The organism is Pantoea sp. BJ2 (assembly GCF_040255075.1).
GTDB classification, from domain to species: domain Bacteria; phylum Pseudomonadota; class Gammaproteobacteria; order Enterobacterales; family Enterobacteriaceae; genus Pantoea; species Pantoea leporis.
Map to the genome: position 1 here is coordinate 288358 of NZ_CP158293.1, position 115343 is coordinate 403700.

The 115343-nt window shown below is 55.8% G+C and carries 108 protein-coding genes (2 of these 108 only partly in view); 57 read left to right on the top strand and 51 right to left on the bottom strand.

The features are described from left to right. The 13 genes in view from AAF463_RS20810 to AAF463_RS20870 are tightly spaced (at most 54 nt apart) and all read left to right on the top strand, a layout consistent with a single transcriptional unit that may run on beyond the window. On the top strand, positions 1–952 hold the 3' portion of the coding sequence (locus AAF463_RS20810; protein ID WP_061720063.1) for an arylsulfatase. Its footprint begins 632 nt before the window's first position; only the last 952 of its 1584 coding nucleotides appear in the window; its start codon lies off the left edge, out of view; its stop codon occupies positions 950–952. A 54-nt stretch (positions 953–1006) separates the two neighbouring features. Then, complete coding sequence (locus AAF463_RS20815; RefSeq protein WP_350262377.1) at positions 1007–2299, top strand: anaerobic sulfatase maturase; 1293 nt, start codon at positions 1007–1009, stop codon at positions 2297–2299. Further along, entirely contained in the window at positions 2299–3294 is a 996-nt protein-coding gene (locus tag AAF463_RS20820; protein WP_350262378.1) for a MoxR family ATPase, read from the top strand. The genes AAF463_RS20815 and AAF463_RS20820 overlap by 1 nt, the downstream gene beginning before the upstream one ends. Then, positions 3294–4220: a DUF58 domain-containing protein gene (locus AAF463_RS20825; RefSeq protein WP_350262446.1), complete on the top strand. Its 927-nt coding sequence runs from the start codon at positions 3294–3296 to the stop codon at positions 4218–4220. The genes AAF463_RS20820 and AAF463_RS20825 overlap by 1 nt, the downstream gene beginning before the upstream one ends. Then, a complete protein-coding gene (locus AAF463_RS20830) occupies positions 4201–4638 on the top strand; it encodes a DUF4381 family protein (protein ID WP_350262379.1) in 438 nt (145 codons plus the stop codon). The genes AAF463_RS20825 and AAF463_RS20830 overlap by 20 nt, the downstream gene beginning before the upstream one ends. After that, positions 4631–5608 (top strand): VWA domain-containing protein, encoded by a 978-nt coding sequence (locus AAF463_RS20835; protein ID WP_350262380.1) that lies wholly within the window; start codon positions 4631–4633, stop codon positions 5606–5608. Before AAF463_RS20830 ends, AAF463_RS20835 begins: the two co-directional genes overlap by 8 nt. Next, the gene (locus tag AAF463_RS20840; protein WP_350262381.1) at positions 5605–7131 is read left to right on the top strand and encodes a VWA domain-containing protein; all 1527 of its coding nucleotides are present in this window, start codon (positions 5605–5607) and stop codon (positions 7129–7131) included. The genes AAF463_RS20835 and AAF463_RS20840 overlap by 4 nt, the downstream gene beginning before the upstream one ends. After that, complete coding sequence (locus tag AAF463_RS20845) at positions 7128–8144, top strand: oxygen tolerance domain protein (RefSeq protein WP_350262382.1); 1017 nt, start codon at positions 7128–7130, stop codon at positions 8142–8144. The genes AAF463_RS20840 and AAF463_RS20845 overlap by 4 nt, the downstream gene beginning before the upstream one ends. Beyond that, a complete protein-coding gene (locus AAF463_RS20850; RefSeq protein ID WP_350262383.1) occupies positions 8144–9157 on the top strand; it encodes an HAD family hydrolase in 1014 nt (337 codons plus the stop codon). Before AAF463_RS20845 ends, AAF463_RS20850 begins: the two co-directional genes overlap by 1 nt. A 49-nt stretch (positions 9158–9206) precedes the next feature. After that, complete coding sequence (locus tag AAF463_RS20855; RefSeq protein ID WP_350262384.1) at positions 9207–9491, top strand: YicS family protein; 285 nt, start codon at positions 9207–9209, stop codon at positions 9489–9491. A 28-nt stretch (positions 9492–9519) separates the two neighbouring features. Next, a complete protein-coding gene (locus AAF463_RS20860; RefSeq protein ID WP_350262385.1) occupies positions 9520–9708 on the top strand; it encodes a hypothetical protein in 189 nt (62 codons plus the stop codon). A 14-nt stretch (positions 9709–9722) separates the two neighbouring features. Beyond that, positions 9723–9995, top strand: a complete 273-nt coding sequence (locus AAF463_RS20865; protein WP_350262386.1) for a hypothetical protein — start codon at positions 9723–9725, stop codon at positions 9993–9995. Continuing rightward, complete coding sequence (locus AAF463_RS20870) at positions 9992–11608, top strand: mechanosensitive ion channel domain-containing protein (RefSeq protein ID WP_350262387.1); 1617 nt, start codon at positions 9992–9994, stop codon at positions 11606–11608. The genes AAF463_RS20865 and AAF463_RS20870 overlap by 4 nt, the downstream gene beginning before the upstream one ends. On the opposite strand, the gene AAF463_RS20875 is transcribed toward AAF463_RS20870, so the two are convergent. The 14 genes from AAF463_RS20875 to AAF463_RS20940 form a co-directional block, all read right to left on the bottom strand. Next, positions 11605–12678 (bottom strand): membrane-associated sensor domain-containing protein, encoded by a 1074-nt coding sequence (locus AAF463_RS20875; RefSeq protein ID WP_350262447.1) that lies wholly within the window; start codon positions 12676–12678, stop codon positions 11605–11607. The genes AAF463_RS20870 and AAF463_RS20875 overlap by 4 nt on opposite strands. A gap of 270 nt (positions 12679–12948) precedes the next feature. Then, a complete protein-coding gene (locus AAF463_RS20880; protein ID WP_350262388.1) occupies positions 12949–13488 on the bottom strand; it encodes a GNAT family protein in 540 nt (179 codons plus the stop codon). An 83-nt stretch (positions 13489–13571) separates the two neighbouring features. Continuing rightward, positions 13572–14420, bottom strand: coding sequence for a VOC family protein (locus tag AAF463_RS20885; protein WP_350262389.1), 849 nt, complete (start codon positions 14418–14420; stop codon positions 13572–13574). 23 nt (positions 14421–14443) lie between these two features. After that, positions 14444–15595 carry an amidohydrolase gene (locus AAF463_RS20890; RefSeq protein WP_350262390.1) on the bottom strand — a complete coding sequence of 384 codons (1152 nt, stop codon included), beginning with the start codon at positions 15593–15595 and terminating at the stop codon, positions 14444–14446. A gap of 2 nt (positions 15596–15597) precedes the next feature. Continuing rightward, positions 15598–16695 (bottom strand): alkylhydroperoxidase domain protein, encoded by a 1098-nt coding sequence (locus AAF463_RS20895; RefSeq protein ID WP_350262391.1) that lies wholly within the window; start codon positions 16693–16695, stop codon positions 15598–15600. Positions 16696–16707: 12 nt separating this feature from the next. Next, positions 16708–17709: a putative FMN-dependent luciferase-like monooxygenase gene (locus AAF463_RS20900; protein WP_350262392.1), complete on the bottom strand. Its 1002-nt coding sequence runs from the start codon at positions 17707–17709 to the stop codon at positions 16708–16710. Next, complete coding sequence (locus AAF463_RS20905) at positions 17706–19316, bottom strand: ABC transporter ATP-binding protein (RefSeq protein WP_350262393.1); 1611 nt, start codon at positions 19314–19316, stop codon at positions 17706–17708. The genes AAF463_RS20900 and AAF463_RS20905 overlap by 4 nt, the downstream gene beginning before the upstream one ends. Continuing rightward, complete coding sequence (locus AAF463_RS20910; protein ID WP_101761392.1) at positions 19313–20170, bottom strand: ABC transporter permease; 858 nt, start codon at positions 20168–20170, stop codon at positions 19313–19315. The genes AAF463_RS20905 and AAF463_RS20910 overlap by 4 nt, the downstream gene beginning before the upstream one ends. Further along, positions 20167–21111: an ABC transporter permease gene (locus tag AAF463_RS20915; RefSeq protein WP_206098201.1), complete on the bottom strand. Its 945-nt coding sequence runs from the start codon at positions 21109–21111 to the stop codon at positions 20167–20169. Before AAF463_RS20915 ends, AAF463_RS20910 begins: the two co-directional genes overlap by 4 nt. Before the next feature lie 12 nt (positions 21112–21123). After that, a complete protein-coding gene (locus tag AAF463_RS20920) occupies positions 21124–22746 on the bottom strand; it encodes a TIGR04028 family ABC transporter substrate-binding protein (protein ID WP_271460342.1) in 1623 nt (540 codons plus the stop codon). A 13-nt stretch (positions 22747–22759) separates the two neighbouring features. Then, positions 22760–22939 (bottom strand): hypothetical protein, encoded by a 180-nt coding sequence (locus tag AAF463_RS20925; protein ID WP_210080278.1) that lies wholly within the window; start codon positions 22937–22939, stop codon positions 22760–22762. A gap of 474 nt (positions 22940–23413) precedes the next feature. After that, positions 23414–24700 (bottom strand): TRAP transporter large permease, encoded by a 1287-nt coding sequence (locus AAF463_RS20930; protein ID WP_101761395.1) that lies wholly within the window; start codon positions 24698–24700, stop codon positions 23414–23416. Positions 24701–24712: 12 nt separating this feature from the next. Then, positions 24713–25219 carry a TRAP transporter small permease gene (locus AAF463_RS20935; protein WP_110868462.1) on the bottom strand — a complete coding sequence of 169 codons (507 nt, stop codon included), beginning with the start codon at positions 25217–25219 and terminating at the stop codon, positions 24713–24715. A 48-nt stretch (positions 25220–25267) separates the two neighbouring features. Beyond that, the gene (locus tag AAF463_RS20940; protein ID WP_101761397.1) at positions 25268–26245 is read right to left on the bottom strand and encodes a TRAP transporter substrate-binding protein; all 978 of its coding nucleotides are present in this window, start codon (positions 26243–26245) and stop codon (positions 25268–25270) included. Between the two features lie 368 nt (positions 26246–26613). Here AAF463_RS20940 and AAF463_RS20945 point away from each other — a divergent pair, with 368 nt between their 5' ends. The 9 genes from AAF463_RS20945 (at position 26614) to AAF463_RS20985 (ending at position 35033) form a co-directional block, all read left to right on the top strand. Next, positions 26614–27609 carry an MsnO8 family LLM class oxidoreductase gene (locus tag AAF463_RS20945; RefSeq protein WP_350262394.1) on the top strand — a complete coding sequence of 332 codons (996 nt, stop codon included), beginning with the start codon at positions 26614–26616 and terminating at the stop codon, positions 27607–27609. A gap of 22 nt (positions 27610–27631) precedes the next feature. After that, complete coding sequence (locus AAF463_RS20950; RefSeq protein ID WP_350262395.1) at positions 27632–28789, top strand: amidohydrolase; 1158 nt, start codon at positions 27632–27634, stop codon at positions 28787–28789. Between the two features lie 82 nt (positions 28790–28871). Beyond that, on the top strand, positions 28872–30185 hold the full coding sequence (locus AAF463_RS20955) for an LLM class flavin-dependent oxidoreductase (protein ID WP_350262396.1): 1314 nt from the start codon (positions 28872–28874) through the stop codon (positions 30183–30185). Positions 30186–30203: 18 nt separating this feature from the next. Next, positions 30204–31136, top strand: a complete 933-nt coding sequence (locus tag AAF463_RS20960) for an ABC transporter substrate-binding protein (RefSeq protein ID WP_101761401.1) — start codon at positions 30204–30206, stop codon at positions 31134–31136. Positions 31137–31145: 9 nt separating this feature from the next. Continuing rightward, positions 31146–31658, top strand: a complete 513-nt coding sequence (locus AAF463_RS20965) for a GNAT family N-acetyltransferase (protein WP_350262397.1) — start codon at positions 31146–31148, stop codon at positions 31656–31658. Between the two features lie 9 nt (positions 31659–31667). Further along, positions 31668–32594 (top strand): amino acid ABC transporter permease, encoded by a 927-nt coding sequence (locus tag AAF463_RS20970; protein WP_110868467.1) that lies wholly within the window; start codon positions 31668–31670, stop codon positions 32592–32594. Further along, a complete protein-coding gene (locus AAF463_RS20975; protein ID WP_110868468.1) occupies positions 32578–33372 on the top strand; it encodes an amino acid ABC transporter ATP-binding protein in 795 nt (264 codons plus the stop codon). The genes AAF463_RS20970 and AAF463_RS20975 overlap by 17 nt, the downstream gene beginning before the upstream one ends. Beyond that, positions 33372–34277: an ABC transporter substrate-binding protein gene (locus AAF463_RS20980; RefSeq protein ID WP_350262398.1), complete on the top strand. Its 906-nt coding sequence runs from the start codon at positions 33372–33374 to the stop codon at positions 34275–34277. Before AAF463_RS20975 ends, AAF463_RS20980 begins: the two co-directional genes overlap by 1 nt. 330 nt (positions 34278–34607) lie before the next feature. Beyond that, positions 34608–35033 carry a hypothetical protein gene (locus AAF463_RS20985; RefSeq protein WP_225608255.1) on the top strand — a complete coding sequence of 142 codons (426 nt, stop codon included), beginning with the start codon at positions 34608–34610 and terminating at the stop codon, positions 35031–35033. Positions 35034–35085: 52 nt separating this feature from the next. On the opposite strand, the gene AAF463_RS20990 is transcribed toward AAF463_RS20985, so the two are convergent. Then, the gene (locus tag AAF463_RS20990; protein ID WP_225614485.1) at positions 35086–36246 is read right to left on the bottom strand and encodes an EAL domain-containing protein; all 1161 of its coding nucleotides are present in this window, start codon (positions 36244–36246) and stop codon (positions 35086–35088) included. Between the two features lie 399 nt (positions 36247–36645). Between AAF463_RS20990 and AAF463_RS20995 the strand changes: the two genes are divergently transcribed. The 3 genes from AAF463_RS20995 to AAF463_RS21005 all read left to right on the top strand — a co-directional run bounded on the left by AAF463_RS20995 (position 36646) and on the right by AAF463_RS21005 (position 38418). Next, positions 36646–37206, top strand: a complete 561-nt coding sequence (locus AAF463_RS20995) for a non-canonical purine NTP pyrophosphatase (RefSeq protein ID WP_101761408.1) — start codon at positions 36646–36648, stop codon at positions 37204–37206. Next, positions 37203–37997 (top strand): SIR2 family protein, encoded by a 795-nt coding sequence (locus AAF463_RS21000; RefSeq protein WP_110866976.1) that lies wholly within the window; start codon positions 37203–37205, stop codon positions 37995–37997. Before AAF463_RS20995 ends, AAF463_RS21000 begins: the two co-directional genes overlap by 4 nt. Before the next feature lie 73 nt (positions 37998–38070). Next, complete coding sequence (locus tag AAF463_RS21005; RefSeq protein ID WP_192235001.1) at positions 38071–38418, top strand: YebG family protein; 348 nt, start codon at positions 38071–38073, stop codon at positions 38416–38418. Positions 38419–38460: 42 nt separating this feature from the next. Here the strand turns inward: AAF463_RS21005 and AAF463_RS21010 are convergent, their stop codons facing one another. Beyond that, positions 38461–39570, bottom strand: coding sequence for a Fic family protein (locus tag AAF463_RS21010; RefSeq protein WP_350262399.1), 1110 nt, complete (start codon positions 39568–39570; stop codon positions 38461–38463). 270 nt (positions 39571–39840) lie between these two features. Between AAF463_RS21010 and AAF463_RS21015 the strand changes: the two genes are divergently transcribed. After that, positions 39841–41781, top strand: coding sequence for a methyl-accepting chemotaxis protein (locus AAF463_RS21015; protein WP_217548093.1), 1941 nt, complete (start codon positions 39841–39843; stop codon positions 41779–41781). An 11-nt stretch (positions 41782–41792) separates the two neighbouring features. On the opposite strand, the gene AAF463_RS21020 is transcribed toward AAF463_RS21015, so the two are convergent. Together AAF463_RS21020 and AAF463_RS21025 are read right to left on the bottom strand one after the other, a co-directional pair. Beyond that, positions 41793–43010, bottom strand: coding sequence for an MFS transporter (locus tag AAF463_RS21020; protein WP_101761412.1), 1218 nt, complete (start codon positions 43008–43010; stop codon positions 41793–41795). A gap of 79 nt (positions 43011–43089) precedes the next feature. Further along, positions 43090–44088, bottom strand: a complete 999-nt coding sequence (locus AAF463_RS21025) for a GlxA family transcriptional regulator (protein WP_233501722.1) — start codon at positions 44086–44088, stop codon at positions 43090–43092. A 108-nt stretch (positions 44089–44196) separates the two neighbouring features. Here AAF463_RS21025 and AAF463_RS21030 point away from each other — a divergent pair, with 108 nt between their 5' ends. Continuing rightward, on the top strand, positions 44197–45033 hold the full coding sequence (locus tag AAF463_RS21030; RefSeq protein WP_137386960.1) for an alpha/beta hydrolase: 837 nt from the start codon (positions 44197–44199) through the stop codon (positions 45031–45033). Positions 45034–45115: 82 nt separating this feature from the next. Here the strand turns inward: AAF463_RS21030 and AAF463_RS21035 are convergent, their stop codons facing one another. Next, positions 45116–46324, bottom strand: coding sequence for an MFS transporter (locus tag AAF463_RS21035; RefSeq protein WP_350262400.1), 1209 nt, complete (start codon positions 46322–46324; stop codon positions 45116–45118). Between the two features lie 137 nt (positions 46325–46461). Between AAF463_RS21035 and AAF463_RS21040 the strand changes: the two genes are divergently transcribed. Further along, complete coding sequence (locus AAF463_RS21040) at positions 46462–47085, top strand: TetR/AcrR family transcriptional regulator (RefSeq protein ID WP_350262448.1); 624 nt, start codon at positions 46462–46464, stop codon at positions 47083–47085. Between the two features lie 5 nt (positions 47086–47090). Here the strand turns inward: AAF463_RS21040 and AAF463_RS21045 are convergent, their stop codons facing one another. Both AAF463_RS21045 and AAF463_RS21050 read right to left on the bottom strand, forming a co-directional pair. Continuing rightward, positions 47091–48206: a metallophosphoesterase gene (locus tag AAF463_RS21045; protein ID WP_350262401.1), complete on the bottom strand. Its 1116-nt coding sequence runs from the start codon at positions 48204–48206 to the stop codon at positions 47091–47093. 88 nt (positions 48207–48294) lie between these two features. Then, on the bottom strand, positions 48295–48651 hold the full coding sequence (locus AAF463_RS21050) for a MerR family transcriptional regulator (protein WP_110866970.1): 357 nt from the start codon (positions 48649–48651) through the stop codon (positions 48295–48297). A 127-nt stretch (positions 48652–48778) separates the two neighbouring features. Between AAF463_RS21050 and AAF463_RS21055 the strand changes: the two genes are divergently transcribed. Further along, entirely contained in the window at positions 48779–49621 is an 843-nt protein-coding gene (locus tag AAF463_RS21055) for an alpha/beta hydrolase (RefSeq protein ID WP_350262449.1), read from the top strand. A gap of 55 nt (positions 49622–49676) precedes the next feature. After that, positions 49677–50030 (top strand): MmcQ/YjbR family DNA-binding protein, encoded by a 354-nt coding sequence (locus AAF463_RS21060; protein ID WP_350262402.1) that lies wholly within the window; start codon positions 49677–49679, stop codon positions 50028–50030. Here AAF463_RS21060 and cybB read toward each other — a convergent pair. Both cybB and AAF463_RS21070 read right to left on the bottom strand, forming a co-directional pair. After that, a complete protein-coding gene (cybB, locus tag AAF463_RS21065; RefSeq protein ID WP_110866967.1) occupies positions 50014–50568 on the bottom strand; it encodes a cytochrome b561 in 555 nt (184 codons plus the stop codon). The two genes, AAF463_RS21060 and cybB, sit on opposite strands and share 17 nt — an antisense overlap. A 91-nt stretch (positions 50569–50659) precedes the next feature. Continuing rightward, positions 50660–51154, bottom strand: a complete 495-nt coding sequence (locus tag AAF463_RS21070) for a MarR family transcriptional regulator (RefSeq protein WP_217548100.1) — start codon at positions 51152–51154, stop codon at positions 50660–50662. 204 nt (positions 51155–51358) lie between these two features. Here AAF463_RS21070 and AAF463_RS21075 point away from each other — a divergent pair, with 204 nt between their 5' ends. Together AAF463_RS21075 and AAF463_RS21080 are read left to right on the top strand one after the other, a co-directional pair. Next, complete coding sequence (locus tag AAF463_RS21075; protein ID WP_350262404.1) at positions 51359–52507, top strand: MFS transporter; 1149 nt, start codon at positions 51359–51361, stop codon at positions 52505–52507. Between the two features lie 87 nt (positions 52508–52594). Continuing rightward, positions 52595–53017: an NUDIX hydrolase gene (locus tag AAF463_RS21080; protein ID WP_350262405.1), complete on the top strand. Its 423-nt coding sequence runs from the start codon at positions 52595–52597 to the stop codon at positions 53015–53017. Here the strand turns inward: AAF463_RS21080 and AAF463_RS21085 are convergent. The 3 genes from AAF463_RS21085 to AAF463_RS21095 form a co-directional block, all read right to left on the bottom strand. Then, positions 53004–53375, bottom strand: a complete 372-nt coding sequence (locus AAF463_RS21085) for a RidA family protein (protein WP_336768158.1) — start codon at positions 53373–53375, stop codon at positions 53004–53006. The genes AAF463_RS21080 and AAF463_RS21085 overlap by 14 nt on opposite strands. 10 nt (positions 53376–53385) lie before the next feature. Beyond that, complete coding sequence (locus tag AAF463_RS21090) at positions 53386–53850, bottom strand: GNAT family N-acetyltransferase (protein WP_350262406.1); 465 nt, start codon at positions 53848–53850, stop codon at positions 53386–53388. A gap of 85 nt (positions 53851–53935) precedes the next feature. Next, positions 53936–54682 carry an SDR family oxidoreductase gene (locus AAF463_RS21095; protein WP_222233992.1) on the bottom strand — a complete coding sequence of 249 codons (747 nt, stop codon included), beginning with the start codon at positions 54680–54682 and terminating at the stop codon, positions 53936–53938. 99 nt (positions 54683–54781) lie between these two features. On the opposite strand from AAF463_RS21095, the gene AAF463_RS21100 reads away from it, so the two are divergent. Beyond that, positions 54782–55684, top strand: a complete 903-nt coding sequence (locus tag AAF463_RS21100; RefSeq protein ID WP_350262407.1) for an AraC family transcriptional regulator — start codon at positions 54782–54784, stop codon at positions 55682–55684. On the opposite strand, the gene AAF463_RS21105 is transcribed toward AAF463_RS21100, so the two are convergent. Beyond that, the gene (locus tag AAF463_RS21105) at positions 55681–56010 is read right to left on the bottom strand and encodes a DUF2000 domain-containing protein (protein WP_110866960.1); all 330 of its coding nucleotides are present in this window, start codon (positions 56008–56010) and stop codon (positions 55681–55683) included. The genes AAF463_RS21100 and AAF463_RS21105 overlap by 4 nt on opposite strands. A 484-nt stretch (positions 56011–56494) precedes the next feature. Here AAF463_RS21105 and AAF463_RS21110 point away from each other — a divergent pair, with 484 nt between their 5' ends. Then, complete coding sequence (locus AAF463_RS21110) at positions 56495–62470, top strand: autotransporter outer membrane beta-barrel domain-containing protein (protein WP_350262408.1); 5976 nt, start codon at positions 56495–56497, stop codon at positions 62468–62470. Positions 62471–62577: 107 nt separating this feature from the next. On the opposite strand, the gene AAF463_RS21115 is transcribed toward AAF463_RS21110, so the two are convergent. The 4 genes from AAF463_RS21115 to AAF463_RS21130 are packed head-to-tail and all read right to left on the bottom strand — an operon-like array spanning position 62578 to position 65959. Beyond that, a complete protein-coding gene (locus AAF463_RS21115) occupies positions 62578–63414 on the bottom strand; it encodes a metal ABC transporter permease (RefSeq protein WP_101761430.1) in 837 nt (278 codons plus the stop codon). Beyond that, positions 63407–64270 carry an iron/manganese ABC transporter permease subunit SitC gene (gene sitC, locus AAF463_RS21120; protein ID WP_101761431.1) on the bottom strand — a complete coding sequence of 288 codons (864 nt, stop codon included), beginning with the start codon at positions 64268–64270 and terminating at the stop codon, positions 63407–63409. Before sitC ends, AAF463_RS21115 begins: the two co-directional genes overlap by 8 nt. Next, complete coding sequence (locus AAF463_RS21125; RefSeq protein WP_350262409.1) at positions 64254–65060, bottom strand: manganese/iron ABC transporter ATP-binding protein; 807 nt, start codon at positions 65058–65060, stop codon at positions 64254–64256. The genes sitC and AAF463_RS21125 overlap by 17 nt, the downstream gene beginning before the upstream one ends. Continuing rightward, complete coding sequence (locus tag AAF463_RS21130) at positions 65057–65959, bottom strand: metal ABC transporter substrate-binding protein (protein WP_350262410.1); 903 nt, start codon at positions 65957–65959, stop codon at positions 65057–65059. Before AAF463_RS21130 ends, AAF463_RS21125 begins: the two co-directional genes overlap by 4 nt. Positions 65960–66156: 197 nt before the next feature. Between AAF463_RS21130 and AAF463_RS21135 the strand changes: the two genes are divergently transcribed. Then, entirely contained in the window at positions 66157–67485 is a 1329-nt protein-coding gene (locus AAF463_RS21135; protein WP_110866955.1) for an FAD-binding oxidoreductase, read from the top strand. 38 nt (positions 67486–67523) lie between these two features. Here the strand turns inward: AAF463_RS21135 and AAF463_RS21140 are convergent, their stop codons facing one another. Continuing rightward, complete coding sequence (locus AAF463_RS21140; protein ID WP_350262411.1) at positions 67524–68810, bottom strand: PAS domain-containing methyl-accepting chemotaxis protein; 1287 nt, start codon at positions 68808–68810, stop codon at positions 67524–67526. Positions 68811–69258: 448 nt separating this feature from the next. Between AAF463_RS21140 and AAF463_RS21145 the strand changes: the two genes are divergently transcribed. Together AAF463_RS21145 and AAF463_RS21150 are read left to right on the top strand one after the other, a co-directional pair. After that, the gene (locus AAF463_RS21145) at positions 69259–71238 is read left to right on the top strand and encodes an autotransporter domain-containing protein (RefSeq protein ID WP_350262450.1); all 1980 of its coding nucleotides are present in this window, start codon (positions 69259–69261) and stop codon (positions 71236–71238) included. A gap of 320 nt (positions 71239–71558) precedes the next feature. Then, the gene (locus AAF463_RS21150) at positions 71559–73415 is read left to right on the top strand and encodes a hypothetical protein (RefSeq protein WP_350262412.1); all 1857 of its coding nucleotides are present in this window, start codon (positions 71559–71561) and stop codon (positions 73413–73415) included. Positions 73416–73470: 55 nt separating this feature from the next. Here the strand turns inward: AAF463_RS21150 and AAF463_RS21155 are convergent, their stop codons facing one another. From AAF463_RS21155 to AAF463_RS21190, 8 genes are read right to left on the bottom strand one after another with little or no spacing between them, the layout of a single operon-like run. Continuing rightward, positions 73471–74859: an FAD-binding oxidoreductase gene (locus AAF463_RS21155; protein ID WP_350262413.1), complete on the bottom strand. Its 1389-nt coding sequence runs from the start codon at positions 74857–74859 to the stop codon at positions 73471–73473. A 54-nt stretch (positions 74860–74913) separates the two neighbouring features. Then, complete coding sequence (locus tag AAF463_RS21160) at positions 74914–75714, bottom strand: ABC transporter permease (RefSeq protein ID WP_350262414.1); 801 nt, start codon at positions 75712–75714, stop codon at positions 74914–74916. Then, entirely contained in the window at positions 75711–76544 is an 834-nt protein-coding gene (locus AAF463_RS21165) for an ABC transporter ATP-binding protein (protein ID WP_192412919.1), read from the bottom strand. The genes AAF463_RS21160 and AAF463_RS21165 overlap by 4 nt, the downstream gene beginning before the upstream one ends. Continuing rightward, positions 76541–77512, bottom strand: a complete 972-nt coding sequence (locus tag AAF463_RS21170) for an ABC transporter substrate-binding protein (protein WP_137386931.1) — start codon at positions 77510–77512, stop codon at positions 76541–76543. The genes AAF463_RS21165 and AAF463_RS21170 overlap by 4 nt, the downstream gene beginning before the upstream one ends. A gap of 9 nt (positions 77513–77521) precedes the next feature. Next, on the bottom strand, positions 77522–78400 hold the full coding sequence (locus AAF463_RS21175) for a creatininase family protein (RefSeq protein WP_350262415.1): 879 nt from the start codon (positions 78398–78400) through the stop codon (positions 77522–77524). A 14-nt stretch (positions 78401–78414) separates the two neighbouring features. Further along, positions 78415–78870: a RidA family protein gene (locus AAF463_RS21180; RefSeq protein ID WP_101761775.1), complete on the bottom strand. Its 456-nt coding sequence runs from the start codon at positions 78868–78870 to the stop codon at positions 78415–78417. A 7-nt stretch (positions 78871–78877) separates the two neighbouring features. Continuing rightward, entirely contained in the window at positions 78878–80059 is a 1182-nt protein-coding gene (locus tag AAF463_RS21185; protein ID WP_350262416.1) for an amidohydrolase family protein, read from the bottom strand. Beyond that, complete coding sequence (locus AAF463_RS21190) at positions 80056–81003, bottom strand: PDR/VanB family oxidoreductase (protein WP_350262417.1); 948 nt, start codon at positions 81001–81003, stop codon at positions 80056–80058. The genes AAF463_RS21185 and AAF463_RS21190 overlap by 4 nt, the downstream gene beginning before the upstream one ends. A gap of 143 nt (positions 81004–81146) precedes the next feature. Here AAF463_RS21190 and AAF463_RS21195 point away from each other — a divergent pair, with 143 nt between their 5' ends. After that, positions 81147–82067, top strand: a complete 921-nt coding sequence (locus AAF463_RS21195; RefSeq protein WP_101761445.1) for a LysR substrate-binding domain-containing protein — start codon at positions 81147–81149, stop codon at positions 82065–82067. A 33-nt stretch (positions 82068–82100) separates the two neighbouring features. On the opposite strand, the gene AAF463_RS21200 is transcribed toward AAF463_RS21195, so the two are convergent. Next, entirely contained in the window at positions 82101–83381 is a 1281-nt protein-coding gene (locus AAF463_RS21200) for a glycoside hydrolase family 10 protein (RefSeq protein ID WP_101761776.1), read from the bottom strand. A gap of 233 nt (positions 83382–83614) precedes the next feature. Between AAF463_RS21200 and AAF463_RS21205 the strand changes: the two genes are divergently transcribed. Further along, positions 83615–83941, top strand: a complete 327-nt coding sequence (locus tag AAF463_RS21205; protein WP_101761446.1) for a hypothetical protein — start codon at positions 83615–83617, stop codon at positions 83939–83941. A gap of 32 nt (positions 83942–83973) precedes the next feature. On the opposite strand, the gene gabP is transcribed toward AAF463_RS21205, so the two are convergent. Together gabP and gabT are read right to left on the bottom strand one after the other, a co-directional pair. Beyond that, the gene (gene gabP / locus AAF463_RS21210; RefSeq protein WP_192234944.1) at positions 83974–85371 is read right to left on the bottom strand and encodes a GABA permease; all 1398 of its coding nucleotides are present in this window, start codon (positions 85369–85371) and stop codon (positions 83974–83976) included. A 91-nt stretch (positions 85372–85462) separates the two neighbouring features. Next, on the bottom strand, positions 85463–86725 hold the full coding sequence (gabT, locus tag AAF463_RS21215) for a 4-aminobutyrate--2-oxoglutarate transaminase (RefSeq protein ID WP_350262418.1): 1263 nt from the start codon (positions 86723–86725) through the stop codon (positions 85463–85465). Between the two features lie 109 nt (positions 86726–86834). On the opposite strand from gabT, the gene AAF463_RS21220 reads away from it, so the two are divergent. Next, positions 86835–88319: a PLP-dependent aminotransferase family protein gene (locus AAF463_RS21220; protein ID WP_350262420.1), complete on the top strand. Its 1485-nt coding sequence runs from the start codon at positions 86835–86837 to the stop codon at positions 88317–88319. Positions 88320–88406: 87 nt separating this feature from the next. Here AAF463_RS21220 and AAF463_RS21225 read toward each other — a convergent pair whose 3' ends face one another. Continuing rightward, positions 88407–89270, bottom strand: coding sequence for an aldo/keto reductase family oxidoreductase (locus AAF463_RS21225; RefSeq protein ID WP_137386925.1), 864 nt, complete (start codon positions 89268–89270; stop codon positions 88407–88409). A 97-nt stretch (positions 89271–89367) separates the two neighbouring features. Between AAF463_RS21225 and AAF463_RS21230 the strand changes: the two genes are divergently transcribed. Then, entirely contained in the window at positions 89368–90294 is a 927-nt protein-coding gene (locus AAF463_RS21230) for a LysR family transcriptional regulator (RefSeq protein ID WP_350262421.1), read from the top strand. A 37-nt stretch (positions 90295–90331) separates the two neighbouring features. On the opposite strand, the gene AAF463_RS21235 is transcribed toward AAF463_RS21230, so the two are convergent. The 4 genes from AAF463_RS21235 to AAF463_RS21250 form a co-directional block, all read right to left on the bottom strand. Then, complete coding sequence (locus tag AAF463_RS21235; RefSeq protein WP_336768179.1) at positions 90332–91798, bottom strand: aspartate aminotransferase family protein; 1467 nt, start codon at positions 91796–91798, stop codon at positions 90332–90334. 12 nt (positions 91799–91810) lie between these two features. Continuing rightward, complete coding sequence (locus AAF463_RS21240; RefSeq protein ID WP_110866938.1) at positions 91811–93196, bottom strand: diaminobutyrate--2-oxoglutarate transaminase; 1386 nt, start codon at positions 93194–93196, stop codon at positions 91811–91813. A 206-nt stretch (positions 93197–93402) separates the two neighbouring features. After that, positions 93403–94170, bottom strand: coding sequence for an A24 family peptidase (locus tag AAF463_RS21245; protein ID WP_350262422.1), 768 nt, complete (start codon positions 94168–94170; stop codon positions 93403–93405). 138 nt (positions 94171–94308) lie between these two features. Then, complete coding sequence (locus tag AAF463_RS21250; protein WP_101761453.1) at positions 94309–94518, bottom strand: hypothetical protein; 210 nt, start codon at positions 94516–94518, stop codon at positions 94309–94311. Positions 94519–94761: 243 nt separating this feature from the next. Here AAF463_RS21250 and arnB point away from each other — a divergent pair, with 243 nt between their 5' ends. The 11 genes from arnB to AAF463_RS21305 all read left to right on the top strand — a co-directional run bounded on the left by arnB (position 94762) and on the right by AAF463_RS21305 (position 107190). After that, a complete protein-coding gene (gene arnB, locus AAF463_RS21255; RefSeq protein WP_271460397.1) occupies positions 94762–95898 on the top strand; it encodes a UDP-4-amino-4-deoxy-L-arabinose aminotransferase in 1137 nt (378 codons plus the stop codon). 1 nt (position 95899) lies between these two features. Further along, positions 95900–96886 (top strand): undecaprenyl-phosphate 4-deoxy-4-formamido-L-arabinose transferase, encoded by a 987-nt coding sequence (gene arnC / locus AAF463_RS21260; RefSeq protein WP_217548156.1) that lies wholly within the window; start codon positions 95900–95902, stop codon positions 96884–96886. After that, a complete protein-coding gene (gene arnA, locus AAF463_RS21265; RefSeq protein ID WP_350262423.1) occupies positions 96883–98862 on the top strand; it encodes a bifunctional UDP-4-amino-4-deoxy-L-arabinose formyltransferase/UDP-glucuronic acid oxidase ArnA in 1980 nt (659 codons plus the stop codon). Before arnC ends, arnA begins: the two co-directional genes overlap by 4 nt. Beyond that, positions 98859–99743: a 4-deoxy-4-formamido-L-arabinose-phosphoundecaprenol deformylase gene (arnD, locus tag AAF463_RS21270; protein WP_350262424.1), complete on the top strand. Its 885-nt coding sequence runs from the start codon at positions 98859–98861 to the stop codon at positions 99741–99743. The genes arnA and arnD overlap by 4 nt, the downstream gene beginning before the upstream one ends. A gap of 17 nt (positions 99744–99760) precedes the next feature. Further along, a complete protein-coding gene (arnT, locus tag AAF463_RS21275) occupies positions 99761–101422 on the top strand; it encodes a lipid IV(A) 4-amino-4-deoxy-L-arabinosyltransferase (protein WP_350262425.1) in 1662 nt (553 codons plus the stop codon). Beyond that, positions 101419–101739: a 4-amino-4-deoxy-L-arabinose-phosphoundecaprenol flippase subunit ArnE gene (gene arnE / locus AAF463_RS21280; protein ID WP_101761459.1), complete on the top strand. Its 321-nt coding sequence runs from the start codon at positions 101419–101421 to the stop codon at positions 101737–101739. The genes arnT and arnE overlap by 4 nt, the downstream gene beginning before the upstream one ends. Then, on the top strand, positions 101736–102101 hold the full coding sequence (gene arnF / locus AAF463_RS21285; protein WP_350262426.1) for a 4-amino-4-deoxy-L-arabinose-phosphoundecaprenol flippase subunit ArnF: 366 nt from the start codon (positions 101736–101738) through the stop codon (positions 102099–102101). Before arnE ends, arnF begins: the two co-directional genes overlap by 4 nt. Before the next feature lie 329 nt (positions 102102–102430). Then, positions 102431–103867 carry a sugar porter family MFS transporter gene (locus AAF463_RS21290; protein WP_222233968.1) on the top strand — a complete coding sequence of 479 codons (1437 nt, stop codon included), beginning with the start codon at positions 102431–102433 and terminating at the stop codon, positions 103865–103867. Between the two features lie 131 nt (positions 103868–103998). Next, positions 103999–104820, top strand: a complete 822-nt coding sequence (locus AAF463_RS21295; protein ID WP_336768190.1) for a TIM barrel protein — start codon at positions 103999–104001, stop codon at positions 104818–104820. Positions 104821–104831: 11 nt separating this feature from the next. Continuing rightward, positions 104832–105842: a Gfo/Idh/MocA family oxidoreductase gene (locus AAF463_RS21300; RefSeq protein ID WP_192234907.1), complete on the top strand. Its 1011-nt coding sequence runs from the start codon at positions 104832–104834 to the stop codon at positions 105840–105842. Positions 105843–105969: 127 nt separating this feature from the next. Next, entirely contained in the window at positions 105970–107190 is a 1221-nt protein-coding gene (locus AAF463_RS21305; RefSeq protein ID WP_350262427.1) for an aromatic amino acid transporter, read from the top strand. Between the two features lie 40 nt (positions 107191–107230). Here AAF463_RS21305 and otnK read toward each other — a convergent pair whose 3' ends face one another. Both otnK and AAF463_RS21315 read right to left on the bottom strand, forming a co-directional pair. Continuing rightward, positions 107231–108511 carry a 3-oxo-tetronate kinase gene (gene otnK / locus AAF463_RS21310; RefSeq protein ID WP_350262428.1) on the bottom strand — a complete coding sequence of 427 codons (1281 nt, stop codon included), beginning with the start codon at positions 108509–108511 and terminating at the stop codon, positions 107231–107233. Continuing rightward, positions 108505–109170 (bottom strand): aspartate/glutamate racemase family protein, encoded by a 666-nt coding sequence (locus AAF463_RS21315; RefSeq protein WP_110866925.1) that lies wholly within the window; start codon positions 109168–109170, stop codon positions 108505–108507. Before AAF463_RS21315 ends, otnK begins: the two co-directional genes overlap by 7 nt. Before the next feature lie 205 nt (positions 109171–109375). Between AAF463_RS21315 and AAF463_RS21320 the strand changes: the two genes are divergently transcribed. Continuing rightward, positions 109376–110623: an alpha-hydroxy acid oxidase gene (locus AAF463_RS21320; RefSeq protein ID WP_350262429.1), complete on the top strand. Its 1248-nt coding sequence runs from the start codon at positions 109376–109378 to the stop codon at positions 110621–110623. Between the two features lie 2 nt (positions 110624–110625). Beyond that, a complete protein-coding gene (locus AAF463_RS21325) occupies positions 110626–111315 on the top strand; it encodes a substrate-binding domain-containing protein (RefSeq protein ID WP_101761467.1) in 690 nt (229 codons plus the stop codon). Here the strand turns inward: AAF463_RS21325 and AAF463_RS21330 are convergent. Then, on the bottom strand, positions 111312–112346 hold the full coding sequence (locus tag AAF463_RS21330; protein ID WP_176971973.1) for a LacI family DNA-binding transcriptional regulator: 1035 nt from the start codon (positions 112344–112346) through the stop codon (positions 111312–111314). The genes AAF463_RS21325 and AAF463_RS21330 overlap by 4 nt on opposite strands. 263 nt (positions 112347–112609) lie before the next feature. On the opposite strand from AAF463_RS21330, the gene AAF463_RS21335 reads away from it, so the two are divergent. The 3 genes in view from AAF463_RS21335 to AAF463_RS21345 are tightly spaced (at most 35 nt apart) and all read left to right on the top strand, a layout consistent with a single transcriptional unit that may run on beyond the window. Further along, complete coding sequence (locus tag AAF463_RS21335) at positions 112610–113917, top strand: MFS transporter (RefSeq protein ID WP_350262430.1); 1308 nt, start codon at positions 112610–112612, stop codon at positions 113915–113917. A gap of 13 nt (positions 113918–113930) precedes the next feature. Next, entirely contained in the window at positions 113931–114569 is a 639-nt protein-coding gene (locus tag AAF463_RS21340; protein WP_101761469.1) for an aldolase, read from the top strand. 35 nt (positions 114570–114604) lie between these two features. Further along, positions 114605–115343: the 5' portion of a beta-propeller fold lactonase family protein gene (locus AAF463_RS21345; RefSeq protein ID WP_350262431.1), read on the top strand. It continues 410 nt past the right edge of the window; 739 of the gene's 1149 nt are visible here — the first part of the coding sequence; its start codon is at positions 114605–114607; the stop codon falls past the right edge of the window.

Here is a 115343-nt window from a genome sequence, read left to right on the forward strand (position 1 = left end):
ACTCAACGTCAAACGTATGGAAACCGTGGATGAAGAGACGCTGGCGGCAAATAACGACTTTATGGAGCGGCAGGTCAAAGCCAACAAGCCGTTCTTCACCTGGTACAACACCACGCGTATGCATAACAAAACCCATATAAAACCGGCCGATAAAGGCGTGACCGGCTTGGGTGACTACGCTGATGGCATGGTAGAGCACGACAAAATCGTCGGTGAAGTACTGAAGAAAATCAAAGACCTCGGCATTGAAGATAACACCATTGTTGTTTACACCACCGATAACGGCCCGATGACGGCCACCTGGCCTGATGCCGGTATCACACCGTTCCGTGGTGAGAAAAACACCGGCTGGGAAGGCGGGTTCCGCGTACCGGCGATGGTCAAATGGCCGGGACATATCAAGCCGGGCACGCTGATCAATGACATCTTCGGCAGTAATGACTGGTTCCCGACGCTGGTTGCTGCAGCGGGCGTGCCGGACATTAAACAGCAGTTACTCAAGGGTTATAAAACCAGTGCCATGACCTACAAAGTGCATCTGGATGGTTATAACCAGCTTGATTTCATCACCGGTAAAACTCAGGAGGATCCGCGCAAAGAATTCTTCTACTGGAGTGATGACGGTGATCTGCTGGCGATGCGCTACGGTCGCTGGAAAGCACACTTCATGATTCAGGAACGTTCAGGCATGGATGTGTGGAAATACCCGTTCGTTAAACTGCGTGTGCCACTGATTTTCGATTTGAAAATCGATCCGCTGGAAAAAGGCACCGATGGCATGGACTACAACCACTGGTTCTATGATCGCCTGTTCCTGCTGGGCGGTGCGCAGAAATATGCCACTGAAATGCTGCAAAGCTTCAAAGAGTTCCCGCCGCGTCAGAAACCGGGGTCATTTACCGTCTCTGATGTGTCGAAACTTATTGAGGAAGGCAGTCCGGCCACGAACTGATGCTCTGACCACAACACCGGGTGAAATACTTCACCCGGTATTCAGGAGGCGTTCATGAAATACAGCACAACGTTGCCGGTTAAACCGCTGCCTACGGCGGAAAAGTTCAGCGGTAAGGGACCGGCTTACACCCGACGCTTTCACGTGATGGCAAAACCCACTGGGTCACGCTGCAATATCGACTGCAACTACTGCTTTTACCTGCACAAAGAACAGCTGCTGGAGCAGGATCGCCACAGCGGCATGAGCGATGAGGTGCTGGAAACCTTTATCCGCCAATACATCGACAGCCAGGATGGCGAGCAGGTGGTTTTCTCCTGGCAAGGCGGCGAACCGACGCTGATGGGGCTGGAATACTTCGAAAAAATCGTGGTTCTGCAAAAGAAATATCAGAAACCGGGTCAGCGCATTGAAAACGATCTGCAGACCAACGGTATTCTGATTAATGACCACTGGGCGCGCTTTCTGCGTCAGCACAATTTTCTGGTCGGCATTTCGATTGATGGCCCGGCTGAACTGCACGATCGCTACCGCGTGACGCGCAGCGGTAAACCCACGTTTGAAAAAGTGATGGCGGGCGTTGCTGCGTTGAAGCGCCATCATGTTCCCTTTAACGCTCTGGTTACCGTCAACCGCACCAACGCGCGCTTCCCGCTTGAGGTTTATCGTTTTCTGACGCGCGAACTGGGTGTCACCTATATCCAGTTCAATCCCTGCGTTGAGCCGGTTGATTTCAAGCAAACGGCACCGCAGTTCTGGCACGACGACACCATTCCGGTTACCGGTTCACGCCGCGCGCGCCCTGGCGACCTCGACTCCATCGTCACCGACTGGTCTGTCGATCCGGATGACTGGGGACGCTTCCTTATTGCGGTGTTTGAAGAGTGGGTGAACAACGATTTAGGCCGCGTGCAGGTCAACCTGTTTGAAACGGCGGTGGCGCAGACCATGGGGATGCCGGCGCAGATATGCATCACCTCAGAGTTCTGCGGCAAAGGCCTGGCAATTGAGAAAAACGGTGACATCTTCTCCTGCGATCACTACGTCTATCCCGAATATAAGTTAGGCAATGTGCAGAGCACCAAACTGGCGCACATGGCCTTTTCCGAGCGGCAAAAAGCCTTTGGTTTAGGTAAGCGCGATACGCTGCCCGCTGCCTGCAAACGCTGTCCTTACCTGAAACTCTGTTATGGCGAATGCCCGAAAAACCGCATCGTCAGGAGTGAAGAAGGCGAGCTGGGCATGAATTATCTCTGCCCCGGCATTAAAGCGTTCTTTAATTATGCGCAACCGATGCTGGTTGGCATCGCTACGCTGCTGGAACGTCAGACGGTGGAACCTGCCTAATGAATAATCGTGAAAAGCTGCTGGCGCTGGAAGCCAGTATGAATCAGCAGGTGATTGGACAGCAGGAGCTGGTGCGGATGCTGATCGTCGCCTTGTTGTGTGACGGACATGTGCTGCTGGAAGGCTTACCGGGTCTGGCGAAAACCCGTGCGGTGCGGGAACTGGCGCGTCACATCGAAGGCGAATTCCGTCGCATTCAGTTCACACCCGACCTGCTGCCTTCCGACATCACCGGCAGCGAAATTTATCAGCAAAATGCCACGCGTGAAGAGGATCAGTTTCGTTTTCGTCCCGGCCCGGTATTCGGCAACATTATCCTCGCCGATGAAATCAACCGCGCCTCAGCGCGCGTGCAGTCGGCGCTGCTGGAGGCGATGGAAGAGCGTCATGTGACCGTTGCGGGTAAAACCTGGCCGCTGCCGGGGATATTCATGGTGCTGGCGACACAAAACCCGGTCGATCAGGAAGGCACCTGGCCGTTACCCGAAGCCCAGCTCGACCGTTTTCTGATGAAGGTGATTGTTGATTACCCATCGAAAGAGAATGAGCAGCTGGTGATGCAGCTGGTGCGCGCTGAGCAGCAGGCAAAATATCAGGCAGCGCAGCATCAAACGCCGCCACCAGAAACTGACTTGCTGATCAGCCAACAGAACATCGCCGATTGCTGGCGTGAAATTGCCACGGTATATGTGGCGCCAACGGTAGAACAGTACATCGTTAATCTGGTGGAGATGACGCGTCATCCCGATCAGGTCAGCGACGCCTTTGCGAGTTATATCAGCCTGGGCATCAGCCCGCGCGGCACGCTGGCCCTTGATCGCTGTGGTCGCGCCTGCGCGTGGCTGGATGGTCGTGATGCGTTATTGCCGGAGGATATTCAACGCATCGCACCGGCCGTGCTGCGCCATCGCCTGCTGCTGAGCTATCAGGCCAACGCCGACAACTGCACCGCCGATCAGGCAATCGCCATGCTTCTTAATGCAGTGGTGGCATGATGCCGCAGCCGCTGACTCTGGAAATGGCCGATTTGATGGCGCTGGCAAGTGACGCTCAGCGACTCGATAATCCGCCGGGCCAAATCCCACCCGGCGCGTTAACCGGTGAACGCGTATCCCGCCAGCAGGGACGTGGGCTGAATTTTGATAGCTTACGCCGCTATCAGCCGGGCGATGACGTCAGGCTGATTGACTGGAAAGCCACCGCCCGCCTGCGTACACCGTGGATCCGTCTCTACAATGAGGAGCGCGAACGCCCGGTATTCCTTCTTGTGGATCAGCGTCTGGAGATGTACTTCGGTACCCGGCTGCAGATGAAATCAGTGGCCGCCGGAAATATTGTCGGATTGCTGGCATGGCGAAGCTGGCATGATGGTGATCGATTAGGCTGCGCGATATTGGGCGATGATGAACTGGCCCTGCATCCCTGTCGCGCGCCGAAACGCAACCTGATGCCGATTCTCACTGACGTTCAGCGCATCAATGCTCAGCTTCCGGCGCATTATGCGCAACATCCTCGCCAAACCGTCTCACTGTCAGATGCGCTGCAACGTATCGTCCGCCTGCTGCCTTCCGGCAGCTGGTTGGGGATTATCAGTGATTTTCACGACCTTAATGCGCGCTGTGATACGGTGCTGGCTCACCTGCGCCGCCGTTGCGAAATTACCGCCTACGTCACGCTTGATGATCTACATCGCCGCCTGCCGCCGCGCGGCCAACTGTCGGCTTATTACCAGGACGTCAGCACCACACTCAATCTCACCTCAACGCTCAGCGATCGGGTTCAGCAAAGCGTCACCGAGCGTCTGTCGCAGCAGCAGCGCCGGTTACAGCGCCTGGGCATTACGGTAAAAACCGTGGTTACCGGTGAGGCGGTTCTACCGCAGCTACAACAGGAGGACGTGCATGCTGGCAAAAGGATTTAGCACGCCGGAACTGGCTCATCCCGCTTTGCCTGGCGCCGCCTCATGGTTTCCGTTACCGGCAGGCTGGATGGTGCTCGGCGTGATGCTGTTGCTGGCGATGTTGATTGCCCTTCTGATAGGGCTCGCTCGTTTTCGTCGCAATCACTGGCGCCGCGAAGCGAGAAAACAGCTTGAGCAACAGCAGGTAGACGGCTGGATTGCACTGATTAAGCGGGTGCTGCTGGTGCAACACCCGCGCGCCCAGGTCAGCCAGTGGCAAACTCCAGAACAGCTTCTGGCGCAAACACCGCTGGATGAAGAATTGCGCACGCTGATGTGTCGTCGCTATTGTCAGCCGGACAATCAGCTGGAAAGCAGTATCAATCAGCGTATTGCCCTGCAGTTACGCCAGTGGCTGGAGACGCTGCCTCATGTCTGAGTTTATTTCGCGCATTGATTTTGCCTGGCCGTGGGCGGGCGTGCTGCTGTTTTTACCGTTGCTGACTCACTATCTGTTTCCTGCAAAGCAGCCGGTGAGTGAACAGGTTCGGGTCCCTTTTTTACCTGAACTGGCTGAAGCCCTGCAACTCTCAGCGCCCGCACCGCAAGCCAGCTGGCATCATCGGCTGCTGTTCTGGGCGGTATGGATATTAATGATTACTGCACTTGCCCGGCCGGAATATCTGATGCCGCCAAAAACGCTGATAAAACCGATGCGCAATATTGTGCTGATTCTCGATGTTTCCGGCTCAATGGAAAAAAACGACGGTGAGAACGGTCAGACGCGTTTGCAAGCGGTTCAGCAAACGGTGCGCACTTTTATCAGCCAGCGCAAAAATGATCGTATTGGTCTGGTTATTTTTGCCAGTCAGGCGTGGCCTTTCGCGCCGATCAGCGAAGATAAGCAGGCGCTGCAGTCGCGCATCAGCCAGCTTGCACCGGGCATGATTGGTCAGCAAACGGCAATAGGCGATGCGCTGGGTGTAGCGGTGAAACTGCTGGATCACAGTCTCGAAGCCGACGCGTCTAAAATGGCGATTCTGCTGACAGATGGCAACGACACCGCCTCTCAACTGCAACCCACGCTCGCCGCACAGCTCGCCGCCGCGCATCACGTTATGGTGCACACCATCGCCTTTGGCGATGTTAACAGCAGCGGTGAGGATAAAGTCGATACGGCGCTGCTGGAAAACATTGCTCATATCACCGGCGGTAACGCGTGGCGCGCCGCCACCAACCGCGATGCGCTGGCGCAGGTCTGGCAGCAAATTGATGCGCAGACGCCGGAACAGGTGAAAACGCTGGGTTTATCCTGGCATCGCCCGCTGTTTATCTGGCCGTTAGCCCTCGCGCTACTTGTGCTACTGCTGTTTGCCATCAGCAGCACCATGATGAGGCGAAGCGCATGAGCGATTTCCACTTCATTTATCCCTGGCGATTACTGGGTTTGCTGCTTTGTCCGCTGCTCTATCTTTTGGCCCAGCGCTCAGGAAGTGCCTGGCATCGTGTGATGGACAAGCCGTTTGCGGATGCGTTGATCAAAGGCCAGCGTGTGCGGGCGCGACAGGTGCTGCCGTGGCTGTTTGCCTTGGGGGTTTTGGCGTTAGCCGGTCCGAGCTGGCAACGCGACTTGCCTGCCGCCTTCACGCCAGAAAACAATGTGATGGTGATCATGCAGCAGGATCTCAGCATGCTGGCGCAGGATGTGCCGCCTGACCGTCATCAGCGTATGCAGCAGAAAATTGCCGCGCTGATGGCGCAGCTGCCCGGCAGCCACTTTGGTTTAGTGGTTTACAGCGCAAACGCCTGGCTCACCACACCACTGACCAATGATGCGGATTTTTATAACCTCTTCCTGACGGCACAGCAGCCCACGCTGGTACCGCAGGGCGAGGGGTCAGGACTGCGGCAGGCGGTCGCCCTTGCGCTTAAAAATCTGCCTTCAACGCCTGACGCTCCACGTGCGCTGATACTGGTTGCTGATAGTGTCGCACAACAGGACGCAGATTGGCTGCGGCAGCAAAATCTGCCGCTGCAGATCTGGGTGGCGGGCACGGCCAACGGCGGCAGATTGCCGGAAGCGCAGGCATCGCAGGGCATTGATACGCGACTTAACGTCGCGCGCTTCGAGCAAATTCGCGATGGCGGCATTCCAGTGACGCTGGTCTCTGCCGAAGATGATGATCTGCGCGCGGTCAACGGTAACATTCAGCAGAGCGTGACGGCGCAGCAGAACAGCAGACAGGATCTGCAGTGGAAGAATAGCGGCTATCTGCTGATCATTCCTATGCTGCTTCTGTTACTGCTGTGGCGGCAACAGCTGCTCTGTCTGGCTGTTGTGATGCTGCCGTTATTTATCTGGTCTCCCGGCAGTTCAGCAGCACTGCTGGACGCCTGGGTCCGCCCCGATGTGCAGGGACAATTCGCCTTCAATCACGGTAACTATGATGCCGCCGCCCAGCGTTTTCAGGATCCGTTGCGACGCGGCATCGCCTTCTATTACGCGCAGGATTACGTCCAGGCGCTGGGGGCTTTTCGTCAGGTTCCCGCCACGGCTGAAAGTTTGTTGTGGATTGGCAACTGTTACGCTCAGCAAAAATCCTGGCAGCAGGCGCTGAACAGCTACGACCAGGCACTGAGTTTGCGGCCTGAATGGGCAATGGCTCAGGAGAACCGGGCGAAGATTGCCCATATCATCATGCAGTTGCGGCAGAAAGAACGCGACCGGCAGGCCGATCAGCATGAACAAAAAGATGAAGACCCTGACGCCATCAAGCACGATCTCAAACCCGATCAGGGCGTGAACCAGCTGGATATGAAGCCCATCGCCGCCGCCGCGCCTTCGGCTGAACAGTGGTACAGCAATCTGACCCTTTCGCCCGGCGGTTTACTGGAAGTTCTCTACCGCTCAGCGCCGGCGGAGGAACCATGAAGCGATTTCTGCTTTGCCTGCTGTTGCTGCTTAGCCTGCCGGTGCGCGCCGAAATGACCATGACGCGTGAGTTGATTGCCCCGGAACAACTGGTGCCGGGACAGCCGATCACGATTGCTGTGACCTTCTGGACGGACAGCTGGTTTAATCCGCCGCCGCAATGGCCGGAAATGGTGATTGAAAACGGTAACCTGCTTAACACGCCGCTGCCCAACCAACTGGTTACGCGCAATAGCGACGGTATCAGCTGGAGCGGCATCCGCATGGAGCGTCAGGTGATGGCGTGGGACCAGGGCACGCTTCGCTTTCCTGCCGCAGATGTGGTGATGCGTTCGGCGAATCGGCCGCCAAAAACGGTGTCGCTGCCGACCCTGCAAAAATCGGTCAACTGGCCTGCCGATGTGCGCCAGCCGGACCGTTTTTTACCCGCCAGCACCCTTGAACTCTCACAGCAATGGCAACTTTACCGCGCAACTGAAGATAAGCAGTTACATGTTGGTGACGTGATTGAGCGTGTGGTGACATTGCGCGCCACCGATGTGATAGCGGTGCAAATCCCGCAGCTGCTGTATGCCATTCCCGGTTCCGGTGCGCAACGTTTGCCGCCGGTCAATAGCAACCTGACACAAGGGCGGGATGAGATTGTCGGCGCTCAGCGTGAAGAACGGCTGCGTTATCTGCCTTCTCAGTCTGGCGAACTGGTGATCCCGCCTTTGCTTTTACGTTGGTGGGATACGCGCCAGCATCAGTGGCAACTGGCCGAATTACCCGGTGCGCATTACACCATTGCGGCAGCGCGTACAGCTGGCAGTGAACAGACGCTGAAAGCTCGCGCCCCGACGCACTGGAAGCCGTTGTTGGCGGGAGCGGCGATGGTGCTGACGCTGCTTTTTCTGGGCTTCTTTTTCCGACGCACCCTTAGCCATAGCCTGCAACGGCTGGTCCGTCGCACGCGCGAATACTGGCGGATCGTCCCGCTGCCTGACCTCATTCCGACCAAAAGGAAAAGATGATGAAATTAAAACCCCTGCTGGCATTGCTGATTACTGCTCATCTTGGTTCGGCTTTTGCGGCAGACGATCCGCTCAGTAGCTGGAATGAGGGGCACGCCAAACAGGCGATTGAGACGTGGGTGCAAGAAACCACCACATCGAACAGCAAAGACTTCATTCCTGTCAGCCAGCGTTATGTGGTGTTTGATAATGACGGCACATTGTGGCCGGAAGCGCCGCTGACGTTTCAGCTGCAATTCGTTATTGATGAAATTAAACGCCTCGCCCCACAGCATCCGGAATGGAAAAGCGATGCATTGGTGCAGGCAGTGATTAACGACGATATGAAAACTGTGGTGCAGGCTGGCAAAAAGGGGCTGATGCAGTTGATGGCTCTGACGCACAGCGGCATGACGACGGAGGAATTTAGCCAGCGCGTCAGTAACTGGGTCGATAGCCACCGGCATACACGTTTCGGCTGTCGCTATGATCAGCTGGGCTATCAGCCGATGCGCCAGCTGCTCGATTATCTGCGCGCTAACGGCTTCAAAACCTGGATTGTGTCCGGCGGCGGCATCGATTTTATGCGCGTACTGGCCGAAAAAATGTACGGCATCCCGCCCGAACAGGTGGTCGGCTCCTTTTCGCTGAGTGAGTTCTCTCTGACTGACAACGGTACGCAATTGCGTAAAACCATGAACGGCGCGTTTTACGATGACGAAGCGATGAAACCGGTCGCCATCCATCTGTTCATGGGGCGGCGTCCGGTCGGTGCCTTCGGTAACAGCGACGGCGATGTGCCGATGCTGCAATACACCTCCGCTAATCCGACGTACAAATCCTTTGGTTTACTGGTTCATCACACCGATGCTGCGCGTGAATATGCCTACGACGCGCATCCGCCCGCCAGTGGCAAACTTATTCGCGGGCTCAAACTGGCATCGCAAAAGGGTTGGGTCATCGTCGATATGAAGAAAGAGTGGAAAACGGTGTTTGATCCTGCGCAGTGCACCAGTGTTCAAAGCCGCCAATGACGGGCTTAACCGGGTTTCTAAATAGGGCCAAACGGGCCGGGAGTGAAGTATGAAATACCTGATAGCGATCGTAATGATGTTGTTGTTACAAACGCCTGCGCTGGCGAATTCCGCTTATGAAAATCTGGCCTTTGCACTAAGGCAGCAGAAAATTACCGATGACCTACGTCACAAGTGTCAGATACCGACGACGGTATCCGATGAACAATTACGCACTCACTTTCTGGATAGCACTCATGATAACTCTGCCGTGCTGTCAGCCGTAAAAGCGCTGACCGAAAACAACCAACAGCGGTATCAGACCTTCCTGAGCCAGGTCAAATGCCCGGGCTGACTATTTACTGGCTGGCCGGAGAGTAGCAATGACACGAAATAATGGGATTGTATGGAGCGGGTCTCTCTGGCTGCTGATTTTAAGTCAGTCGGCTTTTAGTGCTGGAGTTAATGATAATCGCGACAAACTTGATGATGATCCTCCGAATATGGGTTCAGCATCATTACTACTTCCGGCTGCAGCGGTTATCTGGGCGCCTTTACCCTCCGCCCGTTGAGCCCTGAACTTACGATGATCGGCTTTGCGGCAGGCTCTTATGGGTCAAAAAATGAGGAGGATGAACATTATCGGGGCTATTTTGGCGGGATCGGAGCAGGTTACAAATTTGATAAACACAGTTCAGTAAACCTTCTGATCTTCATTATGGACAACAACACCTATCTGGACGATCCCGACAAACGCTTTCTGATTTCGTATACCTGGCAATTTCAACAATACGCATTGATGGCTGCCTTACGGATGGATTTACCGTCAGACAATGTACGGCTTTGGAGGCAAAAATGATTAAAGCGGTGATGTGTCTGTGCGGTTTCCTGCTGCTCTTCACTTTCCAAAACGCACTGGGCGCGGAGCCGCGTCAGGCACCTTCGGCACAGGAAAAAGCGCGTACGTTGTATCTGCTTAATCAGCCCGTGGTGATGCTGCAGGCAAAGTTTGGCCTGACCACGCCAGAGGAGCGCGTCCAGCGTATTGTGACGATATTGCGTACGTTTGATGAACATGACCTTGCTCAACCGGTAGCGATGCACACATTAACGCGCTACCAACAGTCAGCCGTGCTTTTCTCTATTAACGGCAAACCCTTTATGTTATTGGCGCAGGGCGATCTGGATGAAGGGGATGATCTGACGCTGTCGCAGGCCGCAGAGCTCGTCAGGCTCCGTCTGGACACGCTGAGGCAATCATTATCTGAACAGTACTCATCGCAATATCTCCTGCTCTCGGCAGGTAAAAGCCTTGTGGGTGCGCTGTTGCTGATCGCGTTTATCCTGTTTGCCCTGCGCTCTTATGCCTGGCTGAAACGGATATATGCCACAAGGCGCGCTCAGCGGAAAAGCCTCATTCCGGGCGCACTGCGCGCCTTTCTCGGTCCCATTGAGGTACGGCTGTATGCCATTATGCTTACCGTGGCCTTCCTCGTGGCACTTTACATCTGGGTCAGCTGGGTGTTGAGGCTCTTTCCCTGGACGCGGATTTGGGGCATGGAGCTGGGAGGTTATGCGGTAGGGTTGCTGCAACGTCTCGGGCTGGCAATCCTTTCCGCGCTGCCGGGTATGCTGATTGTTGTCGTCATCTTCCTGATCACGGCGCTGGTGACGCGCTTGCTCCGGCTGGTGCTAAGACGCGTTGAGACCAAGCAGTTACAACTGCCGGGCCTGCATCCGGATACCGTTGGCGTCACCCGGAAACTCATCAGCGTTGTCATCTGGTTATTCGCTTTATCGGCGGCGTATCCGTTTTTACCCGGCGCTAATTCGCTCGCCTTCAAAGGAATTAGCGTTTTCTTCGGACTGATGCTGACGCTGGGCTCGGCAGGCGTGATGAACCATGCCATGAGCGGCCTGGTGCTGACCTACTCCCGCGCGCTGCGAAAAGGCGAAGTGATCAGGATTGCCGAGCATGAAGGCGTCGTCAGCGAGGTGGGCATGCTGGCAACGAAAATTGTGACCCGCGAAAATTACGAGGTGACGGTTCCCAACGCGGTGGTCGTCAGCGGCAGAATAGTAAACCTGAGCGCCACGTTGAAAGGCCACGGCGTCAACATGACGACCAGCGTCACCATTGGTTATGACACGCCCTGGCGTCAGGTCGAAGCGATGCTGGAACTTGCCGCCAGTCGCACACAAGGAGTTAACCGCAGCATTCCCCCACTGGTCCGCCAGCTGGCGCTGCAGGACTGGTATGTGGCGTATGAACTCCAGGTCCGGCTTCAGGCGGGAGAATCACTGGCCGGGGTAAGAAGTATTCTTCACGGTCATATACAGGATGTGTTCAATGAATTCGGCGTGCAGATCATGTCGCCAAACTTCATCAGTCAGCCGGATCAGCCAGTGATTGTGACAAAGTCAAACTGGTTTACGCCTCCTGCGAACCAGGATGCCAGCGATAAAGGTTAAGCCGGGTTTTGCTTTACCCACCGATTTCGTCCCTGCTGTTTTGCCCGGTAGAGTGCTTCATCAGCGCGGGCAATAATGCTGGCGGCGCTATCACTGCTGCCGGAAACCGCGATGCCCATGCTCACGGTTACCGTTTTGCTGACCTCGGATGCGAGATGCGCCAGCGCTGTTTCATGCAGGCTTGCCTGGATACGTTCTGCAACCAAGGCGGCTTCGTCGAGTGAGGCCGCTGGCAGCACCACCACAAACTCCTCCCCTCCGTAGCGTGCTACCAGATCGGCGGGCGTGCGAACCGACAATTTCAAAACCTCGGCGACTTTTGCCAGACAATCATCCCCGGCCTGATGGCCGTAATTGTCGTTGTAGCGTTTGAAATAGTCCACATCGAGCATGATCAGTGCAAACGGCAAAGTCTGGTGGATAGCGTCCTTCAGATAGTTTTCCAAAGACCGCCGGTTTGCTGTTCCGGTGAGTGCATCCTGATGCGCCATGACATCAAGTCGCGCGATGAGCATCCTGTTCTCCTGATAACGCCGCCAGGCTTCATCAAACCAGCGCTGCAGGATATAGCGGCCATATATGAGAATGGTGGTGAGGATGAGCCAGACCAGCAAGAATCGCACGCTAATGCCCTGATTAAGTTGCATGCTTGCCAGCAGAGCGGTTAACCATAACGGTGTGAGGAATAGCAAAAGAGCCGTTGGGTGATAATAGAGCGCGGCCAGGGCGGTGAGCATAAGAATTACACTGAGAGGCCAGGCAAACGGCAGGTGCCACAAGACAATAAAATGATAACTACTGTAGCTCCACATCAAACTAAGAATCAGGAGCAAACCCAGGCTGACGGATGTAAATCTGGCTGGAAGACGGTAGATCAACAAGGCCAGTAAGCAAGATAAAGCAATGATGCCGACCGCAATGCCATTAATGAGATGAAGTATTTCTGACTGATTGCTGATTGAACGGTCAAAACCGCTAATGAGAACATTGCGAAAAAAAATTATCAAAGCAAAGCTGACGTTCACAAACGTGAACCAGGGAATACTGACGTGTAATGCTTGTCTGACCATATCATTACGGTCCTGCCATTCTATCGCCGTATCAAAAGCGCGTCGTTGACCGCCAGAACGCTTATCCATCCCCGATGACCTCATCGATGAGTAACTACTCTTCAGTGTCTATTAAATTGAACGAACTAAACCAGCCAATGATCCCGGAAATATACCAGCTTCAATAATAGCCGCTTCCGGCATAGAGCTGCCTTACTTATGCTTATCCCGTTTGTATATGACTAAGTCGCAAACCAAACCCAATTTCGAACTACGTAAATAACAGCGGTCTTACAACCCATATTCCCCGCGCAGCAACCCAAACAGCCAATCGTTATGCCACGCATTTCTCAGCCAGTAACTTTCCCGCAGTTCACCCTCTAATACAAAACCGACTTTTTCCAGCAGTCGCCGTGAGGGCGTATTGCCTGCGGTGACGGTGGCGCTCAGGCGTCGGATGCCGCCGTCGCTGAACGCATAGTCACAAATCGCCCGGAGCGACTCGTGCGCATAGCCTTTGCCTTGCGCTTCTGGCGCGAACAGAAAGCCGACTTCTGCGCAGTCATTTTCGCGATGAATATAACCGCTGACGCCGATGCGATTACCTGATTGTTTTTCCCGCACCACCAGACACAGCCAATGCGCGCTGCGTGGCGACCAGAGCGGCAATCTTGCTGTGAAATCGGCGAGAATTTTTTCTTCAGATTTTGCATCGGCGACGTGATACATGACGTGAGGCGAGAGTTGGAGCTGACGGAAGAAGTCCCAGTCGTCTTCCGCGATCTGCGAGCAGGTAAGTCTGGCGGTTTCGAGATGCAGTTTAGCAATCACATTTCACCTTCGTTTATGGATGAAAGTGGATCACGTTAAACCAGGTCGCCATAAATGGCGACCCTACAAATGCGCGCGGGAAATCACAACTGGAACCGCAACGCCACACCAAACGCCTGCTCGGCACCAACAATAATCGCCGACTCTTCTTCGCGGAACGGCACATCACCGAGCAGCAGGCTGGCTTTCACTTTGCGCAGATCCGAGGTGCGCAAACTCAATCCGGCCATGCGCGCGCTGCCGTCGTAATCAATCGGCAATCCGGCGAAGCGCTGCGTAACGTATTCCGCGGCGGCAAAGCGTACCGTTGCCACGCCCGCTTTGAGCACAAACGCGCCTTCCTGACAGGCGGTGAGTTTATCGGCACCGAATAAACGGCTGTAGGGCTGCGCAGCGGCGGCGGGATCCTGCGCCACCACCACGAACTCGACGATATCGTTCACGCCATTCGGGTGGACGCGCCACGCGTCCTGCCACACCGAATCCGGTGTGTCGTGCTGGCAAAAGAAGCTGCGGCCATTTGAAACCAGCGAAGGGCGTAACCGCACGGTGCGGAAGCGTGCTTCCTGCTCGGTGCCGTCCGGCAAAGTAACGGGACGGAAAAAGCTCGCCGGCAGATCGCCGTCGATGTCCTGACTCTCCAGATAACGCCACACCGCGTCGGCATCCTCGGTTTTCCACACTAAACCGCTGAGGCCAATTGGCGACTGCCACAAATCCTGGCGCAGATTGCCGCGCCCAGGCTCAAACCCCAACAGCTCCAGATAGTTATCACCAAAAATCGCCAGATGATTACTGGAGCCGAGCGAATGATGGCCGCGCTCGGTCAGCTGAAATCCCAGGCGACGAAACAGCGCGCTGGCGTCATCCAACTGGCTGGCAACGTTGATCACCACATGGTCGAGACGTGGAACAGGTACAGAAATCGCCATCGCTTTTCTCCTTGCTCTCATGGTCACGATGCCAGCGCCTGTTGTTGGCGCAGCGTCAGCAGCGCGCGCTGGGCCAGCTCGGTGAAGTAATGCACCGCAGGTTCCAGCATCGCTTCATCCGGATCGAATCCGGCGTGATGCAAGCCAAATTCACTGGCGCTGCCGATGCTGACGAACGCGCCCGGCAGCTGCTGCAGGTAGAAGGCAAAGTCTTCGCCACCCATCTGCGGCGTGCCGACCTGTGTTTGATAGCCTTGCTCTGCGGCCAGATCCAGCGCGAAATCTGCCCATTGTGGGGTGTTAACCAGCGAAGGCGGACCTTCCTGCCACACCATCTCCGCCTGTGCGCCAAATCCGGCGGCGATCCCGTTTATCAGCGCTCTCATTTTCTGCGGGATCTGCGCGCGAATCGCCGCATTGTGAGTTCGCACCGTGCCTTCCAGTTCCACCGTTTGTGGCAGCACGTTCCAGCTGTTGCCTGCGGTAAAGCGCGTCACGCTGACCACCACCGACTCCAGCGAACTGAACACGCGGCTCGGCAGCGTTTGCAGCGCGGTGACGATGTGGCTGCCAATCACGATGCTATCAATGCCTTCATGCGGACGCGCGGCGTGCGCACCTTTGCCGTTGATAGTGATCTGGAAACGATCAACGTTGGCATAATAGGCACCGCCGCGCGTCCGCAGCGTGCCGGTTGGCAGATCCGGCGCGTTATGCAGGCCGAAAATCGCCTGAACCTCTTTCAGCGCGCCCGCCGCCAGCAGCTGTTTCGCGCCGGTAAAAATCTCTTCGGCAGGCTGGAACAGAATGCGCACGCGGCCAGGCAGCTGGGATTCGATGCGTTGCAACTGCTGTGCGACGCCCAGCATCACGCTACTATGCAGATCGTGGCCGCAGGCGTGCATCACGCCCGGCTGCTGGGAGCGCCATGCTTGATCGGTTTGCTCGTCGATGGGCAGGGCGTCGATGTCGGCACGCAGCGCAATCAGCGGTTCACCGTGACCGATTTCTGCCACGACACCGGTTTTCAAATCCAGCGGCAGCAGCTTGACGTTGAGTTCCTGCAACCAGCGGGTAAGGCGCTCGGTGGTGGCAAATTCCTGATCCGACAGTTCGGGATGCTGATGCAGCTCGCGTCGCCAGCGCACCAGCTGTTGATGGGAAAGATCCGTCATGGTCATCCTTGTGTGTGTTCAGGTAAGAAAGGTTCGCCGAGCGTCAGCATCAGGCGATTCGCCCAGGCAAAGAAGGCGGCGGATTGAATCAGGTCCAGCAGCTCCAGCGTGCTGAATCCCTGAGCGCGCAGCGCCTGCAGCTGTTTCAGGCTGGTGGCGGCAGGCGTAATCGATAAGGTAGCAACCAAATCGATCTGCGCCGCCCAGCGCGCCGATTGTCCGTGCGACAGCTCAGCGCCCGGCGCGACATTCAGCAGCTTCTGCACCGCCGGTTCATCTTTCGACAGCTGGCTGGCTTTGCGCGCATGCACCGAGGCGCAGTAGATGCAGCCGTTGACCTTGCTCACCACCGTGGCGGCGAGTTCACGCTCGGCGCGTGAAAGTCCGCCTGCGGTGTAGAAGATGCCTTTATCGGTTAGCGTGCGCTGCTCGAGCAACGGCTGATTGCGGCCCAGCAGGCGGAAGTAATCAGAGTCGCTGTGGCCGAATTTCGCCAGCGTTGCCTGCTCTTCAGCGCTAAATTCATGCAGCGGTTTTGCTGCCAGCCACGGTTCCCAGCCGAGTTCCTGCTGGGTAAATGCGGTGAGGGCGGTTTTCCCGCTCACGGTGAGCGGCGCATCGTGCCATTTACCGGCCACCGCATGCGGCTGCGACGCCGTCTCTTCACCGTTGAGCAAACGCAAACCCGCAAGCAAGCGGCTCTGGAAGCTGACAAAGGCAATCAGCTGCGCCAGCGTGACGATGCCGCGTGGCGACCATCCGGCAGTTTGCAGCGTCTCGATGTGCTGCGGCGCAGCATCGACCGGATGCAAGCTCAGCAGTTCCGCAAACGCCAGACCCGCAGCGAAGCGTGCGTTGTTGGGCTGATCCGGCTGGCGGTAATGCGCTTCGAGACTCGACGCGCCATGCCAGGCCGCGACCTGCGCGGCGAGGGCGAAACGTTCTGCTAACAGCAAATCCTCATCATCCTGTGAAAACAGCACGTCATAGCTGCCTTGCGTGTGCTGGGTGGCGGCGTGACGCTCGGCGCGGGCTTGCGCCAGTTCAGACGCGGGATCGATATCCGCCAGCGCGGCCAGTAAATCAAACGGTTGAGACATGAAATTCTCCTGTTAAGCGTGGCTCAGCGCACGCAGCGCGGGCGCAATATGCTCGGCAATCAATTCGATAGAACGCAGAATGTCGGCGTGTGGCGGATCGATGGAGTGCACCTGGAAGCTGATATCGGTGACGCGTTGCAGCGACGTATCGGCCAGCAGCGATTGCCGCACCGTGTCGGCATCGCCGAAGTGCGCATCCAGCTGACGCGCCTGTTCGTCCAGCGTGTTGCCAATCACGTGTCCCGATTCACGGAAATGCTGCGCCTGGCGCTGCAAGCCCGGCTCGGCGAGACGGCGCGCGTAGTCGTTGGAATCGGCCACAAAAGCAGTGCGCGATGCCAGAATACGCGGCGCAATCCCTGCTGGTAAAGCCGCCAGATAGGCATCAATCATCGGGTTTTGTATCTGGTGGAGCGGCAAATCAGGCTGGCCCGCCGGACGCGGCTGAGTGCGCGACAGCATCAAACCGTGTCCGGCAAGGCCTGCGCGCGCCGCACCTTCCACCGAGAAGGTGGCGATCCACACGCGCTGCGCCAGCGTCGGCGCTGCGGGATAAAGATGATTCTCCGGATGGCCCAACGTATCGCCGCGCCAGGCGCTCAGCAGTTGATGCAGATGATCGGCAAACACGCTGGCGCGCTGGTCGATGGTGATGCCGAACGGCAGAAACGAGGTCGCGGTGCCACCCGATCCTAAACCGACTTCGAGGCGACCGTTGCTCAGCAAATCCAGCACCGCGGCATCTTCGGCGACGCGCAGCGCGTTCTCCATCGCCAGCGTGATGATGCCGGTGCCAAGCCGAATAGTGCGGGTGTGCGCCGCAACGTGGGCCAGAAACACAAGCGGTGACGGCAAGCCGCCTTCTTTCTCGTGAAAGTGGTGCTGAGCAATCCACGCGCTGTCAAAACCGGTGCGCTCGGCGTGCTGAATCTGTTCAGTTGCCAGGCGATAGCGCTGCTGTGCGGAAGTGTCATCCAGCAGGCGAGTGAAAAAACCAATGCGTTTGCGCGTCATGCAGACTCCTTAATCAGCGGACGGAAAGCGGGTATCGCGTCAATCAGCGATCGGGTATACGGATGCTGCGGCGCGCTAAATAGCGTGACAGTGTCACCTTGCTCCACCACTTCACCGGCGCGCAGCACGGTGACGCTGTGCGCAATGCGGCGCACGGTGGCGAGGTCGTGGGTAATAAACAGATAAGTAAGGCCGAGCTCGCGTTGCAGCTGTTGCAGCAGTTGCAGAATCTGCGCCTGCACCGTGACATCCAGCGCTGAGGTCGCTTCATCCAGCACCAGAATCGCCGGTTGCAGAATCAGGGCGCGGGCGATGGCTACGCGCTGACGCTGGCCGCCAGACAACTCGCGCGGTTTACGCGTCAGCAGCTCCAGCGGTAACGCCACGCGCTGCGCCACGGCTGCGACGCGTTCACGGCGCTCGTCGCTGCTGAGTTTCTCAAAGTTACGCAGTGGCTCTTCAATGATGGCGAACAGCGTCTGGCGCGGATCAAGCGAGGCAAACGGGTTTTGATACACAAACTGAATCTTGCGGCGCAGCTGACGTTGCGCTTCGCCGCGCAGCGCGGTGGCATCGATGCCATCGATCACCACGCGGCCGCTATCGGCCTGCTCAAAGCCTAAAAGAATGCGCGCCAGCGTGGTTTTCCCCGAGCCGGATTCGCCGACCAGCGCGTGCGTGGTGCCGCGCGCCACCGTGACGCACACCTCTTTCGCCACCTGCAGCTGCTGCTGGCGACCGAGGGAAAACTGTTTATTGATGCCGGAGAGCTGAATCGCTGGCGACGAGAAGTTGGCATGTGTCGGCACGGACAGCGCGCTGTCGCCCGGATCGGCGTCCTGCAACAGCTGCCGCGTGTAAGCATGCTTAGGCGCGTTGATCACCTGCGCCGCCGGGCCTTGTTCCTGAACTTCGCCATGACGAAATACCAGCAGGCGATCGGCGCGTTCTGCCGCCAGCGCCAAATCGTGCGTGACAAACAGCACCGCCGTACCGGATTCGCGGCGCAGCACATCCAGCAGATCGAGAATGCGTTTTTGCACCGTGACATCCAGCGCGCTGGTGGGTTCATCGGCAATGATAACCTGCGGACGCAGGGCGAGGGCGATAGCAATCAGCACGCGCTGTTTCATGCCGCCGGAAAGCTGATGCGGATACTGCGTCAGACGCTGTTCCGGATGGCTCAGCCCCACTTTTTGCAGCAGCTCCAGTACGCGCTGCTGACGTTCGGTTTTGCTGATTTTCAGGTGCAGCTGCAACATTTCACCGACCTGATCGCCAATGGTTTTCACCGGATTGAGCGAGTTGCCCGGATCCTGCGGCACTAAGCTGATGCTGACGCCGCGCAGGCTATCAAGACGTTTAGAAGACCAACCGGCGATATCGGTGCCGTTCAGCACAATTTTGCCGCTGTCCCGGCGGCCGTTTTCTGCCATCAAACCAATAATGGCCTGCGCGGTGGTGGTTTTGCCGGATCCGGATTCACCGACCAGCGCCACCATTTCACCCGGCTGCAACTCAAAGCTGACGTTGTGAACCACCGCGCGCCACTCGCCGCGCTGGCGATAGCTGAGGGTTAAATTTTCAATGGCTAATAACGCGCTCATGCGTCACCTCCGGCCAGTTGACGACTGATGCGGTTGGCGGCCAGCACCACGGCGACCACCACAATGCCGGGGAAGGTGGTGAGCCACCACGCAGTCGCCAGATAGTTACGTCCTTCGGCGATCAATAATCCCCATTCGGGCGTCGGCGGCGGCGTGCCGTAGCCGAGGAAGCTGAGCGTGGATAACGCCAGAATCGCCTGGCCAAACTGCAAGGCGGCGAAGGCGATCACCGCCGTCAGCGAGTTGGGTAAAATATGACGCCACAACACACGCCAGAAACTGCCGCCGCTGCCGTAAGCCGCTTCGACGAACTCGCTGCGGCGTACGCGGACCACTTCGCCACGCGCCAGGCGGGCAAAGCTGGCAATCGAGGCGATGCCCACCGCCAGCGCGGCGTGCACGGTGCCAAAACCCAGCAGAATCAGAATGCTGAGCGACAGCAGCAGCGAAGGAATCGACAGCAGCACATCCACTAAGCGCATCAGCCAGTTCTCAGTGCGACCGCCCATCGCGCCCGCCAGCACGCCGAGCGTGGTGCCGCCAATCAGCCCCATCGCCACCGCTGCGACCGCCGCCGACAGCGACTGTGACGCACCATAAATAATGCGCGCGTAGAGATCGCGGCCCAGCTGATCGGTGCCGAGCCAGTAAGCGGCCTGCGGCGGCAGACGTTGTGCGCCAGGCACGCCTTCCGTTGGGCTGAAATGGGTAAACAGACCAGGCGCAAATGCCGCCAGCAGCGCCAACAGCATCACGCCCCACGCCAGCCACAAACCTGGCTGGATGTTGAGCACGCGGGACGCACGTGCGTTGCCGTTGCTTTGACGCGCAGTTGAGTAATCGACCAGACTCATCGGTTGCCTCCGGCAATGGATTGCAGACGCGGATCGAACAGCGGCATCAGCGCATCGACCAGCAGGTTAATCAGCACAAACGCCAGCGCCGAGATCATCACCACCGCCTGTAACACCGCGACGTCCTGATTATTCACCGCCTGCTGCGTCAGTTGACCGACGCCGCTCAGGCCAAACACGGTTTCGGTAATCAGCGCACCGGCGATCAGTTCCCCGAGCAGCAAACCGGCAACGTTCAGCACCGGCAGCAGCGCATTGCGCATCACGTGATGCCACAGCACATGGCTTTCGCTGGCGCCTTTAGCGCGCGCGACCGCCACGAACGGCTGGGTAGAAACCTGATCGATGCTGCGTAATAGAATCTGCGCCAGCGGCGCGGAGATCGGGATCGCCACGGTAATCACCGGCAGAATCAAACCCTGTAGCGCCGACGGATTGATCACCGGGATCCAGCGCAGCTGGAAGGAGAACAGCTGAATCAGCGCGATGCCGAGCCAGAAGGTTGGCAGCGAGATAAACAGCGCCGGAATTGATTGCAGCACCGAACGCAGGAAGCGCAGCGCCGGCAAGCGCGATAACGCCGCCAGCGCGAACGCAATAAGGGTTGCCAGCGCAAAACCGAGCAGCGCCAGTTGCAGCGTGGCGGGCAGGTTGCTGATCAGCTGTTCGCTGACCGGCACGCCCGCCTGCACCGAGTAACCAAAATCGCCGCGCACCATCGCCAGCAGCGTGTGCACGTACTGCTGCCAGAGCGGATTATCCGCGCCGTAAGCCAGTCGCATTTCGGCGATTTGATCCGGGCTAAGGCCCAGATCCGGGTTCTGAAACTTGATCAGCACCGCATCGCCGGGCAGCACCTGCAGCAGAAAGAACGACAGGGTAAACGCGGCCCACAGCACCAAAACGCTTTGACCCACTCTTCGCAGCAGTGAACGTTGCATCATTAACCTGCCTTAGTGTTTTTCCAGCCACGCGCCGTAGAACGACGGACGACCGACGGCTTCAAAATTCACGCCTTTCAGCCACGGCGCACCGGCAAACACCTGCGGTTCTTCAAAAATCGGAATCACATAGGCCTGATCGAGCAGATAGCGCTGCGCCTCGCCGGTCACCGCCAGGCGTTTTGCCGGATCGACTTCCGAGGAGATCCCCAGCAACAGCGTGTTCAGTTTGTCGTCGCGGAAGTTCTGCACCTTGTCGCTGGAGCCGCCTTTTTGCAGCAGCGCATCACGGTTAGTCGGATAGAACTGGCTCTTCACCACGTCAGGATCGGCGCGGCCCACTTCGGACACCACCAGCGGGGTTTTCAGCGGATCGAGGTTATCCAGCACGCGGCTGCCGGCATCACCGGCTTTCACCGCCAGCGCGACGCCAACCTGACGCCACTGCTGTGCCACCAGTTGTAGCACCTCTTTGTTCTGCGGCTGCGGCAGCGATTCATAAATGGTCAGCGCCAGTTTCTTGCCATCCTTTTCGCGGATGCCGTCGCTGCCCGGTTTCCAGCCCGCTTCATCCAGCAGCTTTTTCGATAACGCCGGATCGAATTTCAGCTTGTCGGCCAGATTGACGTAACCGGCCGCCGAGGTGGCGATCACCGAGGTGGCCTGCGGATAGTTCGGTGAGAACAGGGTTTGCACCACTTGCTGCGCGTTGGTGGCGTGCAGCAGCGCCTGACGCACTTTCACATCGCTGACCAGCGGGTTATCCGGGCGGAAGCTGATGCTGTCGTTAACGCCACGCGTGGGTGCAGCGTAAATCGGGAAGTTTTGCTGCTGCGCCTGCTTCTCGTCGTAGGCTTGCACCTGACGAATAAAGTCGGCCTGGCCGGCCAGCAGCGCGCCAATACGCACGCTGTCTTCCGGCGTGACGATGAATTTAATGCCGTCGAGATTGGCGGGACCTTGCTGGGCGAGGTTTTTCGGGCCCCATTGATAATCTTTGCGCGCGGTTAAATCGACCTCGCGGCCGAGTTTCTCATCGCTGACCACAAATGGACCGGAACCAATAATATGACGCGCATCGCCGAGTTGGTCGAAGCTACGCTGCAGCGTACTGAGGGAAACCAGGCCTGAACCGATGGTAGCGGTGCCCTGTAAAAAACCGGGAGATGGCTTTTTGAAATAGAATTTCACCGTCTGAGGATCAATAACTTCACTGCGGTCGTAATTATTGATCACTTCGGAAACCGGCAGGCGCTGGGCTTTATTTCCCAGACCGTAAGTATCAAAGTTTTTGGCTACCGCATTGGCATCTAAGGGCGTGCCATCAGAGAAGGTGACGCCGGGACGAATTTTAAAGGTATATTCGGTTTTATCGGCGTTACTGCTCCAGCTTTCGGCAATCCACGGTTCCACTTTTAAGGTTTCAGGATTCTGCCACGTCAGCTTATCGGTAATTTGATTCAGAATACCGCCATTGGGATAAAAGCCACCGGCAGGTGGATAAAGGTTGGTATGTGCCTGTTGTTCGAGGTAAACCAGCGTGCCGCCTTTAACGGGCGTGTCTGCCGCGTGGGCGCTAAAAATCCCTGATAGCAGGGCCAAACTCAACGCCTGCAAGTGAAAATGCTTAGTCATGGTGTTTCCCTTTTTAATCAATAGCCCGACGGGCGGTTTTCATCATTGAATGCCGCACACGGGAGTTGAACCAAGGAATTGCACTAAGCTTTGCTAAAAAAAATAAATAGGCGTTCTGTTCATACGATGGGGCGCCATAAATGGCGTAATGCTTATTAGCTAAGCCATTGGCGATGGCGCTGACCGGTGCCACTTTTGGTCCGGCGGTCCTCGCGCCGCTTACGCGGTACCTTCACTTCGCTCGTCTGCCTGACGGACCGGCGGAGACGGGACGTCCTGTCCCGGCTCCGCCTTTCGCCCGCGTCCTGCGGGCTCTCCTGGCTTCCTCGCTTCGTTCAGCGCTGCGGATTGCCGGCCCAAAAGCGGCCCCGGCCTGCTCCAAACCTTCAGTGCGTGTTGTTGAAAAGGGCACATTTGCCAGAGGCGCTGACGCGTCTGCTGCGGCAAAAGGGCTATCCGCAGCGCTGAGGCTTTTACGTTGGGCCAGGAGCCTCACGCAGGGATGCGTGAGGCAGTTCGGGGCCGGCCAGGACGGCCGATCCCCGAATGATCCGTCGGCACGACGTGAAAGCCGAAGGTACCGCGCTAGCGGTGCGAGGACGGCCCGTGACGCAGTAGATGTGTCAGAGCCCGCAGCAGATTTAAAGCACAATGATTTGACCGGTTGTTACATCACGCCCATTAAACGCGGTAGCCATAGCGATAACGCCGGAATATAGGTAATCAACATCAGCACAATAAACAACACGCCATAGAAAGGCAGCATGGCGGTGACCACTTGCTCAATCTTTTGCTTACTCACTGCGCTGGCGACAAATAATACCGTGCCGACCGGTGGCGTAATTAATCCGATGCCTAAGTTGGTTAGCATTATCATGCCGAAATGCACCGGATCGACGCCGAGTGCGGTGGCTACCGGTAATAGTACCGGCGTCAGAATCAGGATCAGCGGTGCCATATCCATTAGCGTCCCCACCACCAGTAGCAGCAGATTAATGCACATCAAAATCACATACTTGTTACTGGAAAATTGGGTAAAGGCTTCGGTAATAATGGTGGGTAATTGCATAAAGGTCATTACCGCACCAAAACCGGCGGCGAAGGCGATCAACACCATCACAATGGTTACCGTTTTGATGGTACGAAACACCAGAATATGCAATTGCGTCCATTTGAAATCACGATAAATAAACATGGTGACAAAGAACGCCCAGATGCAGGCAATGGCTGCCGATTCCGAGGCGGTGAAAACGCCGGACAGAATTCCGCCGAGAATGATGAAAATGGTGAACAATCCCCAAAACGCATCGAAGAAGATTTTCAACGCCTGCTTGTAAGGGATGCGCTCGCCTTTGGGATAGCCGCGTTTACGCGCAAATCCCAGGCACATCACCATTAAGCAAAAACCCAGTAACAGGCCAGGAATGATGCCGGCGACAAACAGCGATGAGATGGTGACAACACCGCCGGTGGCGAGCGAATAAATCACCGAGTTGTGGCTGGGCGGGGTTAACACCGCTTGTACCGAGCCGCTGGCCGTTACCGCCGCAGCGAAGTCACGCGGATAGCCTTTCTCCTCCATCTGCGGAATCATCACGGAACCTATCGAGGCGGTATCCGCCACCGAAGAACCCGAAATCGCGCCAAAGAAGGTTGAGGCGACAATATTCACCAGCGACAAACCGCCGCGAATAAAACCAACGAAAATATAGGCAAAGTTGACCAGCCGTCGGGCAATGCCGCCTTCCGCCATAATCGCACCAGCCAAAATGAAGAACGGAATGGTTAACAGTGAAAACTTATTAATGCCGTTGGTAATCTGAATCACCACCGCTTCCAGTGGTAAATCGATCCACCATGCCCCGATAAACGCGCTCAATCCAACGGCAAATGCCACCGGGAAACCCACCAGCAGTAATACCACCAAACTGCCTATCAAAATCAGTGCGTCCATTTTCTTCTCCGCTTAGTGGGTGCCGCCAAGAGTCACGATGGCGCGTTGGCTTTGATCGCCATTAACCAATCTTTCAATGACAAACAGCAGGGTGAAAATCGCGCCGATTGGGATCGGCAGATACATTTCGCCATAGGTCACCACCGGTAATGAGGCCAGCGTTTGCACCCACATCGCTTCACACAGGTTGTAACTGGCGCGGAAAATCACCAGACAGGTGATGATCATCAGCGCGTCAGACAACTTGAGCAGCCAGCGCTGATTCACCGGCGAGAGCCGGTCGGTCATCATCGAGACGCAAATATGCGTACCGGCGCGGAACCCGACTGGCGCACCAATAAAGGTAAAGATGATCATGCAAATGATGGCGACCGGTTCTGGCCAGGATAACGCGTCGTTCAGCACATAGCGGGTGAAAATCCCGATGGGAATCACCGTCACCATAATCAACAAGGCAACGGCGGCGATCGCCATGCACAGCAAATAAAGCCCATCCATCAGACGAGAGTATGCAGTCATAATGTTTACCTGATTAAAACGCCACGTAGGCACGTGGCGTGGGGAGGATTACTTCACATCAGCAATTTGTTTCATCAAATCCTGATATTTCCCGCCAAATTGATCGCGCACTGGCTGGGTGGCTTTCATGAAGGTTTCACGATCGGTTTCCTGAAAGGTCACGCCACCAGCTTTCATCTTCTCAATGGATTGTTGAGTGTAAGTTGCCCAGAGCTGACGCTCTTCCTCCTGTGCCTCTTTGCCTAATTTCTTCAGCAACGCCTGGTCGTCAGCCGAGAGGCGATTCCACAACGGTTTAGAGTAGAGAATCATTTCAGGCTGAATGAAGTGACCGGTGAGGGTGTAGTACTTAGCGACGGGCATATAGTTGTGGGCAACAAAGGTTGGCGGGTTGTTTTCAGTGCCATCCACCACGCCGGTTTGCATGGCGCTAAACACTTCGCTCACGCCCATTGCCACCGGGTTTGCGCCCATGGCTTTTAAGGTCGCCAACGAAATCGCACTGTTTTGCACGCGGATTTTCATACCTTTAAGATCGTCGGGTTTGGCGATTGGCTTTTTAGTGATCATGTTGCGCACACCGGCGTCGGTCCAGCCGAGGAATATCATGCGGGCGTTAGGATCGTTATCGAATTTCTCGACGATATTTTTCCCGATATCACCATCAAGCACCTTGTGCATATGATCCTCATCGCGAAAAACATACGGCAAGGTTAATACGCTGGTTTCTGGCGCGATGGTGGTGACCGGTGCCAGCGAAACACGGATCATGTCAATGGCGCCCAGTTGCACCTGCTGCAGCGTCTGGTCTTCATCGCCGAGTACGCCACCGGCGTAAACCTTCATTTCTAATCGGCCATCAGTGGCTTTTTTTAGCTTCTCGCCCATGTGTTCAAGCGCCACCACGGTGGGATAACCCGCCGGTTGAACTTCGGCCACTTTAATGACCTTGGCAGAAGACACTGCCGGGCAAAACGCTGCCGCAGAGGATAACGAAACGACCAGAAGTAATTTTTTAAACGTCATGCTTTTTCTCCAGCTAAGGGGAGGCAGGAAGGTGCGGCGCATTAATTTGTCGAAGGATGCCGCGTGGTGTCAGCATAGAGAAAATAGTGGCTGGAAAAATAAGGGAATGGCGATTGGATGAATTACGTCACATTTTGAAACGATGTTTTAATAATTTTATATTGAGTGTCACATTTTCAAAACATCACCACAACAATCCGTATCCTGTGGGGATAATTATGTGTTTTCAAAGGAGTTTAAACCACTTGGTCCAATCTATCTCCCTGATATGCATAAAGTAAATATAGATACGACAATATCATGTTTTACGAATCCGCCTTCTCCACCACAAACTACTCGCCATATTCATGACGAAAAGGATAAGGCGCATGTCATACCGACTGAGTTTGCTGGATAAATCGCCGATTGCCGACGGAGAGACAGCCAGCCACGCGCTACACCGCACGTTACAGCTGGCGCAGCAGGCGGAAGTCTGGGGCTATCACCGTTTCTGGTTAGCGGAACACCACAATACCGATCGTCTGGCGAGTCCGTCGCCGGAACTGCTGATCGCCTGGATCATCGGCCAGACGCAACATATTCGCGTCGGCTCCGGCGGTGTAATGCTGCAACACTACAGCCCGTACAAAGTGGCGGAAAACTTCAACCTGCTGGCGTCATTAGCGCCGGGCCGTATCGATGTCGGTGTCGGCAAAGCGCCGGGCGGCTTGCCGCTCTCGACGCGTGCGCTGCAGTTCGGTGTGCATCTGCAGGAGAAAGGCAGCTTCGCCGAGCAATTGATGCTGCTGGATAGCTGGCTGCAAGTGCCGCCGGTGGGCGATGAAGAGATTCTGCGCGCTACGCCGCAGCCGCCGCGTCCGGCCAATCGCTTCCTGCTGGGTGCCAGCGAAGAGAGCGCCAAACTGGCGGCGGAACTCGGCTGGCAGCTGGTGTTTGCCGCGCACCACAACGGCGATCCGCAACTGATGGAGAAAGTCCTTAACAGCTATCGCCAGCACAGCAACGGCCAGCGCGCGCTGGTGGCGGTGCAAGTGGTGGTGGCGGATTCTCCGGCGGAAGCCGATCTGCTGGTGGATAACTTACGTGTTTATCACGTCAGCGTGAAAGATGGCCCCAGCGTTAACGTCGGCAGCGTCGAGCAGGCCGAGCGCTACGTGCGTCAGGGCGGTTATACCGATTACGTGATTGAACCGCGCACGCCATCGCTGCTGAAAGGCACCGCCGCGCAGGTGCATGCCAAGCTGGATGCGCTGCATCAGAATTTCGGCATTGAAGAGTTCGTGATTGATACGCCGGTGGCTGAAGAGCAGGCGCGCGTGAAATCACTCGAACTGTTGGCCACTCACCGTTTAGTCACCGCATGATTCGCTGCTTCCGGAGGCAGGTATGACGCAATTTAGCGAACATCAGCTGATTGACTGGCGACGTGAGCTGCACAGCTGGCCGGAGTTATCCGGCCGCGAAGTCGAAACCACTGCGCGCCTGCGCCGCTGGTTACAGGACGCCGGTTTGCGTCTGCTGGATTATCCGCTGGAAACCGGCGTAATCGTGGAAGTGGGGCACGGCGACACGTTGATTGCGCTGCGCGCCGATATCGATGCGCTACCGATTCACGAAGCCACCGGACTCACTTACCGCTCGCGCAACAGCGGCGTAATGCACGCCTGCGGCCACGATGTTCACAGCGCGGTGATGCTGGGCGCGGCCTTGCAGCTGAAAGCCGTTGAAGATCACTTGCCGGGCCGCATCCGTATTCTGTTCCAACCGGCGGAAGAGAACGCCACCGGCGCACGCCAGTTGATCAATGCGGGCGTGCTGGACGGTGTGCAGGCGATTTTCGGCATGCACAATGAACCCGGTTTGCCGACCGGTACCTTCGCCACCCGTGGCGGCGCGTTTTACGCCAATGCGGATAAATTTATCGTGCGCGTTTCCGGCAAAGGCGCGCATGCCGCGCATCCGGAAGAGGGCGTGGACAGCATTGTGGTCGCCAGCCAGATTATTCAGGCGCTGCAATCGCTCACCAGCCGCAGTTTCAATACGCTGGACAGCTTAGTGCTCAGCGTGACGCGTATCGACGCCGGCAAAACCTGGAACGTACTGCCCGGCGAGGCCGAATTTGGCGGCACGGTGCGCACCCATGACAAACAGGTGCGCGCGGAGCTGGAGCAGCGCGCCCGTACGCTGGTGGAGAATATCGGCGCCGCCAACGGTGCCAGCGCCACCTTTAGCTGGCATCCGGGTCCGCCGGTGCTGGAGAACGATGCGCGCTGGGCGCAGTTTGCCAGCAACGTGGCGCAGCAGGCGGGCTACCGCGTGCAGACCGCTGAGTTACATCTCGGCGGCGAAGATTTTGCCTACTACTTACAGCAGATCCCCGGCGCGTTTGTCAGCATTGGCAGCGCGAGCGAATTTGGTCTGCATCATGGCGGCTTCAATCCTGATGAAGCGCTGATTGCCCCCGCTGCACACTACTTTACGCAACTGGCTCAGCAAGCGTTGCAGCACCTCAACGCGCGATGTCGTGACGCCATTCTGAACTAACGCGATTCACCCTTTAATTCCGGTTCTGTACGGCGACAGGCATGTCGCCGTCAGGCTGCGCCTTGGCAAAAGAGAGAACATTATGACTGCAAGACAACTGCGATTGGGCACCATTCTGCATGGCGCGTCCGGCAATATGTCCGCGTGGCGTCATCCGGCGGCGCTGGCCGATGCCAGCATCAATTTTGATTACGCCAAACATATTGCGCGCAAGGCGGAAGCGGGCAAGCTGGATTTCCTGTTTGTTGCCGATGGCCTGTTTATTAATGAAAAATCGATTCCCCACTTCCTCAATCGCTTCGAGCCGCTGACCTTGCTGTCGGCGCTGGCGGGCGTTACCGAGCATCTTGGTTTGGTCGGCACGGTTTCCACCTCATACAGCGAGCCGTTCACCGTGGCGCGGCAGTTTTCCAGCCTCGATCATCTGAGCGGCGGTCGTGCGGGCTGGAACGTGGTGACCTCGCCGCTGGAAGGTTCGGCGAAGAACTTCTCGCGCCAGCAGCATCCGGAACACGCGCTGCGCTACCGCATCGCTGATGAGTATCTGCAAGTCGTGAAAGGGCTGTGGGATTCGTGGGAAGGCGACGCTTTCGTGCGTAATAAAGAGAGCGGCCAGTTCTTTGATCCTGAGAAGCTGCACACGCTGAATCACCACGGCGATTTCTTCCAGGTGCAAGGGCCGCTGAATATCGAACGCACGCCGCAAGGACGTCCGGTGGTGTTTCAGGCGGGCGCATCGGAAGATGGCCGCAAGCTGGCCGCTAAACACGCCGACGCCATCTTTACCCATCAGCCGACGCGCGAAGAGGCGCAGGCGTTCTACCGCGATGTGAAAAAACAGCTGGTTGCGAATGGCCGCGAACCGGGCGATCTGCACATTTTCCAGGGCGTCGGTGTGATTGTTGGCGACAGTGCGGAAGATGTGGAGCAGCAGTATCAAACCACCGCCGCGCTGGTTTCCATCAAAGATGCGCTCAACTATCTCGGTCGCTTCTTCGATCATCACGACTTCTCACAATATCCGCTGGATGAGCCGTTCCCGGAACTCGGCGATATCGGGCAAAACAGCTTCCGCAGCACCACCGACGAAATCAAACGTAAGGCGCGCGAGCATGGCCACACGCTGCGCCAGGCGGCGCTGGAAGCCGCGACGCCGCGTCCGCTGTTCCACGGCACGCCAGAGCAGGTGGCCGACGGTTTGCAGCTGTGGTTTGAGAGCGAAGCGACCGATGGCTTCATCATTCAGGGCGGCACGCCAGATACCTTCGAACGCTTTGTCGATCGCGTGGTACCGGTTCTGCAAGCGCGCGGTTTAACCCGCAGCGAATACCCCGGAACCACGCTGCGCGCCAGCTTTGGTCTGAAAGATCCGGTTAACCAATACACACAAAAATAAAACTCGAGAATAAACGCTATGCAGAAAAAATCTCTTATTGCGCTGTTGTTGCTGGGCATGAGCAGCGCCGTATTCGCCGAAGATGTGGCGGTTAACGGTCAGAACATCAGTGTTGAAGCCAACAAAACGCCGATCAATACCGCGAAAAATGACGCCGCAGTGGCGCAGATCCCGGCTGGACATCGCTTTGCCGTGCCGGGGTCGTTCACCGTAGCGGTCGCCGCGCTGAATTCGCCGCCATTAACTGTATTCAGTGATGACAACAAAACCCTGCTCGGCAGCGAAGTGGATATCGCCCGCTTAGTCGCCGACAGCCTGGGTCTGAAACTCAACGTGGTGCCAACGTCATGGGAAGACTGGCCGCTGGGCGTGGCATCGGGCAAATACGATGCGGCGATCAGTAACGTGACCGTCACTAAAGAGCGCAAAGAACGCTTCGATTTCGCCACCTATCGCAAAGATTCACTCGGTTTTTACGTCAAATCCAGCAGTCCAATTAAGTCGCTGACCAAAGCCGAAGATATTGCCGGACTGCGTATTATCGTCGGCTCTGGCACCAATCAGGAATCGATCCTGCTGGCCTGGGATAAAGAGAATCAGGCCAAAGGGTTGAAGCCGTTTACGCCGGTGTATACCAAAGACGATGCGGCCCAAACGCTGGCGCTGCAGTCAGGTCGCGCCGATGCCTACTTTGGTCCGAACGTGATTGGCGCCTGGAAAGCGGCGCTGACTAAGCAGACGCGTTTGGTTGGCAGCGTCGATGGCGGCTGGCCGAAAGCGGCGCACATCGCGGTGACGGTGAAGAAAGATGGCGGTTTAGTGCAGCCGATCAACACCGCGCTGAATGGCGTGATCAAGAACGGTGATTACGACAAGGTGCTGAAGCGCTGGGGTGAGGGCGTTGAGCGTATCGACAGTTCAGAGATCAATCCGGCCGGATTGGGCGATTAAGGAGGCCGCATGAGCGAGCAACTGTTCCGCGAAGTATCACCGGAAGCGCCTGAGCTGCAACCGATTTTGACCGGACTGTTTGGTGAATATACCGCGCGCTACGGCGCGTTCTTCACCAGCCAAAAAGAAGTGGAGCTGACCGAATGGTATTTGCCGCCGCGCGGGCTGTTTATCGTGCTGGAGCGTGACGGCGAGATCATCGCGATGGGCGCGTATAAACCCTACGACGAGGTGACCGCTGAGTTTAAACGCATCTGGACGCGCAGCGATCTGCGTCGTCAGGGCTTGGCGCTGCTGATCCTGCAGGAACTGGAGCGCCGTGCGCTGCGTGCGGGCTATCAGCGCGTGTTTCTCACCACCGGTTTCCGCCAGCCAGAAGCGGTGAAGTTGTATATCGGCCACGGTTATCAGCCGCAGTTTGCGCTGGTGGAGGATATGGAAGTCTACAGCCAGCCGCCACACGATGGACGCTTGCGGTTCCTGAAAGTGATTGATGTACATAGCGTGGCGCAGGCCAGCTAAGGAGTTGTAATGCGTAATGAACCACAACGTTTAACCGTGGTGCCGGCGCGATATCCGGCACGTACCGTCGGCGCGATTGTCGCGTTGTTTATTCTGGCCAGCGTGATTGATTCGGTTGCGTTCAATCCGCGCTGGGAATGGGGCGTGTTCGCCAAATGGTTTTTTGATCCGGTTATCCTCAGCGGTTTGGGGCAAACGCTGCTGCTGACGCTGTTTGGCACCATACTCAGCCTGATTTTTGGCGGTTTGCTGGCGCTGGCGCGTCTCTCGTCATCCTGGCTGCTGAGTACGCTGGCGTTTGGCTATATCTGGCTGTTCCGCTCGCTGCCGCTGATCGTGGTGCTGATCATCCTCTACAACTTCTCCTATCTGTACGACACGTTGTCGCTCGGCATTCCGTTTACCGCGCTGTCGTGGGGCCATTTCCAGACCATCAACGTGCTCGGCCAGTTCCCGGCGGCGGTGATTGGTTTGACGCTGGTGCAGAGCGCTTATAGTGCTGAGATCATTCGCGGCGGCTTTTTGGGTGTCGATCACGGCCAGTTTGAAGCGGCTTCGGCGCTGGGATTATCCTCCACGCGCCGTACCTTCCGCATCATTCTGCCCCAGGCGCTGCGCGCGATTATTCCTACCACTTTTAATGAAATCATTAGCCTCGCCAAAGGCACCTCGATGGTTTACGTGCTGGCGATGCCGGAACTGTTTTACACCATTCAGATGATCTACAACCGCACGCAGCAGGTGATTCCGCTGCTGATGGTCGGCGCGGCCTGGTATCTGATTATCACCACCGTTTTGTCACTGCTGCAGCACAGCGTTGAGCGCTGGCTGGCGCGCAGTGTCACCCGTGAACCGCAGCCGTCGCGCTGGCGTCAATGGCGTAACCGCAGCGCCAAACCTGCAACCGAGGAGCTTTCCCATGTCCGAAGCCATTGATTACCGCAATCTGCATACCGCTGGCGCCATTAGCATTACCGGCGTGAGCAAGTCGTTCGGCAAACTGAAAGCGCTGGATGATGTGTCACTGGAGCTGGAACCGGGATCGGTGACGGTGATTCTCGGGCCGTCTGGCTCGGGCAAATCGACGCTGCTGCGCACCATTAACCATCTGGAGCGCGTTGATGAAGGCTATATCCAGATCGATGGTGATTACATCGGTTATCAGCGTCGCGGCGACAAGCTGTATGAGCTGAAAGAGCAGGCAATTCTGCGTCAGCGCATCAACGTTGGCTACGTGTTCCAGAACTTCAATCTGTTCCCGCATCTGACAGTGCTGGAGAATCTAATTGAAGCGCCGATTGCGCATCGTCAACTGTCACGCCGTGAAGCGATTGATCGTGCGGGTGAATTGCTGGATGTGGTTGGCCTGCGTCACAAAGCCGATGCCTGGCCGCGCCATTTGTCGGGCGGCCAGCAGCAGCGTATCGCGATTGCGCGTGCCTTGATGCTCAATCCGCGCGTGATGCTGTTTGATGAACCGACGTCAGCGCTCGATCCCGAGTTGGTGGGTGAAGTGCTGGATGTGATCAAAAAGCTGGCGCGTTCCGGCACCACGCTGGTGATTGTCACGCACGAAGTCGGTTTTGCGCGTGAAGTGGCGGACAACGTGGTGTTTATGGTCGATGGACGCATTGTTGAGCAGGGCAGCAGTAATCAGGTACTGAATCAGCCGCGCCACGAGCGCACCAAACGTTTTCTGGCGCGGGTACTTTAATGGAAAGAGTGATTATTGCGGCGTTGTTGACAGTGATGTCAGGCGCGCCAGCCATCGCAGCAGAAACGCTGGATGCCAAAAACAACGAAACGCCGATCAATATAGCCGCGAATCCCCAGGCTATCGCGAAGATTCCGGCGGGTTTTCACTTTGTGAATCCGGGTTATTTGACCGTCGCCACCACGGCGATGAACTCGCCGCCGATCGGTTTATGGGCGTCGGATAATAAAACGCTAATCGGCAGCGATCCGGATATTGCGCGTCTGCTGGCGGACAGTTTGGGTTTAAAGCTGAAGCTGGTGCCAGCCGCCTGGGAAGATTGGCCGCTGGGTATTACCGCTGGACGGTATGACGTGGCGATGTTCAATATTGCCGTCACCGAAGAGCGCAAAAAGAAGTTCGATTTCGCCACTTATCGCGCGGATAATCACGCCTTTGCGGTGAAAACCAACAGCGCGATAACCGCGATTAAGGGCCGCGAAGATGTGGCGGGTAAGCGCATCATTGTGGGTTCGGGCACCAATCAGGAGCGGATTTTACTCAGCTGGGATGAGAAGAACCGCGCGCAGGGCTTAGCGCCGGTGCAGCCGATCTATCTCAACGATGATGCGGCGGCCACGCTGGCGCTGCTTTCGGGACGTGCGGATGCAACGTTTGGCCCTCAATCATTGGCAGCATGGAAAGTCGCTTCGCGCGGGCAGACCAAAATCGTCGGTCACGGCCCGTTCCGCGCTTGGGTAGCGGTGACCACTAAAAAAGGTAATGGATTGGATGTGGCACTGCAGCAGGCGATCAATGGCGCAATTGCCAGCGGCAAGTACAAACAAGTATTGGCACGCTGGGGCGAACAGGAAGAGGCGGTGGAAACCTCGCAGGTAAATCCGCCGGGGATTGTTTACCAGTAATTTTCTGTTCTGCTTAATTTTGCGAGAAAGCTCACGATGTGAAAGTTGTGAGCTTTTTTTTATTTCATTGGGTTTTAGGTCGGCTCACATTAAATTGTCGGTAGATTGTTACTTGCTCAGTTGATTGATTATCTTCTTTGTTTTTTTGACAGTTATTTTTATTTTCTTATTCAAACCACTAATGTTTGTGAAAAAAACCGGTGTTAAGATGTTCAGGGTTTTGGGCGAGTGCGGTGCTTAACGTTTACCCTTGCAAAAGGGAGTTTGATTATATGGCCTACCGTCAACCTGCATTACCCAATCAAAAATGGAAACGATTGGGGTGAAATAATGTTAGCTGAACCGTTAAATAAAAGTGTTATCAATTATGCGTGCCGTCAACGTAAATGCAAACAAGGCGGACAACCACCGAGCGGAGGTAAAGGAATGCAAGAGCGTGTTAAAAGTCTGGAAGACAATGTTACCGTATTGGTTTCTGACGTAGCGGTGATTAAGTCAAACTATGCCACGAAACAGGATGTCGAAGCGGTCAAAGCGGATGTGGCGGTAATCAAGTCAAATTATGCGACTAAAGAGGATGTGGCTGCCGTGAAAGCGGATGTAGCGGTGATCAAGTCTAATTACGCTACCAGGGAGGATGTTGCGGCGATAAAGGTCGATTTATATAAAGCAATGATTACACAAACCAAATGGATGGTGACTACCCAATTTGTAACCTTAGGAGCGGGTCTTTCACTTGCGAAACTGCTGTTTTAGTTAAGATGCCGTGTGCCGGTCGCCATAAATGGCGACCCGGCAAAACAGCAGATTATATTTTGGCTTTTTTGATCCATACCTGCGCATCTGCGGGCGGCAGCGGGCGGGCGAAATGGTAGCCCTGAAACAGATGACAGCCTTTATCGCGCAGGTAGGTGAAATACTCCTCACTCTCGATGCCTTCAGCCAGCACATTCAGACCCATTTCACGCGATAACTCGATGGTTTTCTGCACCACAATCGCCGATGACTCATTTTTAAAAATCTGCATGATTAATGATTTATCAATCTTAATATCATCAATGGCAAAATCACTGATCGATTTAAGCGATGAATAGCCGACGCCAAAGTCATCAATCGCCCATTTAACACCTAATTGGCTAAAATGGCTGATTACGTCGCCAATACGCTTCTGGTCGTAGACAAAGGTGGTTTCAGTAATTTCAAACTTGAGGCGTTCGGGGCGGATTTTATAATGTGACAGCGATAACAAGGTATCCTGGGTGAAATCGCGGTGTATTAACTGCAGCGGACTGATGTTAACAGAAAACACCAAATCACTAAGGTGCTGACCGCGATCCCATTCGGCGATTTGCTGTAAGGTGTGTTCCATCACCCACTTGCCAATGTCGATAATCAAGCCACTTTTTTCGGCCACTGGAATAAACACTTCGGGTGAGATAAAGCCTTTAACAGGATGCTTCCAGCGCAGCAGGGCTTCAAATCCAATCAGCTTTTTATTGCTGTCGACTTGTGGCTGGTAATAGAGCTCCAGCTGATTCTTTTCGATGGCTTGTGAAAGTTCGCGTTTGATCAAATCGGTTTCGGAGTAGTTGCCGCGCAGCGTGAATGCCGTCAACAACAGCGCGATCATTGGCACTGCACAATTGACGATATAAAAGCCGGATTCATGCGGAATATTGAGCTGAAACGCGCTATGTTGCCAGGTTAATCCGGTCGAGATAAAAAACAGATAAACCACCAGGCAGATTAACGGGAATATTTTACTTAAGTAAGGTGTTTGCTGGCGTAATACCAATGCTGAGCCGACGGTTAACGCCACCAGATAATTGTACTCTGAGTGTTTTTCTACTCTGTGGTCATTATCCAGCAGAAACAACAGCATTATGATCAGTAACAAAGCATGCACGATGATGTAGAGATGTTTGTTCAGCTTGTCACGGAATGCCGCAATGACAATATAAAATCCCATCGCGGTGCTCAGGCAATATAAGGCGGAAACACCATTTTCTCCCTTAATGAAATTCGTCGCTACCATATAAAAACCCGCCAGGATGCTGGAAAATCCAGCAATGAGCAGAGTTAAGCGCAATTTTTTTTCTGGGTTATCACCCTGCAAAATGAAGGGTAAATCTTTTAGCATGGAATATCTGGAGCTAAAATAAGAAATCATCTGAGGTTCTCATTTTTACTGTCATATTTATTAAATTGAATCGCATAATTATTCTAGATTCTTGCATCGATAAAGTCATAATTTTGTTTTCTCCTATCAGAGATTGTTCCTACCCAGTGCCCGGTAGGCGCGCTAGAATCAACGACCAACGGAAAGGCTTTTACAGAGCTTAAACTCACCTTCAACATACTGATTGCAATGAAAATACGATTCCTGTCTGCCAATGAACTAAAGCTGGCCGAGGTGCGTACCATCCTTGAGCCGGTCGGTGTCGAAGTGCTGCCCATCGCACGCCGTATTGAAGAGATTCAGACTGAAAATGAGGTTGAACTGGTGCGCGACAAGCTCACCAAAGCGTTCTCTATTATTGGTCGTCCACTGTTTGTCGAACACACCGGGCTCTATCTGGATGGCCTGAACGGCTTACCGGCCGGATTGACGCGCATCTTCTGGAGCCGCCTGAATGCCGAGCGCTTCACCAAACTGGTGAACGGTTTAGATAGCGCCTGCGTCACGGCAAAAACCGTGCTTGGCTATTGCGATGGGCAAAAAATGTATCAGTTCGAAGGCGAACTGCGCGGCACCATCGCCACCGAGCCTGCTGGTCCACGCGAATTTCAATGGGACTGCGTGTTTATCCCGGAAGGGCACACGCAAACTTTCGCCGAAATGGGCGAGCTGAAAAATGAGATTTCGATGCGTCGCCTGGCGCTGGATCGCTTCGCAACCTTTTTGAAAACATCGCGGGGATTGGCATGAAACCCGAGCTAAAACGCGCCTATGACACCGGTAAACTGATCCTGTTCGCCGGTGCAGGCATTTCACGCAATCTTGGCCTGCCGGAATGGCATGAGCTGATTGCGCACCTGGCTAAAGAGCTGGGCTACGACCCAAAAATCTTCAATACCTACGGCACGCATCTGTCGCTGGCGGAGTATTACAAGCAGCGTAAAGGCTCCCTGGGACCGCTGCGCAGCTGGATGGATCGCGAATGGCATCGCCCGGATATTGACGTGCGCAGTTCTGAAATCCATACCATGATCACCCAAGGCAATTTCTCACGCATCTACACCACCAATTACGATCGCTGGCTTGAAATGGCGCATGAGGCGCACAACGTGCCTTACAGTAAAGTAGCGAACGCGGCAGATTTGGTGTCGTTGACTGAAGATAAGCGCCACATCATCAAACTGCATGGTGATTTCGACGACGATACGTCAATTGTGCTGGATGAAAGCAGCTACTTTGAACGCCTCTATTTTGATTCGCCGCTGGATATCAAACTCACGCACGACGTCATGGGCAACTCGGTATTGTTTGTGGGCTACAGCATCAGCGATTTCAATATTCGTCTGTTATTCTACCGCCTGACAAAAATGTGGGGCCGAACCGGCTTGGCCACCGCGCGTCCTAAATCGTACCTGTTCACCAACCGCAATAACCCGGTGGCAAAAGAGGTATTAGGGCAGTGGGGCATTGAGATGATCGTCTCGGAAGAGGACGATCCGCGCAAAGCGTTGGCGCTATTCCTGGAAGAATTACTGGCTTAACAGCAGAAAGTCATTGCCTGGAAAAGTTTGATCAGAATATACTGTATATAAATACAGTTAATCGAGGTGCATCATGGCAGTCGAAACCAAATATGTTGTAGTCAGAAAGGGTGAAGAAAAGATGACGTTTGCCAATAAAAAAGACGCGGATGCCTGGGACAAAATGCTCGATATGGCAGACGCCTTTACCGATTGGCTACAGCAACATCAGCCAGATTTGGGTGAAGCGCAGGCCGAAGCATTGGGTCTGCTGTTGGCTGAACAGAAAGACGCGGTGCAGCATATCCTGCGCACCAGCAAGCTGCCGGATATTGTAAAGGCAGAAGAGGTTGCGCAAGCGCCTGAAGCCGCTGCGGAAACCGAGAGCGAAGCGGGAGCGGTAGCGCCGGAAAAGAAAGTCCGCGCGGTTAAAGCGGCGTAAGCCGTTTTGTCAGGTGCGCATTGATGCGCACCTGGTTACCCATCAACGCTTAATCTGGTAGCGCGTGCTGCGCCCGCCGCCGGGTAATTTCTCCAGACAACCTTTCGCCAGCAGTTCTGTCAGATGTCGCGTCGCCGTGGCTTTACTCACTTTCGCCACCTTCTGATACTGGCCGGCGCTTATGCCTGCGTTAAATCCCTGTTCACCGCCATCCAGTAAGCGATTCAGCACGCGGGTTTGCTCCGCACTTAGCTCAGCAGCATTGTGCATTAACCAGAAGCGCGCTTTGTTTTGCGTGCGCGTAACGGTTTCCAGCGCGCGCTCAAGGCTGTCATTCAGCACATCACAAAACCACAGCAGCCAATCTGTGACGTCCAGCGCACCGCGCTGCGTCTGCTGCAGGATGCGGTAATAATCGGCACGTTGCGCCAGAATCGATGCGGACATGGCATACAAACGAATGCTTTGGCTATCCGCCTGCGCCAGCGCCAAATCGGTCAGGGCGCGGGTGATGCGTCCATTACCGTCATCAAACGGGTGCAGCGTAACGAACCACAGATGGCACAGCGCGGCGCGCAACAGCGGGTCGAGCAGCGGATCCGCGCGGCTGTGATTAAACCACGCGATAAATTCTTCAAGCTGTACCTCCAGCCCGGCGCGCGGCGGCGCTTCGAAATGTACCGTTGGCCGATCGATACGCCCCGAAACGACCTGCATCGGTTCATCGCCGCGCAACGTGCCAACATTTAGTCGCTTAATGGTCCATTCGCTTGCGGGGAATAACCAGCGATGCCACTGACATAAACGCGCCAACGTGAGTTCCTGATCGCGTTGCGTGATGGCATCCATCATCATGGTTGCCAAACCTTCGGAACGTTCGGAAACCGGGTAAGGCTGATCGAGCGAAACGCCTAAACGGCGGGCAAGGGACGATCGTACCGACTGCGCGTTGACGCGCTCATCTTCAATCGCTGAGGAAGAGAGGATATTGCTGAGCAACGTATCCAGCGTTTGTTGATCGCTGTTATCTTGCACGCTGGCGCGGCCCAGCAAGACGCCGCGCTGCTGCTGCAGCTGGCGCAGGCGCGGCAGTAATTTCTCTTCCTGCCAGCGAAACTGCGGCCAATCGGGCTGCTGCCAAATCCACATCATAAAGTCACTCCTGAATCGCATGAGCTGAATAGAACGGCTATTCGGCTCACATGGTGAGCTGAATAATAGTCTGTAATCGGCTCATTGACCAGCTGAGCTTGCAGGCATCTGGCGCTGAGCTAATGTCGGTGACCATCAATGGCAATCCACCGGAGTTTGGTACCTTGCCATCAAGTTCTACCGCCGCGCGCCGATAGAGTGTTCAAAGGGATGTACGCGCACAGGGAGTGGTTCTGAATACCGAAAAGTGTCAACTCCAGGAGCGCCATAATGGCCAAACACGCATCACCTAAGAAAACAATGAGCACCCGCACGCAGATGCTGCTGACGGGCGCCTTAACCATCACACTCGGCTTTGCTGTAACCATCGGCGTGCTGAGCTGGCAATCCAGTAACGAACAAAAGTCGCTGGCCGAAAGCTATCTACAGCAGATTGCACAAAGCCAGGCGCTGCAAATTCAGCATGAACTTAGCTACGCGCGCGATGTGGCGCATAACCTCGGCCACAGCTTGATCGCATTGCCAGCGGCGGGCATTCAGGACCGTAAAGTTGCTGATAAGCTGATGGAATCGGCGCTGCGCGATAATCCCGATTACCTGTCGATCTCAGTGATCTTCGAAGAGAATGCCTTCGACGGACGTGACGCGGAGTTCGCCACCCAAGCCAATGCGGCACCGAAAGGTCGCTACGCCTTCTTCGTCGATCGCGATCAAACCGGCAATTTTAACCTGCATCCGCTGACCTCGATCTTCACGCCAGGTCAGGGCGATTACTATCTGCTGCCGCAAAAAAGTCAGAAAGATATGCTGATTGAACCTTACAGCTACGCCTACAACGGCGTGCCGACGCTGCTGACTTCGGTAGCGGCGCCGATTGTGAGTCAGGGCAAACTGTGGGGCGTGGTGACGTCCGATATTTCGCTGGCGTCGCTGCAGGAAAAGGTCAACAAAATCAAACCGTGGGAAGGCAGCGGCTATGCGATGTTGCTCTCCAGCGCGGGTAATGTGGTTTCCTATCCGGATAAAAGCCAGACCAGCAAGCCGTGGAAAGGTGATACCCATAACTTCAGCAGCAGCGTGATGGAACATCATGATGCGTTGCTGGGTGAAGATGCGCTGGTAACCTGGCAGCCGGTGGTGATTGGTAACAGCGATCAGAAATGGTATCTCGGCGTGGTTGCGCCGGTCAGCCAGGTGATGGCGGCGGCGCATCGTCAACTGATTAACGCAGTGATCCTGATGATCATCAGCATTCTGGTGGTGTGTACGCTGCTTGGCATGCTGTTCAGCCGCAAAGTGCTGAAGCCGATTGGTGGCGAACCGCTGGAAGCCGCGACCATCGCGCTGGCCGTCGCCGATGGCAAACTCGATAACGTCATCACGTTGAAAGGGCGCGATAACAGCAGCTTGTTCTATGCGCTGCATACCATGCAAAACCAGCTGCGCGATATCGTGGGACAGATTCAGGATGCCAGTTCGTCGGTGCGTCAGGGCGCGGGTGAAATCGCCAGCGGCAACCTTAATCTCGCCTCGCGTACCGAGCAGCAAGCTGCCGCCCTAGAGCAAACCGCCGCCAGCATGGAGCAGATCACTGCCACGGTGAAACACAACGCTACCAACGCGCATCAGGCGACAACGCTCACTGACAACGCCACGCACATTGCCAGCCGTGGTGAAACGCTGGTGGGCGAAGTGGTGCAAACCATGGCGCAAATTGACGACAGCGCGAAGAAAATTGGTGACATCACCGCCATCATCAATAGCATCGCCTTCCAGACCAATATTCTGGCGCTGAACGCCGCAGTAGAAGCGGCGCGTGCCGGAGAACAAGGACGCGGCTTTGCCGTGGTGGCGTCGGAAGTCCGTAATCTGGCCCAACGCAGCGCCAATGCGGTGAAAGATATCGGCGCGCTAATTGAAGAATCCACGCAGCGCGTCGGCAGCGGCGTGCAGCTGGTGCAGGATGCGGGCAAGACCATGCAGGAGATGACGCAGGCGGTGAATTCGGTGCGCACCATTATCGGTGAAATTGTGATCGCTTCCGATGAGCAGGCGCGCGGCATCAGTCAGGTGACCATCGCGGTGAACGAGATGGACAGCACCACGCAGCAGAACGCCGCGCTGGTGCAGGAGATGTCTGCCGCCGCCAGTTCGCTGGAAGATCAGGCCTCGCAGCTGGCGAACACCGTTGGGCGTTTCCAGCTGAGTTAATTGAGCCTTAGCTAAGAACGCGCTGAGCGTGGCACGCCGTTTTTCTCTGAATAACGGCTGCCTATCCACCAGGTGATCAGCGCCGCCAGGGCGATTGCGCCCAGCACGGCAAACGCACTGCGATAGGAATAGGCTGCGGCAATGTTTCCCGCCAGCGCGGGACTCATTGCCGCGCCGACGCCCTGCATGAGCATGATAAAACCCTGACCCGCATTGGTATGTCCGCTGCCCTCAAGCACCTTCACGATATAACCCGGCACCGCCACGCCCAGCAGACCCGCCGCTACGCCATCCAGAATCTGTACCGGAATCATGAAATAAGCGCCGTCAAAAGCGGAGGCAATCAACGCACGTAACGGCAGCACCAGCAGCGCCGCCGTGATCAGCACGGGATAGCCAAAACGCGGTGCGTGACGTGCAGCATACAGCGCCATGGGAATCATCACACATTGTGAAATAACCACCGTGGCGGCAGCATAAAGTCCGGGGCTGATGGCTGCATTGTGCGCTGCCGCCACCCGCAGGCTCAGCATAGGTAATAGCGCGGCATTGCCAAGATGAAAGAGTAACAGCGTAACTCCTGTGATAATGACGGCAGGATTACGGGCAATCTGATAAAGACGCGGGACGTTGCTGGCCGATTCGCTGCCAGAAAGCCCGCGCGCGGCAAGGTTATCGATGTCGTTATGGCGAATAGCCAGCACGGCTGCACCTGCGCACAGCGCCATCGTCGTCATGAGTACAAACACCGCACCCGTGCCCCACAACCACACTGAAGCACCCGCAATAATGGCGGCTGTCATATTTCCGCCGTGGTTGAAGGCTTCATTTCTCCCCATTTGATGGCTGAATCCTTGCGGACCGGCCAGGCCAAGGGTAATACCCGTCAACATCGGCGCGATGAGCGCGGCGGAAAGGCCAGTCACAATCTGCGATAAAACCACGATCCATCCCTGATGGAAATACCACAGCAGCAAGGTGGATAGGGTGATCAGGAGTGAACCGATGAGCAGCAACGATCGTTTATGGCGAGTAGCGTCTGTGGCTAAACCCGCCGGCAGGGTGGCAACCAGACCTGCAAGGCCACCGGCGGTCATCACCCAGCCAATATCTCCTGCATTCCAGTGGCGTTCTGTCAGAAATATGCCGAGAAAAGGCCCAAGACCATCTCGTACGTCAGCCATAAAAAAGTTAACCAGACACAGAGCCTGAAGCGAACGCAGTGGCATAGGAATCCTTAGCAAGTAATCGGAACGGGACGAACGTAATCATGGCAGGAAAACGGCAATTTTCCTGCTGTGATGGGCGTTAATTATGTTGCCGGGTACCAAACCGCTGCCGATACTGGCCGGGCGTGACGCCGGTGAGTTTGCGGAAAATTTTGCGGAAAGCGGAAGGGTCGCTGTAGCCGATCTCCCAGGCGATCTGATCGACCGAACGATTACTCAGCTCCAGCGCGTCGCGCGCTTTCATAATGCGTACCTGCTGCAAATAATCCGTTGGCCGCAGGCCGGTCGCTTTCTGGAAATGGCGCAGAAAAGTACGTGGCGTCATGCTTGCCAGCGCCGACATGCTCTCAATGCTGTGCTGCTCGGCAACATGGGCATGAAGATGATGCTGCGCGCGCAGAATCTGGCTATCACCGTGATCGAAATTGGGGATAAATGCCGAATAGGTGCTTTGCTCGCGTCGCGGCGGGTCGATCAATAAAAAGCGTGAGGTCGCCAGCATGGTGCCGGTGCCGAGCACTTTTTCGATCAGCGTTAAACCCAAATCCGTCCACGCCAAAATCCCACCGGCGGTAATAATGTCACCATCGTCAATCACCATATTTTCCACCGCGACGTCTACCGCAGGAAAACGCTCCGACAGCGTCTGCGCAAAGGCCCAGTGCGTGGTGGCGCGACGGTGATCGATCAGTCCGGTTTCGGCCAGCACAAAGGCACCGGCGCACACCGAACATAGCGTTACGCCTGCGTCATAAAGCTCACTCATCCAGTCGGCGGGCACCTTCATTGGCACCATTTTCGCTGGCACCACCAGACTTGGCGGCGCAATCACGTGGCTCAGGCGATGTGCTGTATCGGGATGGCTATCCCAGACGCAAACCATGTGATCGCTGTGCGCATCAATCTGCCAATGTGAGACACGAATCGTCCGCTTGCGCTCTTCACCCGATATATTCTCGGCCCATTCCGCAGCAATCCTGAACATATCGGTTAAGCCATATATCGCCGCGAGTTGGCAATCGGGATAGATCACCAAGCCAATCTCCGCGACAACGCTGCTTTCGTCAGTTTTAATCATTTGTCAGTTACGGCCCTTAATGTGTCATATTTGACAATATTAGCCGCTGCCGCTTTCCATAACAATAAGCCCATCGAACGCAGACAATCACATACAGAGGACTTACTCATGAGCAACGGCATCATCACCACCCAAGACGGCACCAAAATCTTTTACAAAGACTGGGGCCCAAAAAACGCCCAACCGGTAGTGTTTCACCACGGCTGGCCGTTAAGCGCCGATGACTGGGATAACCAAATGTTGTTCTTCCTGGCACAAGGTTATCGCGTTATCGCCCACGACCGTCGCGGCCACGGACGTTCCGACCAAACCGCTAGCGGCAACGATATGACCACTTACGCCGCTGACGTGGCAGAACTGGCCAAAGCGCTTGACCTGCGCAACGCCATCCATATCGGTCACTCTACCGGTGGCGGCGAAGTGGCGCGTTATGTGGCGCATGCCGAAAAAGGTCGCGTGGCGAAAGCAGTGTTGATGGGCGCCGTGCCACCAATCATGTTGCAAACCGCCGCCAATCCTGAAGGTTTGCCAAAAGAGGTGTTTGACGGTTTCCGCTCGGCGCTAGCCGCTAACCGCGCGCAGTTCTTTATCGATGTGCCAGCGGGGCCGTTCTACGGCTTTAACCGTCCGGGTGCGAAAGTGAGCCAGGGTTTGATCGATAACTGGTGGCGTCAGGGCATGGCGGGCGGCGCTAAGGCGCAGTACGACTGTATCGCTGCGTTCTCGGAAACCGATTTTACCGAAGATTTAAAAGCGATCACGGTGCCGGTATTGGTGCTGCACGGGGAAGACGATCAGGTGGTGCCGATTAATGATTCGGCGCATAAGGCGATTAAGCTGCTGAAACAGGGCACGCTGAAAACCTACCCAGGCTTGTCGCACGGTATGTTCGCGACGCATCCTGAGCAGATTAATCCTGATTTGTTGGCGTTTGCGAAAGCGTAAATTACCGAGTTCACGAATCGTAGCGGCGCAATTATTTGCGCGATAAATCGCGCCGCTACAGCATGTGCAATGTATGTTTACGCTAAGCCACCGGTGTAATGCCGGTTTCCCGGCTGTTCTCAGCCGGGAAACCCTGCTTAGCACGCAGCGCAATTCCCAACGCGACCAACAGCAATAGCAGAATCGCCCACGGAAAAGATTGGGAGCCGACATGTTCCAGCAACATTCCGCCGGTCAAACCGCCGAGGGCGATAGCGCTGTTCCAGGTGACGACATTCATGGAGAGCGCGACATCGGCATATTCACCGGCGGCATCTGCCAGAGCCGTTTGCAGCAGCGTCGCGGCACCGCCGAAGGTGAGTCCCCAAACGGCTATGCCCGCATAGATCACGGCGGGTGTTGGCGTACTCAGACCAAAAATCACCGACACCGCAGCAAAGATGGAGAGTGACAGCAGCACCGCTTTGCGCAGATGCGTATCAATGATCTTGCCGGTAATGAATATTCCCCCCAATGCCGCCATACCAAAGATCAGCAGCACCACATCCACGCGATGCGCCAGACCGGCTGAAGCAAGGAACGGTGCAATGTAGGTATAGAGAATGTTATGCGCCAGCATCCAGGTCAGCACCACACCCAGCACGGCACCTACGCCGGGGAGGCGTAACACTGCGCCGAGCGGCATTTTTTGCGTAGCAGATTGGCCGGGATAGTTCGGCACGGCCAGCAAAATCCAGCCGATAAGAATGAGAGAGAGACCCGACATGGCGGCAAAAGTCAGACGCCATCCCAGCAACGAACCCATCCATGTGCCTGCCGGAACACCGAGTGAAAGAGCGATGGGCGTGCCCACCATGGCGAGCGCCAATGCGCGTCCCTGCAGCGATGGAACCACCATTCTTCGCGCATAGCCCGCAATCAGACTCCACGCCAAACCGGCTGACGCACCAGCAAAAAATCGCGCTATTAAGATGATGACAACGTCAGAAGAGACGGCGGTAAGAGTGTTAAATAGCAGAAATCCACACACGGTGCTCAGCAGCACAACCCGGCGCGACCAGCTTCGGGTCAGCAATGTGAGCGGAATCGCGGCCAGTAGCGAACCGGCTGCATAGGCGGTAACCCATTGACCGGCCAGCGAGGGGGAAATATTAAGCCCCTGACTGATTTGTGGCAGCAATCCGGCGGGTATGGTTTCAGTCAGGATGCAGATAAAACCTGCCATTGCGAGCGCCAAAAGCGCCAGGATTGGCAGCCGTTGGGCTTCTTCGTGCTTAAACGTTGAATTCATTATTTAGCCTGCTCTTGATTTGCAACAGCGCCGCGAAGCGCCATGGATATATGTATCGATCGGTATTTATATTGCGGAGGCGAGCTGTGCGTTGTCAATGAATTCTGTATCGATTAGTATAAATGGCGGAGGATGTGATGATGAGAACAGGCAGACCAAGACAATTTGACCGGGATGAAGCGGTGATCAAAGCGATGCACCTTTTTTGGGAAAACGGCTATGAATCAACCTCGCTGGCGCAGCTCAAAGCCTCGATAGGCAAAGGCATCACCGCGCCAAGCTTCTACGCCGCGTTTGGATCGAAAGAGGCACTCTTTGCTGAAGCCGTGAACTGTTATTTGCAAACCCATGCTCAGGTCACGGAAGCTTTGTGGGATACCCGCGTGCCCGCTCGCCAGGCGCTGGAAACCTCGCTGCTCAACTCCGCCAGAATGCAGTACGATCCTGCGCATCCGCGTGGATGCATGGTTGCGCTAAGCGTGATGTCTTCCTGTTCTGAGGAAAATCGCCACGTGCTTAAACCGCTTGAAGCATCGCGCATCCGCACCCGTGAAGGGATAAAGCATTGCGTTGAAAGAGGGATCGGCAGCGGTGAGTTGCGGGATGAGGAGGAGACGCTTTCGCTGGCGGTCAGCTTCAACAGTTTTATGCTGGGGATCTCAACGCTAGCGCGCGATGAAGTTCCTCTCCACGAAGTTGAGCGCGGAATCGCACAGATGATGAGATTGTGGGATGCCTCGCGGGCAATCCCACAATCTTAAGTGCGTTACGGTTTGCGCTGCAGCGTAATGCGGGTCAACTCTGAGGGGCGGCCCAAACGCACCGCCATGCCAGGCCACAGCGCGGTGCCGTTGTTGACGTAGAGTTGCATGCCGTCGACCTGATACAAACCCGACACGAAACCCGCGTTGGGTTTGGCAAATAGGCGATCAAAGCCAACAATCAGGCCGCCGTGCGTGTGGCCAGACAGCTGTAGATCAATGTTTTTCAGTGCGTTTTGCCGGGCGTTGCGCGGCTGGTGGTCGAGCAAGATCACCGGAGCGTCTTCCGGCGCACCGGCCAGCGCCAGTTCCAAATCGGGGCCAACTGCGCCACGTCGTGCTGCTGACGTATCCGGCATGCCGGCGATCACCAGCTCGGCGTTATCGCGTTTAATCACCGTATGGCGATTGAGTAACGGCTCCAGACCTAGCGACGCCAGATGTGCGGTCCAGCGCTCCTGCTCAAAGAAATATTCGTGATTGCCGGTGATGGCGAAAACGCCATCGCGGGCGTGTAATCCGCGCAGCGGTTCGACGTCCGCACGACGGTTCTGCAGCGTGCCGTCAATCACATCGCCGGTAACCAGAATCAAGTCAACGTCCAGCGTCATGGCTTTTTGCACCAGGGCGCGCGTCCATTTCTCATTAAAAAGTTTGGTGATGTGCATGTCCGTTAACTGCAACAGTTGATAGCCTTCGAATTCACGCGGAAGGTTGTCGATCTCGATGGTCACATCTTTGATGGGCGGAACGCGGATGGCCTGATAAACGCCAACCGTGGCAAGAATCAAGGTAAACGCCGCCGCCACATAACGCACCGCGGGCACGATTTCGAACGGATGGCGGAACAACAGTGAAACCAGCGCCACTCCATCAATCACAAACTGCGTCAGCGCGAGGAATAAAACGGCGCTGAAACCCCAGTTGAACAGGATGACGATGGCGCGCGGCATTTCCGGCGAGAACATGCTGCCAGAGGTAAAACGGCTCACCAGCAGATATTGCGAAGCCAGCAACACCAGCAGAGAAAGGATGATTTTTAACAGCAAGGGCATGGCTAACGGGAACAAAAATCGGGCGATCACATACCAGCTCGGTATGCTGAAAATCAGATGGAACATCACTCACTTCCCTGGTTTAAGGGCGCTGATTTAGCGCAAAAATTTATCCGCAAAGAACATTACTGACCGCACTGTTGATAAAACCGCATCATCGGGTGATGCCTTCAGCCAGCGTGGCCATCAGCAATGCCCGACGAGATTCGAGTTCACTAATTTGGCGTTCAATATCCGCCAGTCGCTTATATTGCACAGCCTGAGTTTCCGGGCAGAATGCTGCCCCTTCGATCATGCGCATACAATCCGGAAAAGAGCAGATTTCGGCAATGCTGAAACCGGTATTGATGAGCCGTTGAATCTGGCGCACCTGGGTTATCGCCTGTGGCGGGAAAAAACGGTATCCATTGCAGGCACGTGTTGAAGTTAGCAGATGATGGCGATCGTAATGACGAATGGCGCGCACGCTCACGCCTGTCTCTCTTGCCAGCTCTCCAATTGATAACTGCATAAGTGACTCCCCATAAAGCAGCTTGACTCTGACATCAGTGTCAGGGTTCAGGATAGCCGGGAATCATTCATTTAAGGAGATTTTTATGCTGTTACTGTTTAAACGCACACTGTTTAGCGGCGTTCTCATGCTCTTTTCTGCCACGCTGTTCGCCGCTGAGAAGCAGTACACCATTACCGCGCCAGATGGCGTGAAGCTGGCAGTGCAGGAATCAGGTAATCCTGATGGTTTACCTATTGTGTTTATTCATGGTTTGCTTGGCAGCCACTTAAACTGGGAAAAACAGATCAGTGATGCGCAGTTACAGCAACGCTATCGGCTGATTACATTCGATATGCGTGGTCACGGTTTATCCGACAAGCCTGAACAAGAATCAGCTTACCGCGATGGGAAACGCTGGGCCGACGATCTCCGCGCAGTAATTAATCAAAGCCATGCAAATAAGCCGTTATTAGTCGGATGGTCATTGGGCGGGGCGGTGATCACCAACTATCTGGCGGCCTATGGTGACGGTAATATCAGTGGCGCTATCTACGTCGACGGCGTGGTAGAGCTCAATCCCACGTTGATTCCGGCGCATGACGTATATGGCGCAATGACGGCAAGTGATTTGAAAACACATCTGGATGGCGAGCGGGCTTTTCTGCAGCTGTGTTTTTACCAGCAACCTGACCGCACCACCTTTGAACGCCTGCTGGCCAACGCCGCGCTGGCTGCGTGGCCCATGCAACGAGCGGTGCCCACCATGACCATTGCATTAGAAAAAGGAGTAAAAAATGTGCGTGTGCCGCTGCTGTTCATCTACGGTGAGCATGATGCATTGGTGAATCCTGCTGCATCTCTCGCCAGAGTAAAGCGTATCAATTCGCGCATTCAGACACAGATGTTTGCCGATTCTGGCCATGCGCCATTTATCGAAGAACCTGCGCGTTTTAATCGAACACTGGCAACGTTTGCTTCAGCTTTATAAAGTCTCAGGGCCGCCATCTTCGGCGGCCCTTATCCCGCGTCACTACGGAGGATGCATGCAACGCCAGCAGCTGTTCGACTACATCAATCAGCACTATCAGGTAGAACCCGATTATCCGTGGAAAAAGCACAGTGAGTATGCAGTGCTGCGTCATCCGCGGCACCGCAAATGGTTTGCGCTGGTGTTCCCGCTGGAGAGTCACAAACTCGGTTTACCGGATGGGCCGGTAATTGACGTGATGAACATCAAAGTGCGACCTGAACTGACTGGGTCGCTGCGCCAGTTGCCCGGCGTTTATCCGGCTTACCACATGAACAAAGAGCATTGGCTGAGCATCACGCTGGAAAACGGCTTGCCGGATAGCGAGATTCTGGCGTTGCTGGATGACAGCTTCAGTCTGACGTTTTAGCGCGCGAGCGGCGCGCAGGCATCATGCGCATTAACGTATTGTCTTTGAACAGATAATGGTGCGCCAGCGCGGCCACGGCATGAATGCCGATCAGCCAGTATCCGTAAGGCGCGAGGGTTTCATGCCAGTCCGCAATCATGTCGGCGAAATCCGGATCCGGATCGCCACTCACCGGCATCGGAATGCCAAAAATCCACCAGGTGCGGCCCATATAGAAGCGCGACAAAATGCCCAGCGTGGGCAAGACAATGAAAAACACGTAGATCGCCAGATGCATCAGATGCGCCAGACCGGTTTGCCAGTGCGGCGGCTTGGGCAAAATCGCCGGGCTGCGATGGCGGAAACGCAGCAGGATGCGTGACAGCATAATCACCAGCACACAACTTCCTGCGCTGAAGTGACCAATAATCATGGCAAAGCCTTGCCACGAACCGCGCGTCGCCAGTCCACGAAATTCCATGGTGCAATACGCAGTGACGACCAACAGGAAGGTCAACCAGTGAAGAAAAATCTGCGATGGGGCGTATTTATTGCTCATTTTTAATCCGTAAAAAGGCCTGGCGGGACGGTTACTTTAATGGAAAATGCGCTGAATGAATTCATTATTTGACACATCAGCAACAGCGTTTTTACCTTTCCGCTTCTGTTGCCACCAACAATTGACTCAGCAAGGTTTTCAGCTGCGCTTGCTGCGCTGCATCCAGCGTTTCCAGCAGGCTATTTTGCGTTTGCGTGTGTACCAGCAGGGCTTGCTCGATCTTCGCTAATCCTTCTTCAGTCAGCGCCACCAGCATGCTGCGCTTATCGTCGGGATCGGCAACGCGCACAATCGACCCCACGTCTTCCAGCCGATTGAGGCGATTGGTCATCGCGCCCGATGTCACCAGCAATGATTTATACAGCTGGGTCGGCGATAAGCGATAGGGCGCACCCGCGCGCCGCAGCGTCGCCAGCACATCAAATTCGCCATCGCGAAATCCAAACGGTGCCAGCGCTTCAGCGCGCGTTTTCGCCAGATGTTTCATGATACGCAGCATGCGACCAAATACCGCCATCGACGATGCATCCAGCTCCGGCATCGCGCTGGCCCACTGTTCAACTACAAAATCGACGTGATCGGTCAAATTGATTTCTCCAGATGCTGTTGTTGCCTGTTTGCACAATCCGTAGCGGCGCGATTCATCGCGCAATAAATTGCGCCGCTACGGATTGTGCGGTGATTAATATTCGCCATCTCATCCCCATTTGTTGCTTTGTGCGCATGGGCTGTTGCTGCTGCGAAAAGTATCTTAACGTTAAGATACTTTTAATGAGCATGGAGATGCAAAGTGAATCGTACTTTACCTGCGGTTGGGATGTTTGCCTTACTGGTTTTTGTTATCGCGCTGAATTTGCGGCCGATGATGGCGGCGATGGGGCCGCTGTTTCCGCTGCTGCAGCGCGACGCGCAGCTCAGCGCCACGCAGCTTAGCCTGCTGACCACGTTGCCGGTCATCATGATGGGATTGGCGGCGCTGGCCGGGCCGCTGCTGTTGCGCCGGCTCGGCGAAGTACGCGGTATCGCTGCCGGATTGCTGTTGCTGGCGCTGGCGAGCGTCGCGCGTGGGTTCGAGCAATCTGCCACAGCGTTGATTACCAGCGCGCTGGTGGCGGGTTGCGGTATCGGATTGATTCAGGCCTTAATGCCAGCGCAGATCAAACGTCACTTTGGTGCGAAAGCAGGCACGCTGATGGCGCTGTTCACCACCGGGATTATGGCGGGCGCAGCGATTGCTGCCGCCAGCGCCGCACCATTGGCGAAATCGCAAGGTTTAGCGTTAACGCTGGCAATTCCTGTTGTCCCCGCAGTCATCGCGCTGTTGCTGTGGTTGACGTTTTCACGCGGCGTAACGCCAATGCAAAGCAGCCAGGCTCCACGCACTGCTCGCTCACCGCGTGCCTGGCTGTTGATGATCTTCTTTGGCATTGGCACCGGCGCGTACACCTTGGTGCTGGCGTGGCTGCCGCCATTTTACATGCAGCACGGCTGGCAACCTGAACAAAGTGGCTATGTGCTGGGCGCGCTCACGCTGACGGAAGTTGCCGCGGGTTTTGTGCTGTCGGCGTTGATTCATCGCTTCCGCGATCGTCGCCGTCCGTTGCTGGTGGTGTTAACTTTGATTCTGCTGGGCTTGATCAGTCTGCTGTGGCTTGGCGGGGCGCAGGCGTGGTTGCCTACATTGCTGCTCGGATTAGGCATTGGCGCGCTGTTCCCGCTCTCGTTGATCGTCACGCTCGATCACGCGCACACGCCGGAAGAAGCGGGCGCATTGCTATCCTTCGTGCAGGGCGGCGGTTATTTGCTGGCGGCGTTGATGCCGCTGGTCGCTGGCATCGTGCGTGACCGCGCCGCCTCGCTCGATAGTGCGTGGATAATCATGAGCGTAGGCATTATGTTGCTAATGGTGATGGCGCTGCGGTTTAAAACGCAGCGATAAACGCACGGCACAGAATGTGATAAAACGTGGGGCAATTTTTAACGCAGGGTCGTTATTTATGACGGCCTGGCAAACCAAGGAGCAACGATGTCGCCACAAGTGGGAATCGGCGTTTTAGTTTTCCGCGATGGAAAACTGTTATTAGGGCAACGCAAAGGCAGCCACGGCGCGGGCGACTGGTCTGCGCCGGGCGGGCATCTGGAGTTTGGCGAATCGCCGGAAGCCTGCGCGCGTCGTGAAGTGCTGGAAGAAACTGGCTTACAGCTTGGTGAACTGCAAAACGGCGCATTCGTTAGCGATGTGTTTCCCGAGGTCAACAAGCACTACATTACGCTACTGATGGTGGCGCAGGACGCAATCGGTGAACCACAACTGATGGAGCCTGAAAAGTGCCACGGCTGGCAATGGTTCGCACCAGACAATCTGCCGCAACCGCTGTTTGCGCCGCTGCGCACATGGATGGCACGCGACGGATTGGCGGCGCTGCAGGCGTTGGCTACAGGGCGATAATCGCCTCGATCTCAATCTTTAAATCCGGCGAGAAAAGTTGACTAATTTGTACCAGCGAACTCGCCGGCAGATGTTCGCCATAATGTTTAAACAGCACGCCGCGTAAGACGTTGATCTCATCAAATGAGGTGATAAAAATCGTCACCTTGATTAGCTTTTCCAGCGAACTCTTTTCTTCAGCCGCGATGGTATGCAACTGCTGGAATATAGTTTCTGCTTGTGTAGCGATATCAGCCTGCTGCGCTGGCGTACCGAAAGCGGTCAAGCCAGAGACATATAAAGTTTCATTGTGCTTTACCGCGTGCACATAAGGCGCTTTGACTTCACCCAATTGCGGATAGTTTTTACGCATCAGCATCTGCTTCTCCTTAAATAATGTTTAGAACCATCACCGTAACATCTTCATCAGCAATCTCGCGCTGCTCCACATCCTGCCAGCCGAAGCGGCGATAAAGCGCTTGTTGATCCGGTGTATACAGCCACAACGCGGTGATCCCACGCTGACGCGCTTCGGTAATTAAGCGCGTCACCAGGCCACTCGCCAACCCTTTTCCACGATGTGCTGCGGCAGTAATGACTTCGCCGAGCCAAAACTCGCGCTCGGCGATATCGTGCAGTTCGTAATGGATAATGCTGGCGGTCGCCATCAATTCGCCATCGCTTGTGGTGGCCACCAGCGTCAGCGTTTTGGCCTCGGCGGCATTGCGCGCCTGTAAACGCTGCTCAATAACTGCCGCATCGCGCCAGTTGGGGAAATCCGACCATTCGCGATGCAGCATTTGCGTCACCGCATCCAAAAACTGTGGCTGTTGTGCCAGCAGGCTGATGTGCATTCCGATTCCTCAAAGGTGGCAGGCGAGAGTGACAACATAGCGATGTTGGCGTTGTCAGGCAAACTACGCTGCCCGGCAAGGTGTATCAGCCCACTTCGTTCGCCAGCGCCACCGCATCTTCACCAGCTGGAATGCGCATCGGAGCATGCGGATCGGTCGCCGCACGCCACACCGCTTCGGCCACATCCAGCGCTTTGGTGGTCGGTTGCGGCTGCTGCATCGCGCTGAACACGCCATCTAACAGCGGCTGATACGGCTCAAGTTGCGTGTTCTCCATGCGCGGCGTGGCATTTTTGCCGAAATCGGTGGTGGGCGCCAAACCCGGCAACACCAGCCGCACGTTGATGTTGAACGGCTGCAACTCCAAAGCCAGCGATTCGGTAAAGGCGTTCACCGCCGCTTTACTTGCGGTGTAAACCGCCAGCAGCGGCAGAGATTTCAGCGTCACCGTCGAGGTCACGTTGATCACCGTTCCGCCTTGTTTCGCGCGGAACTGCGGCAGCACAGCCTGCGTCAGTGCGATGGTGCCGAGCGTGTTAGTCTCAAACACGTCGCGCACCGTCGATATTGGCGTGCCTTCCAGTGATGCCAGCACGCCAATCCCGGCGTTATTCACCAGCACATCGATGTCGCCCGCTGCGGCGATGGCATTTTTGATGCTGGCTGCATCGCTGACGTCCAATGGCAGCAGACGCAGATTATCCGAGGCCGGGAACAGATCGGCGCGCGGAGTGCGCATGGTGGCGATCACTTTCCAGCCACGTTCCAGAAAATAGAGCGCGGTGGCGTGACCAAAGCCGGAAGAACAGCCGGTGATTAAAATCGTTTTCATCTTTCACTCCTGCATTGCATTGGGGTAGACGATCACTATAGAGTCAACCAACTGGACTCACTACAACGCAACGTCCAGCTTTCATTCGCAGGAGTCCAAATGATCGATCCTTTAGCGGAGATGGTGTCGCTGCTGCAGCCGCAAGCGGCGTTTTCTAAACGCGCGCGTGCTAATGGCCGCTGGCGTGTGCATCGCAGTGAAACCGGTCAGCCGTTTTATTGTCTGGTGCTGGAAGGTCGCAGCCAGCTGAAGATGAAAGGGCATCCGCCCATCACGCTGGAGCAGGGCGATTTTGTGTTGATCCCGGCGGCGTGCGAATTTTGCATGACCAGCGCCGAACCGCCCGCCGACGATGCGCCCGAAACCGCGCCACAGATGCTCGCGCCCGGCGAATACTGGATTGGCGACCAACAGCAGCCCGCCGATGTGCAAACTCTGATTGGCTATTGCCAGTTCGGCGCGCCCGATGCCGGATTGATTGTCTCGCTGCTGCCGCAGTTTATTCAGGTGCGCGGCGAATCGCGCCTGACCACGCTGGTGGAATTGGTGATGGATGAATGCCGCGCGCAGCGACCGGCGCGTCAGGTGGTGCTGGAACGCTTGCTGGAGCTGCTGTTAATTGAGGCGCTGCGATCGATGCCAATCTGCAATGCGTGTCCTGGGGTGATGAGCGGCTTAGCCGACGAACGGCTGGCGGCGGCAATCCGCGCCATCCATGCCAACCCTGCGCACAGCTGGACGGTGGCCGAACTGGCGAAAGCCGCCGCGCTGTCACGTTCCTCTTTCTTTGTGCGTTTCCGCGAAGCGGTTGGCGTGGCGCCGATGGTCTACTTGCTGACGTGGCGCATGGCGCTGGCGAAAAATCTGCTGCGCGGTAAAAGCATGGCGGTGGCCGAAGTGGCAGAGCGCGTCGGCTATCGCTCCGCCAGCGCCTTCAGCGTGGCGTTCAGTCGCTACGTCGGGCAGCCGCCGGCGTGGTTCGCCGCCGAAGAGGATGTTTAGCGATACAGCTTCAAATTGCCGGTTAAACGGGTAATTTTTTTCTTTGGACCGATCAAACCGATCGCCACCAACTCAATCTGATCGCTGTGCGCGTCAGCAATACGTTCGCCATACTCTTCGTACGTTTTGCAGGATTGCGCCAGCGGCGCGTAGATGACGCCGGGATAATCAACGCCATCCTGGCTTTGCTGATTCGGCCCCACCAAATTTCCTGGTAATTTGCCAAAACTAATGCCGATAATGCTGGCAGCGTTCATTGCCAATCCGGCGGGCAGTTGCTGATCAATCAAGATGGTGCAGCGATGGGTGTTTGCGTCGAAATCCATGTTGAGTATTTCACCTTGAGTGGGAATGCAAAAGTAAGCGATCGCTGGAGTATAAATTCCGCACATTTTGTAGCGGCGCTATTTATCGCGCAGTTGGAGATGCAGAGTATGTTTGTACTGCAGGAATTAAAGGGATTAGCGGCCTGGCCTTTGGCTGAATAAAAGATTCGAATAAATCACAATGAATTCATGAGAGTTTTATTAAATCCCATATAGTTTACTTGATGTTTCAATATCATCATCTTTACGACTATTAGATCCGGGTAATTATAAAATCACCCTGGCTTAATTCCTAAATCCTTTCTCCCACCTCACAAATCCTTAACTCAAACTGGACGCTTGCCAGCTAAAGCGTAGATACTCATTTCAACCGATTTCAAACATTAAAAAGCTGAAACAAAATAATTCGATTACTTAAACAAACCTAAAGCGCAACGGTAATAATCCGTGCGCGTATTGTCTTTTCTCTGTTGAGGAAAACATTGTGTTTAAATTAAATCCGGTGTTACTAAGCCTTGTGGCTGCGCAAGGCGTGATGTTCCCTGTGTTGCCGACAACGGCGGCGATATTAAAGCCTTATACGCCTGAAATTAATGACAATAAGGTTGGTGCTTACTGTTTATGTAATGGCAGCACGCAAACGCTGAGCGGATTGCCGCAGTTCGCGCCGGGTGAAAACGGTACGGGCAGCGTAACGATTGGTGAGTTGCGCAATATTGGGCGAATTATCAATGACAACGTGATTGGCGCGGCGCGGCTGCAAATCGGTGCGCAGAATTACGCTATTGGCATCCCCAATTACGAAGAAAATACCTACACCACCTATCAGGTATTTAATACTGCAGAACTGGTCGATTTACCTGCAGTAGGTCTGGATACCGTGGTGCCAGATTATTTTGATGTAAACGACAAACAATATATCAACGCGCGTGTCGCTTCCGTTAGTAATGGCACGCTGAATATCGATATTGGCAAGCATAACGCGGCGACGACTTCCTCCAGTAATAGCTGGTCGATGGCGGCGAAGCAAAGCCAGTTATTTACCGCCAGCAAAAAAGGCAATTTGAACTGGAATTCCAATAACCGTATCGCCTTCACCGCCGGCACCACGCCGTACGGTGGCGATCGCCTGGCTTACGATGTCGGCAACGTGGTGGAATACGCGGGTGTATTCACCGTCAATACACTGGATGGCGGCACTAACACGTTCAACGTCACTAATCTCAATGAACTGCGCAATTACAACGACTGGCTGATCGATCAGCTCTCCAACGCCAACCTCAGCACCGAAAGTTACAACACAGAATTCAATAAGGCCTACGCGCTGCGCGAAGGGCGCGTGGTGTATCGCATGAGCACCAACAACTTCGATGATGAAGTGGCGCTACCGATATTCGATCAGGTGGTGCTTAGCGCCGATGGTCCGAAGGCAACAGTGAAAATCAATCGCGGCAAAACGCTGGAAGTGGTGAACAGCAACAGCGCGGTGATGCGTGCCAGCAACGGGGCGAAGGCGATAGTCGATGGCAAACTTGCCAGCACCGGTTCTGGCCTCGAGTTGCTCAGCGGCGCGCGCGGCTTTAATAACGGCGTCATCAACGCCGGTTTTCTTAATAACGCCAATGGTAAAGGCGTCGATATCAGCACGGTTGGCGCGGGCGGCAGCGCGGTCGACGTCAGTTATGAAAGTCGGTTTAACAATCGTGGCGTGATCAACCTGCAACCCGGCGCGGGCTTCAGTACCGGCATCAATGCCTACAACAGCAAAGTGGTTAACCACGGCAACATCAACGTTGGCGTCAGCGATGTCAGCAGCGGCGGCACGGCAGCGGGCGTATTGCTGAGCAGCGACGGCAAAGGCGGTTTCGTTAACGCCAAAGACGGCCTCATCTACATCGGGCGCACGCCGCAAAATCGCAAAAATGATCCCACCGAAGATGTCGCCGTCAATCTAAGTGGCGGCGCCAGCGGCATCTATCAATTCCTTGATTCAAAAGCCGTGAATAATGGCCACATCGTGATTGGATCCAAAGTGCAAAACGCGGCAGGGATGAAGGTGGAACTCGCGCCTCACGCGGTTACGCTGAACAATGGCATCATCGACGTTAACGGCAAGGCGCAAGTTCAACCCGCCGAGAACGTTGGCATGTTGGTGCTGGATTCCGGCAGCCTTGGCAAGGTTGGCAATATCGGCACCATCAATGTCAACGGCTACAACAGCACTGGCCTAAAAGTCATCGCGCGCGATGGCAATGACTCCGTGGCATTTTCCAGCGGCGCGATCAACGTGCCTGGCGATGGCGATCGGTTTGTTAATTCCTTTAACACGGCGGTATGGGTGAAGGGCGATCCGGGCGGCACGGCTTACGCGAAACTGACCGGGCCGATCAGACTCGGCGGAAACTCGAATATTGGTATTCGTGCCGAAGGGCTTGCGGTGGTTGATGTCAGCGCTAATGCGGTGCCGCTATCCGTGCCTGATCCCAACGTGTATACCGCACGGCATATCAGTTTTTACACCCTTGGCCCCAACGCCAGAATCAACTTGCCCGCCAACGGCAGCTACAGCGCAACCGTGCCGTACGGCAACATTTTCCGCGTTGTAGATGGGGCAGATTTTGACGGCACCGGCCGCACGCTTTCCATGACCAACTCGTTCGCCACGGGCGTTTACGGCAGCGGTGAGTTCACCGACGTCAACACCAATGGCGCGACTTTCAACGTTGCAGGCAACTACGCGCGTGCCGTTGAGATCAGTGACGGCGCGCACGCCACCATTGATGCGGCGACCCGCATCAGGCTGCTCAGCAATGGCGCGACCGGCGCGGTGGCGGATGGCAATAAATTCACCCTGACAGGCGACCCGATCAATCCGCAAACCCAGTTCAATCCGGACACGCTGCTGGTCAACCATGCGGCGCTCAGCGGCGTTGCTGATAATCAACAGGCGCTGGTTGTCAGCAATCACGCCCAGTTGATCAATACCGGCGACATTACCTTAGGCGGTCAGAGCACCAACGGTATTTATGCGCAGAATGGTGCCTTTGCCTTCAACCGTGGCGATGTCACCGTGACGCGCAGCAGCACCGGTCTGTATGCGTACGGCAATCCCGAGTACACCGATGGCGTAACGCCGACTGAAGTTATCAATATCGGCTTGCTCAATGTGTATAACGTGGATGCCGAGAGTTTCTCACCCAGCAGAGGATTGATCTCCTATCATGAGCTGGCGCGCTTCTATCAAAACGGCACCATCAATTTGTTTGGCTCAAACGCGCTGGCGGGCGCGGTGTTTGCCGGTGGACTACTTGATTTAGGTGATGGCAATCGCGTGGTGTTCCACGACAGGAACCAATACGGTTTTCGCGCCGCGGATCCCGGCACGCGTTTGATCAGCCACGGCGGCAGCGTTGATGTCAGCACTGAAAACTCAAGGCTATACGAGATTGTCAACGGCGCGTGGCTGTATGCCGAAACGCCAGGCAATGTAACGCTCAGCGGGGAAAACAGCACTGGCATGGAGGTGAGCGGATACGACGCGATGGTTTCCCGCACCGACAATTACACCGTGACCGGCAAAAATGCCACCGTGATGCGCGTCAGCGGCAGCGCCGAGGGCGTGATCACCAGCGGCATTGCCCTGAATGGCGAAAACGGCACCGCGGCGGTGGTCGGCGGCGATGAGTCGGAAATCTACGCCGCCTCGCGAATCACCGGTAACGGCAGCAACAGCACCGCTTTTGATGTGAGCGGTGGCGCACGGTTGTTTAATCAGTATCAAGGCGTCGTCGATCTCACCGGACCAAACAGCACCGGCGCGCGCGTACATGACGGCGGTAACTTCATTAACCGTGGCAGCATGCGTATTGCGTCGGGCATCGGCGTCGACGTCAGCAGCGGCTACGGCCAATACGTTCCGATGGAGAGTTCCCTGCGCGTTGATGACGGTACCGCAGCGTTACGCGTTGGCAACGGCGGCTGGCTGAAAATCTACGGCGACGGGCAGGGCGCGAGCAATATTTATGCGATGGGCAAAGCCGATGGCTTGTTGCTGGATAATGGCGCGCAGGGCTTTGAAGCCAACGACATCATCCTCGGCGCTTATGGCAGCGGCAGCGTAATCAACAACCGCGCGGAAACCAGCAATATCTCGCTGGATAACGTGATGCTTGATGTGAGCGGCGGCAACGGCGTGCGTTCGGCGACCTCATTTGATCCCAATGGTCGCGCGTTGATCAACGTCAGCGGTGGTGCTACCGGTTATCGCTTCGAAAATGCCGATGGCTCAACCACCAGCAACGATCTGGTGATCGGCAAGGATTACGCCATTCTGGTTTCCGGCCAGGGTACCGGCGTTCGCGCTAACACCAGCGGCAAGGTGATTTCGCAGGGCTCGATTGGCATTCGCGATTTCAACGGCGGTTCGGCGATTGTCACCAGCACCGCCAGCCAGGTGATCAATCAGGGTTCGATTGCCTCACTCAGCCGCGTCTCTCCGCTGATCGATTTGCGCGGTGGCGACACGGTATTTATCAACCAGGGCACCATCTCCGCGCCGTTCCCGGATCAGGTCGTCGTAGCCGGAGGCGCAGGCAATGATGTGATCGCGCTGCTCGATGGCGCGGTGATCGGCGATGTGAATACCGGCAGCGGCAGCGATGAACTGGTGGTGACCGGCGGCACGCTGAACGGCAGCCTGACGATGGGCAATGGTGCGGCGAATCAGGCAACGGTGCAGAGAGTCAGCCTGGCCGATACCCGTCACATCACCACCGAAAACGGCGCTGGCAGCACGCTCAATCTCAGCGAACTGACGGCGCGCGGCGGCTCGTTTACCCGCGATGATGTCAGCAAAGGCACCAACCTCGGCGCGGGCTGGAGCACGCTCAACTTCTTCGCCACCCAATGGACGCTAACCGACAACATCAAGCTGGCGCACAGCACCATCAATATCGACGCCGGCAGTACGCTGTTTGCCGGTGATAACGTCAATCCGCTGCTGCAAGGCGCGACCGATGATTCGCTGGTGGTAAATAACGCCGGTACGCTGGATCTCACTAACGGCGGCAACGCGGCGGCGAATGTTTTAACCATTGATGGCCAACTGGCATCGGCGGGCGGCAGCCTAAAACTCAACTCTACCGCCACGCAGAGCGACAACCTGCGCGTAAACGGCAATGTGTCGGGCACTACCTTGATCGACGATACGCTGATCGGCGGCCCGCAGCTGGATAGCAATCGCGATGGCGTGATTGCCGCCAGCGAAGGTGTGTCGCTGGCGCAGGTAACCGGCAGCGCCAGCGCAACCAGTTTTGCGCTCAAGAGCGGCTATGTGGCGTCCGGGCCGTGGCAATATGGTTTAGCCAGCTTCGCGCCGGGCAGTTCAACATCCGGTGCGTGGGATTATCGACTCGCTAACACCTTTGTCTGTAAAGACGGTTCGCTGTGCCAGCCACAAGCGGGCAGCAATCAGCGTGCCGCGCGGCTGGCCGTGACGCCGCAGGTGCCGTCCTACATCTCCGCGCCGGTGGGTTTGGCGTATTACTCGCTGGCGGTGACCGACGATCTGCATAAACGTCTCGGCGAACTGCGTCAGCAGCAAACCGCGTCCGATGCCGTAGGCGGCGAGATGTTTATCCGCTATCTCGGCTCCAACCTGAAATATCAAAGCAATCGCGGTTTGGCCGATTATGGCTACGATTTCGATCTGGATTACAGTGCGGTGCAGCTGGGCGGCAACGTGCTGCGCGCCGACGGCCCACAAGACAGCTTGCGCGGCGGCGTGGCCTACACGCGTGGCAACACGCGCATTCGTCCTCATGCAGCCGACGGTTACAGCTCCACCAGTTTCGACAGCGACAGCATTTCGCTGTACGGCACCTGGCTGCGCGACAGCGGATTCTACCTCGATGGCTCGCTGAGTTGGGGTTGGTATCGCGGTGAAACCGACATCGCCCGGCAGAAAGAGGTGGCAACACCGAAAGGCAAAGGCTGGACGGCGTCGGTGGAATCGGGCTATCCGTTCACCTTCGCCAACGGCGTGCGCCTTGAACCGCAGGCGCAAATCACCTGGCTGCAGATGAAGATGGACAGCTTCACCGATCAGGATCGCACGCGCGTGTCGTACAACGATTACGATCAAACCATCGGCCGACTCGGCGCACGCCTCGATCGCACCTGGCTGGATACCAGCCAGAACGCCTACACGCCGTACGTTCGCGCCAATTACTACAAAGGCTGGGGCGGCACCGCGAAAACCAAAATCGGTGCGGCGGATACTGAAGGCAGTCAAATCTTCGAAAGTGGCAAGTTTGGTCAGATGTGGGACGTTGGTTTAGGCGTCAGCGCCACGCTGAATAACGACGTTGCGCTGTATGCCGAAGCCGATTACCGCAAAGAGATCGACGGCAACGGCGCCAAAGGCTGGCGCTATAACGCGGGCGTGAGGTGGTCGTTTTAAAATTCAGCCTGTCCATCGCGCATGCTGGAGTGCGTCAATATAAGTGGTTTTCAACCCCTCAAAGATGAGGGGTTAGAGGTGATTTAATTTCCTGGCGACCAAAATCATTAGCCAGGCACTTGCTGCGTGCGCCGATCCTTCACCGTGACATACAAAAACGCCAGCACGAACAGCGCCGCGTAGATCACCACAATGGTTGGGCCCGGCGCGCTATCGAGGAAGAACGAGGCGTACACACCGCTGAAACCTGTCACCACCGCAATGCCAATCGCTAGCAACATTACCTGCACGAAACGACGCGCCAGCAGTAAAGCGATAGCGCCAGGCGCGATCAGCATGGAAATTGACAAAATCACGCCCACCGATTTCAGCGCAGCGACGATGGTTAACGAGATTAAACACAGCAAGCCGTAATGCATCAGTTTGCCGTTGATGCCGCAGGCGCGCGCCTGATTGGGATCGAACGCGTGCAGCAGTAAATCTCGCCATTTGATGCCAATCAACAGGCTAACAATCAGCGCGATAGCCGATGTCTGGATAATATCCGCCAGGCTGATGCCCAACATATCGCCGAACAAGATGTGGTCGAGATGCACTTCGGGCTGCAATTTCAGATACAGCACCAAACCGGCGCCAAACATGCCGGAGAAGACAATGCCCATTACCGTATCGGGTTTGATGCGGCTGTTCTCACTGATGTAACCGGTAGCGACGGCGCACACCATGCCAGCGACAAACGCGCCGATGGCGTACGGCAGGCCAATTAGCCAGGCGATCACCACGCCAGGAAATACCGCGTGGCTCATCGCATCACCGAGCAACGACCAACCTTTCAGCACCAGAAACGCCGACAGCATCGCGCACGGCAGCGACAGCACCAAGGTGGTGATCAGCGCCATGTTCATAAATTCGAACTGGAACGGACTCAACAATAACTCAGCCATTTACGCCGTCCTCCATGGTCTGACGCGCACGGCGGCGCGAAGCCAGTACGCCATGTTTTGGCGCGAAAACAAAGGCTACTAAAAATACCAGCGTTTGCGCGACCACAATTACGCCGCCGGTCGCGCCATCGAGGAAGTAGCTGCTCCATGCGCCGAGGAAACTGGTGACGCTGCCGATGGTCACGGCGATCAGCAACAGGCGTGGAAAACGATCGGTCAACAGATAGGCGGTGGCGCCGGGCGTCACCACCAGACAAATCACCATAAACGCGCCGACGGTTTGCAGCGCAGCGACGGTGGACGCCGAGAGCAGGGCAAAGAACAGGATCTTCAGCCGCAGCGTATTCAAACCGAGCGAGCGCGCGTGGCTCTCGTCGAAGAAGGTCACCATCAGGTCTTTCCACTTCAGCAGCAGAATGGTCAGGGTGATAAAGCCAATCGCGCCGAGCTGCCAGATATCGGCGGGCGCGACCGACAAAATATTGCCCAGCACGATGGTTTGAATATTCACCGACGTGGGATTGAGTGAAACCAGAAACAGGCCGATGCCGAAAAACGACGAGAAGATCAGGCCGATAATGGCATCTTCTTTTAAGCGTGTGCGCTGATTGAGAAACAGCATGCTGCCCGCCGCCAGCCCGCCGGAGAGAAACGCGCCGAGGGAAAAGGGCAGTCCGAGCATGTACGCGCCCGCCACGCCGGGCACAATTGAGTGCGACAGCGCATCACCGATCAGTGACCAGCCTTTCAGCATCAGGAAGCAGGAGAGAAAGGCGCAAATCGCGCCGACCAGCGCTGCGATCCACATCGCATTCAGCATGTATTGATAGCCAAACGGTTCAATAATCCACGACATGGTTCGCTCCCCGGTCAGGATTTTTGTCTTTCATCAGCTGCATTAACACCGCGTTACGCTCATGCAGCGCGCCATCAAAAGTCTGCGCCAGATTATCGGCGGTGAAGGTGTCATGCAGCAGGCCGCTCGCCAGCACGGTATTTTTTACCAGCACGCAGCGATCGCAGAAATCGGGGATGGCGTTGAGATCGTGAGTGGAAACCAGCATGGTGCGGCCTTCGTCGCGCAGCTCTTTTAGCAGGGCAATAATCGCGGCCTCGGTTTTAACGTCCACGCCGGTAAACGGCTCATCCAGCAGGATAATCTGACCACTTTGTGCCAGCGCGCGTGCCAAAAAAACGCGTTTTTTCTGCCCCCCCGACAGCTCGCCAATCTGCCGGTGGCGATAAGCGCTCATGCCCACGCGCTCCAGCGCTTGATCAAGGCTAAGTTTATCGGCGGCACGCGGAATACGCAGCATGCCCATATAGCCGTAACGGCCCATCATCACCACATCTTCCACCAGCACCGGGAAGCTCCAGTCCACTTCCTCGGACTGCGGGACATAGGAAACGATGTTGTGTTTGAGGGCCTTATTGGCCGGTAAACCCGCTAGCGTTACCGCGCCCGAGGAGAGCGGCACAAATCCCATGATCGCTTTGAACAGTGTGGATTTGCCGGAGCCGTTAACGCCAATCAACGCGGTAATGCTGCCTGCGGGCACGCTGAAAGAGGCTTTACGCAGCGCCGTGTGGCCGTTGCGGTAGGTAACACCCACATTCTCGACGATTAATCCTGCGGCTGGGTTCATTTCTGACTTCCTTCTGTGATGCCTTTCACCACGGTTTCGGTGGTGACGCGCAGCAGATCCAGATAGGTCGGCACCGGGCCATCGCTGTTGCTCAGCGAATCGACGTACAACACGCCACCGTAATGAATGCCGGCTTCACGCGCCACTTGCTGAGCGGGTTTGGCAGAGATGGTGCTTTCACTAAAGATGGCAGGAATTTGATGATCGCGCACCGCATCGATCACCTTACGCACCTGCTGCGGGGTGCCTTGCTGATCGGCGTTAATCGGCCATAAATAGAGCTCTTTCAGACCGAAATCGCGCGCCAGATAAGAGAAGGCACCTTCACTGGTCACCAGCCAGCGTTTATCGGCGGGAAGCTTGTCGACAGCGGCACGCATCGGCGCGATGGTTTGCTGAATCTGCGCTTTGTAACGCTCAGCGTTGGCCTGATAAATTGCGGCATTGGCGGGATCGTATTTCTGCAGCGCGTTGCGGATGTTATCGACGTAGATCAGCGCGTTATCCGGCGACATCCATGCATGCGGATTGGGTTTACCGTTGTACGGACCTTCAGTAATGCCCATCGGCTCAATGCCTTCCGTTACGGTGACCTGCGGTACATCGTTAAGACGCTGGTAAAACCGGCTGAACCACAGTTCCAGATTAAAGCCGTTTACCAAAATCAGATTGGCACCCTGCGCGCGACGAATATCGCCTGGCGTGGGTTGGTATTCGTGGATTTCTGCGCCGGTTTTGGTAATCGACGTCACATCCGCCGCATCGCCCGCGACGTTTTTCGCCATATCGGCGATCACCGTAAAGGTGGTGACCACTTTGAGTTTTTCAGCCGCTGACGCGGTAAATGCGCTGAGTGACAACAGAACGGCAATCGCAGGCAAAAGGCGTTGAGTGAACATGATCATCTCCAGAGTAATATAGCAAATGCTATAATATATAGCTGATGCTATCTATATGAGTCATTTTTGTTCACAACGCCAGTGTAAAGACAAAAATTTACGAAAGGGGCAAGTGTCATAAAGACGGAATTAAACGGCATTTCCCCTAAAACATTAAATATGGTTACATCAATAAAAAGCGGACAGGATTTAAGACGATGCGTATCAAAATCAATGCAGTAGCAGACAGTGAACGCTTTCCCGAATCCGTTGATGTGATTGTGATTGGCGGCGGCATCATTGGCACGTCAGTGAGTTACGAACTGGCAAAGCAGGGCGTTTCCGTGGCGCTGTTTGAGAAGGGCGTGATCGGCGGCGAGCAATCCGGCCGCAACTGGGGCTGGGTTCGCCAGCAAAACCGCGACCTGTACGAACTGCCGATGGCGATGCGCAGTTTGCAGCGCTGGGACGAGTTGAGCAGTGAAATTGGCCTCGATCTCGGCTTCTCGCGGCAGGGCATTACTTACGGCACGCAGAGTGAAAGCGATCTGGCGCGCTGGGAAGCGTGGGGCAAGCAGGCGCAGCAACTGGGTTTCGTCAGCCATTTGATGACCGCACAAGAGACGCGCGAGCGCATCGGCAATAATGCGCCGTGGATTGGCGGCGTGTGGTCGCCCAGCGATGGTCGCGCAGAGCCGTCGCTGGCAGCACCGGCGATGGCGACTGGCGCGAAAAATCTCGGCGCATCAATCCAGCAAAACTGCGCGGTGCGCGGCCTCGATGTATCTGGCGGACGCGTCACCGGCGTCTGGACCGAGCGTGGCCTGGTGAAAGCTAACCGTGTAATCTGCTGCGGCGGCGCGTGGAGTTCGCGCTTCTGCAAGCAATATGGCATTGAACTGCCGAGCGCCAATATCCTGGGCACCGCGTTCAAAACCACGGCGGCGCCTGAAGTGATCAAAGGCTGTCTCAGCACCGGCGGGTTGTGTATTCGCCGTCGTCAGGATGGCAGCTACACCGTGGCGCTCGCCGGACGCGGGCAGATTGATCTCGCGCCGCAAAATATCCGTTACGCCACCAGGTTCTATGCGATGTATCGCAGCAAGATCGCTAAGAAGCTCAAGGTGCGCATCAACGGCTCGTTCTTCAACGGCCCGGAAGCCGCCGGTTCGTGGTCCAATCAAAGCGAGTCGCCGTTCGAGAAGATCCGCACCCTCGATCCGGCAGCGGATAACGGCATTGTGCAGGAAGCGATGCAGGCGCTGGTGCAGCTCTATCCGGAGTTGAACGGCATTAAGGTGGATTACGCGTGGGGCGGGTGGATTGATACCACGCCGGATTTAGTGCCGGTGATTGATGAGATGACGAGCATACCGGGCTTGTTTATCGCCTCCGGCTTCAGCGGCCACGGTTTTGGTATTGGGCCAGGCGCAGGCTTGCTGTGCGCGCAGATGGTCAATAACAAACCGCTGTTCACTGATGTGAAGCCGTACAGCCTGGCGCGGTTCGCCAAAGGTCAGGCGATCCGTGAACCGCAGATGATGTGAGGGTTGGCCGGTGCGCGTTGTTGCACACCGGCCGAACATTACACATCCAACCGATGAATCACGTTCACAAACTCATGTACGCCGCTGTTAATTTCTCGCAGGCTGCGTGACAACACGCTGATTTTATCCTGCTCGGTCACCACAAACTGCTTGACCTCATTAAGCTGCTGCTCCATCTGCGCAATCAGGCTGGCGTTGTGTTCCACCACTTGCGTGATCTGCTTCGTCGCGCTGGAGGTGGACGCCGCCAAACGTCGCACTTCGCCCGCCACCACGCTGAATCCGCGTCCTGCTTCACCGGCGCGCGCAGACTCAATTGCCGCATTCAGCGCCAGAATATTGGTTTGCGAGGCAATCAGGTTGATGGTCTCGACCACTTCGCTAATGCTTTTCGCCGAGGCGTTGAGCTCGCCCCCGATCGCCGTTGCTGCATTAACCTGCAGCGCCACCAACCCTGAATTGCGGATGGTTTCGTCCAGCACCTCGTTGGCGTTGTCGGTAATTTGTGACGTTTCTTCTGAGGTCGTCAGCGCGATGTCGGCCACGCGCTTGGCGGCTTCCACGCGCGCGGTGATATCTGAGGCGATTTTGATCACCTTGTACACCTTGCCATCGGCGTCATAAACCGGGTTGTAGCTGGCCTCAAGCCAGATGCGTTCGCCGCCGGCGGTTTTGCGTTCGAAGCGGCCGACAAAGTGCTGGCCTTTGGCCATTTTGCGCCAGAAGTCGGGATTTTCACTATAGAAATTATCGAAGCAGAACATGCGATGATGCTGCCCTACAACCGCAGCCAGCTCATATCCCATGTGCTTAAGGAAGTTATTGTTGGCCGTGAGGATTTGTCCGTCCGGCGTGAACTCAATCACCGCCATGGAGAGATCCAGCGCGGTGATCACCGCTTCTTTATCCTCCAGCTCCTGATGACGTTCTGTGATATCCGATGCCACCTTGATCACTTTGTAAACCTGGCCTTTGTCATCGCTCACCGGGAAGTAGGTGGCGCTGAGATAGAAACGCTGACCTAGCTTATTGAAGCGCTCAAAAATGCCGGTCACCGATTCGCCAGACGCCAGCGTTTGCCAGAAGGCGAGATAGCGCGAGGATTGGCTGTGTTGCGGGCTGCAGAAGAGGCGGTGATGCTTCCCCTGAATCTCATTTAACTGGTAGCCGGTGGTGGCAAGGAAGAGGTGATTGGCGGTGAGAATCTCGCCGTTAGGCGTAAATTCAATCCATGCCACATGCTGTTTGATCGCATTGATATCTTTAGCCACATCGCCACTTTTATAAAACGGCAAAGAAAGACTCGACTTTTTCACACCAAACATGGGAAGCCTCAGGTGATTATTGTGCTGTTGAACGTAATGCGTGCAGTGCAAAATTGGTCACGCTCAACATGCGTCACCTATGCTGCCCGCAGATTCCCCTTCGCCGTACACTTAAGTGTCTCTGTGCGCCGCAGCGCCGCACGGGGTATGTAATTAACCTACCTGATGTTTTCAAATGTAGCGCTCAGAGCGTACTCGCACTCCGCAACACTAGTTATCGGCGGCCTTATTTAAAGGTTTAATTTAAATGCATGTAAAAGGGCTGTTAATAAACTTGAGTTTATTTGCCGCTGCAAACTGGCATAACGCCCCCTTCCTGACTAAATAGTTAAACGTCCTTGATATTTTCTTAACGCATTCCTGATGCGATGTTGCGGGTTCGCTTGATGCGCGGACCTTACCTTTTGCCGGTCAGACGCTGCATCTCTGGCCCATCACGGAGTTGATGATGAACAACCACAAATCTGCGCTTTCTGCCGTCGCCATCGCCACACTCACTGCGTTGTTGACGCCCGCACCTGCGCTGGCATGGGACAGTCTGACCGTGTTTGGCGATAGCCTGAGTGATAGCGGCAACGTAGGCCGCTTTACCTTCGACGGTGCACAACATCCTTTATATGATGAGATTCTTGCCGCGCATTTGGGGGAGGATTTACAGCGCTCAACGTTAGGCGGCAGCAATTATGCGCAGGGTGGCGCAGTTTCGGTACCCAAGCTCGATCCTGATTTAAACACCCAGGACCAACTGGCGGGTTATCTCGCTTCAACCGGCGGTCGCGCGGATAGCAACGGTTTGTATATTCATTGGGTCGGTGCCAATGACATCGCCGTTGCCGTCACCAATCCCTTTACCGCCAGTGAAACCATCAGCAACAGCGCCAATCAATCGGTTGCGCAAATTAAAACCCTGCTGGATGCCGGCGCGGGCGCGGTGATTGTGCCCACCGTGCCGCAGCTCGGCTCAACGCCCTATATGATTCAAACCGTGCTGCGCGTGCTGGGAAGTGAAGCCACACCGGCGATGGTGGCGGCGTTTCAGTCACTGGATGGCGTGACCACACCAAATAAAGCCGCGCGACAGCAAGCGGTGCAGGATGCCTTCACGCAAGCGGCAGGCGAAGTTTCGTCGGTTCCAGCGGTGCGTGACGCGCTGGCGCAACAGCTTTATAACGCATGGCAGGAGCTGAGCGAGCAGGTCACGGCGCTCTCCGACGGTTATAACCAGCAGGAAGAAGCGGGGCTGGCGACCTTGAATGGCAATATTGTGCGCGTGGATATCGCCGGGCTGTTCGATGAAGTGATCGCCAATCCAACCCAATATGGCTTAACCAACACCATTGGCATCGCTTGTCCGATTGGCACCTCAGCGGATGAGTGTCAATCCAGCACGCCGGGCTTCTCCACGGCGCAGGATTATCTGTTTGCCGATCGTCTGCACCCGAGCCCAGCGGTGCACGCGATGATTGCCGATTACATCCAGTCGATTCTGGATGCGCCAGCGCAGGTGGCGGCGTTATCACAATCGCCACTGATGATGGCGCGTGATACGCAAAACACGCTGGATGGACATTTGCAGCAGCAGCGTCAACAGCCCGCCAGCGCCGGAAAGTTCACGGTATTTGGCGGCTATGCCGGGCAACATGTCGATTATCAGGGCGACAGCTGGAGCGACGGAAATGCCAACACCACCAACTTAACGCTGGGTATCGGCTATCAGTTCACCGACAACTGGCAAACGGGTGTGCTGTTCTCCAACACCAATCAGCGCCAGGAACCTTCGTCGAACTACGACTACAAACTACGCGGCAATCTGGTGGCGCTTTACAGCCAGCTGACGGTGTTCGATCAGGGCTGGATTAACGCCGATCTGCATTATGCCGATCTCGATTTCGACAGCATCGAGCGTGATATCCACATCGGCCCGGCCAAACGTACCGAGCAGGGTAGCACCAGCGGTAAATTGCTCGGCATGCGCGTGCAGACTGGCTGGACGCTGCCAATTACTGAAAATCTCAGCACCGGGCCGGTTGCCAGTTACGCGCTGGATTACGGTCGCGTCGGCGGCTATAGCGAGAACAGCGACAGCAGTACCGCAATGCGCTACTCCGATCAAACCACCCATTCACAGATTGGCTCAGTGGGTTGGCGCATCGACAGCAAACAGTGGGTGGTTAATCCCTGGGCACAGGTGAGCTACAACCATCAGTTTGGCGATACCGATTCCACGGTGCGTGCCGGGTTGAAATCAACGCGTACTTCGTTTGAACGCAGCGTCGAGGCGCGCGATAAAAACTGGCTGGATCTGTCGCTGGGTGCCAACGTGCCGCTCGGCGAAACGGTGAATGCGTTTGCCGGGGTTTCAACCGTCGGTGGGAATAGCGATTATCATCAGGTGACCTGGAATGTCGGTGTGAACGCCACGTTCTAAGCATGCAGGCCAGTAACTGTTAGTTGCTGGCCTGTTAATTTATAACGATCACAAATGCTTTCTCTGCTTAGCAATCAACCTTGTAATTCCGCGTAACCTCTCCTGTTTCGTGCCATGTAAATAAAGAAGTTGTCTGCGATTAATCTGTAAATCGCCTCGCTGCCGCTACGCTTTTTTCCACTAATCATATTGTTGTCTGGCCATGCAAAAATCACATAAGTCAAATGCCCCAGTTAGCGTGGTACGCATCAACACATTAATTTTCAGTTACTTATACTCGATGGTGCAGTTACTTTCTCTTAATAGTTAAGGGGTACACCATGGCGAATGCGTCCAGCAATACGAATACCACACCACAAAATACTGTCACGGCGGCGGCACCGGTTATTCAGGTCATAGATATCGAACAGCTCAAAGCCACCGAACCTACCACCGGCGGTGAACTCGCTACGGTGCTGGAATATAAGCGCGGAACTAAAGCTGGCGGCGGCGTATTTGTTTATGACGCAACAGATACCACATCGCCAGACGATGGTGGGTTGGTGATTGTGACAGCGGGAAAGAAACGCTGGAAAAGGGTGATACTGGATTATAACTCGGTCACCGTGCTGGATTTTGGCGCGGTGCCTGACGGGAAAACCGACTGCATCGAGGCGGTAAAACGTATGTTTAACTGGTCGCAGCGCGTGTTGCCATCAGCAGGGATACGTTTTACTGCGGGCGAATTTAGTATGTCGACGTTTGATATCTCAGATAAAGAAATTAACCGTTTTAAGGTGACCGGTGCGGCGGTCAATTTCGGTTATTTTCCAACAACGACGTTGTTTTTCGACTGGGATACCAAACCTCGCGGTCAACATTTCTTTAAAGTGCAGGCACGCTATGCCGAAATTTCTGGGCTGGTTGTGAAAGGCAAGAGTTCGGACAGCGGTGGTGATGGCGGCACGGCGTTCAATAATGTCGGTTTCTATGCCAACACCATTATCGGCGGCCAGTTCTTGCGCGTCAGCAGTATGGAATTCCGCTATTTGGGCGGACGTGCGCTTGATCTTATCGATACACTGGATTGTAAAATCGACCAGTTCTATTCCCGTGGTTGTCAGGACAGCATTGTTTATGCTCGTTGGTCCGATCGCCAACAAGGCGCGTGGGATCACTCTACGGCAATTGAGCTGTCGAATTTTAACTTACAAGGCAGCACGAAGAAGCCAGTATTGGATCTTCCGCGCTGTACGCAATCCTTTATTCGCAACGGCTGGATTGAACACTCCGAATTTGCTGGTGATCTCTCCAATGGCCAGTGGGTGATTGAGGGATTAGCGATTGAATCCACCGATAACCCATTAAAACTGGGTTATTGCCGCGCCACTATTATTCAAAAAAGTATTCATAACCAAAGTGCCGGATTCGATTACAGTACCGAAGGTATTGAGCCGTGGACGCTTATCGGTGAAGGCGATCGTGGCGTACTGGAGATGTCGGATTGGGGAATCGTTGCGCAAGGTTCATTGAGCTATGACTATATCTCCTCGCAGTATCACATGGATAATCAGGGTAAGGAGGCTGAACAGTGGTTTTATGTCGGGGAATTCGCCTTCTCTAATGCCAACTCGCAAATACATGTGCGAATTATTGGCACCGCACAATTCCTCTCACAAAGTGAAACCCAAACTGACTTTAGTAGCCGTACGCCGGAAGGCGTGGCAAATATCTATCTGCAGGCAAGAAATGGTGCAGATTCTATTGGCAGCTGGTACGGCGAGGGTTCCAGTCCGGTGACCAAAGTGCATATTTCGGGTAATGGTGCCCGAACCAAACTCTATGTGAAAATTGCGGGCTTTACCGCCTATTCCATTGCGCTAGTCGATACCAATGGCAAAGACCGATACCAGGCTGGAAATTGCTTTATTTTCCGTAAAAGCTTCACGGCCTGTAGCGCCGAAGAGAGCACCAGACTTAATGCGGAGAAAGTTGTTGCCTTTGAACAGCACTGGATTGGTAATAAACAAGTTGGCTTTGGGTACAACGACAATAAAGAGTTGTTATTGCATGGTCCGGTGTTCGAAAAGAGCGTGCAAAATCCCGATGGAACATGGAGAACGCGTCGGTTCTTAAAAGTTCGAGTCAATGGAGCGGAGCGCAGTATTGAATTGCACAGTGCTACCGATCCCTATTAATTTTATCGAGCCAGCAATCGAGGTTGCTGGCTCGACAATAATAAAATCTACGTGGTTAATTCACGCCAGGGATATGCACATCCGGTAACGTATCGCGTACTTCCCAGCCGCGCAATTTGCCGGGATTTAATAAATTGTGGGGATCACAGGCGCGTTTCATCGCCACCACATCAGCACGCACCATGCCCTGTTTGCCATCTTCAATATGAATCACATGTGGATTATTAATATTCACGCCATTCGTGCGGTAAGTAGCCATAATCGCGTTGAGGCGATCTTCGTCCTGATAACGCACCAGCGGTAAACCGCTACAGGTAATGCTGCCTTTCATATCGCGTAAGAATTCAATGTGCGACATCACCTCATCGGATAATTGCGCTTCCAGCGTTAACGCCTGCTGCAAATAGTTATCCGTCGTGTAAGCAGTTTGCAGGTAAGTTAGCGTCTTATCGATTTTCAGCGCCTGCAGCGTGGTGTGATTCCAGCAATATTCGATCAGCGAATGGCCGCTGTTTTCCCCTGCGGCAAAATGCAGCGCATTGCGGCCCGCATGTTGGCTCAGCAGCGCAGGTAACAGCCCGTCGCTTTCGCTGCCCACCACTGAAATCACCCCATGTTTGCCCGCCACATCGGCATCGGCCAGATCGCTGAAGTAATCAAGCACCGGCGCGGCGAACACGGCGATTTGGCGCTTCACCATGCCTGGCGAACGGGCCAGCGCATCGGCAAAGGCCATCGCCGTAGGGAAGTCGTTGAAAGTGTCGAGACGTTCGATCCAGTCGTGGCGCGGTGCCAGCGCCAGTTCAATCTCCAGCACGATGCCATTGCTGCCGTACGCGTGATGCAGCAGCAGCGCATCCGGCGCTTGCAGGGTGATAATGCGCGGCGTCTCTTCCATGGTCATCAGGCGCACCGACAACACGTTGCCTGGCGCGGCCAGCGGACCGTAATTAATCGAACCCACGCCGCCAAATCCGCCGCCAAACAGGCCGCCGAGCGTCGCCAGTTTCCAGGTAGAGGGCATGCAGCGCAGCTCCCAGCCAAGTGGACGGGTATGCGCTTCGAGGTCGCCAAGGCGAATGCCTGCCTGCGCGCGCACCGTGCCGTGGCCGACGGCGGTCACCGCGTTAAGACGCGTCATATCAACCATCACGCCACCGTGCAGCGGAATCAACTGACCGTAATTACCGGTGCCGCCACCGCGCAAATTGAGTGGCACGCGCTGTTTGGCGCAGGTTGCCACGATCAGTGCCAGCTCCTGCTCATCACGCGGACGCACCGCCAATTCGGCAAACTTCGCTTCCAGCTGCGGTTTCAAGACCGGACTGAACCAGTGAAAATCGCGCGACAGACGTTTGACCTTCGGCGCTTCTTTGATCCAGTCGAGTTCAGGCAACGCCGCGACCAGCGCCGCCAGTGCAGACTGGCGATCGGAATCAGACATGTTTATTTCCTGTGTGAAAAGGGTTATTGCGCCGCTACGGCGCATGCGTGTTTCTTAACTGGGGCTCAATTCACTCTCATGCCATGCCGCCAGCACGCGGCGCGTTAGCCACGACATCAGCGCGAACAGCAGGAAGCCTGCCAGTGAAATCAGCAGCAGCGCGGCAAACATCAGCGGGATATTGAGCTGATAACCGGCCTGCAAAATCTGGTACGCCAGCCCGGTATCGGTGCCGCCGGTGCCAGCGACAAACTCTGCCACCACCGCGCCAATCAGCGACAAGCCGCTGGAGATGCGCAGCGCGCCAAAAAAGTACGGCAGCGCTGAAGGAATACGCAGGCGCAGCAGAATCTGCATGCGCGACGCATGATTGAGGCGGAAATAGCTCAGCAATCCTGGTGACACGCTGCGCAGACCTTGCGTGGTATTGGAAATTATTGGAAACACCGCCATTAAGGTGGCGCACACCACCAGCGACAACGTGGTGTCTTTCACCCAGATGATGATCAGCGGCGCGATAGCGACAATCGGCGTCACCTGCAAGAACACGATATAGGGAAAAAGGGCGGTCTCAATAAAACGATTTTGCACCAGCAGAAACGCCACAATCGAACCAATCACAATCGCCACCGCAAAGGAGATAACGGTGATTTTCAGGGTGTAGAGCAATGACATAAACAGCGTCGGGAAGTTCTGCACCAGACTTTGCGCCACCACTAGCGGCGACGGCACCAGAAACACCGGCACCTTGAAGGTGGTGACCAGAAACTGCCACAGCAGCAGCAAGGCGACCGCGACGATGGCGGGGAACAGCCACTGCTGAAATTGTCGATGGGACGCTAAGGGTTTCATCATTGACTCTCCTTGCTCGCCGCCAGCAGGCCGCGTTGCAACTGTTGCGCATAATGCGTGAAATCCTGGCTGACGCGGAACTCATCGTCGCGCGGCAACGTGGTTTCAATGCGGATGTCATCTACCACGCGTCCGGGGCGCGCCGCCATCATAATCACCCGCTGCGACAGAAATACCGCTTCCTGAATTGAGTGGGTGACAAACACCACCGTCAGCTTCTGCTCTTGCCACAAATCCAGCAGATCGCTGTCCAGCTTGTTGCGGGTGATCTCGTCCAGCGCGCCAAACGGCTCATCCATCAGTAGCACCTTCGGGCGCGTGACCAGACCGCGCGCTATCGACACGCGCATCTGCATGCCGCCGGAAAGCTCGCGCGGCAATACGTGACCAAACTGGCCGAGGCCGACCAGTTCGAGGATTTCGCGCACGCGGGTGTCCGCTTCGGCACGCGGCACGCCTGCCAAATCGAGCGGCAGACGCACGTTTTTGTGCACGTTGCTCCACGGCATTAGCGTCGCTTCCTGAAACACAAACGACAGCGGCAGATCGCGCTGATTTTCGCGCCGATCGCGACGAAACAGCATTAATTTGCCATCGGTGGGCTCAATCAGCCCGGCGATCATTTTCAGCAAGGTGCTTTTGCCGCAGCCGGACGGACCGAGCAGCGAGACAAATTCGCCCTGACGAATGGTGAGATCGACCGGCAGCAGTGCGCGCGTACCGTTGGGATAAATTTTCTCCGCTGAAAGCACCTCAATCGCCGGTGGCGCCGCAGAACGCGGCACCGCTTGCGCATCGGGATGCAGCAGCGTTAGATGGCTGGCGCTATTCATGGCAGAACCTTGACGTCTTGGATAAATTTCAGCGTGTAGCTGCCGTCAAACGGCACTTTGGCCGCATCGATCAGCTTGGTATCGACCAGCAGCTGCCAGGTTTGCTTGAGGCGCGCTTCGGTCATGATGCCGATGCCACCGGTTTGCGCATCGCCGCCGGTCAGCATCTGGTATTTCTTCATCTGCGCGATGCCGAAAGCGATCTGTTCATCGCTCATCTGCGGGTTCTCTTTCTTGATCAGCACGTTGCCAGCGGCAGGATCTTGCAGATAGTTTTTCCAGCCCTGCATCGACGCTTTCACAAACGCCGCCACCGCAGCCGGCCGTTTCTCAATGGTCGATTTCATGCACACGATGCTGTTGCCGTACGGCGGATAACCCCAATCGCTGATCGGGTAAACATTGGCCTGCGCATTGGCTTTTTGCACCGCAAACGGTTCGGAGGTGATATAGCCTTGCTGCACCAGATTTTTATCGGCGAGGAACGGCTGAATGCTGAAGGTGTAAGGACGCACGCGGGCATTTTTCAGCTTCAGCGCGCTCTGCGCCCACGGCCAATATGAGGTATAGGCTTCCGCCGCCAGCAGGAAGGTTTTGCCCTGCAAATCGGCCTGGTTTTTCACATCCGGATGGGTGAGAAAGGCAATCGCCGAGTGCTGGAAGGTGGTGGCAACCGGCATCGCCTGCACGCCTTGCTGCCAGATTTCCAGCGCCTGCATGTTATCGCTGATAATGCAGTCGGCCTGACCGGCCGCCATCAGCTGCATGGTATGCACCTGCGGACCGCCCATCTTGATGGTGACGTCGAGGCCGGCATCGCGATACAGATTCTGCGCCTGCGCCTGATAGAAGCCGCCGTGTTCGGCCTGCGCATACCAGTTGGTCATAAAGGTGAATTTCTCCGCCGCCATGCTCGGGGCCGAGAGTGCCAGCGCAAGCGCGGCAACAGTGCTCAATGTCTTTTTCATCATTATTCCCTAGCGAGGTGGTAAAAAGGCGGCTGCGTCATGGTGATCTAATACTTTGCCTTGCCACTGGCCGGTGCCCCACGCCGGTTCGGCGCGGGTTACCCATGTCATCTGGTGCACTTCGGTAATCACCTGCGCCCAGCTTTCTGCAAGTGAATCGAGAATGGCTGCACCTTGCTCGAGCGTGGAGGGCAAAGGATCGCCAATCACGCCGCTCGGGCCGAAATCGTAGGAGGCCCACGCCGCCATCGGTTTGTTGGTCGAAAGCGTCGGGCAGGGGAATGCCGGCGGATAATTAGCCACCGCTTTCTCCATCTGCACGGTATCGGGCGCCAGCGCCAGCATCAGCGCGGTTTCGGCATGTCCCGCGTGCATCGCCATCTGCCGCTCTTTGTCGTCCATAAAGCTTTCCGCGCAGTTCGGCACTTTGAAGGTGTCTTGCATGATGATGATCATGTCGCCGTGGCGCAGACGCAGTTCGCGCGCCGCCATCTGCAACGGCTGCGGCTGGCCGCCGTGGCCGTTAACCATCAGGAACTTGCGGAAACCGGCGCGATAGAGTGATTCGCCAATCTCCAGAATGGTGTGCAGCAAGGTTTCGCCGGTCAGCGTTAGCGTGCCGGGAAAATGCAGATGCTCATCCGATTTGCCATAGGTGATCGGCGGAATGGCGTAAGCCGGGATTTCCGCCGGTAAGCGCGCCAGCGCATGGCCGACCACGCCGGAGGCGATCACGCTATCCACCGCGCACGGCAAATGCGGGCCGTGCTGCTCAATCGCGCCGGTCGGCAACACGATCACGGTGTTGGCTTTATTTTCCAGCGTGGCGATGTCGGTCCAGCTCAGGTACGGCAAAAAGCGGTTTGCCGGAATATAACCATGAAACATTTGAACTCCTCGTGTTATTGCGGCAACCACGCCGTGGCTTCAACTTCAATTAAGACGTCCGGACTCGGCAGCATCTCGCTCACCTGCACCACGGTAGAAACCGGCGGCGCATCGGGAAAAAATTGCTTACGTACCCGGCTGTAGTGGGGAAAATGGTCGAGATTGCGGAAGTACTGCACCAGTTTGAAGACATCGCTCATCTGGCCACCGGCGCTTTCGATGGTGGTGCGGATGCTCTCCAGCACGTACCAGCTCTGCGCCAGAATCGGCCCCTCTTTAATATCGGTGGAGAACTCGCCGGTGCGGCCAAGCAGCTGTTGCGCCGCTGCGGGAATGTCGTCGTAGCCGCGCACAATGGTGGCGGTTTGCGGATTCACCGGAATAATGCCGGAGAGGAAAATAAAGTCGCCCGCGCGTCGCCACGCGGCATATTTCGCCAGCGGTTTTCCCGCTCCTGCATCAAGCGCCATCTGTTGTTTATCCATAACGCACACCCCTTTTCAGCCGATAGCGCTGACGTTGACGCAATGGCCAGCTCGCCACATCGACATGCGGAAAAATCACCAAATCATTGGCCTGCAGCGCGTGGCGTTGGCAGATCAGCGCGGAAGCCTGATCAAAGGCCGCGCCCAGTTGCAGGCTCAGCAAACCGCTAAACAGCGTATCGAGCGGGTCGTAACTGCCAAACGGACAGAACGCGTCCTGCACGTTGTCCGCGCCGAGCAGCAGCGGAATGCCCAGCGCCTGCGCTTCTTTCACCAGCGTTAAACCGCGCAAACGCGGCGTGCGGCCGGGCACCGCGTCCTGTAACAGCAGGTTGGTGAGCGGCAGCGCAATCAACGTCACATTGTGTTGCGCCAGTAAGGCAAGAATCTGTTGCGCATCGTCCTGCTGCGCCAGCGCGCAGCTGTGGCTGCAGGTGATCGCGCCGCTAAATGGATGCTGCTGCAAATAGTGCGCCAGCCAGCGCAATCCCTGCGCCTCGACGTTAAGTTCTTCATCAATATGCAGATCAATATCCAGCTGCCACAATTCGGCGGCTTCCATCAGATGCTGAAACGCCTGCGCATCCCAGTTGCTGCTGTGAATAAAGCCGCCCAATAGCGCGCCGGGACCGCTGGTCGCGACCTGCGCGGCAATATGCTGCGCATCGCTGGCGTCGGCAAAGAAGGTGAGTGGCGCGAGGGCCACGCGCTCAATGCTGCACAGCGGATGGTGCAGATCGCCAATCACTTGCCACGCTAATGGTGCATCAACTGAGAACCAGTCGATGTGGGTGCGCAGCAAACCGACGCCAGCTTCTACCGCCCAGCGCAGCGCCTGCGTAGCGCGCTGCTGCAGATCTGCTGTGTTCCAGTGCACGCGGTCCTGATGCATGGCAGCAATCGCGGCCAGCAAACCGGGCTGTTGCGCCGGGCTGCGTTGAACAGTGAAGGTTTTATCCAGATGCGCGTGCGGTTCGATAAACGCGGGCAGCACCAGCGCGCCGTGAAGCGGCAGATAATCAGCGGGTGCTGCTGCATGGTCGGCTTCGAATTGCAGGCCCACAGCGTGGAAATGTAAGGTCGCCAGCTGCGGTTGATTGTTGGCTTCAGGCCAGTTTTCTGGCAGCAGCCAGCGGGGTAAACGTGCGCCGGTCGCACCCGGATAGCCGCTCATAGATCCAGTACCAATAAAGGTGAACGCGCACGTGAACAGCACAGCACGATGCAATCATTGGCCGCACGCTCATGCTGGCTCAGCACATCATCACGGTGATCCGGCTCGCCCGCCAACACGCCGGTGATGCAGGCGCCGCACATGCCTTGTTCGCAGGAGAGTTCAATCTCAATCCCTGCTTCTTCAAGCACTTCAGCGATGGTTTGTTGCTCGCCCACGGCAAAGCGTGCGCCGGAGGAGGCGAGTTGCACTTCGAAGGCAGCGCCTGCCATCAGCGGAGATGTGGATTGGAAGCGCTCGCTGTGCAGCTGTGCTTCGTCCCAGCCATGTTGCAACGCCAGCTGCTGCAGATGATGCATAAACCCCGCCGGGCCGCAGAACACCAGCGCAGCGTTGTCTGGCTGGGTGAGATCCTCGGGAACGCGCTGGCGCAGGCTGTCGCCTTCACTGCTGTAGTGAATGACCACGCGCGCGCCGAGACTGCGCAGACGTTGGCTGAAAGCCAGTTGGTCAGCGTGTTTCAGGTAAAGGTGCAGGGTGAAATCCGCCTGACGCGCCGCCAGTGCTTCGGCCATCACCAACAGCGGCGTCAGGCCGATGCCGGCGGCAAACAGCAGCGTGCGCGACGCGTGCGGCAGCGGAAAGTGGTTACGTGGCGCGGATATCTCTAGCTTATCGCCGGTGGTTAATTGCTGATGCAGCCAGCGCGATCCGCCGGTTGAACACTCATCCAGACGTACGCAGATTTCATAATGCTCGGCTGGCGCAGAGCAGAGTGAATACTGGCGTTTACCGCCGTCAGGAATAATGACATCGATGTGCGCGCCGGGCGTGAAAGCAGGCAGCGGCTGCCCGCTGCGATTCGCCAGCGTCAGTAACACATTGCCTGCACCGTTGAACTGCTTTGCGATGACGGTGACGGCGAGAGGAGTGGATTTCATCATCTATATGCCTGAGCAGGGATGTCGTCGGTTGGGAGGCCGCGCAAACCCTTGTTTTAATCATGGCAGCGATTATTATTTTGCCCAAGTGTAAGCGTCCATCTGTTTAATTCGCATGATGCGTTGCAAAAAAGAGAGCACCCCTTATGTTCGCCTTCTCCCGATTTCTGCTCTATTTCACTGAGGTGGCCCGCCAGGGTTCGCTGCGCAAGGCTTCTGAGGTGCTGCACGTCTCGGCATCCTCAATTGATCGGCAGATCCTGCGCGTGGAGGAACAGCTGGATATGCCGCTATTTGAGCGCCATCCATCAGGATTACGTATGACCGCAGCGGGTGAGATCCTGCTGAATGCGGCGAAAAACTGGCAGCGGGATTTTGGTCGCGTCTGCACGCAGCTGGATGATTTGCGCGGATTACGTCACGGCCATGTGCATATCGCCACCATTGATGCGATTAATCGCGGCTTTTTTTCATCGATTTTGCAGCGCATTCGCAGCGACTATCCCGGCATCTCCTTCACGCTGACCACCATGAGCAACATCCACATCGCCAATGCGCTGACCTCGGGCGATGCGGATTTCGGCATCATGCTTAATCCGCAAAGTTCGCGCGAGTTGCTGGTGAAGTCGTTTGCCGATTTACGTTTGGGAATTGTGGTGAGCAGTCAACATCCGCTGGCCAATCTGGAGTCGATCCGTTTCAGCCACTGCGAATCCTGGCCATTTATCGTGCCCGCCGCACCGCTGATGCTGGCCGATCCGCTGGAGGCGCTGATCAACAGTTCGGGCATTAAGATCAACGAAGTGGCGCGCACCAATAACATTCATATGCTGCGTTCACTGGTGCGCGATGATGTGGGGATAAGCCTGATGTGCTGGCTGGATATCGTTGATGAGTATCGGCGCGGTGAACTGAAGTTTATCCCGCTGATCGATACGGTGCTGAAGCCATTTACCTTGTCGCTGTGTGTTGCGCCGCAGCGCCAGCTTTCGATTGCCGCTTCGATGATGCTGCGCGAGCTGGAGTCGTTTTTTGCATTGATGCAGAGTGAGGAGTTGCTGGCGTAATCGGTCGCCTTGAATGGCGACCTTACGATAATGTTAATCGCCCCAACGGCTGCGCAAATAATTCACCGCATCCTGGGTTTGTGGCTGATTAAGGTAATTTTCGCGGAACAAAATGGTGCCGTTAATTTGCGGTAGCGACTCGTTGAGATCGAGTTGCTTTTGCAACTCCGGCACGCCGCCGTTCACCGTCCAGTCAGGTTCGCTTTTCGACGCTTCGCCGATTTTGTACAGCGCCACACCGATATAGAGTCGCGTATGCGTTGGCTTCACCACGTCCGCCCACCAGTGGGCTAACACGTCGTAACGGGCGGCCTGGCGCGCAAACGGCCAGTAAAGCTGCGGCGCGATGTAATCCAGCAGTCCCATTTGCACCCAGCGACGCGTATCGGCGTAGGCTTCGTCGTAGGCGGCCGCGCCGCGCGTGTCGGAGCCCGCCGCATCATGCGACAGATTGCGCCACACGCCTGCCGGGCTGACGCCAAATTCTACGTTCGGGTTCAGTTGCTTGATGGTGCGCGACACCTGCTCAATTAATAGCAGCGTGTTGTTGCGCCGCCAGTCAGCTTTCGATGCAAAACCCTGACCATACTGGCGGAACGTGGCGCTGTCGTTGAGGGTTGAACCGGGCGTTTCAGTATAGAAATAGTCATCGAACTGCACCCCGTCGATCGGATAGTGCGACACCACTTCCGCAACGATGCTGGTTATCCAGTCGCGGGCGGCGGGGATGCCGGGATCGAGCACGAAGCGGTCGCTGGCGGTGCGGATCCAGTCGCGATGCAGCACAAATACGCTGGCCGGTTGCAGCGCAAGCGTATTATTCAGCGCGTTAACCGTGGAAGGTTTGACGTTGGTCGAGACGCGATATGGGTTGAACCACGCGTGCACCTTCATGCCGCGTTTGTGCGCCTCATCCAGCATAAATTTCAGCGGATCGTAGCCGGGATCTTCACCAATCCTGCCGGTGAGCATATCTGACCACGGCAAGATGCTGGAGCGCCACAGCGCGGTGCCATCCGGCTTTACCTGGAAAAATACCGTATTGATGCCGAGGCTTTTCAGTTTATCTAGCTTATCGGTCAACGCCTGTTGCTGCTGGTGGATGCGGTTGGCCGGGCTGGCATTCACGGAATTGATTGGCGGCCAGTCGAGGCGTGAAACGGTGGTGAGCCACACGCCGCGTACCGGTTCTTTGCTCAGCGCTGGTTTAGTCGGCATTGGCGGTTTGGTGACCGTCGGCAACGGCGTGACCAGCGATTTCGGTGGCGGCGAGGAGCAACTGGCCAGTGAGAGGGCGACAGCAATGGCGACCAGCGCAGCGGATTTTTTATAGGTGTTAACCCAGGGAAAACGATGTGAACAGGCTATGATAAACTCTCTTTTTTGCAACTTTCTGTTCGAAGAGCCTCATTCTCTTATCATGCGAACTAAAGTCAATAATGGTGTCATGGTTTGCACGATGAATCGCGCCGCTACGGATAAGTACGGGATTTTGTAGCGTCGCAATGAGTTGCACGCAGTAAATTTATTTGAGGAACCCAAAACCTATGCAATACGAAGACCTTTATCGCCGTATCGGCCAGATCATCTTTAGCTGTGGCCCGCAAGGTGCGCGGGAATTGATCGTTCAGGCTGAACTGTTTGCGGACGATGATGGCGGGCAGTTTCAGTTCGATTACATCGATGAAAACGGTGAACCGGATTGGTTTGAACCCGATGCGCGCGCAATAGGCGATCTCTCGGAGGCGCTGAAAGATTTTCAGCAGTACTTCGTGGATAACAATATGACCAACGGTCTGCCGGTGTGGCGTAAATGCGCGATAAACCTCAACGTGCAGGAAGAAGCCATCAGCATCGACGTGCAGTACGACTAAGTTCCGCGGCATCCTTGCCTGGAAGTCATGCGTTACGAACGTAACGCCACCATCTCCTCGTTTTTCCGCGCCACGCGTTTGCGATGCACAATACGGCTGGCGGCGACGACACCCAGCGTCAACAGGCCGGTGGCGATAATCTCTGGACGGTGTTGTTGGTTGAAAAGCATGGCAACCAACACGCCAACGATGAACACCATCGTCGCCCACGTCAGGCCAGGGAACAGCCACATGCGATAGCTGAGGATTTCACCGCGCGCTTCGCGCTTTTTACGCAGCACCAGATGAGACGCGGCGATCACCAGATACACCAGCAACGCGATGGCGCCGGAACTGGCGAGCAGGAACTCAAATACTGCGCTCGGCGCCAGATAGTTAGCGATCACCGCGAGGAAGGCCGCCGCCGTGGAGAGCAACACCGCTACCCACGGCGTGCCGCTGCGGGTGGTGCGCGACGCGACGGCAGGCGCATCTTCACGACGTGAAAGCGAATAGATCATGCGCGATGCGGTATACAGCGCAGAGTTGAGACAGCTACACACCGCAATCAACACCACCACATCAACAATCTGCTTAGCGTAAGGCACGTTCATCATCTGCATCGCCGTCTGGTAAGAACCTGCTTTCATCAGCGACGGCGTATTCCACGGCACCAGCGCCACCACGATGAAGATCGACAGCAGATAGAACAGCGCGATGCGCCAGATCACCGAGTTGGTGGCCTGCGTAATTTGTTTCTTCGGCTCGCGCGATTCGGCGGCGGCAATGGTGACAATCTCAGTACCCATAAAAGAGAACATGGTCGTGAGGATTGCCGCCAGCACCGCGCCGATGCCGTTAGGCATAAAGCCTTGCGTGTCATACAGATGTGAGATCCCCTGCGTGCTGCTGCCCGGCATCAAACCAAACACCGCTAAGCTACCCGCGCAGAGAAATGCGACAATCGCCACCACTTTCAGCAGGGCGAACCAGAATTCAAACTCGCCATAGTTTTTGACGCTGAATAGGTTGCTGATGGTCAGGAACGTGGTGATCGCCAGCGTATATTCCCATACCGGAACTTGTGGAAACCACGAATGCAGGATGGTGCCAGCGGCGTTGGCTTCCAGCGGGATCACTAACACCCAGAACCACCAGTAAAGCCAGCCGATGGTGAAACCGGCCCAGCGGCCCAGCGATTTGTCGGCGTAGGTGGAGAAAGAGCCGGAATCCGGTGATGCCACCGCCATTTCGGCCAGCATGCGCATAATCAGCACCACCAACGCGCCCGCGGCGATGTAGGCCAGCAGTACCGCCGGGCCGGCTTCGGCGATCGCATGGCCAGAGCCAACAAACAATCCGGCACCAATCACGCCACCAATCGATAACATCCGTACATGGCGCGGCTTCAGGCCTTGCGCCAGTACATCGGCATTCTGTGAACTCATCAATGTTTCTCCAAAGCGTCTCTCAGGCCGCGCGACGCGCAGCCGGGTTACAACAGGTGAGAAGCCCAGCCCGCCGCGCGAGCTGGGTAGATTGTTACGAATCGGCGTGTTGACTCAGCACACTGCTGAGGATCTCCAGCGCCTGGCCGAACTGCGCATCAGGAATGGTGAGCGGATAGAGGAAGCGGATGACATTGCCCTGCGGGCCACAAGTAAGCAGCAACAGCCCACGCGCCATCGCGTGTTGCTGGATGGTTTGCGCGGTTTGCGCGCTGGCGAACTCCACCGCAATCATCGAGCCAAGGCCGCGAATGTCGGTGATGGAGGAACACTGGCTGCGTGCGCTGTGCAGGAAATCGGTTAACTGCGCACCGAGTTGTTGCGCACGTTCGCACAGCTTCTCGTCGGCGATCACGTCCAGCACCGCATGCGCCGCGGCAATTGCCAGCGGATTGCCAGCGTAGGTGCCGCCCAGGCCGCCTGGACCCGGCGCATCCATAATCTCGGCCCGGCCGCTGACCGCCGATAACGGCATGCCGCCCGCGAGGCTTTTCGCCATGGTGATGAGATCCGGTTTCACCGTATAGTGATCCATCGCGAACAATTTGCCGGTGCGGGCAAAGCCGGTTTGTACTTCATCGGCAATCAGCAGAATGCCGTGCTCATCGGCCAGCGACCGCAGGCGGTTGAAGAATTCAGGCGGCGCGACGTGGAAGCCGCCTTCGCCCTGAATTGGCTCCAGCACGATGGCCGCAACATCCTGTGGCGCGATGTCCTGCGCGAAAATATCCTGCAAGCTGGCCAGCGCATCATCAACGCTGATGCCGGTGACGCTGTTGGGGTAGCGCGCGTGCCACACCGACGCGGGCATCGGACCGAAGTCGCGTTTGTAAGGGGCCACTTTGCCGGTCATCGCCATGGTCATAAAAGTACGACCGTGGAAGGCGTTGCCGAAGGTGATGATGCCGTGACGACGCGTCGCCGCACGCGCCACTTTTACCGCGTTTTCTACCGCTTCAGCGCCGGTGGAGAAGAACGCGGTTTTGGCTTTACCGGCAATCGGCACCACGCGATTGAGGCGTTCCGCCAGCGCCACATAGCTCTCATACGGCGTTACCTGGAATGCGGTATGGGTAAATTTCTCTAACTGATCGGCAATCGCCTGCACGATGCGCGGATGGCGATGCCCGGTGTTCAGCACCGCGATGCCGCCAGCGAAGTCGATCCAGCTGTTGCCTTCACCATCGCGCAGCGTGGCGTTCTCCGCGTGCTCTACGTACCACTGACAAAGATTGCCGGTGCCGCGTGGCAGGGCATCATCTTTACGTTGCTGCAACTGGCTGTTTTTACCTTCCATAACCTTTCCTTAGCGATAAGCGTCTTTACAAATCACGACAAACACGCTTATTTATGCCTGCGCTGAGTAATCTTGCCAGAGCCACTTTCAGTGAAAAGAGGGGAGCCAATTGCGAAGTTTGTACGCCGATCATGTATTAGAGCGCATGCAGTTTATGCCGGAAGGGACGTTGCAGCAGCGTTTGCTGAGCTGTATGCAAGCCGCTATTGCAGAAGGCATTTTTCCGCGCGCCACGCGCTTGCCCGCCACGCGCGATTTGGCGCGCGAGCTGTCGGTGTCGCGCAACACGGTGTTGAACGTGTATGAGAATTTGATGGCACAAGGCTACGTCACGGCGCGTACCGGCAGCGGAACATGGATTGCAGAAAATTTGCCGGAGGGATCGCTGAACACGCCGCGCAACGTGGCGCCGATCGAAACGTTAACCGCGAAACCGGCGGCGATTTCCAAACGCGGCGCTTCGCTGCTCGGCCATGCCAATGCCTCGCCATATCAGTGGGGCGCTTTTGTGCCTGGCGCGCCGGATGTCACGCAGTTCCCGCATAAACTCTTCAGCCAGATTCAGGCGCGTCTGAACCGTGAACCGGATATCGAACGGCTGATCTACAGCAGCAACGGCGGCTGTGCACAGCTGCGTGCTGCTCTGGCGGAGTACCTGAGTGTGGCGCGTTCGGTACGCGCCGATGCCGACCAAATCATCATCACCGAAGGGATTCATCAGGCGGTGGATTTGGTTTCGCGCGTGTTGTGCGATCCCGGCGATCAGGTGTGGATCGAAGAGCCTGGTTATTGGGGGACGCGCAATCTGCTACGCATCAACGGACTGAAAATCAATGCCATTGCGGTGGATGAGCAGGGATTGATCCCCGATTTTCCGCCGCGCAGTCGCGCACCGAAGATGATTTTCGTGACACCGTCACATCAATATCCGCTGGGCGTGCATCTCAGCCTGGAGCGGCGCAAGCAGCTGCTCGATCTGGCGCGCAAACACAAAACCTGGCTGGTGGAAGATGATTACGACAGCGAGTTTCGCTTCTCCGGCCAGCCGTTCCCGTCGTTGCAAGGCTTTGAGCCGGATGCGCCGGTGATTTATATGGGCACTTTTAGCAAGACGCTTTATCCGGCGCTGCGTCTCGGTTATCTGGTGGTGCCAAAAGCGCTGGCGCAGCCGCTGCGCGTGGCGGCGGCGGAACTCTATCGCGGCGGGCATTTGCTGGTGCAGCGCGCGCTGGCAGAGTTCATCCAAAAAGGGCATTACATGTCGCACATTCGCCGCATGCGCAAGCTCTACAGCCAGCGGCGGCGCTTTATGGTGAGCCTGATTGAGCGTTATTTGGGCGCCGATTTTCTGCCGGTAGTGAATCATGAGGCGGGATTGCACCTGGTAATGAATTTGCCAACCGGCTGCGACGATGTGGCGGTCGCCGCGCTGGCGCTACGGCGCGGCGTTAAGGTGCGGCCGTTGTCGCAATATTATATGCATCCGCAGGAGCGGCGCGGCCTGCTGTTGGGTTTTGCCTGCGTCGATGAGCGGCAGTGTCAGGATGCGTTTGGTATTCTCAAAGGTTGTCTGGTCGAGGCAAAAATCATTTAAACAGTGAATAATCCGTAGCGGCGCAATTTGTTGCGCAATGTATATGGCAAAACACGCGCAATAAATGGCGCCGCTACGAAGGGTGCTCTATCGCTGGCCGATGGTGTTTAGCCGCTGCACAATTTCTGGCGTAAGTGTCACTTCGCTACTCGCCAGGTTCTGCTTCAGGTGCTCCGGCGATGACGTGCCCGGAATCAGCAGAATATTGGGCGAACGCTGCAGCAGCCACGCCAGCGCCACCTGCAGCGGCGTAGCATTGAGCTCATTCGCTACCTCGCTCAGCTGATCCGACTGCAGCGGTGAAAATCCGCCGAGGGGGAAAAATGGCACATAAGGAATGCCTTGCGCTGCCAGTTGGTCGAGCAGCGCCTCATCCTGACGATTGGCCAGATTATAGAGATTTTGCACGCAGGCGATCGGCGTCATCGCCTGGGCATCGGCCACCTGTTTAGCCGTCACGTTGCTCAGACCAATGTGTCGAACCAGCCCGCGCTCTTTTAGCTTGATCATCGCTTCAACCTGCGGCTCCAGCGAACCCTCTTTCGGTCCGTGCACGTCCAGCATCGAACGCAGATTCACCACTTCCATCACATCAAGCCCTAGATTGCGCAGGTTATCTTCCACCGCTTGCGTTAGCGCTTCTGGCGTGAATGCCGGTAACCAGCCGCCTTTATCGTTGCGGCGCGCGCCTACTTTGGTGACGATAACCAGATCGTCGGCGTAAGGGTGTAACGCTTTTTTGATCAGCTGATTGGTGATATGCGGACCGTAGAAGTCGCTGGTATCAATGTGATTCACGCCTGCTGCGACCGCATCGCGCAGCACCTGTAAAGCACGTGCTTCATCTTTCGGCGGACCAAACACGCCGGGACCGGCTAACTGCATGGCACCGTAACCGAGTCGTGCAACCTGGCGGTCGCCAAGGGTGTAAGTCAATGCTGGATGAGACATGGAAAGCTCCTTCGTCAGTGTGTGGTTAGATTGTAATCGCCAAAACGCTGTGCAACTATCCGTACAAATTGGGACACAGTGTACGAGGTAGCGAACAATGACATTGGATATCGTCTTGCTGCACGCGGTGGTGGCGGTGGCCAAAGCAGGCGGGTTTCGCGAGGCGGCGCGCATAACCGGCAGTAATCCGTCGCGCTTAAGTGATGCGGTGCGGCGTGCCGAAGAGCAACTTGGCGTACGGTTGTTTAATCGCACCACGCGCACCGTGGCGTTAAAAGAAGCCGGCAGGGCGCTGATGTCGCGCCTGCTTCCGGCGATGAACGAAGTGGATGCGGCGCTGGATGCGTTGAACACTTTCCGCGATACGCCGGGCGGCACCTTGCGCTTAAATGTGCCGGTGAGCGCCGCGCGCATTGTGTTACCGGCGATTGTGCCGGGATTTCTAAAGCGCTATCCCGATATCCAGCTGGAAGTGGTGGCGGAAAGTAATGTTCAGGATGTGTTCCGCGATAGCTGTGATGCCGGTATTCGTTACGACGATCATCTGGAGCAGGACATGGTGGCGCTGCCAATCGGTCCGCGCACCCAGCGCTTTGCCCTGGCGGCATCTCCCGCGTATCTGGCGCAATTCGGTAAACCACAGCATCCGCGCGACTTAGTGCAGCATCGCTGTTTACACGGACGCTATGCGACCGGCGTGATTGCCGAATGGGAATTTACCTGTGGCGAGGAAACCGTGCGCTTGCAGCCGAAAGGGCCGCTGATTTGCAGTATCGGCGCGGCGATGGACTTGACGGTTGAAGCAGCGATCGCCGGCTGCGGCGTAGTCTACCTGTTTGAAGATTGGATTAAACCGGCACTGAGTGATGGCAGCCTGCAGCCGATTTTGCCGGATTGGTGGCAAAGCTTCTCTGGCTTGTGGCTCTATTACAACGATCGCCGACTGATCCCGGCGCCGCTTCAGGCATTTCTGGATTATGTGCGCGAACTGAATTCAGGTGCAGAAGCGAAAAAAAGCCGATAACCGTTGCCAGTTATCGGCTTTTTCGCAACACAGGTGATTACGCGTTCAGCAGCTGATTTGCGGTTTTCTCAACCAGCGCCAGCAGGACTTTAACATCCTCCAGCGTTACGGTTGGGTTCAGCAAGGTCAGCTTCAGGCAGGTTACGCCCTGATTCTCTGTCACACCCACGTTGGCGCGGCCTGAATCCAGCAGCGCATCGCCGATACGCTGGTTGAACAGGGCAATCTGAGCGGTATCGGTCAGTTGCTCTGGACGATAGCGGAACAGCACGCTAGCCAGCTGCGGCTGCATTACCAGCTCCAGACGTGGTTCAGAGGTGACAAACTTCGCCACTTCCTGCGCCAGCGTGACACCGTGATCGATAATCGCCGCGTACTGTTTCTGACCCAGCGCTTCCAGGCCCATCCACAGTTTCAGCGCATCGAAACGACGCGTGGTCTGCAGGGATTTGGATACCAGATTCGGTACGCCGGCCTCTTCGTCAAACTCGGAGTTCAGGTAAGCCGCCTGATAGCGCATCAGCTCGTAATGACGCTCATCTTTCAGCAGGAACGCGCCGCAGCTGATGGTCTGGAAATACTGTTTATGGAAGTCCAAAGTGACGGAATCCACCCGCTCCAGGCCATCGAGGTAGTCGCGATACTTCTCGGACAGCAGCAGCGCGCCGCCCCATGCTGCATCAACGTGTACCCAAATGTTGCGCTCGGCAGCAATGCCGGCAATTTCACGCAGCGGATCGATCGCACCGGCATCGGTGGTACCGGCGGTCGCCACGATCGCCAGGATCTGTTCGCCGTTAGCGTCGGCCTGCGCCAGTTTGGCTTTCAGGTCTGACACGTCCATACGGGCGAACTCATCAGACTTCACCTGCACCACAGATTGGTAGCCATGGCCAAGCAGCGCCATGTTCTTCTGTACGGAGAAGTGCGCGTTTTCAGAACACAGCACTTTGATCTTACGCAGATCACCAGTGATCCCGTGCTGCTGCACCGAGTGACCCTGACGCTGATAGAAGGCGTCGCGTGCCAGCATCAGACCCATCAGGTTGCTCTGGGTGCCGCCGCTGGTGAACACACCGGCGTCGCCAGCCGGGTAACCCACTTGCGCACGCAGCCATTCGATCAGTTTGATCTCAATGATGGTGGCAGAAGGGCTCTGATCCCACGAATCCATACTCTGATTGGTGGCGTTGATCAGGACTTCTGCCGCCTGACTTACCACCAGACTCGGGCAGTGCAGATGCGCTACACATTGCGGGTGATGCACTGAAAGACTGTCTTTCAGGAAATATTCAATCGCGCGTTCAATCGCGGCCTGGTTACCCAGGCCGTTTGGATTGAAGTCGAGCGTGATACGCTCGCGCAGTTCGGCAACGCTTTTGCCTTGATACATCTCAGGCTGTTGCAGCCACTGCACAACCGCGGCGCTGCTCTGGGCAATCGCCTGCTGGTACGCCTCAATGCTCTGTGCAGAGGCGGCCAGAATCGGGTTTACTTCAGACATTTACTCTTCCAATCAAACAGGTTTGACGCCAGCGCCAATCAGCGCCTGCTCAAATTTATCCAGGAAAATCGCCAGCTCATCGTTGGTGATCAGCAGTGAAGGCAGCAGACGCAGAACTGCGCCATGACGGCCACCGCGCTCCAGAATCAGACCTGCTTCGAAGCACTTCTTCTGCAGCAGCGCAGAGAGTTCGCCGTCAGCCGGGAAGCTGCCCATGTGATCGGCCGCTTCGTTCGGTTTAACGATCTCAATACCGATCATCATGCCGAGACCACGAACGTGACCAATTACCGGGAAGCGTTTCTGCATCGCGGCCAGCTGCTGTTTCAGCCATTCACCCTGCGCGGCCACTTTGCCTGCAATATCCTGCTCTTTGAGGATTTTCAACGTGGTCAGGCCGGTAGCCATCGCCAGCTGGTTGCCACGGAAGGTGCCGGTGTGATGACCCGGTGACCAAACGTCGAACTGCTTTTTGATGCCCAGCACAGCCAGTGGCAGACCACCGCCCACAGCTTTAGACATCACGATAATGTCTGGCTCGATGCCGGCGTGTTCGAAGGCGAAGAATTTGCCGGTACGGGCAAAGCCAGCCTGAACTTCGTCGAGGATCAACAGAATGCCGTGTTCCTGCGTCACTTTACGGATGCGCTGCAGCCACTCAGCGGGTGCTGGGTTCACGCCGCCTTCGCCCTGAACGGCTTCGAGGATTACTGCAGCAGGCTTACGTACGCCGCTTTCCACGTCGTTGATCAGGTTGTCGAAATAATAGGTCAGCGCTTTCACGCCAGCTTCACCACCGATACCCAGCGGGCAACGATACTGATGCGGATAAGGCATGAACTGCACTTCTGGCATCATGCCATCTACCGCTTCTTTCGGTGCCAGGTTACCGGTGACGGACAGCGCGCCGTGCGTCATACCGTGATAACCGCCAGAGAAGCTGATCACGCCGCTACGGCCAGTGGCTTTCTTCGCCAGTTTCAGTGCGGCTTCAACTGCATCGGCACCAGAAGGGCCGGTGAACTGCAGGCAATAATCTTTACCCTGGCCTGGCAGCAGCGAGAGCAGAGACTCAGAGAACTGATCTTTCAGTGGAGTAGTCAGATCAAGAGTATGTAACGGCAAGCCGCTGGTAATGACATTTTGAATGCTCTGGAGAACATCAGGATGGTTGTGACCCAGTGCCAGCGTCCCTGCGCCAGCCAGACAGTCAAGATATTGTTTATTCTCAACATCTGTGATCCACACGCCATGGGCTTTAGCGATAGCTAAAGGCAGTTTGCGCGGGTAACTCCTAACGTTAGATTCAAACTCAGCCTGACGGGCTAAGAATGCGTCGTTATTTCCGTTGAATGCATTGGCACCAAAACTATCAATACGGACTTTATCCGTCATCATATCTCTCCTTCAACCGGGGCACGTAAGGCTCGCCAATTGACTAATTGAACAAAAAAGTAACAGCTGTGAAAAAACGCGGCCAATATAGAGCCTTTTGACCTACATCACAATGATTAATTTTGTTTAGATTTGTTTACTCTTTCCATATATGAATCAGGGCGTTGGCCAGAAATTGGCCACTTAATTTCGCACCGCAGTTGGGGTGGTTAAAAAATAATCGAATGAATAAAGAGACTTATAGCCGCTAAGGCGATCCACGGACCAAAGGCGATGACGTGATTGAGCTCGCGCTGCCCGCTAACTCTGGAAATCAAAACACATAAAATAGCGCCGCCCGAAGCCAATAAAAGCACCCAGGGTAAAAGCGACCAGCCCAACCAGGCGCCGATTGCCGCCAGCAGTTTTGCATCGCCCATCCCTAATCCCTCAATCCCTCTAATCCATTGATATAAAATTGATAGCGCCCACAACAAGCAATATCCCGCTATGGATCCCCATACCGCTTCTTGTAATGAGCCGGGTAGCCATCCCATCGCTTTAAACAGCAGCGCAATCCACAGCAAGGGCAGCGTAATCACATCCGGTAAAAGCAGATGTTCGAGGTCAATAAAGGCTAATACCGTTAACGCCCAGAACAATATGAGCGCGCCCAGCAATTGCATATTGACTGGCATCAGCCAGATAAGCAGCAGCGTCAGAAGCGCGGTAATTACCTCCACCTGTGGATAACGCCCGCTGATTTTACAATGGCAATAACGGCATTTACCGCGTAACAGTAACCAACTTATGAGCGGAATGTTGTCGCGCCAGCGCAGCGCGGTGGTGCATTGGTGGCAGTGAGAGGGCGGACAACACACATTTAGCGGAGTGTTCGGGTGCACTATTTGCAATGGCAACCGCGAGATCACCACGTTAAGAAAGCTGCCTACGGCCAATCCTAATAGGCCACTAATTAAGCCATATACGTATTCCATTACTCATACCTCGCGCCATCCAGGCTTGTCGTTGCCAGGACTTTACGCCGAAGCGAGGATAGGTGCGAGAGGTAAAAGGGCGTTACAGCGGCATACATCGGGATTGCAGAGCGGGCTCCAGAAATGGAGAGGAGAAGATTAAGCTTGCTGCTTGAACAGCTGAATCGCTTCCTGAACATTGCTGGTATTCAATGACATTACGCGGTCGTTATTAAGGAACACATCGTAGTGGCCGGCGTTATAGCGGAACACATATAGATCGCCGCGATAGCGCAATCCTTTGGTTTTCACCCCAATATGGTGGCGGCGCAGCGCTGCCTGAGAAAGTCTGTCAGTAGCCGTACTCATCGCATTATCCTCCAGACGTTATAAGACATATCCTGACTTAGTATAGGGTCAAAACCTTAATTTAACCTTAAGAAGTGTGCTGGTTCATGATGATAAACCGGCAAATTTGACCCTTCCTCTACCAATCCTCAACGTGTCAGAAAAAGCCGACTTAGTACCCTTCTCATTTAATGTTGCGTTAAGTTAACCCGCGTATTTTGGAATAAATGGCCGTTAAATAGTGCTTAATTCCAAGGTAACATAATGAATTTTCTACCATTCTCACGGCCCTCGTTGGGTGAAGAAGAGTTAGCCGCCGTTAAATCGGTGTTTGAGTCGGGTTGGATCACCACCGGCCCGAAAAATGCCGAACTGGAAGAGGCTTTTTGCCAGCTCACTGGCAATCAGCATGCGATTGCTGTCAGCTCCGCCACGGCGGGGATGCACGTCACGCTGCTGGCGCTGGGCATCCAGCCCGGCGATGAGGTGATCACGCCTTCGCTAACCTGGGTTTCCACCATCAACATCATCACGCTGCTGGGTGCGACGCCGGTGATGATCGATATCGATCGCGACACCTTGATGGTAACGCCGGAGCTGATTGAAGCGGCGATCACGCCGCGTACGCGCGCCATCATTCCGGTGCATTACGCTGGCGCGCCCGCCGATATAGATGCCATTCGCGCTATTGGTGAGCGCCATGGCATTCCGGTGATTGAAGATGCGGCGCACGCCGCAGGCTGTTATTACAAAGAAAAGCACGTTGGCCAGCAGGGCACGGCGATCTTCTCCTTCCACGCCATCAAAAACATGACCTGCGCCGAAGGTGGCTTGATTGTCACCGATGATGCGGCGTTGGCCGACCGCATGCGCAGTCTGAAATTCCACGGACTCGGCGTCGATGCGTACGATCGCCACACGCACGGCCGCAAGCCGCAGGCCGAAGTGATCATGCCGGGTTTCAAATACAACCTGCCAGATATCAGCGCAGCAATTGCTTTGGTGCAGCTGAAAAAGTTGCCCGCCATCAATCAGCGCCGCGCGGCGATTGCGCAGCGCTATCTCACTGAACTGGCGAATACGCCGTTTCTGCCGCTGGCGCAGCCAGAATGGCCACATCAACACGCGTGGCATCTGTTCATTATTCGCGTTGATGAGGCGCAGTGCGGCATCAGCCGTGATGCGCTTATGGAAACCTTGAAAGCGCAGGATATCGGCACCGGGCTGCATTTCCGTGCCGCGCACACCCACAAATATTACCGCGAACGCTATCCGCAACTCTCGTTGCCGCACACCGAATGGAATAGCGATCGCATCTGCTCAATCCCGTTGTTCCCTGATATGCGCGATGAAGATGTCACGCGCGTGATTAGCGCATTACGTCATATCGCTGGAGTTTGACATGCTGGAAGAAAAAGCCATTCGCAAAGTCTCCGTGGTGATCCCGGTGTACAACGAAGAGGAGAGCCTGCCGGAACTGGTGCGTCGTACTGATGCGGCCTGTGCGGGATTAAATCTGGCGTACGAGATTCTGCTGGTCGATGACGGCAGCAGCGATCGCTCAGGCGAGATGATTGCCGATGCCGCCGATATGCCGGGCAGCCATGTGGTTGGCGTATTGCTGAACCGTAATTACGGCCAGCACTCAGCAATCATGGCGGGCTTTAGCCACGTCAGCGGCGATTTAATCATCACGCTGGATGCCGACCTGCAAAACCCGCCGGAAGAGATCCCGAACCTGGTGAAAGCGGCTAAGCAGGGCTATGACGTGGTGGGCACCGTACGTCAAAACCGTCAGGACAGCTGGTTTCGCCGTCGCGCCTCACGCACCATCAATCATCTGATTCAGCGCGTCACTGGCAAAGCGATGGGCGATTACGGCTGCATGCTGCGCGCTTATCGCCGCCATATCGTCGATGCGATGCTGAACTGCCACGAACGCAGCACCTTTATTCCCATCCTTGCCAACACCTTTGCGCGCCGCACCATTGAGCTGCCGGTGGCGCACGCCGAGCGCGAATTTGGCGATTCAAAGTACAGCTTTATGCGGCTGATTAACCTGATGTATGACCTGGTCACTTGCCTGACCACCACGCCGCTGCGCTTGCTGAGCATCGTCGGCAGTTTGATTGCGCTGGCCGGTTTTGCCTTCTCGCTGATTCTGATTGTGCTGCGTCTGTTCCTCGGCGCGGCATGGGCCGGTGATGGCGTGTTCCTGCTGTTCGCGGTGCTGTTTATTTTTATCGGCGCGCAGTTCATCGGTATGGGATTACTCGGCGAATACATCGGCCGCATTTACAACGACGTACGCGCCCGTCCGCGCTACTTCATCCAACGTGTGATTCACCCACAGCAAAACGCCTCATCTGTACAGGAAATTGAGCAATGAAAACTGTCGTCTTCGCCTACGCCGAAATGGGCTGTGCGGGTATTTCTGCACTTCTGAACGCTGGCTATGAAATCAGCGCTATTTTCACCCACTCAGACACAGGAACTGAGAGCCACTTTTTCGACTCCGTTGCGCGTTTAGCCGCTGAGCAGGGCATTCCGGTCTATGCGCCGGAGGATGTCAATCATCCGCTGTGGGTCGATCGCATTAAAACCATGGCACCGGATTACATCTTCTCTTTCTATTACCGCGCTTTGTTGAACGACAGCATTCTCAGCTGTGCGCGTTTGGGTGCCTTTAACCTGCACGGTTCGCTGCTGCCCAAATACCGTGGCCGCGCACCGCTGAACTGGGTGCTGGTCAATGGCGAAACCGAAACCGGCGTAACGCTGCACCGCATGGTGAAGCGCGCCGATGCCGGTGACATCGTGGCGCAACAGCGCGTGGCGATTGACGAGCAGGACAACGCGTTAACGCTGCATCGCAAGCTGGTTGCCTGTGCAACGCAGGTGCTGGAAGGCGCATTACCGGCGGTGAAACGCGGCGATATCGTTACCACACCACAAAATGAGCGCGAAGCCACGGTTGTGGGGCGCCGCACGCCAGAAGATGGCCGCATTAAATGGGAACAACCGGCGCACACGGTCAATAATCTGGTGCGCGCGGTGACCTATCCGTGGCCCGGCGCGTTCGCCTATGCCGGAACGGTGAAATTCGTGGTGTGGAAAAGTCGCGTACACAGCACTGAACATCAGGCCAAACCGGGTACCGTGCTTTCTGTTGAGCCATTCCTGATCGCCTGCGCTGAAGGCGCGCTGGAAGTGGTGACCGGTCAAAGCGATAACGGCGTGTTTATGAACGGCAGCCAGCTGGCGCAAAACCTCGGTATGGTGAAGGGCGCCTTGCTCTATTCTCAGCCAGTGGCGGCGGTGAAACGACGCACGCGCGTGCTGATTCTCGGCGTGAACGGTTTTATCGGTAACCACCTCACCGAGCGTCTGCTGCAGGATGATAACTTCGAAGTCTACGGTTTAGACATCGGTTCTGACGCCATCAGCCGTTTCCTCGATCAGCCACGCTTCCACTTTGTCGAAGGCGACATCAGCATTCACTCAGAATGGATCGAGTATCACATTAAGAAGTGCGACGTGGTGTTGCCATTGGTGGCCATCGCCACGCCGATTGAGTACACACGCAATCCGCTGCGCGTGTTTGAGCTCGACTTTGAAGAGAACCTCAAAATCATTCGTGACTGCGTGAAGTACAAAAAGCGCATCATTTTCCCATCGACTTCCGAAGTGTACGGCATGTGTACCGATCAGCATTTCGATGAGGATCACTCCAATCTGGTGGTTGGGCCGATCAATAAACAGCGCTGGATATATTCGGTGTCTAAGCAGCTGCTGGACCGCGTGATTTGGGCTTACGGTGAGAAAGAAGGGCTGCGCTTTACGCTGTTCCGTCCGTTTAACTGGATGGGGCCGCGCCTCGATAATCTGAATGCCGCGCGTATCGGCAGTTCTCGTGCTATCACGCAGCTGATCCTCAATCTGGTGGAAGGTTCACCAATTAAGCTGATTGATGGCGGCGCACAGAAGCGCTGCTTCACCGATATTCGCGACGGCATCGAAGCGCTGTTCCGTATTATCGAAAACAAACAGAACAACTGCGACGGCCAGATCGTCAACATCGGTAACCCGGATAACGAAGCCAGCATCAAAGAGTTGGCCGAGCGTCTGCTGGCGAGTTTCGAACGTCACCCGCTGCGCAGCAACTTCCCGCCGTTTGCCGGCTTCCGTGAAGTGGAAAGCAGCAGCTATTACGGCAAAGGTTATCAGGACGTGGAACACCGTAAGCCGTCGATCAAAAACGCGCGTCGTCTGCTGGACTGGACGCCAACCGTAGAGATGGATACCACCATCGATAACACGCTGGACTTCTTCCTGCGCACCGTTGAGCTACAGGATAAACCATGAAGAAAGTCGGTTTGCGTGTCGATGTCGATACCTGGCGCGGCACCCAACTTGGCGTGCCGGCGTTACTGGAGCAATTCAGTTTGCATCAGCTGCAGGCCAGTTTTTTCTTCAGCGTTGGGCCGGACAATATGGGGCGCCACTTGTGGCGCCTGTTAAAACCGCGTTTCCTGTGGAAAATGCTGCGGTCGCGCGCCGCATCACTCTACGGCTGGGATATTTTGCTGGCCGGCACCGCCTGGCCGGGACGTGAGATTGGTCGCGGTCTGGAGGAGATCATCAGCGCCACCGCCGATCATCATGAAGTCGGTTTGCATGCGTGGGATCACTTTGCCTGGCAAACCTGGGCGGGCGTGTGGCCGCAAGAGAAACTGGTTGAGCAAATTGCGCGCGGTAAACAGGCGCTGGAAGCGATCATCGGTGACAATGTCACCTGTTCAGCGGTGGCGGGCTGGCGCGCTGATGGCCGCGTGGTGGCTGCCAAGCAGCAGTTTGGTTTCAGCTACAACAGTGATTGTCGCGGCAGCGGTCCATTTATACCGATTCTCAGTGATGGCAGCCCCGGCACGGTACAAATCCCGGTGACCTTGCCGACCTGGGATGAAGTGGTTGGGCAATCGGTGAGCGCGGAAGGTTTTAATGACTTCATCCTCGAGCAAATCCATGCCGCAAGCGGTTCGCCGGTTTACACCATTCATGCCGAAGTGGAAGGGATTGTCGGGCTTGAGGCGTTCGCCGATCTGCTGAGGCGTGCGGAGCAGCAAGACATTCAGTTCTGTCCGCTCAGCGCCTTATTACCCGACGATCTCACTGCGCTGCCACAGGGCAATATCGTACGCGGGCATATTCCCGGACGTGAAGGCTGGCTAGGCTACCAGCGTTAATTTTACAGGAACCACGGATGCGTACAGGCACTAAAACCGTGTTACTTATCGCGCTCTTCGCGCTGTTTTACCTGATGCCGATTGAGTTCCGCGCCTTATGGCAGCCGGACGAAACCCGCTATGCCGAAATCAGCCGGGAAATGCTGTTTAGCGGCAATTGGGTGGTGCCGCATTTCTTCGATCTGCGCTACTTCGAGAAACCGATTGCCGGTTATTGGGTCAATAACCTCGGCCAGTTGCTGTTTGGTCACACCAACTTTGGCGTGCGCGCCGGATCGATTTTCAGCACCACGTTGAGCGCGGTATTGGTGTATTGGCTTGGCACGCAGATGTTCGCCAGCCGTAAAATCGCGCTGAGCGGCAGCATTATTTTTCTCACCTCGTTGCTGGTGTACGGCGTCGGCACTTACGCGGTGCTCGATCCGATCCTGATGCTGTGGCTGGTCGCGGCAATGTGCAGTTACTGGCTGGCGTCGCAGGCCAGTAGCACGCGGCAACGATTGATCGGATATGTGTTGCTGGGTGCGGCCTGCGCGATGGGCTTTATGACCAAAGGTTTCCTCGCGCTGGCGGTGCCAGTATTGGCGATTCTGCCGTGGGCCATCTGGCAACGTCGCTTTGGTGAATTGCTGCGTTGGGGGCCGCTGACGATGTTGGTCGCTGCGCTGCTCAGCACGCCGTGGGCGCTGGCGATTCATCAGCAGGAAGGCGATTTCTGGCATTACTTCTTCTGGGTCGAGCATATACAGCGTTTCGCCGAGTCGGACGCGCAGCACAAAGCGCCATTCTGGTATTACATTCCGGTGCTGTTGGCAGGCTGTTTGCCGTGGCTGGCGCTGCTGCCGGGATCGCTGGTTGGTGCGTGGCGTCAGCGCAGCCAGCAAGCGGGTTCGATTTATCTGTTGAGCTGGGTGCTGTTACCGCTGCTGTTTTTCAGCATCGCTAAAGGCAAACTGCCGACCTACATTTTACCGTGCTTCGCGCCGCTGGCCTTGCTGATGGCGCATTACGCGCACAGCGCTTCGACAAAGGTGGTTACAGCGCTAAAGGTGAATGGTTGGATCAATCTGCTGTTCGGTTTGGTCATCACCATTGTGGTTTTAGTGGTGCTGGCACCCTGGGGCGTTGCGCATCGTCCGGTTTATAGCGGCGATGAAGGGATGGGCGTGCTCTGTGCGGCGCTCTCCTTTATAGGTTGGGCCGTGATGGGCTGGCTGAGCCGCAAGCCGGAGAAGGGTCGCTGGCAGTTAGCCGCGCTCTGTCCGCTGGCGCTGGCGTTACTGGTGGGTTTTGCCATTCCTGACAAGGTGCGCGATGCCAAGCAGCCACAGAGTTTTGTTAGCGCGGTACACGATCAGCTGGCGGATAGCCGTTATCTGCTGGCAAACAATCCTGGCGTGGCATCGGCGGTGGCCTGGGAACTGCAGCGCAGCGACATCAATTTCTACGATGCCAAAGGCGAATTGCAATATGGCCTGAGTTATCCAGATGCAAAGTCACATTATATTAATGCAGATAACTTTGCCGACTGGCTGCGTATCCATCGTCGGCTGGGCAAGGTTTCGCTGGTTTTGATGCTGAATGCCAGCGACAGCACGCCGGATAAAAACCTGCCGGAACCGGATGATGTCTATCGTCAGGGCCGCCTGGTTTACTACGGCTATGATGCTAAACCATGAATCTGCTGCTGATTTTACTGGTGAGCGTGCTGAGCTGTGCCGCCCAGCTGTGTCAAAAGCAGGCGGCCCATCTCGGTATCAAAAAGGGGATTTCCTGGCTGGCGCTCAGCATCCTGCTGCTCGGTATCGGCATGCTGCTGTGGCTGGCGGTGCTGCGCGTGGTGCCGGTAAGCGTGGCCTATCCGATGTTGAGTCTCAACTTTGTGTTGGTGGCCATCGCCGCGCGGCTGATCTGGCGTGAAACTTACAGCGTGCAGCAGTGGATCGGCACGCTGGCGATTGTTGCTGGCGTGGCGCTGATGGGAAGTCATCTATGAAAGGCGTGATGCTGGCGCTGTGCAGCGTGTTGCTGGTATCGCTGGCGCAACTGGTGCTGCGGTTGGCGATGCTGGATTTCCCGCCATTAAGTGAATTGCTGAGTGTGCAGCACTGGAAAGCGCTGCTGCTGTTGGCGATGGGCCTCGGGGCGTATGCGCTGTCGATGTTGTGCTGGATGCTGGCGCTGCGCCAGCTGCCGCTTAACCGGCTCTATCCGCTGCTCAGTTTGAGTTATGTAGTGGTGTGGCTGGCCGCGATTTCCTTGCCGATTTTGGGCGAAACCTTCCGCTGGAGTAGCTTTGCTGGCGTGGTGCTGATCGTGTTTGGCTTGATGCTGGTTTCGCTGCCGCGCCGTAAGTGATGGTGTTTATTTATGCACATACCGTAGCGGCGCAATTTATTGCGCAATAAATTGCGCCGCTTAGGAAGGGGCAGTGATGTGACACGGCGCTTAATTGAAAGGCATTACGCCACTCATGGCGATCTTTTTTATTTAACCCCTCAAAGGCATCCCTAAATAAATACATCACCCTGATGTAAATCCATCAAAATAAAAATCCCAAAATGCTTGAACTCACACTTCGAAAAACAAATTCCAAATAAAAATTAACATGAAATAAAAACACCGCTAGCGTGAGTGCTCTGTTTTGTTCTGCCGTATTTCCTTAATTTTTTTCACCAGGAGGTATTATGGAAAGAGAACTTTATATATCCACTAACACCGCTTCCGGCCCCAATAGCGCCACGCGCACCGAGCCATTTGTTAAAATTATTGCGCTGGTCGCCACGCTGGGTGGATTGCTGTTCGGCTACGATACCGGTGTAGTATCAGGCGCTTTACTATTTATGCGTGACGATCTGCAGCTCACGCCCTTTACCACCGGGTTAGTCACCAGTTCACTGCTGTTTGGCGCCGCTTTTGGCGCGCTGCTCGCCGGTCATTTCGCGGACGCGCTGGGACGCCGCAAGATCATCATTTCTCTGGCCTTTATTTTTGCCCTTGGCGCCATCGGTTCGGCCTTCGCGCCGGATGTCATCTCAATGATTGCTTCACGTCTGTTCCTCGGTATCGCCGTCGGTGGCGCAGCGGCCACGGTGCCGGTGTATATCGCGGAAATTGCCCCGGCGAACAAGCGCGGTCAACTGGTGACCTTGCAGGAGCTGATGATTGTTTCAGGTCAGCTGCTGGCGTACGTCTCCAACGCCACTTTCAATGAAATCTGGGGTGGAGAACACACGTGGCGCTGGATGATCGCTATCTCAACTGTGCCAGCGGTATTGCTGTGGTTGGGCATGATCTTTATGCCGGAAAGCCCGCGCTGGCTCGTAATGCGCGGTAATAGCCAGCAAGCACGCAAAGTACTGGAGAAAACCCGCGCGGCCGATGACGTCGAATGGGAGCTGGAAGAGATAGAAGAAACCATCGAAGAGAACCGGCAACAGGGCAAAGGCCGCCTGCGCGATTTGCGTACGCCGTGGCTGCGCAAAGTGTTCCTGCTTGGTATCGGCATCGCGGCGATTCAGCAGCTGACCGGCGTCAACACCATCATGTATTACGCGCCTACCATGCTGACGGCAACCGGCTTGAGCAACGATGCCGCGCTGTTCGCCACCATCGCCAACGGCGTGATTTCGGTGCTGATGACGCTGATCGGTATCTGGATGATCGGCAAAATCGGCCGTCGTCCGCTGGTACTGGTTGGTCAGATGGGCTGCACCGCGTGCCTGTTTTTTATCGCCGCAGTGTGTTTCTTCATGCCGGAATATCACCCGGCAGGCGACGTCAATCTGCTGCGCGCCTATCTGGTTCTGGCGGGCATGCTGATGTTTCTTTGCTTCCAGCAAGGCGCGTTGTCGCCGGTTACCTGGCTATTACTTTCCGAGATCTTTCCAGCGCGGATGCGCGGTATTTGCATGGGCGGCGCGGTATTTGCGTTGTGGATGGCCAACTTCGCCATTTCCATGGCGTTCCCGTTGCTGTTGGCGGCATTTGGTCTGGCCGGTGCCTTCTTAACCTTTGCCGTGATTGGTATTGGGGGATCGATGTTCGTGTTGCGCACCATCCCGGAAACCAAAGGACGCAGCCTGGAACAGGTCGAGCACTATTTCCATGAGTTGTACAAATGATGTTGCATTGATGTAAATCAATCAAGGTTCTGGCAGAGCAGCAAAACAACATCGCTTACTATCGCAAGATATCGACGCGACATGACAAAACAGAAGCTAATAAATATTACTCTTTCAGGATAGAACACACCATGACCTACAAAATAAGCCATGACCGACTCTGCGTTAATCGTAAAATCGCGCCTAATCTTAGTCTCGAGCGTTTTTTCTCGCTGGTTGAAAAGCTGGGGTTAAATAAAGTCGAAATCCGCAATGATATGAAAAGTGGTAGCGTGACCGATAATTTAACAGGCGAAGAAGTTCGCAATCTCGCGACGCAGCATGCTTTTACCATTGAAACTATTAATGCGGTTTATCCGTTTAACCAATTAAGCGATGACGTGCTGGAGAAAACGCGCGCTTTATTAAAAGACGCGCATGCCACCGGTGCGAAAGCGTTAGTCCTTTGCCCACTGAATGACGGCACCGTTATTTCCCAGCAGCAAACCGTCGATGCGTTAAAAACGCTGGCGCCACTGTTTGCCGAATATGGCATTGCCGGTCTGGTGGAACCGCTCGGTTTCCCGCAAAGCTCGCTGCGTTCAGCGGCTCTGGCACAGCAGCTGATCAAACAAGCCGGCGCGCCGTTCAAAATCGTACTGGATACCTTTCACCATCATTTGTACGAAGGGGCTGAACAAGACTTTGCTGGCGGCGTCGACGTCAACAATATCGGGCTGGTGCATTTGTCCGGCGTGACCGACGCGCGCCCAACGCATCAGTTAACCGACGAAGAGCGCATCATGTTAAGCGCCGACGATGTGCTGAAATCGAAACAACAAGTGCAGCGTCTGGAAGAGATGGGCTATCGCGGCATTTACGCTTTCGAACCGTTTTCGTCGGTGATGGATAACTGGAGCGAAGAACAAATTGCTCGTGAAATCCACTCCAGCATTGCTTACCTGAATAACTAAGGAACACTTCCATGACGCTCAATATCGGTGTAATTGGCACGGGCGCGATCGGTCGCGAACACATTCGTCGTTGCAGCCAGGTGCTGCAACATTCGCGTGTGGTGGCGCTGAATGACATCAACCGCAGCAACTGCGAGCAGATCATCCACGATTTCGGCATTCAGGCGGAGATTTACGACAACGCACATGATCTGATTAACGCGCCAGAGGTGCAGGCGATTCTGGTCACCTCGTGGGGCCCAACCCATGAAGAGTTTGTGCTGGCAGCGATCAAAGCCGGCAAGGCGGTTTTCTGCGAAAAGCCGCTGGCGGTCACCGCGCAGGGTTGTATGAACATCGTGGAAGCGGAAATCGCCGCCGGTAAGAAGCTAGTGCAGGTCGGCTTTATGCGTCCTTACGACGCGGGCTACCGCGCGCTGAAGGCGGTGATTGATAACGGTGACATCGGCGAACCGCTGATGCTGCACTGCGCGCATCGCAATCCCGAAGTCGGCGATTCCTACACTACTGATATGGCGATCACCGATACGTTGATTCATGAGCTCGATGTGCTGCGCTGGTTGCTGAAAGATGATTACGTCAGTGCGCAGGTGATCTACCCGCGCTCAACCAGTAAAGCCGCTTCGCATCTGAAAGATCCGCAAATCGTGCTGCTGGAAACCGCCAAAGGCGTGCGCATCGACGTCGAAATCTTCGTTAACTGCGCTTACGGCTACGATATTCAATGTGAAGTGGTCGGCGAAAGCGGCATTGCGCGCCTGCCTGAACCGATGTCGGTACAGACGCGCAGCGCGGCCAAACTCTCCACCAGCATTCTTACCGACTGGAAAAAGCGTTTCATCGATGCCTATGACGTGGAGTTGCAGGACTTCATCAATAACGTGTTGTCGGGTGAGATGACCGGCCCGTCTGCTTGGGATGGCTTCGCTGCGGCGGTTGCTGCCGATGCCTGTGTTGCGGCGCAAAAATCCGGAGACATCGTACCGGTCACTATGCCAGCGAAACCGGCGTTTTATAACTAAGTTGCTTTCCCTTCCTTAAACGCGCGTCAGGTTGAACTGGCGCGCGTATTATCGCGTATCACACTCTCTTCTTAGCGTTTTCCCGTGTATCATCGCCGCCTTTAAGATGTTTTGTAGGGAATAAGTGATGACGGAGATGACATTGTCCCGCCGCCAGCCTTCGGTATGGTGGGGCGCGATGATTATTTGCGGCACCGTGGTGGGCGCAGGGATGTTTACGCTGCCGGTGGTGATGGCGGGCGCGTGGTTTGGCTGGGCGATGGTGTTACTGCTGATCAGCTGGGGCGGCATGTTGCTGTCCGGCTTGTTGTTTATGCGCGTCAGCCTCACGTATCCGCCGGGCGCTGGATACGACACTTTAACCAAAGATTTGCTTGGACGCGGCTGGGCGGCGCTGAACGGCCTCAGCATCTTATTCGTCCTTGGCATCCTGACATACGCGTATATTTCAGCCAGCGGCCCGGTCTATCAGCACTCAATCAGTCAGCTGGGATTACCCATCTCAACCGCAGAAGCCAAGGTGTTGCTGACGCTGTGCGTCGCCGCCGTCGTTTGGCTCGGTACGACCGGCGTCAGTCGCCTCATGACCTTTTGTGTGCTGGCGAAAATTTTGCTGTTAATCGTGCTGTTTGGCGGCCTTTTGACACAGGTGAACATGCCGTCGTTACTAAGCGGACCCGCAGCCGGTGAACGTTACTGGCCTTATGCACTCGGCGTGCTGCCGTTTTGTCTCGCTTCGTTTGGTTACCACGGCAACATCACCGGTCTGGTGAGCTATTACGGCGGCAATAAGCAGAACATCACGCGGGCTTTGGTGTTGGGAACGCTGCTGTCGCTGGCGCTGTATCTGTTTTGGCTAACCAGCACCATGGGAAATCTACCGCGCGCCGCGTTTCCTGAGATTGTGAAGCAGGGCGGCGATATCGCTGCGCTGATGGCGGCGCTGCGTGCGCATCTGCACGTCAATGCGCTGGCGCTGATGATGTCGATCTTCTCGCATTTCGCCGTGATTGCCTCATTCCTTGGCGTCACCGCCGGTCTGTTTGATTTCATCGCCGATCGTCTGGGATTCGCGAATTCACCCGTCTCACGCCTGAAAACCGCCAGCCTGACTTTCCTGCCGCCGTTACTCGCCTCGATTTGGTGGCCAAATGGCTTTGTCGCCGCGATTGGTTTTGCCGGACTGTTTGCCACCTTGTGGGCGGTCATCATCCCCGCGCTGCTGGCATGGAAATCTCAGCAACGCTGTTCGCTGGCGGTGGTTTTACTGTTGGTGTTTGGCGCGATGAATATATTGGCCTGGCTGTTGAGCTGGTTTGGGGTGTTACCGGAATTTGGTGGCCGTTAGAGTGAGAAGAAGACAACGTCAGCGCGACGTTGTCTTAAATTTAATGCGTAGAACCGGCTAATACGTTAAGGGCATGCGAGAAGAAGTCGCGCCGACCAAAATTCCCCGATTTAAGCGCCAGCGCCAGCGGCCGCTCGCCCTGAGCAAACAGGGCGGGCACGCCAGGATCGATTTCACTTCCAACCTGCAGCGAACCCAAATTTAACGCGCTGACCACCGCGCCCGAAGTTTCCCCGCCGCCAACCACTAAGCGCTGAATGCCTGCTTCAAGCACCAATTTGCGTGCCGTATCACCAAATAACCGATCAAGGCGTTGCGAGATGTTGTGTTGGCCAAACTGCTGCTGCGCTTGCTTCACTACTGCCGGATCGCCTGAGGAATAGATCAGCGGGCAACGTTCCTGATGGGTGAGGATGAAGTCCACGAGATCGTCAGCATCAATACGTTCCGCCATCACATCCTCAATCTCAATGGCCAGCACCGCATGCTGTTTTTGGTGTTCCTCTATTTGTCCGCGCGTCGCACCTGAACAACTGCCAACTAAAATGGCGCTGGAACCTTTAATGGCAGGAAACTTACTGTTAATACCTTGTGCTTTACCGGCGCTGATAAAGTTGTGCGGCAGGGCAAGCGCGATGCCCGATCCACCACTGATCAACTTCTCTCCTGCAGCGGCGATGCCGATCAGCGTTAAATCGTGATCGCTGAGGGCATCCACCACCACCAATTGCGTTTCCTCATCTGTTTGGTCTTGCAGTATCTCGCGCAGTGCTTCACTGCCTCGCACCACTTGCTGCCAGCCAATGTGGCTGACGCGCGTTTTCGCCTGGCGCGCCAGCAAACGGCGGATGTCCGCATCCTTCATTGGCGTTAGAGGATGATGTTCCATGCCTGATTCATTCAGCGGACGGTCATGCACAAACAAATTGCCCTGATAAAGCGTACGGCCCATCGCGGGAAATGCCGGGCAGACAATCACATTGTGCGCCGCTAATCGCTGAGCCAGCGCATCGAGTACCGGACCAATGTTGCCGGCATCGGTCGAGTCGAAGGTCGAGCAATATTTAAACACGATCTGCGCACAGCCTTGCTGCAACAGCCATTCACAAGCAGCCAGCGATTGTTGAACGGCTTCCTGTGCTGGCAAAGAGCGTGATTTCAAAGCAATGACGCCTGCTTCCACCTGTTCCTCGGCAGGCTGTTGCGGTACGCCAAGATATTGCGTCGTGCGCAATCCGCCTTCGCCCAGCAATCCTTTCGACAGCGTGACGGCGATATCGCTGGCACCGGTAAAATCATCGGCGATGACCCCAATCAGCATGATGAGCCTCCAATCGCTAACTGCATTTTTTTTACCGCGGCATGCGGTGCCGTTAACACCGGAATCGAGACTTTTTCACGCACGGCGTCGGCGGCGCGCGAGGTGGAGAAGTGAGCCAGCATAATTACATCGCAGTGACTTAACTGCGGCGCGAACTCTGCGACCAGACGATTGTGGCTGGCGACGTCACCTTTACGCAGCAGGTCAATGGCATCCGGAACCAGCACGCTTTCCAGCGTTGCGGATGAACCAATCTGTTCGGCATAGTGATAAAACTCATCGCACATCGTCACTAATGACGGACCAAAGGTCGCCAGCATGCCGATGCGTTCGCCTTGCTGCAGCGCAGCCTCGAACATCGCTTCATTCGGTTTCAGCACCGGCACCGGCAACGCCGCAGAGAGTTCATCAATCGCCGGGCCAAAAGCTGAACAGGTCACCAGAATTCCTTGCGCATTCATCGCATAACCGTAGCGGCCAAAAGCAACAAAGCGATCAATCAACTGGCGTGAAAGCTGTTCCTCTTTAGCGCGATCCAGCGTCAAACCATCATCCAGCAAATTCACCACTTCAGCCTCTGGCCAAAGATCGTTAAAGGCTTCCTGAATAGGGGGCATCGCCACCGGCGTGGCATGCAGTAAAACTATGCGTTGGCTCATCATTTTCTCCGACACTAGCGATACACAAGTGAATTACAGCACACCATACCTGAGGCGAAATGAAAATGTAAGGGCTTACATTTGTCTTGATAAGGTGATGCTCGTCACACAAAAAAACTGCGTATCTGTCAGGATAGAAATGAATGCATTCGTCTGAATGCCTATTTTGAAATCGCTTACTTTTAGCTAACCCTGAGAACGCACTATGACCATTCGTGGAGAAACCACCGCTATTAACGTTAACGTGACACCCGAAGCGCAGGTGCGCCCTGCGAATACGGTGCCGCGCCATTTTCGTGATCTGCTGGCGCTGGAAGATTTTGAACGCCATGCGCGTAAGCGGTTGCCGAATATGATTTATCAGTATGTGAAAGGCGGCGTGGAAACCGGCAGAGGACTTGCTGCCGCGCATGAAGCTTATCAGCAATATGTCTTTGTACCGCGTATGTTCCGCGATGTTTCGGGCCGCGATCAGCGGGTGAATTTATTGGGCCATGACTGGGCGCATCCCTTCGGTGTGGCTCCGCTTGGTGGCGCGTCGTTTGTCAGCTATCGCGCGGACTTAATGCTGGCGAAAGCCGCACGGGCCATGAATGTGCCGATGATCCTGAGCGCCTCATCACTGATTCCGCTGGAAGAGGTGATCGCCGCTAATCCGGACGCCTGGTTTCAGGCCTATCTGGCGGGCGATCAACCGCGCATCGATCGATTAGTCGATCGCGTTGAACACGCAGGCTATAAAACGCTGGTGGTGACCGGTGATACGCCGATGCTGGGTAATCGTGAACACAATACCCGCAGCGGCTTCAGCATGCCGATAAAAATCACGCCGAAAGTGATGTGGCAAAGCGCCATGAGTCCGCGCTGGCTGCTGGGCACGGTGGCGCAAACCTTCCTGCGTCATGGTGCGCCGCACTTCGAAAATACCGATGCTGAACGCGGCCCGCCAATGATGTCGAGCAAAGTGCGTAACACCAATGCACGCGACAAACTGAGCTGGAAGCACGTTGAAGCGATCCGTAAAAAATGGAGAGGCAATCTGGTGATTAAAGGGCTGATGTCGCCGGATGATGCCTTCATCGCGCGTGATCTCGGCGCAGATGCGGTGATTCTCTCCAACCACGGCGGCCGTCAGTTGGATCACACGGTGCCACCGCTGCATACGCTCGCTGAAATCGCGGCGGCGAAGGGCAATATGAAGGTGATTATTGATAGCGGCATCCGTCGCGGCACCGATGTGATGAAAGCCATGGCGCTGGGCGCGGACTTCGTGTTTCTTGGTCGTCCATTCCTGTATGGCGCGGTGATTGGCGCTCAGGCGGGCGTTGAACATGCCATGCATATCCTGCGGGATGAAATCGATCGCGATTTAGCGCTGATTGGCGTGACACGGCCTGAGCAACTTAATGCTGCGCTGCTGCGTCGCGCACCCTTTTTCGCACGCGAGGATTAATCATGGCGTTAACGATTTATAGTGCGCTCGCACTGAGCGCGCCGTTTAACACGCTGGTTGCGCAATGGCAGTCGCAACATCCCGATATACCGCTGGCGATACGCTGGCATCCCAGCACCATCATCGAAAAAGAGCTCAACGCCGGCGCCGAAGCGGATGTGGTGATCGCTACGGTTGAGACGCTAGACCGCCTGACACAATCGGGTTTGGCGGAAGCGGGCACGCGCATCGAACTGGTCGATTCTCCCATCGGAATTGCGGTGCGGGCGGGCGCTGCACAGCCTGATATCAGCAATCGCGAAACGTTGATTCAGACTTTGTTGGCTGCGCGTTCGGTGGCCTGGTCAGAAGCCGGAGCCAGCGGTGTCTGGTTCTCGCAATTGTTGAAACAACTCAACATTGATACGGAACTGCGCGCGCGTGGCACGGTGATTCCTGCTGGTTTCACCGCCGAGCAACTGGTGCAGGGCAACGCTGACCTGGCAGTACAGCAGATCAGCGAATTGCTGATGGTGGAGGGCATCGATGTTGTTGGACCGCTGCCAGCGGGTACGCAGCAGGCGATTTCGCTCTCGGCTGCGGTGTTAAGCCACGCCCAACAACCGGAACGGGCGCAGGCATTTCTGGGCTGGCTGAAAACGCCGTCAGTCACGGACGTGTTCAACCGTTTTGGCATGGACAGGCGCGATTAGCGTTCCTGACGGGGCACCGAGCCGCTGCTGCCCCGGACAATCAACTCGGTACTTATCTGCGTCTGCGTTTGCGCAGGTAAGTTATTCAGCGTGTTCAATAAATAGTGCGCCGCGTGTTCACCAATCGAGGCTAAATCCACGCGCATAGTGGTCAGCGGATGCTCAAGATGCTCGGCGTATTCATAGTCGTTGAAGCCCACGATGGAGATATCATTCGGAATGCGCAGATAACGCTCGCTCGCCGCGCGCATGGCACCAAACGCCAGCAGATCGTTCCCGCATATGATGGCGGTGGGCGGCTGCGGCGCATCGAGTAAACGAAACACCGCTCTGCGCGCATCATTCATGGTGAAGGCGTTATCAATTAAATGCGTATCCGGCAGCGTCAATCCATACTGCTGCAGGGCGCGGCGCGTACCGTTCAGACGTTCTGAAATACGATCGTTCGAAGGCGGCGTGCCGACAATCACCGCAAAGCGCTGATGCCCTAATCCCAGCAAATGCTGCGCCAGGGTTTCAGCCGCACCCTCGCTGTCATAACCGACACAAGGTCTTTCGCTGTCTTGCGAAAAGGTCTGCACGCAGGCGATATCCTGCTGAATGATGCGCTCCCACAGTTTTGGATGATGGGTATTGCCCACCAGCATCAAACCATCGATACCGTACTCAATCAGCTTATTGACTTCTTTCAGCTCGGTTTCCGGATCAAAGTTGGAGTTGGCCAATAGCAGCGTGTAGCCGGCTTCATGAATCAGTTGCTGAAACGCCGCCAGCGGACGCGAAAAGGTTTCTGTCGCCAGCGTGGGGACCACCGCGCCAATTGTCATGCTGCGTCGCGAGGCAAGGGTGCGCGCGGCGCGGTTAATCACATATCCCAACTCCTCGCAGGCCTTTTCCACCGCTTCACGGCGTGACGCTTTGACCGTGGTGCTGCCGTTCAATACGCGTGAAACCGTCGCCGTTGAAACGCCAGAGAGACGCGCAACATCATCCAGTGAAACGCGGCCAGATCCATTTTGCTTCTCACTCATCAAGTCACTCCTGCAGAAAGAGTGAGCTTGCCCACAAAAATTGCAGACAACTCACAATCAATTTTGAAAGCGCTTACTTTTGGCTTGACTGAATTTTGTAATCGCTTACTTTTGACATCATGTTATCAGTTTGGGTGTGCCTGCTCACGTTTTTTTAACAGGTTCGCGAACTGTCACCCCCAAATTTAACCCCAACGCGGGCTGCAGCCGCTCTACGGCCGCAGAACCTCGTTAACCCTATATAAATCATAAAGGAATTCACCATGCGCAGATATCCACGAATTCGCTGGCTGATGATCGTGTTCTGCTTTTTCGCCATCGCAATCAATTACATCGATCGTATCAACCTCGCGATCGCCGCACCGCACATCAAAGCAGATTTAGGCCTCGATGACACCAGCATGGGAATGATTCTGGGCGCCTTCTTCTGGACCTATGCGCTGATGCAAATTCCGGCCGGACGTCTACTCGATCGTCTTGGTGCGCGTGCCGGACTGGCCATCGCCGTCGGCTGGTGGTCGTTGTTTACGGTGTTTACCTCGTTTGGTAAAGGGTTCACTTCTCTTTTTGCGGCGCGCTTAGCATTAGGCCTGGGCGAAGCAGGGGGAAATCCGGGCTGTGTCAAAGTGGTTTACAGCTGGTTCCCGAAAAAACAGCGTGCAACGGCCAGCGGGATCTTTGATGCCGGTCCGCGTGCTGGCAGTGCGCTGGCGCTGCCGCTGGTTGCCTGGCTGATCAGCGTGTGGGATTGGGAAACGTCGTTCATCGTGACTGGCGCATTGGGACTGATTTGGGTGGTGATCTGGTTAGTCTTCTATCGTGAGCCTGAAGAGATGAAAGGCCTTGATGAAACTGAGCGCCAAAATTTGCTGGAAGATCGTGCTCTGCCCACCACGCAGGCCGATGCCAAAGTAGAACTGTGGTCACTGTTCCGCCATCGCAACGTGTGGGGAATGATGATTGGTTTCTTCTGCATGAACTTCGCTACCTATTTCTTTGTGACCTGGTTCCCAACTTATCTGACTGTGGCACATGGTTTCTCGCTGAAAGAGTTAGGGACGCTGGGTGCGATCCCTGCGCTGATGGGGATTCCGGGAAGTCTGCTTGGCGGGATTGTGTCGGATACCCTGTACCGCAAAGGATTTAGCCTGACGGCGGCGCGTAAAACTTGTCTTATCAGCGGCATGTTGCTCTCCAGCGTGATTGCTTTCGCCGCATTCACCGACAGCATTACGGTGATCCTGACGTTGTTCTCCATCACTTACGCCGGTTTAGCCTTTACCGCCGCCAACATCTGGACGCTGCCAGCCGACGTTGCGCCCGCCAGTAATTATGTGGCCACGCTAGGCGGCATCCAGAACTTTGCCGGTAACCTGGCCGGGATTGTTACGGCTTCCTTCACCGGCTTAATGCTGAGCCTCAGCCACGGTTCATTTGTGGTGCCGTTGCTGGTCGCGGGCGGCATCTGTGTGCTGGGTGCGCTGACCTTTATGTTTGTGCTCGGCAAATTGGAGCCCTTACCGATCAGCCCCAAATCTGATGCCAACGTCATTGCCACCGCCAATCAATAACAGGAGAAACCACATGCAAAACGAACAGGTCTTGCGAGAAGAGATTTGCCAGGTAGGAGCCGATCTGTTTAACCGCGGCTATACCACCGGCACCGCGGGAAACATCAGCGCTCGGCTGGAAGATGGCTGGCTGATTACGCCAACCGATGCTTGTCTGGGACATCTGGAGCCCGGCCGGATTGCCAAGGTTAATCGCGCCGGTGAATGGGTTTCAGGCGATAAGCCATCAAAGACTTTGCTGTTACATCGTCAGATTTATGATCGCAACCCGGAGGCGCACGGCGTGGTGCACACCCATTCCACGCATCTGGTGCAACTGACATTAGCGGGTGTGTGGCAGCGCGACAGCATTTTACCGCCGCTGACGCCGTATCAGGTGATGAAAGTCGGGCGGATTCCGTTAATCGACTATCGCCGCCCTGGCCATGCCGATGTGGCTGCGCAGGTGGCTGAACTGGCCAATGACGTGCGAGGCGTGATGCTGGAGAGACTTGGCCCGGTAATGTGGGGTAAATCCGTTTCAGCGGTGAGCTTTGCCCTTGAAGAGCTGGAAGAAACCGCGCGCCTTTGGCTGAACTGCGTGGATAAGCCCGCCGCGCTGCCAGAACAAGCCGTATTGGAGCTGTGCGAACACTTTAATACGCGCTGGTAACACCCGCATTGTTCCCTACAAAAACGAGATCCAAGATGAAAAAGACGGTAATAGCCGCAGGCATGATGCTCTTTGCATCAACGGTATTGGCGCAGGAGAAATCCTTTGTCTACGTATCCAACGGTGACAGCGGCACGGTGACGGCCTACGAGCTGCAAAAGGCGCAGCGCCAGCTGAAACCGATTGGCGAATATCCCAGCGGCCTGAAAAGTATGCCGATGGTGGTTTCGCAGGATAACAAGACACTTTATGTCTCCGTTCGCAGTAAGCCTTACCATGTTTCGGCCTGGCATATTCAACCTGACGGCTCGCTGCAGCATTTTGCGGATACGCCGCTGCCAGAGGCGATGGCGTATGTCGCGCTGGATAAGAGCGGGAAATTCCTGCTTTCATCTTCTTACGGCGGCGATCTGTTTAGCATCAATCGCATTGCCGCGGATGGCAAAGTTGAGAGTGCGCCGGTGCAGGTGGTGCATACCGGAAAGCGTGCACATTCTATTCAGACCGATCCCAGCAACCAGTTTCTCTATGTACCTCTGCTGGGTGCCGATCAACTGCTGCAGTACCGTTTCGACAGTCACAGCGGAACCGTCTCGGCGAACACGCCAGCGTTTGTGAATATCCAACGCGAGGCGGCAGCCGGACCGCGTCATTTCACCTTTGCACCGCAACGGGATGAAAAGGGTGAGCAGAATCTCTATTTGCTGACCGAAATGGCCGGCAACATCTCGCGCCTGACGCTGAACAAAGATGGCACCCTGACGGAACATGAAG

Excerpts from the sequence above, each read along its gene's own strand:
- AAF463_RS21155 (WP_350262413.1), bottom strand. The coding sequence starts at position 74,859 with ATGTCTGATTCCGATCGCCAGTCTGCACTGGCGGCGCTGGTCGCGGCG.
- AAF463_RS21235 (WP_336768179.1), bottom strand. The coding sequence starts at position 91,798 with ATGTCTGAAGTAAACCCGATTCTGGCCGCCTCTGCACAGAGCATTGAG.
- AAF463_RS21240 (WP_110866938.1), bottom strand. The coding sequence starts at position 93,196 with ATGATGACGGATAAAGTCCGTATTGATAGTTTTGGTGCCAATGCATTC.
- AAF463_RS21160 (WP_350262414.1), bottom strand. The coding sequence starts at position 75,714 with ATGATGAAACCCTTAGCGTCCCATCGACAATTTCAGCAGTGGCTGTTC.
- AAF463_RS20950 (WP_350262395.1), top strand. The coding sequence starts at position 27,632 with ATGACGCAATTTAGCGAACATCAGCTGATTGACTGGCGACGTGAGCTG.
- AAF463_RS21195 (WP_101761445.1), top strand. The coding sequence starts at position 81,147 with ATGTTCGCCTTCTCCCGATTTCTGCTCTATTTCACTGAGGTGGCCCGC.
- AAF463_RS20845 (WP_350262382.1), top strand. The coding sequence starts at position 7,128 with ATGAAGCGATTTCTGCTTTGCCTGCTGTTGCTGCTTAGCCTGCCGGTG.
- AAF463_RS21100 (WP_350262407.1), top strand. The coding sequence starts at position 54,782 with ATGATCGATCCTTTAGCGGAGATGGTGTCGCTGCTGCAGCCGCAAGCG.
- AAF463_RS20995 (WP_101761408.1), top strand. The coding sequence starts at position 36,646 with ATGAAAATACGATTCCTGTCTGCCAATGAACTAAAGCTGGCCGAGGTG.
- AAF463_RS21040 (WP_350262448.1), top strand. The coding sequence starts at position 46,462 with ATGATGAGAACAGGCAGACCAAGACAATTTGACCGGGATGAAGCGGTG.
- AAF463_RS21025 (WP_233501722.1), bottom strand. The coding sequence starts at position 44,088 with ATGATTAAAACTGACGAAAGCAGCGTTGTCGCGGAGATTGGCTTGGTG.
- AAF463_RS21080 (WP_350262405.1), top strand. The coding sequence starts at position 52,595 with ATGTCGCCACAAGTGGGAATCGGCGTTTTAGTTTTCCGCGATGGAAAA.
- otnK (WP_350262428.1), bottom strand. The coding sequence starts at position 108,511 with ATGCTGATTGGGGTCATCGCCGATGATTTTACCGGTGCCAGCGATATC.
- AAF463_RS20970 (WP_110868467.1), top strand. The coding sequence starts at position 31,668 with ATGCGTAATGAACCACAACGTTTAACCGTGGTGCCGGCGCGATATCCG.
- AAF463_RS20945 (WP_350262394.1), top strand. The coding sequence starts at position 26,614 with ATGTCATACCGACTGAGTTTGCTGGATAAATCGCCGATTGCCGACGGA.
- AAF463_RS21060 (WP_350262402.1), top strand. The coding sequence starts at position 49,677 with ATGCAACGCCAGCAGCTGTTCGACTACATCAATCAGCACTATCAGGTA.
- arnC (WP_217548156.1), top strand. The coding sequence starts at position 95,900 with ATGCTGGAAGAAAAAGCCATTCGCAAAGTCTCCGTGGTGATCCCGGTG.
- AAF463_RS21125 (WP_350262409.1), bottom strand. The coding sequence starts at position 65,060 with ATGAACCCAGCCGCAGGATTAATCGTCGAGAATGTGGGTGTTACCTAC.
- AAF463_RS20885 (WP_350262389.1), bottom strand. The coding sequence starts at position 14,420 with ATGGCGATTTCTGTACCTGTTCCACGTCTCGACCATGTGGTGATCAAC.
- arnF (WP_350262426.1), top strand. The coding sequence starts at position 101,736 with ATGAAAGGCGTGATGCTGGCGCTGTGCAGCGTGTTGCTGGTATCGCTG.
- AAF463_RS21135 (WP_110866955.1), top strand. The coding sequence starts at position 66,157 with ATGCGTATCAAAATCAATGCAGTAGCAGACAGTGAACGCTTTCCCGAA.
- AAF463_RS21230 (WP_350262421.1), top strand. The coding sequence starts at position 89,368 with ATGACATTGGATATCGTCTTGCTGCACGCGGTGGTGGCGGTGGCCAAA.
- AAF463_RS21315 (WP_110866925.1), bottom strand. The coding sequence starts at position 109,170 with ATGAGCCAACGCATAGTTTTACTGCATGCCACGCCGGTGGCGATGCCC.
- AAF463_RS20835 (WP_350262380.1), top strand. The coding sequence starts at position 4,631 with ATGTCTGAGTTTATTTCGCGCATTGATTTTGCCTGGCCGTGGGCGGGC.
- AAF463_RS21330 (WP_176971973.1), bottom strand. The coding sequence starts at position 112,346 with ATGAGTGAGAAGCAAAATGGATCTGGCCGCGTTTCACTGGATGATGTT.
- AAF463_RS21020 (WP_101761412.1), bottom strand. The coding sequence starts at position 43,010 with ATGCCACTGCGTTCGCTTCAGGCTCTGTGTCTGGTTAACTTTTTTATG.
- AAF463_RS20975 (WP_110868468.1), top strand. The coding sequence starts at position 32,578 with ATGTCCGAAGCCATTGATTACCGCAATCTGCATACCGCTGGCGCCATT.
- arnT (WP_350262425.1), top strand. The coding sequence starts at position 99,761 with ATGCGTACAGGCACTAAAACCGTGTTACTTATCGCGCTCTTCGCGCTG.
- AAF463_RS20815 (WP_350262377.1), top strand. The coding sequence starts at position 1,007 with ATGAAATACAGCACAACGTTGCCGGTTAAACCGCTGCCTACGGCGGAA.
- AAF463_RS21150 (WP_350262412.1), top strand. The coding sequence starts at position 71,559 with ATGGCGAATGCGTCCAGCAATACGAATACCACACCACAAAATACTGTC.
- AAF463_RS21170 (WP_137386931.1), bottom strand. The coding sequence starts at position 77,512 with ATGAAAAAGACATTGAGCACTGTTGCCGCGCTTGCGCTGGCACTCTCG.
- AAF463_RS21165 (WP_192412919.1), bottom strand. The coding sequence starts at position 76,544 with ATGAATAGCGCCAGCCATCTAACGCTGCTGCATCCCGATGCGCAAGCG.
- AAF463_RS21015 (WP_217548093.1), top strand. The coding sequence starts at position 39,841 with ATGGCCAAACACGCATCACCTAAGAAAACAATGAGCACCCGCACGCAG.
- AAF463_RS20990 (WP_225614485.1), bottom strand. The coding sequence starts at position 36,246 with ATGGGATTTTATATTGTCATTGCGGCATTCCGTGACAAGCTGAACAAA.
- AAF463_RS21300 (WP_192234907.1), top strand. The coding sequence starts at position 104,832 with ATGACGCTCAATATCGGTGTAATTGGCACGGGCGCGATCGGTCGCGAA.
- AAF463_RS20910 (WP_101761392.1), bottom strand. The coding sequence starts at position 20,170 with ATGAGTCTGGTCGATTACTCAACTGCGCGTCAAAGCAACGGCAACGCA.
- AAF463_RS21225 (WP_137386925.1), bottom strand. The coding sequence starts at position 89,270 with ATGTCTCATCCAGCATTGACTTACACCCTTGGCGACCGCCAGGTTGCA.
- AAF463_RS21320 (WP_350262429.1), top strand. The coding sequence starts at position 109,376 with ATGACCATTCGTGGAGAAACCACCGCTATTAACGTTAACGTGACACCC.
- AAF463_RS21205 (WP_101761446.1), top strand. The coding sequence starts at position 83,615 with ATGCAATACGAAGACCTTTATCGCCGTATCGGCCAGATCATCTTTAGC.
- AAF463_RS20905 (WP_350262393.1), bottom strand. The coding sequence starts at position 19,316 with ATGAGCGCGTTATTAGCCATTGAAAATTTAACCCTCAGCTATCGCCAG.
- AAF463_RS21175 (WP_350262415.1), bottom strand. The coding sequence starts at position 78,400 with ATGTTTCATGGTTATATTCCGGCAAACCGCTTTTTGCCGTACCTGAGC.
- AAF463_RS21055 (WP_350262449.1), top strand. The coding sequence starts at position 48,779 with ATGCTCTTTTCTGCCACGCTGTTCGCCGCTGAGAAGCAGTACACCATT.
- AAF463_RS20830 (WP_350262379.1), top strand. The coding sequence starts at position 4,201 with ATGCTGGCAAAAGGATTTAGCACGCCGGAACTGGCTCATCCCGCTTTG.
- AAF463_RS21325 (WP_101761467.1), top strand. The coding sequence starts at position 110,626 with ATGGCGTTAACGATTTATAGTGCGCTCGCACTGAGCGCGCCGTTTAAC.
- sitC (WP_101761431.1), bottom strand. The coding sequence starts at position 64,270 with ATGTCGTGGATTATTGAACCGTTTGGCTATCAATACATGCTGAATGCG.
- AAF463_RS21245 (WP_350262422.1), bottom strand. The coding sequence starts at position 94,170 with ATGGAATACGTATATGGCTTAATTAGTGGCCTATTAGGATTGGCCGTA.
- AAF463_RS20865 (WP_350262386.1), top strand. The coding sequence starts at position 9,723 with ATGATCGGCTTTGCGGCAGGCTCTTATGGGTCAAAAAATGAGGAGGAT.
- AAF463_RS20895 (WP_350262391.1), bottom strand. The coding sequence starts at position 16,695 with ATGTCTCAACCGTTTGATTTACTGGCCGCGCTGGCGGATATCGATCCC.
- AAF463_RS20930 (WP_101761395.1), bottom strand. The coding sequence starts at position 24,700 with ATGGACGCACTGATTTTGATAGGCAGTTTGGTGGTATTACTGCTGGTG.
- AAF463_RS21140 (WP_350262411.1), bottom strand. The coding sequence starts at position 68,810 with ATGTTTGGTGTGAAAAAGTCGAGTCTTTCTTTGCCGTTTTATAAAAGT.
- AAF463_RS20985 (WP_225608255.1), top strand. The coding sequence starts at position 34,608 with ATGTTAGCTGAACCGTTAAATAAAAGTGTTATCAATTATGCGTGCCGT.
- AAF463_RS21340 (WP_101761469.1), top strand. The coding sequence starts at position 113,931 with ATGCAAAACGAACAGGTCTTGCGAGAAGAGATTTGCCAGGTAGGAGCC.
- gabT (WP_350262418.1), bottom strand. The coding sequence starts at position 86,725 with ATGGAAGGTAAAAACAGCCAGTTGCAGCAACGTAAAGATGATGCCCTG.
- AAF463_RS20850 (WP_350262383.1), top strand. The coding sequence starts at position 8,144 with ATGAAATTAAAACCCCTGCTGGCATTGCTGATTACTGCTCATCTTGGT.
- AAF463_RS20855 (WP_350262384.1), top strand. The coding sequence starts at position 9,207 with ATGAAATACCTGATAGCGATCGTAATGATGTTGTTGTTACAAACGCCT.
- AAF463_RS20940 (WP_101761397.1), bottom strand. The coding sequence starts at position 26,245 with ATGACGTTTAAAAAATTACTTCTGGTCGTTTCGTTATCCTCTGCGGCA.
- AAF463_RS20890 (WP_350262390.1), bottom strand. The coding sequence starts at position 15,595 with ATGACGGATCTTTCCCATCAACAGCTGGTGCGCTGGCGACGCGAGCTG.
- AAF463_RS20965 (WP_350262397.1), top strand. The coding sequence starts at position 31,146 with ATGAGCGAGCAACTGTTCCGCGAAGTATCACCGGAAGCGCCTGAGCTG.
- AAF463_RS21005 (WP_192235001.1), top strand. The coding sequence starts at position 38,071 with ATGGCAGTCGAAACCAAATATGTTGTAGTCAGAAAGGGTGAAGAAAAG.
- AAF463_RS21180 (WP_101761775.1), bottom strand. The coding sequence starts at position 78,870 with ATGGCGCTTGATGCAGGAGCGGGAAAACCGCTGGCGAAATATGCCGCG.
- AAF463_RS21335 (WP_350262430.1), top strand. The coding sequence starts at position 112,610 with ATGCGCAGATATCCACGAATTCGCTGGCTGATGATCGTGTTCTGCTTT.
- arnD (WP_350262424.1), top strand. The coding sequence starts at position 98,859 with ATGAAGAAAGTCGGTTTGCGTGTCGATGTCGATACCTGGCGCGGCACC.
- AAF463_RS21000 (WP_110866976.1), top strand. The coding sequence starts at position 37,203 with ATGAAACCCGAGCTAAAACGCGCCTATGACACCGGTAAACTGATCCTG.
- AAF463_RS21305 (WP_350262427.1), top strand. The coding sequence starts at position 105,970 with ATGACGGAGATGACATTGTCCCGCCGCCAGCCTTCGGTATGGTGGGGC.
- AAF463_RS21105 (WP_110866960.1), bottom strand. The coding sequence starts at position 56,010 with ATGGATTTCGACGCAAACACCCATCGCTGCACCATCTTGATTGATCAG.
- AAF463_RS21190 (WP_350262417.1), bottom strand. The coding sequence starts at position 81,003 with ATGATGAAATCCACTCCTCTCGCCGTCACCGTCATCGCAAAGCAGTTC.
- AAF463_RS20875 (WP_350262447.1), bottom strand. The coding sequence starts at position 12,678 with ATGGTCAGACAAGCATTACACGTCAGTATTCCCTGGTTCACGTTTGTG.
- AAF463_RS21145 (WP_350262450.1), top strand. The coding sequence starts at position 69,259 with ATGAACAACCACAAATCTGCGCTTTCTGCCGTCGCCATCGCCACACTC.
- AAF463_RS20955 (WP_350262396.1), top strand. The coding sequence starts at position 28,872 with ATGACTGCAAGACAACTGCGATTGGGCACCATTCTGCATGGCGCGTCC.
- AAF463_RS21050 (WP_110866970.1), bottom strand. The coding sequence starts at position 48,651 with ATGCAGTTATCAATTGGAGAGCTGGCAAGAGAGACAGGCGTGAGCGTG.
- AAF463_RS20980 (WP_350262398.1), top strand. The coding sequence starts at position 33,372 with ATGGAAAGAGTGATTATTGCGGCGTTGTTGACAGTGATGTCAGGCGCG.
- arnA (WP_350262423.1), top strand. The coding sequence starts at position 96,883 with ATGAAAACTGTCGTCTTCGCCTACGCCGAAATGGGCTGTGCGGGTATT.
- AAF463_RS20900 (WP_350262392.1), bottom strand. The coding sequence starts at position 17,709 with ATGACGCGCAAACGCATTGGTTTTTTCACTCGCCTGCTGGATGACACT.
- AAF463_RS21085 (WP_336768158.1), bottom strand. The coding sequence starts at position 53,375 with ATGCTGATGCGTAAAAACTATCCGCAATTGGGTGAAGTCAAAGCGCCT.
- AAF463_RS21045 (WP_350262401.1), bottom strand. The coding sequence starts at position 48,206 with ATGTTCCATCTGATTTTCAGCATACCGAGCTGGTATGTGATCGCCCGA.
- AAF463_RS20960 (WP_101761401.1), top strand. The coding sequence starts at position 30,204 with ATGCAGAAAAAATCTCTTATTGCGCTGTTGTTGCTGGGCATGAGCAGC.
- AAF463_RS20935 (WP_110868462.1), bottom strand. The coding sequence starts at position 25,219 with ATGACTGCATACTCTCGTCTGATGGATGGGCTTTATTTGCTGTGCATG.
- AAF463_RS21185 (WP_350262416.1), bottom strand. The coding sequence starts at position 80,059 with ATGAGCGGCTATCCGGGTGCGACCGGCGCACGTTTACCCCGCTGGCTG.
- AAF463_RS21035 (WP_350262400.1), bottom strand. The coding sequence starts at position 46,324 with ATGAATTCAACGTTTAAGCACGAAGAAGCCCAACGGCTGCCAATCCTG.
- AAF463_RS20870 (WP_350262387.1), top strand. The coding sequence starts at position 9,992 with ATGATTAAAGCGGTGATGTGTCTGTGCGGTTTCCTGCTGCTCTTCACT.
- AAF463_RS20825 (WP_350262446.1), top strand. The coding sequence starts at position 3,294 with ATGCCGCAGCCGCTGACTCTGGAAATGGCCGATTTGATGGCGCTGGCA.
- AAF463_RS21010 (WP_350262399.1), bottom strand. The coding sequence starts at position 39,570 with ATGATGTGGATTTGGCAGCAGCCCGATTGGCCGCAGTTTCGCTGGCAG.
- AAF463_RS20915 (WP_206098201.1), bottom strand. The coding sequence starts at position 21,111 with ATGCAACGTTCACTGCTGCGAAGAGTGGGTCAAAGCGTTTTGGTGCTG.
- AAF463_RS21115 (WP_101761430.1), bottom strand. The coding sequence starts at position 63,414 with ATGGCTGAGTTATTGTTGAGTCCGTTCCAGTTCGAATTTATGAACATG.
- arnE (WP_101761459.1), top strand. The coding sequence starts at position 101,419 with ATGAATCTGCTGCTGATTTTACTGGTGAGCGTGCTGAGCTGTGCCGCC.
- AAF463_RS21290 (WP_222233968.1), top strand. The coding sequence starts at position 102,431 with ATGGAAAGAGAACTTTATATATCCACTAACACCGCTTCCGGCCCCAAT.
- AAF463_RS21250 (WP_101761453.1), bottom strand. The coding sequence starts at position 94,518 with ATGAGTACGGCTACTGACAGACTTTCTCAGGCAGCGCTGCGCCGCCAC.
- AAF463_RS20920 (WP_271460342.1), bottom strand. The coding sequence starts at position 22,746 with ATGACTAAGCATTTTCACTTGCAGGCGTTGAGTTTGGCCCTGCTATCA.
- arnB (WP_271460397.1), top strand. The coding sequence starts at position 94,762 with ATGAATTTTCTACCATTCTCACGGCCCTCGTTGGGTGAAGAAGAGTTA.
- AAF463_RS21090 (WP_350262406.1), bottom strand. The coding sequence starts at position 53,850 with ATGCACATCAGCCTGCTGGCACAACAGCCACAGTTTTTGGATGCGGTG.
- AAF463_RS20840 (WP_350262381.1), top strand. The coding sequence starts at position 5,605 with ATGAGCGATTTCCACTTCATTTATCCCTGGCGATTACTGGGTTTGCTG.
- AAF463_RS20860 (WP_350262385.1), top strand. The coding sequence starts at position 9,520 with ATGACACGAAATAATGGGATTGTATGGAGCGGGTCTCTCTGGCTGCTG.
- cybB (WP_110866967.1), bottom strand. The coding sequence starts at position 50,568 with ATGAGCAATAAATACGCCCCATCGCAGATTTTTCTTCACTGGTTGACC.
- AAF463_RS21295 (WP_336768190.1), top strand. The coding sequence starts at position 103,999 with ATGACCTACAAAATAAGCCATGACCGACTCTGCGTTAATCGTAAAATC.
- AAF463_RS20820 (WP_350262378.1), top strand. The coding sequence starts at position 2,299 with ATGAATAATCGTGAAAAGCTGCTGGCGCTGGAAGCCAGTATGAATCAG.
- AAF463_RS21130 (WP_350262410.1), bottom strand. The coding sequence starts at position 65,959 with ATGTTCACTCAACGCCTTTTGCCTGCGATTGCCGTTCTGTTGTCACTC.
- AAF463_RS21030 (WP_137386960.1), top strand. The coding sequence starts at position 44,197 with ATGAGCAACGGCATCATCACCACCCAAGACGGCACCAAAATCTTTTAC.
- AAF463_RS21095 (WP_222233992.1), bottom strand. The coding sequence starts at position 54,682 with ATGAAAACGATTTTAATCACCGGCTGTTCTTCCGGCTTTGGTCACGCC.